The sequence below is a fragment of the Streptomyces sp. NPDC018693 genome (genome assembly GCF_044391385.1).
Lineage (GTDB): Bacteria > Actinomycetota > Actinomycetes > Streptomycetales > Streptomycetaceae > Streptomyces.
This window is the reverse complement of sequence record NZ_JBIRZZ010000020.1, coordinates 1-113,594: the sequence shown is the minus strand read 5'-3', so window position 1 is coordinate 113,594 and position 113,594 is coordinate 1. Positions and strand designations below refer to the sequence as shown.

Sequence of the window (113,594 nt, the reverse complement as noted above, 5' to 3'; positions counted from 1 at the left end):
TGTCTGGGCTCGGGCGGCATGGGCGTGGTCCACCTGGCCCGGAGCACCTCCGGCATGAAGCTCGCGGTGAAGGTCGTACACGCCGAGTTCGCCAGGGATCCCGAGTTCAGAGGCCGTTTCCGGCAGGAGGTGGCCGCCGCGCGCCGGGTCAGCGGGGCCTTCACCGCGCCCGTCGTCGACGCCGATCCGGAGGCCGAACGGCCCTGGATGGCCACCCAGTTCATCCCCGGCCCGACGCTCTCCGACCATGTGAAGCGGAACGGACCCATGGCTCCGGGTGAGGTGCGGCGGCTGATGGCCGGGCTCGCCGAGGCGCTGCGCGACATCCACCGGGTCGGGGTCGTGCACCGCGATCTGAAACCGAGCAACGTGCTGCTCGCCGAGGACGGGCCGAAGGTGATCGACTTCGGCATCTCCCGGCCGAAGGACAGCGAGCTGCGCACCGAGACCGGCAAGCTGATCGGCACGCCGCCCTTCATGGCGCCGGAGCAGTTCCGGCGGCCGCGTGAGGTGGGTCCCGCCGCCGACATCTTCGCGCTGGGGTCGGTCATGGTGCACGCGGCGACCGGGCGGGGGCCGTTCGACTCCGACAGCCCGTACGTCGTCGCCTACCAGGTCGTGCACGACGAGCCCGACCTGGCCGACGTACCGCAGAACCTCGCCCCGCTGGTGCTGCGCTGCCTCGCCAAGGAGCCCGAGGAAAGGCCCACACCGGACGAGCTGATGCGCGAACTGCGGTCGGTGGCGGCGTCGTACGACACCCAGGCGTTCATACCCGCGCAGCGGACGGACGGCGCCGGTGTGGCGGTCGGCGACGGCGCGGCGGCGGACAGCGGTGGGGCGGCGGACAGTGCGGCGCTCGAGCGTGGTGTGGCGTCGGACGGCGGTGCGCACACGCCGCGTCCCCGGCGGCGGACGGCCGGGCGGGTGGCCCTGGTGACCGGGGCGCTGGTGCTGGTCGCCGGAGGGGTCTTCGGCTCGGTCCGGCTGCTGGACGGCCCGCCCGCGTCGGGAGTGGCGGATCCAGGTGCGTCGGCCGCGTTCGAGGGGTGGGAGGCGGGTTCCGTGTCCGGGGCGGCGTCCCTGCCGCAGTGCTCGTACGGGGCGCAGAAGCTGCTGTGCGCCCAGTCGGACGTCGTCTTCGCCCTCGATCCGTCCGACGGCGAGGTGCTGTGGCGGCACCCGGTGACGGCGTCGTACCGGCGTGAGCCACCGCTGCTGTCCGGGGGTCTCGTGCAGCCGCTGGCGGACCACGGCGGGCGGCTGGAGGCGCTCGACCCCGGCACGGGCGAGGCGCGCTGGGAGCAGGGCATGCCCGCGCACATCGGGATGCGGGCCGTCGGCGGCATGCTGATGGTCACCGCCGCCGACGGGACCGTCACGGGCCTGGACAGCGCGACCGGCGAGGAGAAGTGGCGGCACCGGATCCCGGGCCACGACGGCGCGCCGACCTTCTGCTCCTTCGCCGGGGATGCCCTGGCGTATGCGGTCGGCGTGTCCGACACGGGAACCACCAAGGTCACGGCCGTGGATCCGGACACCGGGTCCGTACGGTGGCATGCGGAGCTGAGCGGCACGCTGAAGCCCGTCGGCAGCGAGGACGGGGCGCTGTTCTTCCTCTCGCTCGACCGGAACACGGGGTTCACCGACGCGGTCGTCCGGTACGAGCCCGGGTCCGGGGCGTCCCGCCGGGTGGCGCTGCCGGTGTCCCGGCCGGACCCGGTGGCCGGTGTGCGGGGCGGGGTCGTCTATCTGCTGGCCACGGGTGGGTCGTTGGAGGCGTTCGACACGGGTGCGGGGAAGCGGCTGTGGCATCTGGAGACGGCCGTGACCCGGGGGTCGGCGCCGGTCCGCTCGGGTGACCACGTGTATCTCACGGCCCCGGACGGGCGGCTGCTCGCCGTGGACGCGCGCGACGGGCGGCTCCTCGGGCAGACGCGGCCCCGGCTCGGCGCGAACAGCGACCGTGTGGCGGACTCTCTGCCGGCTCCGGTGGTCGTCGGGGAGCGGGTCCATGCCGGGGCGCCCGACGGGACCGTGTTCGCGGTGGACGGGCGGAATCCCGGCGACTGGTGACGTGGCGTGACGTGGAGAGGGGCCGGCTCCGGTGGGGAGGCGGCCCCTCGTCGTCGTACTACGGCTGTCAGCCGAGCTTGGAGACGTCCCGCACCGCGCCCTTGTCGGCGCTGGTCGCCATGGCGGCGTAGGCGCGCAGGGCGGCGGAGACCTTGCGTTCGCGGTTCTTCGGGGCGTACGTGCCGCCGAGCGCCTGCTCGCGGCGGGCCAGCTCCGTGTCGTCGACGAGCAGGTCGATCGAGCGGTTCGGGATGTCGATGCGGATGCGGTCGCCGTCCTCGACGAGGGCGATGGTGCCGCCGGACGCCGCCTCGGGCGAGGCGTGGCCGATGGACAGGCCGGAGGTGCCGCCGGAGAAGCGGCCGTCGGTGATCAGCGCGCAGGTCTTGCCGAGGCCGCGGCCCTTCAGGAAGGACGTCGGGTAGAGCATCTCCTGCATGCCGGGGCCGCCCTTGGGGCCCTCGTAGCGGATGACGACGACGTCGCCGTCGGTGACCTGCTTGTTGAGGATCTTCTCGACGGCCTCCTCCTGCGACTCACAGACGACCGCCGGGCCCTCGAAGGTCCAGATCGACTCGTCGACGCCGGCGGTCTTCACCACGCAGCCGTCGACCGCCAGGTTGCCCCGGAGGACCGCGAGGCCGCCGTCCTTGGAGTACGCGTGTTCGACGCTGCGGATGCAGCCGTTCTCGGCGTCGTCGTCGAGGGCCTCCCAGCGCTCCGACTGGGAGAACGCCTCCGCCGAGCGGACGCAGCCGGGCGCCGCGTGCCACAGCTCGACGGCCTCGGGGGACGGGGAGCCGCCGCGCACGTCCCAGGTCTTCAGCCAGTCGGCGAGGGACGGGCTGTGCACGGCGTGCACGTCCTCGTTCAGCAGGCCGGCGCGGTGCAGTTCGCCGAGGAGCGCGGGGATGCCGCCGGCGCGGTGCACGTCCTCCATGTAGTACGTGCGGGTCTTGGCCACGTTGGGCGCGACCTTCGCCAGGCAGGGGACGCGGCGGGAGACGGCGTCGATCTGCTCCAGGCCGAACGGGACGCCCGCCTCCTGGGCCGCCGCCAGCAGGTGCAGGATCGTGTTCGTGGAGCCGCCCATCGCGATGTCGAGCGCCATGGCGTTCTCGAACGCCGCGAAGGTCGCGATGGAGCGCGGCAGGACCGTGTCGTCGTCCTGCTCGTAGTGGCGGCGGGTGATGTCCATGACCGTGCGGGCGGCGTCGACGTAGAGCTGCCGGCGGGCCGTGTGGGTGGCCAGGACCGAACCGTTGCCGGGGAGGGAGAGGCCGATCGCCTCGGTCAGGCAGTTCATCGAGTTGGCGGTGAACATGCCGGAGCAGCTGCCGCAGGTCGGGCAGGCGTTCTCCTCGATGCGGAGGATGTCCTCGTCCGAGATCTTGTCGTTCACGGCGTCGGAGATCGCGTCGACCAGGTCGAGCGTGCGGACCGTGCCGTCGACGAGCGTGGCGCGGCCGGCCTCCATCGGGCCGCCGGAGACGAAGACGGTGGGGATGTTCAGGCGCAGGGCCGCCATGAGCATGCCCGGGGTGATCTTGTCGCAGTTGGAGATGCAGACCAGGGCGTCGGCGCAGTGCGCCTCGACCATGTACTCGACGCTGTCCGCGATCAGGTCGCGGGAGGGCAGGGAGTAGAGCATTCCGCCGTGGCCCATCGCGATGCCGTCGTCCACGGCGATCGTGTTGAACTCACGCGGGATGCCGCCCGCCTCGGTGATCGCCTCGCTGACGATCCGGCCGACCGGCTGGAGGTGGGTGTGGCCGGGGACGAACTCGGTGAAGCTGTTCGCCACCGCGATGATGGGCTTCCGGCCGATGTCCGCACCGGGTACACCGGAGGCGCGCATAAGGGCGCGGGCGCCCGCCATGTTGCGGCCGTGGGTGACTGTGCGGGACCTCAGCTCGGGCATCGTCGCTCGCTCCTTTGGACTGGGCTGCCAGAAGACTGGGCTGCCAGAGATTTCTGACTGGAGTCGAGCGTACGCCGGTCATCCAGGGGGCGGGACGGGATGTCCGGTATGCGGGACGGTTGTCTCGGGGGCGGGGGCGGGGGTCGGGGCGGGAGTCGGGGGCAGGATTTGGGGGCGGGGTTCGGGGCGGGCGAGGTATCAGCGGCCGGTGAGGTGGCCCTGCACCACCGGGGCCACGCGCGCGATGATCTGTTCGATGTCCGCCGAGGCCAGCGGCTCCAGTTTGATCACGTACCGCATCATCGCGCACCCGACGAGCTGCGCGGCCGCCAGCTCGGCGCGCAGCTCCGCGTCCGGCACGTCCAGCTGACCGGCGACGCGGCGCAGCAGCTGGGAGGCGACCAGGTGGCGGAAGACGGCGGCGGCGGTCTCGTTGTTCACCGCGGAACGCAGGATCGCCAGCAGGGGTGTACGGGTGGTGGGGTTCTCCCAGACGCCGAAGACGAACCGGGCGAACCGCTCGCCGACCCCGTCCAGCGGGCCCTCGGCGATGGTGTCCGGCGCGTGCAGCGCGGGCGCGAAGGCGACTTCCACGGCCGCCTCGAAGACGCCCTCCTTGGTGCCGAAGTAGTGGTGCACGAGGGCCGAGTCGACTCCGGCGGCCTTCGCGATGCCCCGGACGGACGTCTTGTCGTAGCCGTGCCGGGAGAACTCCGCGCGGGCCGTTTCGAGGATGCGGTCCCGGGTGTCGGCGGGTTCGGTGCGGCGGGGGCGGCCGCGTCGGCGGGGGCGGGGCTCGGAGGCGGGGCCCGGCGTGGGGCCCTGTGGGGGCTGCACGTCGGTCACCGCCGGGGGACCTGCGCTGTCGAGGCCAGGTGCAGTCGGGTGAAGGCCAGTGCTTCGGCCAGGTCGGCCTCGCGTTCGGCGCCGGACATCGCGCGCCGGGTGTTGACCTCGATGACGACATGCCCGTCGAAGCCGGTCAGGGCGAGCCGCTCCAGCAGCTCGGCGCAGGGCTGGGTGCCGCGGCCGGGCACGAGGTGCTCGTCCTTGTTGGAACCCATGCCGTCGGCCAGGTGGACGTGGCCGAGCCGCTCCCCCATGCGGTCGACCATGTGCAACGCGTCCGTACGGGCGGTCGCCGCATGGCTGAGATCGATCGTGAAGTGCCGGTAGTCGTCCTTGGTCACGTCCCAGTCGGGCGCGTAGGCGAGCATCTCGCGGTCGCGGTAGCGCCAGGGGTACATGTTCTCCACCGCGAACCGCACATCCGTCTCGTTCGCCATGCGCCAGATGCCCTGCACGAAGTCGCGCGCGTACTGGCGCTGCCAGCGGAAGGGCGGGTGGACGACGACCGTGGTCGCGCCGAGCTTCTCGGCGGCGGCGCGGGCGCGCCGCAGCTTCGTCCAGGGGTCGGTGGACCAGACCCGCTGCGTGATGAGCAGACAGGGCGCGTGCACAGCCAGGATCGGGATGCGGTGGTAGTCGCTGAGGCGGCGCAGGGCGTCGATGTCCTGACTGACCGGGTCGTTCCAGACCATGACCTCGACACCGTCGTACCCGAGGCGCGCGGCGATCTCGAAGGCCGTCGCCGTCGACTCCGGATACACAGAGGCCGTCGACAGCGCGACCTTCGCATCCGGGATGCGCACCACTGGTTCTGCCACGAGGGACAGCGTACGGGCCCGCGCTGGGGGCCGGGGAGCCGGTTGCGGAGGGCGCGGTGTGGGGCTACGGCAATCGGCCACCCGTGCGTGGCCGGTTCGTCGCCTGGGCGTTTGTTGACCGTGGGCGGTCATCAGCGCCGGTGAGGGCGGGGGTGGGGGCTCGCGTCGCGTCGATGGTGGGGGGTTGGGGGAGGCGGCCGGGTGGTTGGGTGGGGAGGGCTCGGGGGTGGCCTTGGGGAGGGGCCTCGGGGGTGACGGGTGGCGCACTTCACGCGGTGGGGTGGGGCGCCGGATGCCCAAGAGGCACGGGACACCCAAGAGGCACGGGACGCCCAAGGTCCTGTGAGGCCCGGAGGCCCAAGAACCCCAGAGCCCGATCAGCCCGTCACCATGTGGTCCAGCCTCCGCAGGATCACGCCCTCCCGCAGCGCCCAGGGGCAGATCTCCAGCGTCTCCACGCCGAACAGATCCATCGCGCCCTCGGCGACCAGCGCCCCGGCGAGCAGCTGGCCCGCGCGGCCCTCGGAGACGCCGGGGAGTTCGGCGCGCTGGTCGGCGGTCATGCCGGCCAGGCGCGGTACCCAGGCTTCGAGGGACTCCCGCTTGAGTTCGCGCTGGATGTACAGGCCCTCGGCGGAGCGCGCGGCCCCGGCGATACGGGCGAGCTGCCGGAAGGTCTTCGAGGTGGCGACGACGTGGTCCGGCGCGCCGAAGCGGCTGAACTCACCGACCGTACGGGCGATCTGGGCGCGCACATGCCGTCGTAGCGCCCGTACGTCGTCGGGCTCGGGCGGGTCCCCGGGCAGCCAGCCGGCCGTGAGGCGGCCCGCGCCGAGCGGCAGGGACACCGCCGCGTCGGGCTCCTCGTCGATGCCGTAGGCGATCTCCAGGGAGCCGCCGCCGATGTCCAGGACGAGCAGCTTGCCGGCCGACCAGCCGAACCAGCGGCGTGCGGCGAGGAAGGTGAGCCGGGCCTCCTCCGCACCGGTGAGGACCTGGAGCTCGACCCCGGTCTCGGTCTTCACGCGCGTGAGGACGTCATCGGCGTTGGTCGCCTCCCGCACCGCGGAGGTCGCGAACGGCAGCAGGTCCTCGACGCCCTTGTCCTCGGCGGCCTGGAGCGCCTCGTGGACTACGGTGATCAGTTTGTCGACGCCCTCGGGGCCGATCGCGCCGCCGTCGTCGAGCAGTTGCGCAAGGCGCAGCTCCACCTTGTGCGAGTGCGCGGGCAGCGGGCGCGCGCCTGGGTGCGCATCCACCACCAGCAGATGCACCGTGTTCGATCCCACGTCGAGGACACCGAGTCTCATGTAGGGAACGCTACTGCCAGCGGCGCTGTCCTCAGACCTCCGTGCGGTGCCGGGAAGGGATCCGGGCGACTTACCCTGGACGCGTGCCAAAGACGAAAAAGGCGAAGGACGAAAAGACGCCCAAGACGGCGAAGACCGACAAGGCGACCAAATCGTCCAAGGTTCCCTCGCAGGCGAAGTCACCGAAGAAGGCCCAGCCGAAGGCCGAGCAGAAGGCCGACGAGACGGGCCTCGACTTCGCGCGCGCGTGGGTGGAGTTCCCGGATCCGGCGGACGACGAGCAGGTGTTCCGCTGTGATCTGACATGGCTGACCTCTCGGTGGAACTGCATCTTCGGCAGTGGCTGCCAGGGCATCCAGGCGGGCCGCGCGGACGACGGGTGCTGCAGTCTGGGCGCCCACTTCTCCGACGAGGACGACGAGAAGCGCGTCGCCGAGCATGTGGCGCGGCTCACCCCGGAGATCTGGCAGCACCACGACGAGGGCACACGGTCCGGCTGGGTCTCCGAGGACGACGAAGGCTCCCGCCAGACCCGGCCGTACAAGGGCTCCTGCATCTTCCAGAACCGCCCCGGCTTCGCCGGCGGCGCGGGCTGCTCGCTGCACATCCTCGCCCTGAAGGAGGGCCGGGAGCCGCTGGAGACCAAGCCGGACGTCTGCTGGCAGCTGCCGATCCGGCGGACGTTCGACTGGATCGACCGGCCCGACGACACGCGCGTACTGCAGGTGTCGATCGGTGAGTACGACCGCCGCGGCTGGGGCCCGGGCGGCCACGACCTGCACTGGTGGTGCACCTCGGCGACCTCGGCGCACGGCGCGGGCGACCCGGTGTACGTCTCCTACCGCGCGGAGCTGACCGAGCTGATGGGCAAGGCGGGCTACGACCGTCTGGTCGAGCTGTGCGAGGAGCGCCTGGCGTCCCGGCTCCCCCTGCTGGCACCTCACCCGGCGGACCCCACGGACTGATCCCCTCCGGCCCGGCCGCACGCCTCTACGGGGACGGCTCGGCCGGGGACGACGCGTTGGGCTCGGTGCTGCCGTCGGGCGGGGGCGAGGAGCCCGCCGGGTCGGACGGGGACGGGTCGGTGGGCGACGGCTCGGGGTCGGACGTCGGCGGTGGGTCGCCGGGCGTGGGATCGGACGTCGGCGGTGGGTCGGCCGGGGGCGTCGGCTCCGGGTCGGACGGCCAGGGGGGAACGTCGGGGCTGCCGGTTCCGGGGCCGGGCCGGCCGGGTCTGGGGGTGCCGGGGCCGGAGTCGGTCGGCCTCGGGTCGGCCGGGGCCGGCGCGGCACCGTGCCCCGTGATCGAGACGACGGCGCCCGCCGGGGCGATCGCCACGCGCGCGTGCCAGTGCCCGGCGGGTTCGCGCAGCTGGTCGACGTACGCCCGGATGGTCACCGACTCGCCGGGCATGAGGGTGCCCGAGGAGCGGCTCAGGTAGAGCCAGGCGTCGCCGGTGGTCGCCGACCAGCGGACCGGCCCCTTACCGCCCCGGGACGCCGTGAGGGTGATCAGCGTGGTGTCGCCGCTGCTGTGGGCGGTCACGGTGAGGCGCCCGGCGCCCTTCTCGTCGGCGCCCGGGACACTGATGACCTCCACGGAGACGTCGGGCTCCCTGTCGCCGAGGCCGGCGCCGAGGCGGGTGCTGGAGTTCCCGGTGTTCTCGTAGCCGCCGGCCTGTTCACTGTCGAGGCTGTCGGGGCCGCGCGCCTCGCTGGCGCTGGCGGAGCGGCCGTCGCCGCCCTCGGCGGTCGGCGCGCCCCGGTAGGCGGCCCACAGGGCGAGGACGGGCGCGGCGACGACGGTGGCGACGACGGTCGTCGTGACGGCACGCGCGCGGATGCGGTCGCGGCGGGCCGCGTGGTCCTTGGGGTCCATCGGGAAGCCGCGCCGGTCGAAGCGGGGCGCGGCCGCCCCGCGCACGCGCGGGAGGTGCGCCATGGCGGCGTGCAGGGCCGCGCGGGGCGCCTCCAGGACGGGCAGTTCGGCGGGCGTGACCGTGTCGCCGGGCCAGCGGCCGGGCCCCGCGCGGCCGGCGGCGCGGCGGCAGCGCGGGCAGTCGTCGACGTGCCGGACGAGTTCGCGGCGCAGGGCGGAGCTGAGGACCAGCTGCTGGTCGCCGGTGAGACGGGCCACGCCGGGGCAGCCACCGGTCTCGACGACGGCGAGCGCCGCGCGCGTGCGCTCGACCTCGCAGGCGGCGGAGGCGAGGAGTTCGCGGGCGGTGGCCTGGTCCATGCCGAGGACGGCGGCGATCTCCTGGGCGGCGAGGTGGTGGCGCACGGCGAGTTCGAGCGCCTCCCGCTGCTCGGGGCTGGTGCCGGCCGCCTCCGGCCAGGCCAGCAGGGCGAGTTCGCGCCGCCGCTGCTCCTGTACCTCCTCGGCGACGGGCGGGGCTGCGGGCTGTGCCGCCGACTGCCGACGGGCACCGTTCCGGCCGCCCCCGGCGTGCGAGGGATGACGTTTCTGCTTGGCCTCGGCCAGCTTGCGCAGACAGGCCCAGCGGGCCAGCGCGTACAGCCAGGCCCTGCGGTCCCCGGCGGCTTCCGGGACGCGGTGCCCACGCCGTTCGGCGAGCGCGAGGACGTCCCCGAGCGCGGCAATGGCCGCGTCGTGGTCGCACAGCACCGACAGGCAGTAGGTGAACAGGCCGTCGAGGTACGGCTCGTAGCGCGCGGGCGTGCGCTGCGCCGGCGTGCGCGCCGCGGCGCGGTCCCGCGCCTCCCGGTGCGCCCGGTGTGCGCCGGTCATGCGGGTCGAGGTCTCCGGGCTGCTGCTCATCACCCGTGCGACCGTAGGCGGCCGGGAACACCCTCTTCCCGCCGCTTGAGCCGTTTTAATCCGTACGGGTGAAACGATCCCTCATAAGGGGACAGGAGCCCGGCTTCGCTGGCTCGTTCGTGCCGAGACGTGGCCGATTCAGCACAGCTGCGACCGAGGCGGCCTGCGCGAGGTGCGGCCCGTCACAGATGATCGCCGGGGCAGCGGCGCCCCGTCGCGCCGGGCCGCGCACCCACCCGGCCCCGCACCGGCCCGGGCCGCGCCCCGGAACCGACGCCCACCCCACCGCCGTACCGCCACCGCACCCGCTGTCACACCCGGCCGCTACGGTTTCCCCATGGCTGCCCGTACCAAGACCACCAAGGACCGCCCCTCCTACCGCTGCACGGAATGCGGCTGGCAGACGGCCAAGTGGCTCGGCCGCTGCCCCGAATGCCAGGCATGGGGCACGGTCGAGGAGTACGGCACGCCCGCGGTCCGTACGACGGCGCCGGGCCGCGTCACCACCTCCGCCCTCCCCATCGGCCAGGTCGACGGCCGCCAGGCCACCGCCCGCTCCACCGGCGTCCCCGAGCTGGACCGCGTACTCGGCGGCGGCCTGGTCCCCGGCGCGGTCGTCCTGCTCGCCGGCGAGCCCGGCGTCGGCAAGTCCACGCTCCTCCTCGACGTGGCCGCGAAGTCGGCGAGCGACGAGCACCGCACGCTCTATGTCACGGGTGAGGAGTCCGCGAGCCAGGTCCGCCTGCGCGCCGACCGCATCGGCGCCCTCGACGACCACCTGTACCTCGCGGCGGAGACCGACCTGGCCGCCGTCCTGGGCCACCTGGACGCGGTCAAGCCGTCCCTGCTGATCCTCGACTCGGTGCAGACGGTCGCCTCCCCGGAGATCGACGGCGCGCCCGGCGGTATGGCCCAGGTCCGCGAGGTGGCCGGCGCCCTGATCCGCGCCTCCAAGGAGCGCGGGATGTCCACACTCCTGGTGGGCCATGTCACCAAGGACGGCGCGATCGCCGGCCCGCGCCTGCTGGAGCACCTCGTGGACGTCGTCCTGCACTTCGAGGGCGACCGGCACGCGCGCCTGCGCCTGGTGCGCGGCGTCAAGAACCGCTACGGCGCCACCGACGAGGTCGGCTGCTTCGAGCTGCACGACGAGGGCATCACGGGCCTCGCCGACCCCAGCGGCCTCTTCCTGACCCGTCGCGCCGAACCGGTCCCGGGCACCTGCCTGACCGTCACCCTGGAGGGTCGCCGCCCCCTGGTCGCGGAGGTGCAGGCGCTCACGGTCGACTCGCAGATCCCCTCCCCGCGCCGCACGACGTCCGGCCTGGAGACGTCCAGGGTGTCGATGATGCTCGCCGTCCTGGAGCAGCGCGGCCGCATCAGTGCCCTCGGCAAGCGGGACATCTACTCGGCGACGGTGGGCGGCGTGAAGTTGTCGGAGCCGGCCGCCGACCTCGCGGTCGCGCTCGCGCTGGCCTCCGCCGCCAGCGACACCCCGCTGCCGAAGAACCTCGTCGCGATCGGCGAGGTGGGCCTCGCGGGCGAGGTCAGACGCGTCACGGGCGTGCAGCGCCGGCTCGCCGAGGCGCACCGTCTGGGCTTCACGCACGCGCTCGTGCCGGGCGATCCGGGCAAGGTCCCGCCCGGCATGAAGGTCCTGGAAGTCGCCGACATAGGGGACGCGCTGCGGGTCCTGCCGCGCGCGCGTCGTCGAGAGGCCCCACGGGAGACGGAGGACCGCCGGTAGACTTTGCCCTGGTCTCGCCCGTCCGTACGAACCGAGTGCGCGAAACGGGAGCGCCCCAGAACCTGCGACCGGAGGAGTGCAGTGGCAGCCAACGACCGGGCGGCGGCTCCCGGCAAGTCCGGTGGGAGCGCCGGTTCCGATGGCCTGATGCGCGCCTCCCTGAGCGCTGTGGCACCCGGTACGGCCCTGCGTGACGGCCTTGAGCGGGTCCTGCGCGGCAACACCGGCGGTCTCATCGTGCTGGGCTCGGACAGGACCGTCGAGGCGATGTGCACGGGCGGTTTCGTCCTGGACGTGGAGTTCACGGCGACCCGGCTGCGTGAGCTGTGCAAGCTGGACGGCGGCATCGTCCTCTCCTCCGACCTGTCGAAGATCCTGCGCGCGGGCGTCCAGCTCGTCCCGGACCCGACGATCCCCACGGAGGAGACGGGCACCCGGCACCGTACGGCGGACCGGGTCAGCAAGCAGGTCGGCTTCCCCGTCGTCTCCGTCTCCCAGTCCATGCGGCTGATCGCCCTCTACGTCGACGGCCAGCGCCGCGTCCTGGAGGACTCGGCGGCGATCCTGTCCCGCGCGAACCAGGCCCTGGCGACCCTGGAGCGCTACAAGCTCCGCCTGGACGAGGTCGCGGGAACGTTGTCAGCGCTGGAGATCGAGGACCTGGTGACGGTCCGGGACGTCTCCGCGGTGGCGCAGCGCCTGGAGATGGTCCGCCGTATCGCCACCGAGATCGCGGAGTACGTGGTCGAGCTGGGCACCGACGGCCGGCTGCTCGCCCTCCAGCTCGACGAGCTGATCGCGGGCGTGGAGCCCGAGCGGGAGCTGGTCGTACGGGACTACGTCCCCGAGCCGACGGCGAAACGGTCCCGTACCGTCGAGGAGGCGCTGTCCGAGCTGGACGCGCTCACCCATGCCGAGCTGCTGGAGCTGTCCACGGTGGCGCGTGCGCTGGGCTACACCGGGTCCCCCGAGGCGCTCGACTCGGCGGTCTCCCCGCGCGGTTTCCGGCTGCTGGCCAAGGTGCCCCGGCTGCCCGGCGCGATCATCGACCGTCTGGTGGAGCACTTCGGCGGCCTGCAGAAGCTGCTCGCCGCCAGTGTCGACGACCTCCAGACGGTGGACGGCGTCGGCGAGGCCCGCGCGCGCAGCGTCCGCGAGGGCCTGTCCCGGCTGGCGGAGTCGTCGATCCTCGAACGGTACGTCTAGCCCCCGGCGCTCAGCCGTTCAGCCCCGACCAGACTCATCAGACCCGTTCGGCCCCGTTCGGACCGGCCTCGGTCGGGCCTCAGTCGGCCTTCAGCACGAACGACGTCCGCGCGTCCTCGAAGCCGGGCGCCTTGGCCTCCACCAGGTACGTGCCGGCGCCGGCCGAGCCCGCCGGAGGCGTCGCGCACTCGGGTGCGCTCGGCTTGCGGTCCCACTTCACGGTGTAGGTGAAGGTGCCGCCGCCCGGCACCCGGTACAGGGCGCTGCCGGACGCCTCGGGGCAGTCGGCCGACGACCAGTAGGTGTCGTCCTCGCCGGTCTGAGTGATCGTCAATATGGCGTTCTTCGGGCCGAGATCGACCTTGCAGTCGCTCGTGGAGCTGTTCTTGGCGGTCAGCCGGAAGGTGGGCGTCTGGTCGGGCGAGTACTCGTTGCGGACGCTGCTCAGCGTCAGCGTCACCACGCTGGCGGTGCAGTTGGGCAGCGGGGTGCCGGCCGGCAGGGCGCCGCTCGAACCGGCGCCGCCGCCGAGGCCGCTGCCGGAGCCGGTACCCGCGGAGGCGTGCCCCTTGCCGTCGTCACTCCCCGCGGAGCCGCCCGTACCGGCACCGTCGCCGGAGCCGGTCCCGGACCCGCCGGTCTCCTCGTCGCTCGACTCGTCACGCCCGCCCGGGTGTTGGGTGATGGCCGTACCCGAACCGGAGGGCCCCGGCGTGATCGAGGACGCGGGATTCTTGCCGTTGGAGCCGCCCGCGTTGTTCTTGCCGCCCCCGCCGCCCGAGGTGACGATCCATGTGAGCAGCAACGCCAACAGGGCCAGCACGGACAGCAGTACGGCCCTCCGACGCCAGTAGATGGAGGAGGGAAGCGGCCCGACCGGATTGCGCAGAGATCCCACGGCGCAAACTGTACGAGAGATCGTGCCGTTCGCTGTCCCCACCCGCCGCCGGGAACCACAACTTTTGCGGATCATCATCCTGGTCCCGGTCGTGTCGGCCCTCTCTCCCGCCGCCCGCCCGATCACTTGACTGCGCGCGGTGACGACGACGGCCCGCCGCGCACACTCCGTGATCGGCGGCGCGACGGGCGACGCCCACCCCGTCGGGTGACGGTACGCACGTGTGCACCCCCTGCCGTGGCAGGATCAAAGGGCCATGACTGCGCCCACGAAGCTTCCGCACAGCACTCCCGCCGACGCCGTCCCCGCCCCGGCCCCCGTCGAGCCGACGCGGTCCGGGGCGCACCTGCACTCCCCCGTCCTCGACTGGTTCGAGGAGAACGCCCGCGACCTGCCCTGGCGGCGCCCCGAGGCCGGCGCCTGGGGCGTGATGGTCAGCGAGTTCATGCTCCAGCAGACGCCGGTCAACCGCGTCCTGCCGGTCTACGAGCAGTGGCTGGCCCGCTGGCCCCGCCCCGCCGACCTGGCCGTGGAGGCCCCCGGGGAGGCCGTACGCGCGTGGGGACGGCTCGGCTATCCGCGCCGCGCCCTGCGTCTGCACGGCGCCGCGGTGGCCATAACGGAGCGGCACGGCGGTGACGTGCCGGCGGACCACGCGCAACTGCTGGCGCTGCCCGGCATCGGCGAGTACACGGCCGCGGCGGTCGCCTCCTTCGCGTACGGGCAGCGGCACGCGGTCCTGGACACCAATGTGCGCCGGGTCTTCGCGCGCGCGGTGGCCGGGGTGCAGTATCCGCCGAACGCCACCACGGCCGCCGAGCGCAGGTTGGCCCGCGCGCTCCTCCCCGAGGAGGAGCAGACGGCCGCCCGGTGGGCCGCGGCGTCCATGGAGCTCGGCGCGCTGGTGTGCACCGCGAAGAACGAGGGCTGCCACCGCTGCCCGATCGCCGCCCAGTGCGCCTGGCGGCTCGCGGGCAAGCCGGAGCACGAGGGTCCGCCGCGCCGTGCGCAGACGTACGCGGGCACGGACCGTCAGGTGCGGGGCAGGCTGCTCGCCGTACTGCGCGACGCCCACGCGCCCGTGCCGCAGTCCGCGCTGGACCGCGTGTGGCACGAGCCGGTGCAGCGCGCCCGGGCGCTGGACGGACTCGTCGCGGACGGTCTGGTGGAGCCGCTGCCGGGCGGCCTGTACCGACTGCCGCTGACCTGACGCGGCACCACATCCACCGCTGACACACAGCCACATCACAGGAGCACGGCCTCCGTCACACTCACCCGGATGGAAAAATCGCCTCATGGCGCCACATTCCGGTCCGCCCCTATACCCCATTCCGATCTTCGTTACACAACCGACGGACAGCTGAGCGCTGGCCGCAGGCTGCTTCGGACAGCCCCGTGACAACTCCTCCGTAGCTTCATTTCCGTGCCCGACGGGGGCGCTGGGCTACGGACCACAGGCAGGACACCGGCAGCGGGAACACCCGGCCGGCACGGGGAATCCACGGGGAAGCGGAGGCGGTTGATCATGGCGCAGGGCGAGGTGCTGGAGTTCGAGGAGTACGTCCGCACTCGGCAGGACGCGCTGCTGCGCAGTGCCCGTCGGCTGGTCCCGGACCCGGTCGACGCGCAGGACCTGCTGCAGACCGCGCTGGCGCGGACGTACGGCCGCTGGGAGGGCATCGCGGACAAGCGGCTCGCCGACGCCTATCTGCGCCGCGTCATGATCAACACGCGGACCGAGTGGTGGCGGGCGCGCAAGCTGGAGGAGGTGCCCACCGAGCAGCTCCCGGACGCCTCGGTGGAGGACTCCACCCAGCAGCACGCGGACCGCGCCCTGCTGATGGACGCGATGAAGGTGCTGGCGCCGAAACAGCGCAGCGTCGTCGTGCTGCGACACTGGGAGCAGATGTCCACGGAGGAGACGGCCGCCGCCCTCGGCATGTCGGCCGGAACGGTCAAGAGCACGCTGCACCGGGCGCTCGCCCGGCTCCGCGAGGAGCTGGAGGCTCGCGATCTCGACGCACGCGCGCTGGAGCGTGAGGAGCGGGAGCGTTGCGTGGCGGCCTGACCGAGGCCGGGCCCACACCGGCCCGAGGGAGCTTTCCGGCGGTGATCACGGCGGCGGCCGTGCTCACCGCCCTCGCCCTTTTCGTCTCCGCGTGCGCCACCGGGGGCACCGGTGCCCGTGACGAGGGCCCGGCGCACGCCGAGCCGGTCGCCGGTACCACGCCCTCGGCTCCCTCCGCGTACTCCGAGAACTCCGTCGGGGACCAGGTGGACGCCGTCCGGCTCGTCCAGGACGACCCGGCGGTGTCGGCGGAGGTCAAACGCGGGCTGAAGCCCTGCGTCGCCGACAAGTACCCGGTCGACGTGCAGTACGGCGACCTGACCGGCGGGCCCGTGAGCGACATCGTGGTGAACGTGTTGACGTGCAGCGACGCGGTCGGGGTGGGGGTCTATGTGTACCGTCAGCACAACGGCCGGTACGAGAACGTGTTCAAGGCCGAGGAACCCCCGGTCTACGCGGAGATGGAGCGCGGCTACCTGGTGGTGTCCAAGCAGCTCTACGACAGGGACGACCCGGTCTCCGACCCGTCCGGGGAGAACGTGCTCACGTATCGGTGGACCGATGACCGCTTCGTGGAGAAGTTCAAGGAGCACACCGACTACGGCAGCGTCACCGGCGAGGAGCCGACGCCCGTGCCCGAGGGCGGCTGAGCGGCGGGCGGAGACCGGGCTCGAAGAAAATCCCCGGCGGCGCGTGAACCGATCGGACCGCCCGAACGATAAAGGCTGTGAGGGCCCGAAGGCGGCACGGAGGTGAACGCATCGCCCGCCGCGGGCGTCCCCACCAGGGGCACGCACCCGCACAGGCCCCGCGACACCCGTACGACCCGCGTGGCACCCCTACGACCCACCACCCACCACAAGGACTGAGAGCACCGGGATGGCAGACCAGACCCACGTCCTGTTCGTCGAGGACGACGACGTCATCCGCGAGGCCACCCAGCTCGCCCTGGAGCGGGACGGCTTCGCGGTCACCGCCATGCCCGACGGGCTGTCGGGGCTGGAGGCGTTCCGGGCGAACCGGCCCGACATCGCACTGCTGGACGTCATGGTCCCCGGGCTGGACGGCGTGAGCCTGTGCCGGCGCATCCGCGACGAGTCGACCGTGCCGGTGATCATGCTGTCGGCGCGTGCCGACTCCATCGATGTCGTGCTCGGCCTGGAGGCGGGCGCCGACGACTACGTGACCAAGCCGTTCGACGGCGCCGTGCTGGTCGCCCGCATCCGGGCGGTGCTGCGCCGCTTCGGGCACGCGGGCGGCGGTGACCGCTCCGAGCCGGGCCCCGCGGCCACCGGCGGGGTGCTGACCTTCGGGGACCTGGAGGTCGACACCGAGGGCATGGAGGTGCGCAGGGCCGGCCGGCCCGTGGCGCTGACGCCGACCGAGATGCGCCTGCTGCTGGAGTTCTCCTCCGCCCCGGGCACCGTGCTCTCCCGCGACAAGCTCCTGGAGCGCGTGTGGGACTACGGCTGGGGAGGCGACACCCGCGTGGTCGACGTCCATGTCCAGCGGCTGCGGACGAAGATCGGCCAGGACCGCATCGAGACGGTCCGTGGCTTCGGCTACAAGCTCAGGGCCTAGGCGGGACGGGGTATCGGGGATGATCCGGCATCTCGTTCCGGCCCGCGTGGAGCGCGCGGGCATTCGCACCGGTCTGCGGTGGAAGCTGAGCGCGGCGATCGCGCTGGTCGGCGCGCTGGTGGCGATCGTGCTCAGCCTGGTCGTGCACAACGCCGCCCGGGTGTCCATGCTGGACAACGCGCGCGACCTCGCGGACGAGCGCGTCCAGATCGCCCAGCGCAACTACGAGTTGTCGGGTCGGCCGAACTTCCCCAGCATCAAGATCGACGATCCGGGACTGCCGGCGGAGCTGCGGAGCAAGGTGCGGGAGGGCCGCCGGGCGACGTACGTCTCGGACCGCGGGGGCGCGGCACCGGACATCTGGGCAGCCGTGCCCGTCAAGGACGGACATGTGCTGTCCCTGCACACCGGCTTCACCGACCGCAGCACGGACATCCTCAACGACCTCGACCGGGCCCTGCTGATCGGCTCCATCGCGGTCGTTCTCGGCGGCAGCGCGCTCGGCGTGCTCATCGGCGGACATCTGTCGCGCCGGCTGCGCAAGGCGGCCACCGCCGCGCACCAGGTCGCCAAGGGCGAGACGGATGTGCGGGTGCGGGACGCGATCGGCGGGGTCGTCCGGGACGAGACCGACGACCTGGCGAGCGCGGTGGACGCGATGGCGGACGCGCTGCGCCAGCGCCTGGAGGCCGAGCGCCGGGTCACCGCGGACATCGCGCACGAGCTGCGCACCCCGGTGACGGGTCTGCTGACCGCGGCCGAGCTGCTGCCTCCGGGCCGGCCCACCGAGCTGGTGCTGGACCGCGCCAAGGCGATGCGCACCCTCGTCGAGGACGTCCTGGAGGTGGCCCGGCTGGACGGCGCCTCGGAGCGGGCCGAGCTGCAGGACATCATGCTCGGTGAGTTCGTCACTCGGCGGGTGGCGGCGAAGGACCCGGACGTCGAGGTGCGGGTGGTGCACGAGTCGGAGGTCACCACCGACCCGCGCCGCCTGGAGCGGGTCCTGTTCAACCTGCTCACCAACGCCGCCCGGCACGGCAGGGCGCCGATCCAGGTCACCGTCGAGGGCCGGGTCATCCGGGTCCGCGACCATGGCCCCGGCTTCCCGGAGAACCTCCTCGCGGAGGGCCCGAGCCGCTTCCGCACCGGCAGCACCGACCGCGCCGGGCGCGGCCACGGGCTGGGCCTGACGATCGCGGCCGGCCAGGCCCGGGTGCTGGGCGCCCGGCTGACCTTCCGCAACGTACGGCCGGTGGGTGCGCCGGAGCACATACCCGCCGAGGGGGCGGTCGCCGTGCTGTGGCTACCGGAGCACGCGCCGACGAACACGGGCAGCTACGCGATGCTGCCGTAGCGCGCCGGAGGGGCCGGGTGGGACGTCAGCCGAAGTCCTTCGAGAAGTCCAGCGCCTCGCTGCGTTCGGTGAGCGAGTACCAGTTGCCGTTGTCGTCGCGGAAGATCGCCTCGACGCCGTAGGGACGCTCCTGCGGCTCCTGGAGGAACTCGACACCGCGCGACCTGAAGGTCTCGTAGTCACCGCGGCAGTCGTCCGTGCGGAAGGCTCCCGCTCCGATGACGCCCTTGCTGACGAGCTTCTTCAGCGCCTCGGAGGACTCGGCGTCCAGTCCCGGCCCGTCCAGGCTCATCAGGGCGAGCTCCACATCGGGCTGGTCCTTGGCGCCGACGGTGATCCACTTCATGTCGCCCATGGCCAGCTCGGTGCGGACCTCGAAGTCGAGCTTCTCGGTGAAGAACGCCTTCGTGCGCTGCTGGTCGAAGGTCCATACGGTGGCGATGCCCAGGCCCTTGATCATGGCTCTGTCCTCCCGGTGCGGTCGGTTTCCGTTCCTGTTCGTCACCGTAGGCAGCGGGGCGGTCAGGGCGCTTCCTCAGAATTGCTCTGCCGTGGGGGGCTGTCCGGCCGGCGCGGGAACCCGCCGGTCCACAGCATCGCGTAGCACCCGGGGATGAGGGCGGCGCCCCGGCCGACGTGCTTGGCCCGGTACTCGCTCGGGGTCAGGCCGGTCCGGGTCTTGAAGCGGGCGGAGAAGGTGCCGAGGCTGCTGAAGCCGACCAGGTGACAGATCTCGGTCACGGTGAGGTCGGCGCTGCGCAGCATCTCCTCGGCGCGTTCGATGCGGCGGTGGGTCAGGTACTGGCCGGGCGTCTCGCCGTACGCGGCTTTGAAGGCGCGCACCAAGTGGTAACGCGAGTAGCCGGCGTGGGCTGCCACCGCGTCCAGGTCCAGCTCGGGATCCGACCAGTCACGGTCCATGGCGTCCTTCGCCAGCCGCAGCTGCCGCAACTTGTCCATCCGCCGATGGTGACACGCCCCACCGACAGCCTCCTGACGGCCGACGTTCACGGGTACGACCTCAGGGGCGCGGGGCTGTGCTGATGCGCCTCCGCCGTGGGCGCGACGAGCCCCCCACGACCCGCAGTCGCACAAACAGCCTCCGCACCCCCCTTCAGGCGACTCAAACCGCTTCCACAACCGCCGCCTTCGCCGCCTCGGCCCCCTCCGCCTCCGGGCCCGCCCCCTTGAGCGGCACCTCCTTGACGAACACCGCCGACACCAGCGCGATGACGGCGACGACCGCGCCGAGCACGAACGCCGCGTGTGAGCCGTCGGACACGGCGAACTGGTACGCCTCACGCACCTCGGCCGGCATCTTCGCCAGGCTCGCGGCGTCCAGCTGCGCGGACTGCTCGGTGATCTGCGCGCCCAGCGCGCCGGCCCGTTCCGCCATGGCGTCCTGGACGCGGCTGTTGAACAGCGCGCCCATGATCGCGACGCCGAAGGAGGAGCCGAGGGTGCGGAAGAGGGTGGTCGACGAGGAGGCGACACCCATGTCCTTCATCTCCACGCTGTTCTGCGCGACGAGCATGGTGATCTGCATCAGACAGCCCATGCCGAGGCCGAGGACGGCCATGAACACACCTGAGGTCAGGCGTGAGGTGCCGGTGTCCATGGTCGACAGCAGGTAGAGCCCGATGATCATCAGCGCGCTGCCGACGATCGGGAACACCTTGTAGCGGCCGCTGCTGGTGGTGATCCGTCCGGCGACCATCGAGGTCACCAGCATCGCGCCGAGCATCGGCAGGAGCAGCAGCCCGGAGTTGGTCGCGGAGGCGCCCTGCACGGACTGCTGGTACAGGGGCAGGAAGAGGGTCGCGCCGAACATCACGAAGCCGGCGATGAAGCCGATGACCGACATGAGGGTGAAGTTGCCGCTGCGGAAGATGTGCAGCGGGACGATCGGCTCGGCGGCCCTGGTCTGCCGGAACACGAACCCGACGAGCGCGGCGACGCCCAGGAAGCTCAGCTCCATGATCCGCGCGGAGGTCCAGGCGTACTCCGTGCCGCCCCAGGTGGTGACCAGCACGATGGCGGTGATGCCGACGGTCAGCAGCACGGCGCCCAGGTAGTCGATGCGCGCCTCGGCCCGCTTCTTCGGCAGATGGAGGACGGCGCTGATCAGGCCGAGGGCGAACACGCCGAGCGGCAGGTTGATGTAGAAGGCCCAGCGCCAGCCCCAGTGGTCGGTGATGGTGCCGCCGACGAGCGGGCCGCCGATCATCGCGAGCGCCATGACGGCGGCCATCATGCCCTGGTACCTGCCGCGCTCGCGGGGCGGGATCAGGTCGCCGATGATCGCCATGACACCGACCATCAGACCGCCGGCGCCCAGACCCTGCACGGCCCGGAAGGCGATCAGCTGCCCCATGTCCTGGGCCATGCCGCTGAGCACGGAGCCGATCAGGAAGATCACGATCGAGACCATGAACGAGCCCTTGCGCCCGTACATGTCGCCGATCTTGCCCCAGATGGGGGTGGCCGCGGCGGTGGCGAGGGTGTAGGAGGTCACCACCCAGGAGAGGTGTTCGAGGCCGCCGAGCTCGCCCACGATCGTCGGCATCGCCGTGCCCACGATCATGTTGTCGAGCATCGCGAGCATCATCGTGATCATCAGTGCGAGCAGCACGACCCGTACGCTTCTGGGCTGTTTCTCCGGCACCGCGTCCGCGGTCTGTATGTCCGCCACGACTCCCACTCCCCCAGGACTTACTTGACGCCCGGCTAGTTGACTACACTGGGGAAAGTAGACCTGCAGCTAGCCGGGCGTCAAGTAAGTAACCGGTAAGAGCACCTATGAGAATGGGCGGCACCATGGACGACGGCACCAAGCAGCGACGGCGCGGGAACACCCGCCAGCGCATCCAGGACGTGGCGCTCGAACTCTTCGCCGAGCAGGGCTACGAGAAGACCTCACTGCGTGAGATCGCCGAGCGCCTGGAGGTCACCAAGGCGGCGCTCTACTACCACTTCAAGACCAAGGAAGAGATCATCGTCAGCCTCTTCGAGGATCTGACGAGGCCGATCGAGGACCTCGTCGAGTGGGGCGGGCAGCAGCCGCGCACCCTGGAGACGAAACAGGAGATCCTGCGGCGCTACAGCCAGGTCCTGGCCGCCGCGGCGCCGTTCTTCCGCTTCATGCACGAGAACCAGGCCGCCGTGCGGGAGTTGCGCATCGGCGAGATGTTCAAGGAGCGGATGATCGGCATGAAGGACATCCTGGTCGACCCGGACGCGGACATGATCGACCAGGTCCGCTGCGTCAGCGCGCTGTTCACCCTGCACGTCGGCACATCCATGGTCCAGAGCGAACTGAAGGGCGACCCCGAGGACAAGCGCAAGGCCGTCCTCGAGGTCGCCACCGATCTGGTCACCCAGGCGCACCACGGCGCCTGAGCGGCGCATCAGCGCGTCAGACCGTCACGCCCTTCGAGCGCAGGAAGGCGACGGGGTCGATCGCGGTGCCGTAGTTGGCGCTCGTTCGGATCTCGAAGTGCAGGTGCGGGCCGCTGGAGTTGCCGGTGTTGCCGGACAGGGCGATGAGCTGCCCGGCCTTGACGACCTGGCCGGCCTTCACATGGATGCGGGACAGGTGGGCGTACTGGGAGTAGACGCCGTTGGAGTGCTTGATCACGACGGCGTTGCCGTAGGCCGGGCCGTCACCGGCGCCGTTGCCGCCGGCCTTGACGACGGTGCCGCCGGACGTGGCGTAGACCTTGGTGCCGGTCGGCACGGCGAAGTCCTGGCCGCTGTGCTTGGACGCCCACATGCTGCCGGACTGGGCGTAGCTCGCGGACAGCTTGTACTTCTTCACCGGGTCGACCCAGGTCGCCGCGGACTTGGCGGCGGTGGCCTCGGCGGCGGACGCCGCGCCGCCGCCCAGCACGACCGCGGCGACACCCAGTGTGGCGGCGCCGACGGCCACGCGGGTGCGGAGCGCGGACGTACGGGAAGAGCGGTTCATGGCGCGGAACATGGATGACCTCAGGGGTTCGGGGACAGAGAGAACCACCCGGCGTACGGACCGCCGCCGAATGGGCTCGTCCTTGGTACCCGCGCCGACCACAGACGCCCAAATGAGTGACGTACGACCCTAAGTAGGACTTCATCGGACTAATAGCTGTACGTCCCTTTTGCCGCACCTGGCTGGCCCACTATCCCTCGTAGTACGTGACGTAGCTCTCGTGCGGCATGTCACCGAGCGGCGTGAGCGCGCGGCCCTCAATGTGATGCAGACCTCTAGCCACTTACCGTCCAGTAACCCTACGGTTCCTCCCGCGCCACCCTCACCAACGAGCATGCACACGACACTGCAGCGTTCACGGACGTGAGAGGACCCCCACATGACGATCAGACGTGCCTGGCTGCGCCGAGCCTCGGTGACCGCCGTCTCCGCGGCCGCCCTGCTGGCCCTGGCCGCCCCGGCCGACGCGGCACCGGCCACGGCCATCGGTACCACCACGGTCACCGCTGCGCAGGCTGTCGACTACGCCACCTGGCAGCGGGACTGCCAGGCGGTCATGGACCAGGCACTGCCGTACCTCAAGGAGCGCATAGCCGCCGTCAAGCCCGGCGAGAAGCAGGCGATCGTCCTCGACATCGACAACACGACCCTGGAGACCGACTTCGGCTTCAGCTACCCGCAGCCGGCCAACAAGCCGGTCCTGGAGGTCGCGAAGTACGCCCAGGAGCACGGCGTCGCCCTGTTCTTCGTCACGGCCCGTCCGGGCATCATCGCCGGCTTCACCGACTACAACCTCAAGTACCGCGGCTACCAGGTCTCCGGCCTCTACGTCCGCGGCCTGATCGACCTCTTCAAGAACGTCGCCGACTACAAGACCGCCCAGCGCGTCGACATAGAGAACAAGGGCTACACGATCATCGCGAACATCGGCAACAGCGCCACCGACCTCTCGGGCGGCCACGCCGAGAAGACGTTCAAGCTGCCGGACTACGACGGGCAGTTGTCCTGACCGACCGGCCGACTCCCAGTAACCTCACCCCTGTTGGCTCGATCACGGGGGTGAGGCATGGAGCCGGCCGTACTCGGCGGAAGACTGGCGTCCAGCGCGATGGCACCGCTGGTGCGCAAGCTGTTCGTCACCGACGGACCCGGCGCCGGACTGGTCGACAGACCGGTGCGGCTGAGCGGCCTGGTATCCTTCCGCGGCGAGAAGCGCACCCTGAGCGACAAGGATGTCCACCGGCTCGCCGAACGGCTCGTGGCACGGGCCGTGGACTCCCCCGGCGAAGCCCCGTTCCCGCCCGACGAGCAGCCGGCCGTCGTCGACGCCCTGGCCGGCAGGCTGCTCGTCCTCGGCGACCTCGACATGGACGACGTCCAGGCCGTCCGCCTCGGCCACCGCGAACTCGCCAAGAGACTGATCCACGGCGCCTCCACCACCCATGGCCTCTCCCCGGACACCTGCTACTTCCTCGACTCCGCGACGGAGTGGGCCTGCCTGCACATCCTGGAGTTCTTCACCCGCCGGTCCACCTTCGTCCCCCGCACCCTCGTCGAACAGACCCGCACCCAGGCCGAACTGATCGCCCGCGTCGACGCGTTGATCACCCGCCTGCCACGGCCCGACGCCCGCGACACCGCCTTCGAACGCCGCTATCTGCCGTACGTCGCCCAGCGGCACGACCACATCACCATCTACGGCATCGACCTGCGCGACTCCCCCGACCGCTGGCCCCTGGAAGTGGCGTACCTGAGCCTGGAGGCGACGACCGACGCCGCCGCCGAGGACACCGAGACCGGCACGGCGCCCGGCGAGCGACCGCCCACGACGGCGGCCCGGCTCCCGGCCGAGCAGGCGCTGCTCACCGACTCCCGCGTCCTGCTGCGCGGCGACGCCGGCTCCGGCAAGACCACCCTGGTCCAGTGGCTGGCGGTGACCGCCGCCCGCGACGGCGACCGCATCCCGTACGTCCTCCCCCTGCGCACCCTCGTCCGCACCGGTCCGCTTCCGGCGCCCGCCGACTTCCTCACCGGCCTGGGCTGCCCGCTGACCCCACCGGAGGGCTGGGCCGAACGCGTCCTCACGGCCGGCCGCGGCCTGATCCTGGTCGACGGCCTGGACGAGATCCCCGCCGCCGACCGCCACCGCACCCGCGACTGGCTGCGCGCCCTGCTGGCCGCCTACCCCGGCAACCGCTGGCTGCTGACCTCCCGCCCCACCGCCGTACGCCCCGACTGGCTGGCCCAGGAGGGCTTCCGGGAACTGTCCCTGGCCCCGATGCGCCGCTCCGAGGTCACCACCTTCGTCGGCCGCTGGCACCAGGCGGCACGGGCACCCGAGTACGAGGGCCCCCTCCTGGACGCCCTGCGCACCAAGCGCGACCTGGCCCGACTGGCCACCAACCCCCTGATGTGCGGCCTGATCTGCGCCCTCCACCGCGAACGGCGCGGCTATCTCCCCACCGGCCGCAAGGAGTTGTACGACGCCGCCCTCACGATGCTGCTCGCCCGCCGCGACCGGGAGCGGGGCATGGGCGCGGTCGACGGCGTGGAACTGGGCGAGGAGGCCCAGCTGGAGCTCCTGCAACGCCTGGCCTACGCGCTGGTGCTGAGCGGCCGCACGGAGATGGAGCTCGGCGCGGCGGAGGGGATCGTGGAGCGCTGCCTGCCGGCGGTGGCCTCCGCGGCCGGACAGGGCGACGCCGGGACGGTGTTGCGGGCGTTGCTGCTGAGGAGCGGGCTGCTGCGCCAACCCGCCGAAGGCGTCGTCGACTTCGTCCACCGCACCTTCCAGGACTACCTGGGCGCCCGCTACGCCGTCGAGGAGGGCCACCTCGACGTCCTCACCAGCCACGCCGACGACGCCCAGTGGGAGGACGTCATCCGCATGGCGGTGGCCCATGCACGACCCCGGGAACGCGCCTCGGTCCTACGCCAGTTGCTCGCCCGTGAGAAGCCCCGGCTCACCCTGCTGGCGCTGGCGTGCCTGGAGCATGCGGCGGCTCTGGAGCCGGGGGTGCGGGCAGAGGTGGAGCAGCGGGCGGCTCAGCTGATTCCGCCGCGTACGAAGGAGGAGGCACGGGAACTGGCCGAGGCGGGACCGCTGGTGCTGGAGCTGCTGCCGGGGCCGGAGGGGCTGTCGGATGAGGAGGCTCGGGGGGTCGTGGTCGCCGCGTCCCTGCTCGGGACGGAGGAGCCGGATGGGGCACTGGCAGTGCTGCGACGGTTCCGGAACCACCCGGATCTGGATGTGCGGCGGCAGCTCGTGGGGACGTGGGGGCGGTTCGACGCGGAGGAGTACGCGGCGGAGGTGCTGGATCATCTGGACCGGGCCGAGCTGCGGATGGTCTGTGAGACAACGGAGCAGCGCGCGGCGCTGGCCGGGATGCGGCCGTGGAACTCGCTCGCCTTCCACGGGGCGCACCGGATCGAGGACATCCTTGCCGCTGTGCCGGCACATGGGGCGGTGACGTCGCTGGTCCTGCATGACAACCCTCATCTCACCGATGTGAGCACCCTCCTGCCGTTCACTTCGCTGAACAAGCTGTGGGTGTACGACTGCCCGGCGGCAACCGGTCTGGAGCACCTCTCAGAGCTACGGCTCATGCTGCTCGGCTGCTCCGGCGGCGTGGACCTGACGGGGATGCGCCTTCTGCGGTCGCTCACCACGATCTCCGTGAGTCAGGAGTTGCCGGGCATCGACCTCACCGAAGTCCTACCGGTCGACGCATCGCTGAATTTCCTGTTCCTCGGCGCGGAAAGCACGAACACCACAGGTCTGCGCGGCCTGGAGCACTGGGCCTGTCTGAAGACGCTCAGCCTTGGACCGCTGACCACGGAGCTGACGGTCGCCGACTGGCAGGCGGTCAGCGAACTCGCCGAGCTGACCGACCTGTATCTGAACGCGAAAATCATCCGGGACTTTCCGCACTCCGTCGAGCTGATGCCCGAGCTGCCGGGCGTCGAGGTGCTGTGGGTCCCGTCGATGTACGGCGACGAAGACCTCACCCCCCTGGTGCCCCGGCTACCGGGCCTGCGCTCGGTGATCCTGGAGGCCCAGCCCGGCCACACCTTCCCGGTCTCCCACTTCGCGGGCCTCTTCCCCGGCATCGACATCACCCTGGAACAGCGCTGAGCGCACGCCAAAGGGGCCGGTGCCCCAAAGCACCGGCCCCTTCACACTCGGCTCACCGCCGGAGGCTCACGCCTCCTTGCTCAGGTTCGGCCCCGCACCGCCGGCCGCCTGCTCGATCGGCGGGACGTCCGGCAGCGCGGACTTCTCCTCGCCCCGGAAGGTGAAGGTCTGGGACTCGCCCTCGCCCTCCGTGTCCACGACCACGATGTGACCGGGGCGCAGCTCGCCGAAGAGGATCTTCTCCGACAGCGTGTCCTCGACCTCGCGCTGGATCGTGCGGCGCAGCGGACGCGCGCCCAGCACCGGGTCGTAACCCTTCTTGGACAGCAGCTCCTTGGCGGACTGGGAGAGCTCGATGCCCATGTCCCGGTCCTTCAGGCGCTCGTCGACCTTGCTGATCATCAGGTCGACGATCCGCAGGATGTCGGCCTGGGTCAGCTGCGGGAAGACCACCACGTCGTCGACGCGGTTGAGGAACTCGGGGCGGAAGTGCTGCTTGAGCTCGTCCGACACCTTGTTCTTCATGCGCTCGTAGTTGGTCTTCGTGTCGCCCGCGGCGGCGAAGCCCAGGTTGAAGCCCTTGGAGATGTCCCGGGTGCCGAGGTTGGTCGTCATGATGATGACCGTGTTCTTGAAGTCCACGACCCGGCCCTGGGAGTCGGTCAGGCGACCGTCCTCCAGGATCTGCAGCAGCGAGTTGAAGATGTCCGGGTGGGCCTTCTCGACCTCGTCGAAGAGGACGACGGAGAACGGCTTGCGGCGCACCTTCTCGGTCAGCTGGCCGCCCTCCTCGTAGCCCACGTAGCCGGGGGGCGAACCGAAGAGACGCGAGACCGTGTGCTTCTCGCTGAACTCCGACATGTCGAGGGAGATCAGCGCGTCCTCGTCGCCGAAGAGGAACTCGGCGAGCGCCTTGGACAGCTCGGTCTTACCGACACCGGACGGACCGGCGAAGATGAACGAGCCACCCGGACGCTTCGGGTCCTTCAGACCGGCACGGGTACGGCGGATCGCCTTGGACAGCGCCTTGACGGCGTCGTTCTGACCGATGACCCGCTTGTGCAGCTCCTCCTCCATGCGGAGCAGGCGGCTGGACTCCTCCTCGGTCAGCTTGAAGACCGGGATGCCGGTGGCCGTGGCGAGGACCTCGGCGATCAGCTCGCCGTCGACCTCGGCGACGACGTCCATGTCGCCGGCCTTCCACTCCTTCTCCCGCTTGGCCTTGGCGGCCAGGAGCTGCTTCTCCTTGTCGCGCAGGGAGGCGGCCTTCTCGAAGTCCTGCGAGTCGATCGCGGACTCCTTGTCGCGGCGGACGCCGGCGATCTTCTCGTCGAACTCACGCAGGTCCGGCGGCGCGGTCATCCGGCGGATACGCATCCGGGAACCGGCCTCGTCGATCAGGTCGATCGCCTTGTCCGGCAGGAAGCGGTCCGAGATGTACCGGTCGGCCAGGGTGGCGGCCTGGACGAGGGCCTCGTCGGTGATGGAGACGCGGTGGTGCGCCTCGTACCGGTCGCGCAGGCCCTTGAGGATCTCGATGGTGTGCGGCAGGGACGGCTCGGCGACCTGGATGGGCTGGAAGCGGCGCTCCAGGGCCGCGTCCTTCTCCAGGTGCTTGCGGTACTCGTCCAGCGTGGTGGCACCGATGGTCTGCAGCTCACCGCGGGCCAGCATCGGCTTCAGGATGGAGGCCGCGTCGATGGCGCCCTCGGCGGCACCCGCACCGACCAGCGTGTGCAGCTCGTCGATGAACAGGATGATGTCGCCGCGGGTGCGGATCTCCTTGAGCACCTTCTTCAGGCGCTCCTCGAAGTCACCGCGGTAGCGGGAGCCGGCGACCAGGGCGCCGAGGTCCAGCGTGTAGAGGTGCTTGTCCTTGAGGGTCTCGGGCACCTCGCCCTTGACGATGGCCTGGGCGAGGCCCTCGACGACGGCGGTCTTGCCGACGCCGGGCTCACCGATCAGCACCGGGTTGTTCTTGGTGCGGCGGGACAGCACCTGCATGACCCGCTCGATCTCCTTCTCGCGCCCGATGACCGGGTCGAGCTTGGACTCACGAGCGGCCTGGGTGAGGTTCCGGCCGAACTGGTCGAGGACCAGGGACGTCGAGGGCGTGCCCTCGGCAGGCCCGCCGGCGGTGGCGGTCTCCTTGCCCTGGTAGCCGGAGAGCAGCTGGATGACCTGCTGCCGCACCCGGTTGAGATCTGCGCCCAGCTTGACCAGGACCTGGGCGGCGACGCCCTCGCCCTCGCGGATCAGGCCGAGCAGGATGTGCTCCGTGCCGATGTAGTTGTGGCCCAGCTGAAGGGCCTCGCGGAGCGACAGCTCCAGGACCTTCTTGGCACGGGGGGTGAAGGGGATGTGCCCGGACGGGGCCTGCTGGCCCTGGCCGATGATCTCCTCCACCTGCTGGCGGACCGCCTCGAGCGAAATCCCGAGGCTCTCAAGGGCCTTGGCGGCGACACCCTCACCCTCGTGGATCAGGCCCAGGAGGATGTGCTCGGTGCCGATGTAGTTGTGGTTGAGCATCCGGGCTTCTTCCTGAGCCAGGACGACAACCCGCCGCGCGCGGTCGGTGAACCTCTCGAACATCGTTAATCGCTCCTCAGAGCGGTCAGGCAGTGGGGGGAACTTCCCCTCCCTGTCCTTCCGCAGCTTAGTCCCGCAAGCGGGGACCGCTCATTCCAACTGCCGACACCGTCGATGGCCTCCTGACCCCGCTAACGCCGACATCTGCTCCAACCCGATGGTGCGAGACGATGTTCCCGCAGGCCAGGCAGTTACCCCAGTCGCCACTACGCCGATGGCGAACGTGAGACGGCCTTTCCCGCGCGTCGCCCCCTCCCACTAGGGATGTCTTACCCTCCGGGACTGACACTCCATGCCGTGCGCACCGGTTCCCTCCGCTACGGGCGAACAACCTTGCGCCTCCCCGCACCCCCACGCGCGCCCTTCTCCGGCACTCTTCGCATCCACAGGGGCACCCAGCGTAACCCGCCGCCCTCTCGGACTGTTGCACTTGGCATGGTTGGCTCAGTCACCTCGGTCAGCGACTCGGTCCCACCGCTCATCGCGAACCCCCTCGTCCCTCTTCCCCGCAGCCCGCTCGGCCAGGCGAACCCGGACGACCGGATGCGCGGCTGGTACGAGAACGAACTGGGGTGGGCCACGGTGCCCGGGGAGCCGGTACGACTTTTCACGGGCCGGCGCTTCGACGTCCTGGACGTGCCCGCAGAGGCGGGCCACGCGGCGCTCGGGCGCCTGTCCCTCACCTCACCGGTGGCCCTGCGGGGCGACAGAATGCTGCTGCTGGTGGCCGCGGGCAGCGCGGAGGAGCTGCGGGGCATCCTGGACTGGCTGGAGTGGGGCGCGCTGCCGCTGGACCTCGCGGCGATCGGCGCGGGCGGGGTGATCGAGGCCCCGCTGCTCCCCGGCCGCGCGGGCTCAGGGGCTGCGCAGGGGGCCGCCGTGTGGCTGCGGCCCCCCGTGACCGGATGCGAGGTGGAGTCCTCGCTGCCGACGATGTCGGCTCTGGGGGGCCGTAAGGGCGCCCCCGATCTCGTACGGCTGGTGGACACGGTGGCAACGCAATGTCACCGTGTCCGGCTGTGGCGCGGGTGCGCTCAGCCCATCGCCTTCTCGTAAGCCTCGCGAATGGTCGCCGGAACACGGCCACGGTCATTGACCTCGTAACCGTTCTCCTTCGCCCACGCGCGGATCTGTGCGGTGTCCTGGCTGCCGCCGGAAGCGGCCCGAGCCTTTCCACGCCCGCCCGAAGCACGGCCCCCGGTACGACGACCGCCCTTCAGATAGGGCTCGAGAAGACCGCGCAGCTTGTCCGCATTGGCAGTCGTGAGATCGATCTCGTACGTCTTGCCGTCCAGCGCGAACGTCACGGTCTCGTCCGCCTCGCCGCCGTCGAGGTCGTCGACAAGAAGGACCTGAACCTTCTGTGCCACCGGATTTCCTTTCATCGATAACGTGAGGACCGAGGGTGTGCGGCGTCCGCCGTTTCGCCGACCCCCTGTTATATGCAGTACTGCAGTACGTCGGAAAGCAAACCGCTTTTGCGTGAAAAACACAAACCCCTGGGAGAGACCGACCGTCCCGGCACCGTCCGGAAACGTACGCGTTTCGGACATAGGGGTGGACGGCGGTGACGATCAGGCGACGATCACAGGTGCAGAAGCATCCGGCTGTTGCCCAAGGTGTTCGGTTTCACTCGTTCGAGTCCGAGGAACTCCGCGACGCCCTCGTCATAGGAACGCAGCAGCTCCGCGTAGACATCGGTGTCGACCGGCGTCTCGCCGATCTCGACGAAGCCGTGCTTGCCGAAGAAGTCCACTTCGAAGGTCAGGCAGAAAACCCGTCGAACACCGAGCCAGCGCGCGGTGTGCAGCAACTTCTGCAACAACTGGTGCCCGACACCGGCGCCCTTCAGGCCCGGCTTCACGGCGAGAGTGCGCACTTCCGCCAGGTCTTCCCACATCACGTGCAGTGCGCCGCAGCCGACCACCTCGGCGTTGTCGTCACGTTCCGCGACCCAGAACTCCTGGATGTCCTCGTAAAGCGTCACCGTCGCTTTGTCGAGCAGGATGCCGTCACGGACGTAGGCGTCAAGGAGACGGCGCACGGCCGGTACATCGCTCGTCCGAGCCCGCCGGACGGTGATGGCTTTAGCGGTGACTTCGGGACTCTCTGCTGACATGAGCGGACGCTATCGCCCGCCGTCCCCGGATGCCGAGCCGGGGTTCTCCCCGGGGCTCTCATCCGAGGTCCCCTCACGGGAGTCGACGGATTCCGGCCCTTGCGCGATGCGCACGGCGTCCCGCAGGGCCAGTCGCTGTTCGTCGCTCATCATGCCGAAGAAGGCGACGAGAGCGGCGGCGGGGTTGTCGCTCTGCGCCCAGGCGTCGTTCATCAGGGCGGCGGCGTAGGCGGCCCGGGTGGAGACCGCCTCATATCGATAGGCCCGGCCTTCCGCCTCGCGGCGTACCCAGCCCTTCTGATGGAGATTGTCCAAAACGGTCATCACCGTCGTGTACGCGATGGACCGTTCCCGCTGGAGATCTTCCAGGACTTCCCGAACGGTCACCGGGCGGTTCCACTTCCACACCCGCGTCATGACCGCGTCTTCGAGTTCTCCCAATGGCCGAGGCACAGCTCACCACAGTAGTGGGAGATCTCACCATTGGCGTGACGAACGTGCACTTATCGCGACGAACGAGAACAAAAGGGCGTACGACTCCGACGGCGCGGCGCAGTGCACGCGCGTGGAGCCGTACGCGATGTGCGGCCCTGGGTCTCCCTCAGGTGTCGCGGTCGGCGGTGGCCTGGCGAGCGCCCTCCGCGCGCGCGAGCGCCGCGTCGACCACGGCGTCCTCCTTGGCCTTGTTGGCGCCGCCCTGGGTCTTCACGATCACCCTGATCACGCCGATGAAGAACACGGCCATGACGACCGGGGGCAGGAGCGCGGAGACGTAGTCCATGGACCCAGGGTAGCCACGGAGAAAACGGACATCCGGGCGGGGTCGAAAAGCACGCCTCAGCAGACGGCGAGCCGTTGCTCCGGCTCCCCCGTCGGCGGCTGCGCGGGCTTGCGCCGCGGGAACACCTCACCCGGCGTGGGAATGGGCCGCCGCGCAGGCTGCGGCGCGGCCGGCTCCCGGGGCCCCCGCCCGGGCGCTGGCGCGGGCCCCGGCGCGGGCCGGGGAGCCGGCTTCTCACCAGGCTTCTTCTCCCCACCCCCCTCCGACCCCGCCCCATCCTCACCGCGCGGGACTCCGGGAAGAGCCGACAGCCGAACTCGCGAGCGCGGCACGGCAAGCACCGCGCTCAGCCCACGACCAGCCGCGGCAGCCGGAACGGACGTCACGGCAAGAGCAGGAGCGGGCGTGGCGGCAAGCGCCGAAGCGGACACCGCAGGGACAACCGAGGCCGCACCAGCGACCACAGCCGATGCGGGGATCGCCGCCGCAACCGGAGCAGCCGCCGCGACGACAGCCGAGGCCGCCCCAGCGACCCCGGCACGGGCGGACGTCCCCGCCGCAGCCGAGACAGACATCGCGCCAAGGGTCGAAGCCGGCGCCACAGGGACAACCGAGGCAGCGGGCGCTGCAGGGGCAGGGACCGGCGCCGTTGCCGCGGTGACGGGGGTCGCGGGAGCCGGGACCGAGGGGGCGGGGGCCGGTACTGCGGGGGTCGGGGCCGAGGGGGCGGGGACGGGCGTGGCTCGGCGGGGTGTGGCGCGGTGGGTGCGTGGGTGCTGGTCGGTGAGGAGGCGGCAGCGGGACAGGAGGGTGGCCGCCACGGGGTTGCCGCGCAGAGCGCGCAGGGCGGCGAGGTCGTCGGGGGCGGGGCGGTAGCCCGTGCCCAGGACCTCCTCCAGGAGCGTCAGGTAGCCGGCTGCGGTCCCGGGGAGGGCGGCGCGGTACCGGGCGAGGTCGGCCACGAGGAAGGCCCGCAGCCGGGCACCCTCGCGCATCGCCTCGTCGAGGGACTCGGCTAGGCGCAGACAGTCCTGGGCGTCCTCGGTCGAGGCGGGGCCGGAGTGGGGGGCGAGGGCGAGGGCGCGGCGGAGCACACGCAGCTCCTCCGCACCGAACACCATGCCGCCGCGGGATCCGTATGGCGTGGGCATGCGGCGACGATACGCGCTAATCAGACAAATTCGACAGAAGGCCCGGGCGTGGCGCGACCGTGCCACCCACCTGGCCGCTCATGTGATCAAGAAGCCGGGGCGAGAGAAGCCGGACGCCCGCCCCCACCCCGTCACATCCGCGAGACGTTCCGCTCGTACACCAACCGCAGCCCGATCAACGTCAGCCACGGCTCGTGCTCGTCGATCACCGACGACTCCCCCAGCACCATCGGCGCCAGCCCACCGGTCGCGATCACCGTCACATCGTCCGGATCGTCCGCCAGCTCCCGCGCCATCCGCCGCACGACCCCGTCGACCTGCCCGGCGAACCCGTACACGATCCCCGACTGCATCGCCTCGACGGTGTTCTTGCCGATCACATGCCTCGGCCGCGCCACCTCGATCTTCCGCAGCTGGGCGCCCTTGACGCCGAGCGCCTCCACCGAGATCTCGATGCCGGGCGCGATGACCCCGCCGATGTACTCCCCCCGCGCGCTGACCGCGTCGAACGTCGTCGCCGTACCGAAGTCGACGACGATCGCCGGGCCGCCGTACAGCTCGACCGCCGCGACCGCGTTGATGATGCGGTCGGCGCCGACCTCCTTGGGGTTGTCGGTGAGGATCGGCACCCCGGTCTTCACGCCGGGCTCCACGAGGACGGCCGGCACGTCGCCGTAGTACCGCCGCGTCACCTCCCGCAGCTCGTGCAGCACCGACGGGACGGTCGCGCAGATCGCGATGCCGTCGATGCCGTCGCCGAGCTCCTCCCCGAGGAGCGGGTGCGTGCCCATGAGGCCCTGAAGGAGCACGGCCAGCTCGTCGGCCGTACGGCGCGCGTCGGTCGAGATCCGCCAGTGCTCGACGATCTCCTCGCCGTCGAACAGGCCGAGCACGGTGTGCGTGTTCCCCACGTCGATCGTCAGCAGCATGACCGGATCCCGCTCCCTACTCCGCCGCTCGCAGGTCCAGGCCGATGTCGAGGATCGGCGAGGAGTGCGTCAGGGCCCCTACGGCGAGGAAGTCGACGCCGGTGTCGGCGTACGCGCGCGCGTTGTCGAGCGTCAGCCGCCCCGACGCCTCCAGCAGGGCGCGCCCGCCGACGATACCGACGGCCTCCGCGCACTCGCCGGGCGTGAAGTTGTCCAGCAGGATCAGGTCCGCGCCCGCGTCGACGACCTCCCGCAGCTGGTGCAGGGTGTCGACCTCGACCTCGATCGGCACGTCCGGGAACGCCTCCCGTACCGCCTTGAACGCCTGCGCGACGCCGCCCGCGGCGACCACGTGGTTGTCCTTGACCAAGGCCGCGTCGGACAGCGACATACGGTGGTTGACGCCGCCGCCGCAGCGCACCGCGAACTTCTCCAGGGAGCGCAGCCCCGGCGTCGTCTTGCGGGTGTCCCGCACGCGTGCCTTGGTGCCTGCCAGGACGTCCGCCCACGCGCGCGTGGCGGTCGCGATGCCCGACAGGCGGCACAGGATGTTCAGCGCGCTGCGCTCGGCGGTCAGCAGGTCGCGGGTGCGGCTGGTGACCGACAGGAGCTTCTGCCCCGCCTCGACCAGCTCGCCGTCCTCGACGTGCCGTTCGACCTCGAACTCGTCCGAGCAGACCACCGAGACGACCGCCTCGGCGACCCGGAGCCCGGCCACGACGCCCGCCTCACGCGCGACGAAGTCGGCGGTGGCGACGGCGTCCTCGGGGATGGTCGCGACGGTCGTCACGTCCACGCCGTGGTCGAGGTCCTCCTGGATGGCGACATTGGCGATGTCCTCGACCTCGACGGGGTCGAGTCCGGCCTCGGTCAGGAGCTGGGCGAGCGCGGGGTCGAGCCCGCACTCCAGGTACTCCTCGTGCTCCTCGTCGGCCCCGGCTCCGCAGCCGCAGCCGCCGCCGCAGCCGCCGCTCTGGGCGAGGGGAAGGTCGTTGCTCACTTCTGTCACTGCTCCTGGGGACGCTGGGTAGGGGGGAAGTCTGCGGTGTCCGTGGTGTGCACGGCCAGGGTGCGGTCCGGGTTCAGCTGTACGACGATGTGGCGGCGCCAGCGCTCGTCGTCGCGCCCGGCGTGGTCCTCCCGCCAGTGGCAGCCCCGGGTCTCCTCACGGAGCCGGGCGGCGGCGACCAGGACGCGGGCCACGCACAGCAGGTTGGTGGCCTCCCAGGTGTCGACGCCGGGCTCGGCGGTCTTGCCGTTGAAGTCCAGCGCGTCGCGGGCCTCGGCGTGCAGCCGCTGGAGCTGGTCGGCGGCCTTCTCCAGGGACTCGGCGGAGCGGAGCACGCCCGCGCCGTCGGTCATGATCCGCTGGATGGCGAAGCGTGCCTCCGGGGCCTGCAGCGGGTGCTCGGCCCTCTCCGGGTCCGGCACCGGCACCGGCACACGCGCGTGGAGGCCGTCTCCGGCCCGGCCGGCCGTGATGTCGGCGGCGATGCGCTCGGCGTAGACGAGGCCCTCCAGGAGGGAGTTGGAGGCGAGCCGGTTCGCGCCGTGCACGCCGGTGCAGGCGACCTCGCCGCACGCGTACAGGCCGGGCACGGTCGTGCGGCCCCGGGAGTCGGTGCGCACGCCCCCGGAGGCGTAGTGGGCGGCCGGGGCGACCGGGATGGGCTCGTGGACCGGGTCGATGCCGTGGGCGCGGCAGGCGGCGAGGATCGTCGGGAAGCGGTGCTCCCACATGTCGGCGCCGAAGTGCCGGGCGTCGAGGTACATGTGCTCGGCGTCCTGCTCCTGTATGCGGCGCATGATGCCCTTGGCGACGATGTCCCGGGGCGCCAGCTCGGCCAGCTCGTGCTGCCCGGCCATGAAGCGCACGCCGTCGGCGTCGACCAGGTGGGCGCCCTCCCCGCGCACCGCCTCCGAGACGAGCGGCTGCTGGCCCTCCGCGTCCGGGCCAAGGAACAGCACGGTCGGGTGGAACTGGACGAATTCGAGGTCGCTGACCTCCGCGCCCGCGCGCAGGGCGAGCGCGACGCCGTCACCGGTCGACACGGAGGGGTTGGTCGTAGCGGAGAACACCTGCCCCATGCCGCCGGTCGCGAGGACGACCGCGGGGGCGTGCACGGCGCCCACGCCGTCGTGCTGGCCCTCGCCCATCACGTGCAGGGTCACGCCGGCCGTGCGGCCGTCGGCGTCCGTGAGCAGGTCCAGCACGAGCGCGTTCTCGATGGTGCGCAGCCCACGCGCGCGTACGGCGTCGACGAGCGCCCGGGAGATCTCCGCGCCGGTCGCGTCGCCGCCCGCGTGCGCGATCCGCCGGCGGTGGTGGCCGCCCTCACGGGTGAGCTCTATGTCGCCCTCGTCGTCGGTGTCGAACCGGGCGCCGGTGGAGATCAGCCGCCGTACCGCGTCGGGGCCCTCGGTCACGAGGATCCGTACGGCCTCCTCGTCGCACAGGCCCGCGCCGGCGACCAGGGTGTCGTCCAGGTGCTGCTCGGGGGTGTCGCCCTCGCCGAGGGCCGCGGCGATGCCGCCCTGGGCCCAGCGGGTGGAGCCGTCGTCGAGGCGGGCCTTGGTGACGACGACCGTGCGCAGCCCTTCGGCCTCGCAGCGCAGGGCCGCGGTCAGCCCGGCCACGCCGGAGCCGACGACCACGACGTCCGCGTCGATGGACCACCCGGGCGCGGGCGCGTGCAGTCGTATGCCTGTGCTGGTCACGAGGCGGCTCCGAAGGTGAGGGGCAGATTGTCGATCAGCCGGGTCGTCCCGACCCGGGCGGCGACGGCGAGGACGGCCTCGCCGGTGAAGTCGTCGCCGATCTCGGTGAAGTCGGACGGGTCGACGAGCGCGAGGTAGTCCAGCTTGAGCGGCGGGTCCAGGCGGGCGGCCTCGTCGAGGACGAGGCGGGCGGCGGCGCGGACGGCGGCCGCGGCGCCCGGGGCGGCCTTGGCGACGGCGTGCGCGTCGGCGGCGGCCCGGGACTCCCCTATGGCGCTGAGCGCCTCCGCACGCGCGTGCGTGGCCGGCACCTCACGCGCGCGTGCCCGCAGCGCCTCCTGCGCGGCGTGCCGGTCGCGGCCGGCGAACAGCGCGCGCGACAGGGCGAGCGCCGTACGCCGCTCCTCGGCCGAGAGGTAGCGGTTTCGGCTGGACAGGGCGAGCCCGTCGTCCTCGCGCACGGTGGGTACGGCGACGATCTCGACGCCGAAGTTCAGGTCACGCACCATGCGGCGGATCAGGGCGAGCTGCTGGGCGTCCTTCTGCCCGTACAGGGCAACGTCCGGCCGCGTGAGGTGGAGCAGCTTGGCGACGACGGTGAGCATGCCGTCGAAGTGCCCGGGCCGCGAGCTGCCCTCCAGGCGCTCCCCCATGGGCCCCGCGCTGATGCGCACCTGGGGTTCGCCGCCCGGGTAGACCTCGTCCACGGAGGGCGCGAACACGGCGTCCGCGCCCGCCTGCTCGGCGATCTTGAGGTCGGCGTCGAGGGTGCGCGGATAGCGGTCGAGGTCCTCGCCCTGGCCGAACTGCAGCGGGTTGACGAAGACGGTCACGATCACGAAGCCGTTGCGGCCGACGTGCTCGCGGGCCGCCCGGATGAGCGCCGCGTGCCCCTCGTGCAGAGCGCCCATGGTCATCACGACGGCGGTGCGTCCCGGCACCGCGAAGTGGTCGCGCACGTACTGGAGGTCGTCGACCGTGGGGGCGAGTTCGAAGGGGCGGCGGCTCATCGGTCTTCCCCGTTCTCTGACGTGATCGTGCCGTCGGCGAGCACCCCGAGGAGGTCCTCGGCGAGTTCCGGCTTGAGCAGGCCGTGGGCGAGGGCGCGGTCGGCGGTGGCGCGGGCCATCGCCAGGTAGCCGGCGACGGTCCCCGGGGCGTGCCGGCGCAGCTCGGCGACGTGCGCGGCGACCGTGCCCGCGTCCCCGCGCGCGACGGGGCCGGTGAGCGCGGCGTCGCCGGAGCGCAGCGCGTTGTCCAGGGCTGCGCCGAGCAGCGGGCCGAGCATCCGGTCGGGGGCCGCGACGCCGGCCGCGCGCAGCAGTTCCAGGGACTGGGCGACCAGGGTCACCAGGTGGTTGGCGCCGAGGGCGAGGGCCGCGTGGTAGAGCGGGCGGTTCTCCTCGGCGATCCACTCCGGCTCGCCGCCCATCTCGATGACGAGGGCCTCGGCGGCCAGCCGCAGCTCGTCGGGCGCGGTGACGCCGAAGGAGCAGCCCGCCAGGCGCTGGACGTCCACGGGCGTGCCGGTGAACGTCATCGCCGGGTGCAGCGCGAGCGGCAGCGCGCCCGCGCGCAGGGCGGGGTCGAGCACCTTCGCGCCGTACCGTCCGGAGGTGTGCACGAGCAGCTGGCCGGGGCGTACCGCGCCGGTCTCGGCGAGGCCCTGCACCAGGCCGGGCAGGGCGTCGTCGGGGACGGTCAGCAGCACCAGGTCGGCGCGCTGGAGGACCTCGGCGGGCGGTACGAGCGGCACGTCGGGCAGCATCAGCGCCGCGCGCCGCCGGGAGGCGTCGGAGACCCCGGAGACCGCCACCGGGCGGTGCCCGGCGAGCTGGAGGGACGCGGCGAGCGCGGGGCCCACGCGGCCGGCGCCGACGACGCCGACGGTGAGCCGCGCGGGACGGTCCCTGGGATCTGGCTGTTGGCTTGTACTCACGCGGGGGTGGCCTTCCCGTTCCAGTCCGCTCCGGGTACCGGACGATTTCTCGTCATGTTAACGCGATCGGTTCGACAGGCGTTCGGTTGTCCACAGGCTGTGGGTATTTCGGGTGCCCGTACGGCCACGCGCGCGTCATGATCCCGGTCATGAGCGATGCGGCGGAACAGACCACGCGAACGACCGGACAACCGACCGACGAGGAGCAGCGCGAACGGCGCAGAGCACGGCGCCTGAGCGCGCTCGACAGCGCGCAGCGCATACTCACACGCCCCGGCTTCACAAAAACGCTCCGGGACCGTCTCACGCTCCTCGACGCGGCCGGCGAGGTGTACGACCTGGACACGCCGTCGGACCTGTACGGCGACGGCGTCGTCGCGGCGCTGGAGGAGAAGGTCGCCGGGCTGCTCGGCAAGGAGGCCGCGGTCTTCTTCCCGACCGGCACCATGGCGCAGCAGGTCGCCCTGCGCTGCTGGGCCGCACGCACCGGCAACCCGGCTGTCGCCCTGCACGCGATGGCCCACCCCGTGGTGCACGAGCGCGACGCCTTCAGTCAGGTCAGCGGGTTGCGCCCGGTCCGGCTGACCGGGGAGCGCCGGCAGCCGACGGCCGACGAGGTCCGCGACGCCGAGGAGCCCTTCGGCACGCTGATGCTCGAACTGCCCCTCAGGGACGCCGGTTTCCTCCTGCCGTCCTGGGAGGAGCTCACCGCTGTCGTGGAGGCGGCGCGGGAGCGAGACGCGGTGGTGCACTTCGACGGCGCGCGCCTGTGGGAGTCCACCGTCCATCTCGGCCGCCCCCTGGACGAGATCGCGGGCCTGGCCGACAGCGTCTACGTGTCGTTCTACAAGTCCCTCGACGGCTTCGGCGGCGCGGCACTCGCCGGCCCGAGGACCCTGGTGGACGAGGCGAGGACCTGGCGCCACCGGTACGGCGGCATGGTCTTCCAACAGTTCCCGACGGTGCTGTCGGCCCTGGTGGGCCTGGAGCGGGAGCTGCCGCGCCTGCCCGAGTACGTGCGCCACGCGCGCGTGGTGGCCGCCGCCCTGCGGGAGGGTCTCGCCGCGTCCGGGCTGCCCTGGTGGCGGGTGTTTCCGGAGGTCCCGCACACCCACGAGTTCCAGGTGTGGCTGCCGTACGACGCCGACGTGGTCGCCGAGGCGGCCCTGCGCACCGCCGAGGAGACGAGGACCATGCTCTTCGCCCAGGGCTGGGACACGCCCGCACCGGGGCTCGCCGGCACGGAGGTCAGCGTCCGCGCGCCCGGCCTGGAGTGGACCGAGCAGGACGTGCGGACGGCGGTCGCGGACTTCGTGACGCGGCTGAACGAGGAGGCCGGCAGGTAGTCGAGGACCGCGTCATCGAGGGCGTACCGCCTCGCCGAGGGTGTACCGCGCTGTCAGTCGAAACGGATGTGCCGGATCCCCACGGCCGCCTGCCGCAGCCGGGTGCGCAGGGCACCCTCGGTGTTGGGCCGGAGCGTCAGTCCGGCGAGCACGGCGATGCGGTCCGCCGTCTTCGGCACGGTCGAGTGGTCGGTCCACAGGTGCTCCGCGAACTCCGGTTCGCGCAGCCGCTCCAGGCAGTGGTCGAGCTGCTCCACCGCCCAGCTCTCCCGCCGCAGCCCGGCGTTCTTCCCGGCGGCGAACCCGAGGAGGTGTCCGAAGCCGCGCTCACGCAACCGGCGCAGCACCGTCTCGCGCTCGGCGAGGAGCGTGAAGTGGCGCACGTCGTGGCCCAGTTCGCGCAGCCGGCCGACGGTCTCGTCGAAGTGTCCGGCGTCGGTGACCGTCATCGGGGCGATCACCACCCCGTCGTGCTTGGTGAGCGCCAGATCGAGGACCTCGACGACGCCCTGACGCCAGGACACCAGGTCCTGGAAGTTCCCGCGCAGCCCGGGCGGGAGCATGCGGCGCAGACCGAAGCCGGGGTGCTCCGGGTCGCAGATCACGCTGCCGGGCAGCCGGCGCCGTATCTCGTGTGCGGTCTGTGTCTTGCCTCCCCCGAAGGGGCCGTTGATCCACAGGAGCATGCGCCGACCCTACCGACGGCGGCGGGCCCGGTCAGCCGTGTCCGCCGGCCCGGACCAGCCCGGTCTCGTACGCCAGTACGACCACCTGCACCCGGTCCCTGAGACCCAGCTTGGTGAGAATGCGGCCGACGTGGGTCTTCACCGTCGCCTCGGACAGCACCAGCCGGGCCGCGATCTCCCCGTTGGACAGGCCCTGGGCGACCAGCACCATGACCTCTCGCTCGCGTTCGGTGAGCCGCTCCAGCTCCTTGTGCTGGGGTTCCCGGCCGGCGGACGGCAGCATGGGCGCGAACCGGTCCAGGAGCCGCCGGGTCGTCGAGGGGGCGACGACCGCGTCGCCGCTGTGCACCGCGCGGATGGCGCTCAGGAGTTCGCCGGGCGGCACGTCCTTGAGCATGAAGCCGGAGGCGCCCGCCTTCAGCCCGGAGAACGCGTACTCGTCGAGGTCGAAGGTGGTGAGGATCAGCACCTTGGGCGGGTTGGGCTCCTGGCAGATGCGGCGGGTGGTCTCCACGCCGTCGAGCTTGGGCATGCGGACGTCCATCAGCACCACGTCGACCGCTGTCGCGCCCAGTACCTGGAGGGCCTCGACACCGTCGCCCGCCTCCGCGACGACCTCCATGTCCGGCTGGGCGGCGAGCACCATCCGGAACCCGGTGCGCAGCAGCACCTGGTCGTCGACGAGCATCACGCGGATCGTCATCGGGGCCTCTTCCGTGTCCGTTGTGCGACTACTGGGTTGTGACAGGTGTCAACAGGGGGCGTGCGTCGACGTCAATGCGCCGGTTTGAGCGGGAGCAGCGCGCTGATGCGGAATCCTCCGCCGGGACGCGGCCCCGCGTCCAGGGTGCCGCCGACCATGCCGACGCGCTCGCGCATGCCGATCAGGCCGTGGCCCTGACCGTCGGCGCCGCCCTCCTCGTACAGCTCGTGCGGGGCGCCCTTGCCGTCGTCCTCGACGAGCAGGCCGAGGCCGTCGTCGAAGTAGACCAGCCGCACGCTGGCGCCCGCGTTCGGCCCGCCGTGCTTGCGCGTGTTGGTCAGCGCCTCCTGCACGATGCGGTACGCCGTCAGCTCCACGCCGCTGGGCAGCGGCCGCGGGGTGCCTTCGATCTTGAAGTCCACCGGCAGGCCCGAGCCGCGGCACTGCTGGACCAGGTCCTCGATCTGCCCGACGTCGGGCTGCGGCACGTACTCCCCGACCTCCTGGTGCTCGCCGGTGCGCAGAACGCCCAGCAGGCGGCGCATCTCGGCGAGGGCCTGGCGGCCGGTGGAGGAGATCGTCTCCAGGGCCTTCCTGGCCTGGTCGGGCGCGGCGTCGAGGACGTAGGCGGCGCCGTCGGCCTGCACCACCATCACCGACACGTTGTGCGCGACGACGTCGTGCAGCTCACGCGCGATGCGGGCGCGTTCGGCGGCGACCGCCACCTTCGCCTGCGCTTCCCGCTCCTTCTCCAGGCGCTCCGCGCGCTCCTCCAGCTGGGCGAAGTAGGCGCGGCGGGTGCGCATGGAGTCGCCGAGCACCCAGGCGAGGGCGAACGGCACCGACGTGAAGACCATGATCGCGACGATGCTGAAGACGCCCGCCTCCTGCTCCGGCCAGCGCAGCTGCGCCAGGGGCGCCGCGGCGAGGCCCATCCCCAGGGCGAGCCGGGAGGCCCAGCGCGCGCCGGACACGGCAACCGTGTACACGATCACCAGCAGCGCGAAGTCGGCGGGGTTGGTCTCGACATCCAGCACCAGCTGTGCCAGCCCGAGCGCGATGGCCAGCAGCAGCATCTTCTCCGGCATGCGCCGGCGCAGCGCGATCACCAGGCAGAGCAGCAGGGTGACCGGCAGGATCAACGCCAACGAGTCGGTGCCCCGCGCCTCCCTGCCGGCCACTACCGCCATGGTCGAGATCCCGAGCAGGACGAGCGCCCAGAAGGCGTCGACCCCGGTCGGGTGCCGGCGGAGGAAGTCGTAGAGGCGCTGCACGTAACCCAGCGTAGGGAAGCGGGACGAGTGCCGGAGTCAACCGGAGGGCCGATCCGGCGTCGACGCGCGTACTCCGCAAGGTGGAGGCAGTGATCACCGGTGCGCCTAGTCTGGCCGGGTGGTGGACGAGACCGCCGGGACGGACGGCATCCGTGAGGAGGGGGGCACGTGAGGAGCGACGGCGACACGTGGCGCGGCTGGCGGGCGGCCGCGCAGGACGCCCTGTACGGCCCGGACGGCTTCTACCGGCGACCCGAGGGTCCGGCCGGTCACTTCCGTACGTCCGTGCACGCGTCGCCGCTCTTCGCCGGGGCGGTGGCCCGGCTGCTGTGCCGGGTCGACGAGGCGCTGGGCCGGCCCGGGACGCTGGACTTCGTCGACATGGCCGCCGGGCGCGGGGAGCTGGTCACCGGGGTGCTCGCCGCTCTGCCCGGCGAGGTCGGGGCCCGCACGCGCGCGTACGCCGTGGAGATCGCCGACCGCCCGCCCGGCCTGCCGGACGCCGTCACATGGCAGCCCGAGCCCCCGCCCGGGATCACCGGGCTGCTGTTCGCCAACGAGTGGCTGGACAACGTGCCCGTCGACGTCGCCGAGGTCGACGACACGGGCATCGCCCGGCTGGTCCTCGTCCGGGACGACGGCACCGAGCGGCTCGGCGACCCGGTGGACGGCGCGGACGCGCGGTGGCTCGACCGGTGGTGGCCGCTGCCCGCCCAGGAGGGGGCGCGCGCGGAGATCGGACGGCCCCGGGACGCGGCCTGGGCGCGCGCCGTGTCATGCCTCGCACGCGGGCTCGCGGTGGCCGTGGACTACGCGCACACCGCCGACACGCGCCCCCCGTTCGGAACGCTCACCGGCTTCCGGGAGGGACGGGAGACGGCGCCGGTGCCCGACGGGTCGTGCGACATCACGGCACATGTGGCGCTGGACGCGTGCGCGCGGGCGCAGCCGGAGACGAGCGCGCTCCTGCTCACGCAACGCGCCGCCCTGCACGCCCTGCACCTCACCGGCGCGCGCCCCCCGCTCGCACTAGCCTCCACGGACCCCGCCGCCTACGTACGCGCCCTCGCGAGCGCCGGCGAGGCCGCCGAGCTCACCGCACCGGGCGGCTTGGGCGACTTCGGCTGGCTGCTGCAGCCGGTCGGCATCCCGAACCCGCTGTGACCCGTCGGCACCCGCTGCGACCTGTCGGCCGGGACCCTATTTGTCGATGTCCCCGACGACGAAGAACATCGACCCCAGGATCGCGACCATGTCGGCGACCAGTGTGCCCGGCAGCAGTTCGGTGAGCGCCTGGATGTTGTTGTACGAGGCCGAGCGCAGCTTGAGCCGGTACGGGGTCTTCTCGCCCTTGCTGACCAGGTAGTAGCCGTTGATGCCGAGCGGGTTCTCGGTCCACGCGTACGTGTGCCCCTCGGGCGCCTTCAGGACCTTCGGCAGCCGTTGGTTGATCGGCCCCGGCGGCAGCTCGGCGAGCCGGTCGAGGCAGGCGTCGGCGAGGTCGAGGGCGTTGTGGGTCTGCTCCAACAGGCACTCGAAGCGGGCGAGACAGTCGCCCTCCCGCCGGGTGACCACCTTCAGGGTGTCCTGCAGCTCCCCGTAGGCGAGGTAGGGCTCGTCCCGGCGCAGGTCGAAGTCGACGCCCGAGGCACGCCCGATGGGCCCGCTCACGCCATATGCGTGCACGGCCTCCGGCGTGAGGACGCCCACACCCCGTGTGCGCCCCCGGAAGATCTCGTTGCCGAGCACCAGGTCGTCGAAGACGTCCATACGGGAGCGCACCGCGGCGACGGCACCACGCGCGCGTGCGGTCCAGCCGGCCGGCAGGTCCTCCTTGAGGCCGCCGACGCGGTTGAACATGTAGTGCATGCGCCCGCCGGAGACCTCCTCCATGACGTTCTGGAGCACCTCACGCTCGCGGAACGCGTAGAAGACCGGCGTGATCCCGCCGAGTTCCAGCGGGTACGACCCGAGGAACATCAGGTGGTTCAGCATCCGGTTCAGCTCCGCGAGCAGCGTGCGCGTCCACACCGCGCGCGCGGGGACCTCCATGCCGAGCATGCGCTCCACCGCGAGGACCACGCCCAGCTCGTTGGAGAACGCCGACAGCCAGTCGTGGCGGTTGGCCAGCATGATGATCTGCCGGTAGTCACGCGCCTCGAAGAGCTTCTCCGCGCCCCGGTGCATGTAGCCGATCACCGGCTCCGCGCTGCGGATGCGCTCGCCGTCCAGCACCAGCCGCAGCCGCAGCACACCGTGCGTGGAGGGGTGCTGGGGGCCGATGTTCAGCACCATGTCGGTGCTCTCCGCGGCACCGCCGATCCCGACCGTGGTCTCCGTCGTAGGAGTCATGGACACAGTCTCTCCTACGTACGCTGACCGTATGGAGACGGGGAGCCCGGGAGGCGCAGAGGTGACGGGGGCGGAGCCGGTGTGGAGGGGGTTGCCGCGGGGGGTCCTGCGGATGCGACGGCTGTTGCTGGTGGTGTGGCTGGGGCTGATGGCCCTCGGCCTCGGACTGCTGCTGGGGCTGCTCGCCGGCCCCGGGTGGGCGGCCTTCGCGCTGCTGCCGCTGGCGGTGGCGGCCTGGGGGTGGGTGCTGCTCGGCCGCAACTGGCGCTCGTGGCGGTACGCCGAGCGCGCCGACGACCTGCTGATCAGCAGGGGCGTGCTGTGGCGGGAGGAGACCGTCGTGCCCTACGGGCGGATGCAGCTGGTGGAGGTCACCTCCGGTCCCGTCGAACGCTGGTTCAAGCTGGCCGGTGTGCAGCTGCACACCGCCGCCGCGGCCACCGACGCGCGGATCCCGGGCCTCGACCCGGACGAGGCGGAACGGCTGCGCGACCGGCTCACCGAGCTCGGCGAGGCCCGATCGGCGGGTCTGTGACCGCGCCGGGCGTCGAGGACGCCGTGCGCCCCAAGGAGCCCGTGCGGGAGCGCCGGCTGCATCCCGTGACGCCGTTCCGGCGGGCCTGGGCGCCCGTCGCGGTGGTCGCCGGGTGGGCGATGCACGACCCGAACCAGGCGCAGGAGCAGCTGACCCGGCTGACCACGACGGCGCTGCTGCTCGCCGCCGCCGTGGTCGTCGCGGTGTCGGCTCTCTACGGCTTTCTGAGCTGGTGGTTCACCCACTTCGCGGTGACGGAGAGCGAGCTGCGCATACGGACCGGGCTGGTGTTCCGGCGCACCGCGCACATCCGGCTGGAGCGCATCCAGGCGATCGACGTCACCCGGCCGCTCCTCGGGCGCGTGGCGGGCGTCGCCAAGCTGCGGCTCGATGTCGTCGGCACCGACGAGAAGGACGAGCTGGCGTTCCTGGACGAGGACGAGGCGCGTGCCCTGCGCGCGGAACTGCTGGCGCGCGCGGCGGGTTTCGCGCCCGAGACGGCGCGCGAAGTCGGGGAGGCGCCGGCGCGTGAGCTGCTGCACGTGCCCCCGCGCGCGCTCGCGATCTCCCTGGTGCTGACGGGCGCCACCTGGGGCGCCCTGGCCGCCGCGCTCGTCGTCCCTCCGGTGGCGTGGCTGGTCACCCACAGCGTGTGGACGGTCCTGGCCATCGGTCTGCCGCTGCTCGGCGCGGCGGGCGCGCGCAGCGCGGGGCGGTTCGTCACCGAGTACGACTGGACGGTCGGCGACTCGCCGGACGGGCTGCGTCTCGACCACGGTCTGCTGGACCGCGCGCACGAGACGGTGCCGCCGGGGCGCGTGCAGACCGTGCGGATCGTGCAGCCGGTGCTGTGGCGGCGGCGGGGCTGGGTGCGCGTCGAGCTGGATGTGGCCGGGTCGGCCAACTCCCTGCTGGTGCCGGTCGCCCCGCGCGCGGTGGCCGAAGCGGTCGTCGCGCGCGTGCTGCCCGGGGTGACCGTCCCGGCACCCGGCGCGCTGTCGCGGCCGCCGCGCCGGGCCGGGCGGTGCGTTCCGGTGTGGTGGCGGGGGTACGGCATCGCCGTCACGGACGCGGTGTTCGCCTCCCGGCACGGACTGCTGCGGCGGGAGCTGGCGCTCGTACCGCACGCGAAGGTCCAGAGCGTGCGCCTGTCACAAGGGCCGTGGCAGCGGCTGTGGGGCCTCGCGGACGTGCACGTGGACACGGGGGCCGGCAAGACCGTCACCGCGCGGCTGCGGAACGCACGGGAGGCCGCGGAGTTGCTCGGGGCGCAGGCGGAACGGTCGCGGACCGGGCGCAGGGACGCCCGGTCCGACCGGTGGATGGCCTAGAGCGGCGGGACGTTCAGGAGGCGGCGCTGCGCAGTCGCTGGACGTCGATCTGTTCCGTCTCGTCGTGCGCGGTCAGGTCGATCACCTGGCCGACCACGCGCGCGTCCGCGCCGGCCGGCTTGTACCCGGCCTCGGTCTCGGCCTTGTGCAGGGCGAGCGCCTCCTGCCCGACGACGTCGGCGAGGTCCTCGTTCTGCACGGCGTCCAGGGCGTCGGACTCCGGCGTCTTCTTCGTGCCGAAGAAGTCGAAGCTGCCCTCGGCCGCGGGGCGGCGCACGGGCTGCGCGGCCGGTACGACGGCCACGGCGGTCGGCACGGTGAAGTGGCCGGCGGGCCGCTCCAGGGGGCCCGCGGGCCGCGGGACGACCGCGGTGGACGTCGTGGCGGGGGTCAGCTCGGCCCGCTCGGCCTCAGCGCGGGTGACGGGCTCCTCGGAAGGAGCCGACTGCGCGGGTGCGGTGCCGTCCCCCTCCTCGCTGTCCGGGTGCGTGGCGGCCGCGCGCGTGTGCTCGTCGACCGCCTCGGGCTGCCCCTCGGCCTCGTCCTCCCGGGCGGCGGCGTCCTGGGCGGCCTCGTCCTGGACGGCGGTTTCCTTGACGGCGGTCTCCTCGGCAGCGGCCTTCTCAGCCGCCGAGGCGGCCTTCTCCGGAGCCGGGCCGCCGCCCCCGCCACCCAGGCGGTTGAGCGCCTCCTGGGCGCGCAGGAAGAGCTTGGAGCCCTCCGGAGAGAAGGCCCCAGGGATCGTCGGCTTCCCGTCGGCGTCGAAGTCGGCGTCGGCAGCCACAGCCTCGGCCTCATCGCGCGCGTCCGCCGGAACGGGCGGCAGTTCGCGCACCGGGGTCGTGGCCTCTATCTCCAGCAGGCGACGGCCCTCCAGGGCGCTGGCGCGCTCGGTCTCCGCCGTGGCGTACCGGCGCAGCAGGGCCGCGTGCTCGTTGCGCAGGCCCTGCAGCTCCGCGCGCTTGGCCCGCAGCCGCTGCTCCAGCTTGCCGCGCAGTTCGCGCGACTCGTCGAGGTCGGCCTCCAGTTCGGCGACCCGCTCCTCGAACCGCCACTCGTCGCTCGCCCGCGCGCGCGTGAGGTCGGCGACCTGCTTGCCCGCCTGGGTGTCCCAGCGGCGCATGACGGCGGCCCCGACGACCGCGGTCGCTGCGGCGACCGCGGCGACGACCCGGAGCACACCCGGCTCCGAGACCACCCAGGGGCCGAACGCGCAGACAAGGGAGACGCCGGCGATCGCCGAAGGAGGCAGCAGCCTGTGCAAGGGCGGGGAATGGCGGTGACGTCCACGTGGCATGGCCAGAAACTTACCGCGCGTAGGCGAATGTTGGCGCCCCGCCTCGCAAAAACACAGCCATCCCGAAGCCTTCTCGGCCCCTCTCACAGCGCATCTCACAGCGCATCTCGCAGCGCATCAGAAATCAGCTCCGCGACGAATGGGCGACCAACAAGATCATTTCCGGTCGGGGTCGCCCAGCCGCCCGCTGATCCACTCCAGCGTAGGCGGTATCTCACGCCGCCAGGTGTTGAAGTTGTGCCCCCCGCTGTCGAGGACGATCGACGAGATCCGGGTCCGCCCGGTCGCCTTCACCTCGTCGATGAACTTCAACGTCGCCTTGTAGTTGGATTCACCGACTTTGCTGCTGGTGACGAGCAGTGAGGTGTCAGGCGCGGGCCGGTGCTTGATGTACCAGAACAGGTCCGCCTCGTCGCGCAGCGTCTTGTCGCCCTGGAAGAGGTCACCCGTGGTGGCGTCGATCGGCGCCTTGTAGTACGCCGACAGGCCCGCGCCCGCCGCGTAGACCTCCGGGTGGTGCATGGCCAGCTTCAGCGCGCAGTAGCCGCCCGTGGAGTCGCCGATGATGCCCCAGTTGCCGGGGCCCTTGCCCACCCTGTAGTGACTCCCGACGGCGTCGGGCAGGTCCTTCGCGAAGAAGGTCTCCGTCTGTGGCCCGCCCGGGATGTCCACGCACTCCGTGTCCCGCGGCGGCGCCACCGTCGGCCGCAGCATCACCAGGATCATCGGCTGCATCCGGCCCCCCTTGGCGAGGTCCCGCGCGGTGCGCGGGAAGTGCAGCTTGTCGACGAGCGCCTGGGCGGTGCCCGGATAGCCCGTGAGGACGACGGCCGCGGGGAACGCGCGCGTGCGGTGCTGCGGCTGGAAGTACTCCGGCGGCAGGTACACGAGCGCCGGCGAGGCGATCCGCGACGCACGGCCCTGGACCGCGACCTTGTGGATCTGCCCGCCGGTCTGCGGCGACGCGCCCGCCCCTTCGACCCGGCGCTTCTCGACCACTTCCAGCGGCCCGCCCGAGCCGTCGGTGTGGTCGACGACCACCCCCAGCTCGGTCTCCTGGCCGAACAGGTCGGTCCAGCTGGCGTAGAAGCCGAACGCCTGGTTCGCGGCGAGGCCCACCGACGCGAAGATCGCCAGCTGGGTGCCGAACAGCAGCCCGATCCGGCCCATGACCGCCCGCCAGCCGCGCCGGGCCAGGCGCGGCCACAGCCACACCGTCCCGATGAACAGCGACAGGGCCGACAGCACCGCCAACAGCAGCACCTTGTTGCTCGTAAGACCCATGAGGGTGTTCCCGCCTGCGCTTCCCGTCCGTGCACCCGCGCCGCCGCCAGGGCTTGTCCCGGACTTTCCTCGACCTTTGAAGGGGTTTTGGAGAGCCGAGTGAACCTCTCCCCCCGAGACACCGTCCTAGAGGGCGCAATGTCGCCGGATGCCCGATCGGCACCGGATTCAAGGTCTCTCTCGCGAACTGTGGGATGCGATGTCTGTCAGGGAAGATGGGGAAATGTCGGGTGAGGTTCCGGCCCGATTCAACCGGGTGCGAAGTGTGCTCCGGGGTCCGCGCCCCGAGTCCGTTCCCGCGCTCGTCGGCCGAGCGTGCGCCCTCGTGGGCCTGCTGGACGTCGCCGCGGGTGTCTTCCCGCGGTTCCGGCACAGCCGTATGCACGCCCTCGCCGAGGTGCTGCCCGGCGCGTTCGGGCCGTTCGCGGCCGCGCTCTCGCTGAGCGCCGGCATCCTGCTGCTGCTCCTCGCGCACGGCCTCAAGCGGGGCAAGCGGCGGGCCTGGCGCGCCGCCGTCGCGCTGCTGCCGGTGGGCGCGGTCGCGCAGTTCACGTACCGGCACTCGATCGTCGGCGTGCTGATACCGCTCGCGCTCCTGATACCGCTGATCCGCCACCGCGACCAGTTCTCGGCGCTGCCCGACCCGCGCAGCCGCTGGCGGGCGCTCGCCAACTTCGTCCTCATGGGCGCGGCGTCCCTCGTGCTCGGGCTGGTCATCGTCAGCGCCCACCCGGGGACCATGCTCGGCGACCCCAGCCTGGCCGACCGCATCACCCACGTCCTGTACGGCCTGTTCGGCTTCGAGGGGCCCGTCGACTACCAGAACGACACCTCCTGGACGGTCGCCTTCTCCCTCGGCGCCCTCGGCTGGCTCACCGCCGTCACCACCATCTACCTCGCCTTCCGCCCCGAGCACCCGGCCGCCCAGCTCACGGCGGACGACGAGACGAAGCTGCGCGCCCTGCTCGACAAGCACGGCGGCCGCGACTCCCTGGGCCACTTCGCGCTGCGCCGCGACAAGGCCGTCGTCTTCTCCCCCAGCGGCAAGGCCGCGGTGACCTACCGCGTCGTCTCCGGCGTGATGCTCGCCAGCGGCGACCCCATCGGCGACGTCGAGGCGTGGCCGGGCGCCATCGAGCGGTTCATGGACGAGGCCAGGGCGCACTCCTGGACGCCCGCGGTCATGGGCTGCTCGGAGACCGGCGGCGAGGTGTGGACCCGCGAGACCGGCCTGGACGCCCTCGAACTGGGCGACGAGGCGGTGGTGGACGTCGCGGATTTCTCGCTCGCCGGCCGCGCGATGCGCAATGTCCGCCAGATGGTCAAGCGCATCGAGCGCGCCGGTTACGAGACCCGGGTACGACGTGTCCGTGACCTCGGCGAGGCCGAACTGGAGCGCATCCGGCGGGCCGCCGAGGACTGGCGCGGCACCGACACCGAGCGCGGCTTCTCCATGGCCCTGGGCCGCGTCGGCGACCCCGCCGACAGCGACTGCCTCATCGCCACCGCCCACAAGGCCGACGCCGAACCGGGCCCGTACGGCGACCTGAAGGCGATCCTGCACTTCGTGCCCTGGGGCACCGACGGCGTCTCCCTGGACCTCATGCGGCGCGACCGCTCCGCCGACCCCGGCATGAACGAGCTGCTGATCGTCGCCGCCCTGCAGGCAGCGCCGAAGTTCGGCATCGCGCGCGTGTCGCTGAACTTCGCGATGTTCCGCTCGGCGCTGGCGCGCGGCGAGAAGATCGGTGCGGGGCCCGTCCTGCGCGCCTGGCGGGGGCTGCTGGTGTTCCTGTCCCGCTGGTTCCAGATCGAGTCGCTGTACAAGTTCAACGCCAAGTTCCAGCCCCGCTGGGAGCCCCGCTTCGTCGTCTACCGCGCCTCCGGCGACCTGCCGCGCATCGGCTTCGCCGCCATGCAGGCGGAGGGCTTCGTCAACCTCGCCCTGCCCCTGCCGCGCTTCCTGCGCCGCCGTCGGCCCACTCCACGCCCGTGCGCCCACGCGCTCACGGAACACGACGTGCGCGCCGCATAGAGCCCGGTACGGCCCCCCTGACCGGCCCGAGCGGACGCCCCGCCCCCCTCCAGCCTGGGGCGCCCGCTCGGGCCGTCCCACGTTCGGCGCCCGCCCTGGGCCTACGCTGAACATATGAGCAAGCAGAGCGGACGCGCGCGCGTCGTCGGCCTTCCGGAATGGGACCGCTGCGCGGTCATGGGCGTCGTGAACGTGACGCCCGACTCCTTCTCCGACGGCGGCCGCTGGTTCGACACGACGGCCGCCGTCAAGCATGGCCTCGCCCTGGTCGCCGAGGGCGCGGACCTCGTCGACGTCGGCGGCGAGTCCACCCGCCCCGGCGCCACCCGCGTCGACGAGGCAGAGGAGCTGCGCCGGGTCATCCCCGTCGTGCGCGGTCTCGCCGCCGAAGGGGTGGTCGTCTCCGTCGACACCATGCGCGCCTCCGTCGCCGAGCAGGCCCTCGCCGCCGGCGCCGCCCTCGTCAACGACGTCAGCGGCGGCCTCGCCGACCCGGCGATGATCCCCGTCGTCGCGGACTCCGGCGCCCCCTTCGTCGTCATGCACTGGCGCGGCTTCCTCCAGGGGGGCAACGTCCAGGGCGTCTACGACGACGTCGTCACCGAAGTCGTCGACGAACTGCACGCGCGCGTGGAGGCCGTCCTCGCCGGCGGCGTCTCACCCGACCGCATCGTCGTCGACCCCGGCCTCGGCTTCTCCAAGGACGCCGAGCACGACCTCGCCCTCCTCGCCCACCTCGACCGCCTCCACGCCCTCGGCCACCCCCTCCTGGTCGCCGCCTCCCGCAAACGCTTCCTCGGCCGCGTCCTCGCCGGCCCGGACGCCGCCCCGCCCCCGGCCCGCGAACGCGACGCGGCCACCGCCGCCGTCTCCGCCCTCGCCGCTCAGGCCGGCGCCTGGGCCGTACGCGTGCACGAGGTACGCGCGACAGCGGACGCGGTGCGGGTCGCGCGCGCCGTCGAGGGAGCGCGCACAAACACCCACACACCCGAGCCCGCGGCACGCGATACCGAAACCACACCGGGCGCCTCCGACGAGCACCAGGCACAGTCACCCCCGGACGCACCCGGCGCGGAACTCCAGCGCGGGGCGCACAGCACCCCACACCCGCCCGGCTCGACGGAACCCCAGCCCGGGGCGCAGAACCCAGCCGTCGCCCCCGGCGCAGACCAAGCACGAGGGGCGCGGCCCACCCAGCAGGCACCCCGCTCGCCGGCAGAACGCCAGGCGCAGATCACCGCGCAGGCGCCCGGCTCATCGACAGAACGCGGCGCGCCTGAGTCACGACACGCGCCCGGCGCGGAACTCCAGCGCGGGGCGCACAGCGCTCCGTGGGCGCCCGGCTTGGTCGGTGAGCGCGGGGCGTTGGAGGCGCGGTATGTGCCCGGCGCGGGCAGTGGCGATCGCGCCCCCGGTGTGAGCCGCGCGTCGGCGCAGGAGCGTGCGCGCCGTGGGGAAGGAGAGCGGTGAGCGCGCCGTACACGGACGTCGAGCAGGTGGAGGCCGCGAACACCGCCTTCTACGAGGCGATGGAGCGGGGCGACTTCGAAGCGCTGTCCTCGCTCTGGCTCACCCCGTCCGACCTGGGCGTCGACGAGGAGTACCACGACCCGGCCGACACCGGCGTGATCTCCTGCGTGCACCCGGGCTGGCCGGTACTGACCGGCCGCGGCGACGTCCTCAGGTCGTACGCGCTGATCATGGCGAACACGGACTACATCCAGTTCTTCCTCACCGATGTGCATGTCTCGGTGACCGGCGACACCGCCCTGGTGACCTGCACCGAGAACATCCTCAGCGGCGGCCCCGCACCCAAGGCCGGTGAGGAGCTGGGCCCGCTCGTCGGCCAGCTGGTGGTCGCCACGAACGTGTTCCGCCGTACGCCCGACGGCTGGAAGATCTGGTCCCACCACGCCTCCCCGGTGCTGGCGGAGAACGGCGCCGAGGACGAGGAGGAGACCCCGTCCTGAGTGGGTAGACGCTCCGGCACAGCCCCGCACACGGCCCCCGCAAGGACCAAGGAGTGGTTGGAATCACGAACCCACGGGTAGGGGCGGCTACCGACCCGTGAGCCACCGGGTTCTCCAGGGGAAACGCACGGTGAATCCTCTGGACCCGGAACGGACCGACGCCCCTGCGGCCCGGCCCGGTCAGGCACCGCAGGTAGATTCGTTCGAGGCCGGTGTGCCGCCCGCACACGGCAGGGACCGGCCGTCACCGACGATTGCAGGAGTGATTCGCGTGGATCGTGTCGCGCTGCGCGGCCTGAAGGCCCGCGGGCACCACGGAGTGTTCCCCGAGGAGCGCGAGGAGGGCCAGATCTTCGTCGTGGACCTCGTCCTGGGACTGGACACCCGTCCGGCCGCGGCCGACGACGACCTGGCGAAGACCGTGCACTACGGCATCGTGGCGGAGGAGGTCGTGGCCGTCGTCCAGGGCGAGCCGGTGAACCTCATCGAAACGCTCGCCGAACGCATCGCCGAGGCGTGTCTGAAACACGAAGGGGTCGAGGAGGTCGAGGTCTGCGTCCACAAACCGAACGCGCCGATCACGGTCCCCTTCGACGACGTGACCGTCACCATCACCCGGAGCCGAGTATGACTGCACCCTTCATCAAGGGTCCCAGCGACCCGACCGTACAGCCGGTACCCGCCTCCGTCGTCGAGAAGGTCGACGCCGCCGACACCACGCTGCACAACCCGCAGCGGGCCGTGCTCTCCCTCGGCTCGAACCTCGGCAACCGCCTGGAGACCCTCCAGGGCGCCATCGACGCCCTGGAGGACACCCCGGGCGTGCGCGTCAAGGCGGTGTCGCCGGTGTACGAGACGGAGCCGTGGGGGGTGGAGCCGGGCAGCCAGCCCTCCTACTTCAACGCGGTCGTGGTCCTGAAGACGACCCTGCCCCCGTCGTCCCTGCTGGAGCGGGCGCACGCGGTGGAGGAGGCGTTCCACCGGGTGCGGGAGGAGCGCTGGGGCGCGCGCACGCTGGACGTCGACATCGTGGCGTACGCCGATGTCGTCTCGGACGACCCGCAGCTCACCCTGCCGCACCCGCGCGCCCACCAGCGGGCCTTCGTGCTCGCCCCGTGGCACGACGTGGAGCCCGGCGCCCTGCTGCCCGGCAGCGGCGCGGTCGCCGATCTGCTGGACACGCTCACCCGGGACGGGGTCGCTCCCCGCGAGGACCTGGAACTCCGGCTGCCCGAGTAGTCGTTAGGCTCGACGGGACCGCAAGCAGGCCGGGCCGAGTCGGGGGAGCTGAAGGAAGACCGTGAAAGAGCTGCGCATCAGGGTGCTGGCCGGCCTCTTCGCCGTGGCCGGGGTGCTGTCCTGGGCGGGCGCCCGTCTGTGGAACTCGGTGGGGACACTCCCCAGCGTCCCGCTGGCCGCCCCCATCGTCCTGGCGGTGATCGCCGTGATCCTGCTCGCCACGGCCCTCTCGATCCGCTCCCGCCTCCGGGCCCAGCGCGAGCGCCGCCCCGAGGCGAAGGGCGTGGACCCGCTGATGGCGGCCCGCGCGGTCGTCTTCGGCCAGGCCAGCGCCCTGGTCGCCGCCCTGGTCGCCGGTATGTACGGCGGCACGGGCGTCTTCCTCCTGGAGTTCCTCGACATCCCGGCCCGCCGCGACCAGGCCGTCTACGCCGGCTTCTCGGTCCTCGCGGGCATCGGCGTCATAGCGGCCGCCATCTTCCTGGAGCGCGTCTGCAAGCTCCCCGAGGACGACGACCGCAACTCGGGTGCGGCCTCACCGGCGTAGCGCCGCGTGGTCAGTGCTGCGCCATGATCAGGCTCATCGCCTCGTTGCGGGTGGCCGCGTCCCGCAGCTGGCCGCGCACCGCCGAGGTGATGGTCTTGGCGCCGGGCTTGCGGATGCCCCGCATCGACATGCACATGTGCTCGCACTCGATCACCACGATGACTCCGCGCGGCTCCAGGATCTCCATCAGTGAGTCCGCGATCTGCGTGGTGAGACGTTCCTGCACCTGGGGCCGACGGGCGAACACATCGACCAGCCGGGCCAGCTTCGACAGCCCCGTGATCTTACCGCTGGTGGCCGGGATGTAACCGACGTGGGCCACGCCCCGGAAGGGCACCAGATGGTGTTCACAGGTCGAGAACACCTCGATGTCCTTCACCAGCACCATCTCGTCATGGCCCAGGTCGAACGTGGTGGTCAGCACGTCCTCGGGCTTCTGCCACAGCCCCGCGAAGATCTCCCGGTACGCCCGCGCCACCCGAGCCGGCGTCTCCCTCAGGCCCTCGCGGTCGGGGTCCTCGCCGACCGCGATCAGGAGTTCGCGTACGGCGTTCTCGGCGCGCTTCTCGTCGAACTCGCCGATGATGCCCTCGCCGTCCAGCGTCACGGGGTCGGTCATGTGAAGCCTCGTTCCTGTGCGGGTCGCGTGTGCGCGCACGCGTGTCGTTCTGCGGGTGCGTCACCTGCATGGGCAGTCAGACGCAATGCCGCGCCCCCCAGGCTAGAACCTGGGGGGCGCGGCATCCATTCCGGGCCAGGTGGGGCCGCCGGGGGCGGTCCCGTCGTCCGGGTCAGCTGTCCGAGCGGTCCTCCGGCGCCGGCTCCACCACGGGGGCGGGGTCGACAGCCGTGGACTTGGCGGTGGTGATCGCGGGCGTCGCGCCGTTGGCGCCGTTCGTCAGGGCGAGCTCCTTGGGGGAGAGCACCGGCGGACGGGTGGACGGCGTACGGCGGGAGGAGCCGGTCCAGGCCGGACGCGGCGGGCGCTTGACGATCGGCGCGAAGATCTCGGCGATCTCTTCCTTGCCGAGCGTCTCCTTCTCCAGCAACGCGAGCACCAGGTTGTCGAGGACGTCGCGGTTCTCCACCAGGATCTCCCAGGCTTCGTTGTGCGCGTTCTCGATGAGCTTCTTGACTTCCTCGTCCACCAGGGCGGCGACCTCTTCGGAGTAGTCGCGCTGGTGAGCCATCTCACGGCCGAGGAACGGCTCGGTGTTGTCGCCGCCGAACTTGATGGCGCCGAGGCGCTCGGTCATGCCGTACTGGGTGACCATCGCGCGGGCGGTGGCGGTGGCCTTCTCGATGTCGTTCGCGGCGCCCGTGGTCGGGTCGTGGAAGACCAGTTCCTCGGCCGCGCGGCCGCCCAGCATGTAGGCGAGCTGGTCGAGCATCTCGTTGCGCGTGGTGGAGTACTTGTCCTCGTCCGGCAGGACCATGGTGTAGCCGAGGGCACGGCCACGGGACAGGATCGTGATCTTGTGGACCGGGTCGGAGTTCGGCGAGGCCGCCGCGACCAGGGCGTGACCGCCCTCGTGGTACGCGGTGATCTTCTTCTCCTTGTCCGACATGATCCTGGTCCGCTTCTGCGGGCCCGCCACGACGCGGTCGATGGCCTCGTCGAGCATCTGGTTGTCGATGACCTTCTTGTCGCTGCGGGCGGTGAGCAGCGCCGCCTCGTTCAGCACGTTCGACAGGTCGGCGCCGGAGAAGCCCGGGGTGCGGCGGGCGACCGCCGCGAGGTCGACGTCGGGCGCGACCGGCTTGCCCTTCTGGTGGACCTTGAGGATCTCCAGACGGCCCTGGAGGTCCGGCGGGTCGACCGCGATCTGCCGGTCGAACCGGCCGGGGCGCAGCAGGGCCGGGTCGAGGATGTCGGGCCGGTTGGTCGCGGCGATGAGGATCACGCCGCCCTTGACGTCGAAGCCGTCCATCTCGACGAGCAGCTGGTTCAGCGTCTGCTCGCGCTCGTCGTGACCGCCGCCCAGGCCGGCGCCGCGGTGGCGGCCGACGGCGTCGATCTCGTCGACGAAGACGATCGCCGGGGCGTTCGCCTTGGCCTGCTCGAACAGGTCGCGGACGCGGGAGGCACCGACACCGACGAACATCTCGACGAAGTCGGAACCGGAGATCGAGTAGAACGGCACCCCGGCCTCGCCGGCGACGGCACGCGCGAGCAGCGTCTTGCCGGTGCCGGGACGGCCGTAGAGGAGCACGCCCTTGGGGATCTTGGCGCCGACGGCCTGGAACTTCGCCGGCTCCTGGAGGAACTCCTTGATCTCGTGGAGCTCCTCGACGGCCTCGTCACAGCCCGCGACGTCGGCGAACGTCGTCTTGGGGGTGTCCTTGGTGATCAGCTTGGCCTTGGACTTGCCGAAGTTCATCACCCGGGAGCCGCCGCCCTGCATCTGATTCATCAGGAACAGGAAGACGACCACGATGAGGACGAAGGGGAGCAGCGAGAGCAGGATCCCGACGAAGGGGTTCTGCTTGGACGGCGACACCGTGTAGCCGTCCGTGATCTGCTTGTCCTGGTATTTGGTCTGCAGCGTGTTGGCGATGGTCACGCCCTGGTCGCCGATGTAGCTCGCCTGGATCTTGGAGCTGCCCTCGACCTTTACGCCGTCCTTGAGCGTGACCTTGATGGTCTGCTCGTCACCGGTGGTGAGCTTGGCCGACTCGACCTTGTTGTCGTTGATCGCCTGGACGACCTGGCCGGTGTCCACCGTCTTGTAGCCGCCGGTATCGCCGACGACCTGCATCAACACGACCACGGCAAGGACGGCCAGCACGATCCACATGACCGGCCCACGGAAGTATCGCTTCACGTCCATCCACACGGAGCGGTGCCGCCCCGTCCCTCCTGCCATAGTGAGTTTGATAAGACAGTTCTTCTGACGGTACCCCAGCATTGTGGCCCGAGGCCGCACGGAGAAGCTGGCAGAGCCGTTCTGCATGCTCCAACGGCGCGAGGCCCGCTGGGGTTCCCGATCGTCCTACAAGACTGGCCCGTCCGGCTCAGTGGCCGGTGGCGGGCGGCTCAGCCGCCGTAGACGTGGGGCGCGAGCGTACCGACGAACGGGAGGTTGCGGTACTTCTCGGCGTAGTCGAGGCCGTAGCCGACGACGAACTCGTTGGGGATGTCGAAGCCGACCCACTCCACGTCGATGGCGACCTTCGCGGCGTCCGGCTTGCGCAGCAGCGTGCACACCTTCAGGGAGGCGGGCTCCCGGGAGCCGAGGTTGTTGATCAGCCAGGACAGGGTGAGACCGGAGTCGATGATGTCCTCGACGATCAGGACGTGCCGGCCCTTGATGTCGGTGTCGAGGTCCTTGAGGATCCGCACGACACCGGAGGACTGGGTGCCCGCGCCGTAGGACGACACGGCCATCCAGTCCATGGTGACGGGGGTGGACAGTGCCCGGGCGAGGTCGGCCATGACCATCACCGCGCCCTTGAGGACGCCGACGATGAGCAGGTCCTTGCCCGCGTACTCCGCGTCGATCTTCGCGGCCAGCTCGGCCAGCTTCGCGTCGATCTCTTCCTTGGTGATGAGTACCTGCTTGAGGTCGGCACCCATGTCTTTCGCGTCCACCCGCATCACTTTCGGTCGGTCGTCCCACCGGCTGCTCGCCCCCTGGTGGGGGTAAGGATTCAGCCTTGCCGAATCACCAGTCTGCCACCCTGCCGCTGGGCGACGACTTTGCCGGGAAGATTGATGGCCCCCTGGCCGCGCCAGCCGGTGATCAGCCGGTCGACTTCCTCGATGTGGCGGGCGAACAGGGAACCGGCCGGTGCGCCGGCTTCGATGGCGGCGCGCCGCAGGATCCGGCGGCGGACGGCGGGCGGCAGGGCGTACAGCTTGGCGCACTCCAGGAGGCCGGCGGCGTCACGGACGGTGGCGTCGGCCTGGCCGGCCCAGGCGTCGAGGGCGTCGGCGTCGTCGCGGGAGAGCTGGGCGGTACGGGCGAGGGCCTCGACGACGCCCTTGCCGAGGGCCTTCTCCAGGGCGGGCAGGCCCTCGTGGCGCAGCCGGGAGCGGGTGTAGGCCGGGTCCGCGTTGTGCGGGTCGTCCCAGACGGGCAGGGACTGGACCATGCACGCCTTGCGGGCGGTCTGCCGGTCGAGCTGGAGGAAGGGGCGCCGGTAGCGGCCGCTGGCCCCCGAGACCGCGGCCATACCGGACAGGGAGCGGATGCCGGAGCCGCGGGCGAGGCCGAGCAGGACGGTCTCGGCCTGGTCGTCGCGGGTGTGGCCGAGCAGGATCGCGGTGGCGCCGTGGGTGTCGGCGGCGGCGTCCAGGGCGGCGTAGCGGGCGTCGCGCGCGGCGGCTTCGGGGCCACCCACGCGGCCCACGGTGACGGCGGTCGACTCGACGGGGTCCAGGCCGAGTTCACGCAGGCGCAGGACGACTTCCGCGGCGCGCAGGTCGGAGCCCGGCTGCAGGCCGTGGTCGACGGTGACGCCGCCCGCGCGGATGCCGAGTTTGGGGGCTTCGAAGGCGAGGGCGGAGGCGAGCGCCATGGAGTCGGCGCCGCCGGAGCACGCCACGAGCACGAGCGGCGACGGCGCGGGCTCGCGGTGCGTGGTGTCGGGGGCGGAGGACTGTTCGGTGAGGAGGTCGTGAAGGACGCGGCGGACCGCCAGGCGTATCGCCGCGACCGCAGGATGGGGACCCATGTCCGGTTCCCTTCATGATGTTTTCGGGGGGTGAGCCCGAGGCCGGTCACTCAGAGTGTGTAGATGGTGACAGAACCGGGCCGTTCCCCGAGCATTGCACGCCTGCCCAGGGCTCACGGTCCCTCGGACGGGTGATTGCAGGGGCGTTCGCCTGCCGTCGGCCGAATCCTGTTCACCCCGTCACGAGGGGGTCACGACTCGGCCTTGCGGTGCACCCGCGCGACCCAGTCCGCCGGTTTGGCGATCTCGGCCTTCGTGGGGAGGGTGTTCGGGGAGGTCCACACCCGGTTGAAGCCGTCCATGCCGACCTGGCCGACGACCGCCCGTACGAAGCGCTCGCCGTCCCGGTACTGCTTGAGCTTGGCGTCCAGCCCGAGCAGCTTGCGCAGGGCGACGTCCAGGCGGGAGGCGCCCTTGGCGCGACGCTGCTGGAACTTCTCGCGGATCTCGGCGACGCTCGGTACGACGTCCGGGCCGACCCCGTCCATCACGAAGTCGGCGTGGCCCTCCAGGAGTGACATCACGGCGGTGAGGCGGCTGAGAATCTCCCGCTGCGCCGGGGTCTGCACCAGCTCCACCAGGGAGCGTCCGCCGTCGTCCTCCTCGCCCTCGGGGCGACCGCCGGCGAGGGACTGGGCGGCCTCGCGGATCCGCTCCAGGAAGGTCATGGGGTCGACGTCGGTCTCCCCCAAGAAAGACTGGATTTCGCCCTCCAGGTGGTCGCGCAGCCAGGGCACGGCGGAGAACTGGGTGCGGTGCGTCTCCTCGTGCAGACACACCCACAGGCGGAAGTCGTGGGGCTCGACGTCGAGTTCGCGCTCGACGTGGACGATGTTCGGCGCGACCAGCAGCAGCCGGCCGCCGCTGTGTTCGCCGGCGGGCAGGTCGCGGGTGGCGGGGGCGAAGGTCTCGTACTGGCCGAGGACGCGGGAGGCCAGGAAGGACAGCAGCATGCCGAGTTCCACGCCGGTGACCTTGCCGCCGACGGCGCCGAGGACCGCGCCGCCGGGGGTGTTGCCGCGCCGCTCCTGCATCTTGTCGAGGAGGGGTTTGAGGATCTCCCGGAAGCCGGCGACGTTGGCCCGGACCCAGCCGGGGCGGTCGACGACGAGGACCGGGGTGTCGTGGGTCTCCTCGTCACCCATCCGGGTGAAGCCGCGCACGTGCTGCTCGGACGCCTTGGCGTGCCGGCGCAGCTCCGCGACGACGGCCCTGGCCTCGTCGCGGCTGACCTCTGGGCCCGGCCGTACGAGGCGGGTCGCGGTCGCGACCGCGAGGTTCCAGTCGACCATCTCCGCACCACCGATGCTCGTCATGTGTCAACCGTACGTGAGCGCTGCCGCTGGGGGCAGGCCGCGGAGGTTTCGGCTGAGCGGGGGTGGGTGCGCTCGCCCGCGCCGGCGGGGTGCCGCTGGACAGGACGTACCCAGGGGCGCGGGGAACTGCGCGACCGGCCACACACCACCCGCACACGGGCGACAGGCACGGCCCGCCCACCTCCGTGGCCGCCTCATCGCCTCCGTGGCCACCTCATCGGCACCCGCACGCCGCCAGTGCCGTGGCTGCCTGGTCGAGCGCGGCCTGGGCCGCCCAGGCGTTCGTCGTGTCGGAGGCGAGGAGCGCGAAGGCGAGGAGGCGGCCGTCGGTGTCGACGACTGTGCCGGCGAGGGTGTTCACGCCTCGCAGGGTGCCGGTCTTGGCGCGTACGACGCCGGCCGCGCCGTCGGTGTAGCGGCTGGAGAGGGTGCCGGTGAAGCCGGCGACGGGGAGGCCGGTGAGGGTGGCGCGGAGTTCCGGGTGGGCGGGGTCGGCGGCCTTGACCAGGAGGGCGGTGAGGAGGCTCGGGGTGAGGCGGTCGTTGCGGTCGAGGCCGCTGCCGTCCTTGAAGGAGACGCCGGCCAGCGGCAGCCCGAGCCGCTTCAGCTGGGCGTGGATCGCGCGCCCGCCGCCCGCGAAGTCGGCGCGTTCGCCGGTCGCGAGAGCGGTCTGACGGGCGAGGGCCTCGGCGATGTCGTTGTCGCTGTTGGTCAGCATCCGCTCGACCAGGACGGACAGCGGCGGCGAGGAGACCGTGGCGAGGGTCTGCGCGCGGGCGGTCGCCTTGGAGGGACCCGGGGAGCCGGCCTTGATGCCCGCCGCCCGCAGGAAGTCCGCGAAGCGGCGCGTCGCGTCCGCCGCCGGGTCGGGCGCCCGGCGCACCTGTCCGCTCGTCGAGTCGTCGGTGCGGGCCTGGTCGGCCATCAGGGGGGTGACCAGGGCCAGGTTGGGGTTGACCCCGATGGGGTGAAGCGGGGAACCGGCGTAGAGGGCGGTGTCGTAGGACAGGGTCACCTCCGTGATGCCGCGCTTCTTCAGGGCGGTGGCCGTGCTCGCCGCGAGGGTGCGCAGGCTGGCCCAGCCGTCCGCGTCCGCGCGGGCGGTCAGGGTGGGGTCGCCGCCGCCGACCAGGACGAGCTCCTTGGTGTCGGGTTCCAGGGACGCGCGCGTGGTGAGGCGGTGGTCGGGGCCCATCGCGGTGAGCGCGGCGACGGCGGTGGCGACCTTCGTCGTCGAGGCGGGTGTGAGGGCCCGGTCGGCGCCGGAGCCGTACAGGAGCCTGCCGGTGGCCACGTCGACGACCGCGGCGGCGTGCAGGTCGCCGAGGGCGGGGACGTCCAGCAGCGGGTCCAGGACGGCCGCGAGGGCGGTGTCGTCGGGGACGGAGCCGGGGCCGGCCTGCACCGTGCCGGAGGTGCCGCCGAGGCCGGTGAGGACGGAGGCGGCGCTGGGGGCGGGGCGCGGCTCGGGGGCGGCCTGGTCCGCGGTGGCGGAGCCGTGATCTGCGCCACCCGTGCGACCCAGGGCGGCCGCCCTGTCCCGCTCGGCCGTACGCTGACCCGTGGAGTCCCAGGGGCCGGCGGCGGTCACCGCACCGGCGGCCAGTGCCAGCCCGGCCGTGACCGCACCCGCGGTGTACTGCCAGGTCCTGGCGGTCTTCGGCCCCGTGGTCCGGGGGAGCTGCGGTTTCGCGGCCCGTGTGAGCCGTGCGACCCTCGGCTTCGCGGCCGCGGCCACACGCGCCAGACGGGGTCGTACGGCGGCGGCGATCCGCACCACGTGCGGTCTCGTGACCCGCCACGGCCTCAGTTCTGGCACGACCACCAGCCCCTTTCGCGATCACACACCTGCGTGAGGGACACTTAATCACCCGAAGTATGTGCTGATCATGGAGGAGCCACCGGTGGAGTTCGACGTCACGATCGAGATCCCGAAGGGTTCGCGCAACAAGTACGAGGTGGACCACGAGACCGGTCGGATCCGCCTGGACCGTCGACTCTTCACCTCGACCGCCTACCCGACCGACTACGGCTTCGTCGAGAACACCCTCGGCGAGGACGGCGACCCGCTCGACGCGCTGGTCATCCTGGACGAGCCGACGTTCCCGGGCTGTCTGATCCGCTGCCGCGCGATCGGCATGTTCCGCATGACCGACGAGGCCGGCGGCGACGACAAGCTGCTGTGCGTGCCGGCGACGGACCCGCGCGTGGAGCACCTGCGCGACATCCACCACGTGTCGGAGTTCGACCGCCTGGAGATCCAGCACTTCTTCGAGGTCTACAAGGACCTGGAGCCCGGCAAGTCCGTCGAGGGCGCCAACTGGGTGGGCCGCACGGACGCCGAGGCCGAGATCGAGCGGTCGTACAAGCGCTTCAAGGAGCAGGGCGGCCACTGAGCACCCTGAGCTCCGTCTCACCTGATGGGCCGCACGCACACGCGTGCGGCCCATTTCGCTGTCCTTGCGCATACTGTGGCCGACGGAAGGTGTCGTTCAGGGAGCGTTGCTCAGTGCCGGAGGCGGAGGACCGCAAGCCACAGTCGGACGAGGCGAAGATGGCCTTCACGCCGCCGGCCGGGGTGGAGGTGGGAGACAGCGAGTCGGAGACCACGTCCGAGTTCGCCCTCCCGGTGGGCCTGGAGGCCCCGCAGCCGCCCTCGGCGGAGCCGGAGGGCTCGGCGTTCACCCCGCCCAGCGGCTACAGCGCGCAGAGCGCCCCTGGGGCCTTCACGCCGCCCTCCGGGATGCCGGCGGTGTCGCTGGCCAAGGACGTGCCCTGGCAGGACCGGATGCGCACGATGCTGCGCATGTCGGTGGCCGACCGGCCCGCGCCCGAGCCGGTGCAGAAGGCGGAGGAGGAGGGCGGTCCGGCCGTCCCGCGCGTGCTCGACCTGACACTGCGTCTCGGGGAGCTGCTGCTGGCGGGCGGGGAGGGCGCCGAGGACGTGGAGGCCGCGATGTTCGCGGTGTGCCGGGCGTACGGGCTGGACCGCTGCGAGCCGAACGTCACCTTCACCCTGCTGTCGATCTCCCATCAGCCGTCGCTGGTGGAGGACCCGGTGACGGCGTCCCGGACGGTGCGCCGCCGGGGCACCGACTACACCCGGCTGGCGGCCGTCTTCCGGTTGGTGGACGACCTCACCGACCCGGAGACCCATGTCTCCCTGGAGGAGGCGTACCGGCGCCTCGCGGAGATCCGCCGCAACCGGCATCCGTACCCCACCTGGGTGCTCACCTCGGCCAGCGGGCTGCTGGCGGGCGCGGCCTCGGTGCTCGTCGGCGGTGGGCCGCTGGTGTTCGTGGCGGCCGCGGTCGGGGCGATGCTCGGGGACCGGCTGGCGTGGTTGTGCGCGGGGCGCGGGCTGCCGGAGTTCTACCAGTTCCTGGTGGCCGCGATGCCGCCGGCGGCGATCGGGGTCGCGCTGAACCTGGCGCACGTCGACGTGAAGGCGTCCGCGGTCATCACCGGTGGGCTGTTCGCGCTGCTGCCGGGGCGGGCGCTGGTGGCGGGCGTGCAGGACGGTCTGACCGGGTTCTACATCACCGCGGCCGCGCGTCTGCTGGAGGTCATGTACTTCTTCGTGGGCATCGTGGTCGGGGTGCTCGTGGTGCTGTACATGGGCGTCAACCTGGGCGCCCATCTCAGCCCCGACGCGGCGCTGGGCAGCGTCGAGCGGCCGCTGCTGCAGATCGGCGCGTCGATGCTGCTGTCGCTGACCTTCGCGGTGCTGCTCCAGCAGGAACGGTCCACCGTGCTCGCGGTGACCCTCAACGGGGGTGTCGCCTGGGTGGTGTACGGCGCCATGCACTACGCCGGCGGGATGTCGCCGGTCGCTTCAACGGCGGCCGCGGCGGGGCTGGTCGGCCTGTTCGGGCAGTTGCTGGCGCGGCATCGGTTCGCTTCGGCTCTGCCGTACACGACGGCGGCGATCGGGCCGCTGCTGCCGGGGTCCGCGACGTACTTCGGGCTGTTGTCCATCGCGCAGAACGAAGTCGACCGGGGGTTGGCTTCGCTGACCAAGGCGGCGGCGTTGGCCATGGCTATCGCGATCGGGGTGAATCTGGGGTCGGAGGTCTCTCGGATGTTCCTGAGAGTTTCCGTCGAGAAGCGCAGGGCCGCGAAGAGGACGCGGGGGTTCTGAGCCGGGCGCCGGCGAACTCGTGGGGGCGGAGCCGCACATCGATGCAGCCCCGCGCCCCTTTGTCGGTCAGTAGCCGCCTTGGTCGTACGGGTACTGGGCGCCGTACCGCTGCTGCTGCGGCTGCGGCTGCTGTTGCGGGTACTGCTGGCCGTAGTACTGGTTCTGGTCGTACTGCTGGTGGTTCGGCTGCTGGGGGTCCGCGGGGATGCGGCGCAGCTGGGTCGTGGCGTCGTCCATGACCGGGTACGGGGCCGGGGCCTGCGGCTGGGGCTGCGGCGACGGAGCCTCGGCCGCCGCGCGCTTCTTCTTGGAGCGTTCGCGCAGGAACTCGACGATGATCGGGACGACGGAGACGAAAACGATCAGGACCAGGATCGCCTCGACGTTGGTCTTGATGAACTCGATCTGGCCCAGCCAGTAGCCCGCGAGGGTGACGCCGCAGCCCCAGGCGATGCCGCCGATGACGTTGTACGCGAGGAACGTGCGGTACTTCATGCGGCCCGCGCCGGCCGTGATGGGGGCGAAGGTGCGCACGATCGGTACGAAGCGGGCGAGGACGATCGCCTTGGGGCCGTACTTCTCCATGAACTCGTGGGCCTTCTCCAGGTTCTCCTGTTTGAAGAGCTTGGAGTTGGGCCGGTTGAAGAGCTTGGGGCCCAGGAACTTGCCGATCATGTAACCGACTTGGTCGCCGACGACGGCGGCGATCACGATCAGCGTGCAGACCAGCCAGAGGGGCTGGGTGATGTAGTTCCCCTCGGCCACGAAGAGGCCCGCCGTGAACAGCAGGGAGTCGCCGGGCAGGAAGGCGAACAGCCCGGACTCGGCGAAGACGATCAGCAGGATGCCGGGGAGGCTGAAGGTCTCGATCAGATAGTCCGGGCTCAGCCACTCGGGGCCGAGCGCAAGCGTGGTCACGGGTCTGTGGCTCCTGCGGTGGGATGCGGGCTGGGGGCGTGGCTGCCCAAACCTATCAACGCAGCCGCCATGGCCCAGGTTCCATGGCTGTTCTCAGGATGCACTGTGCCCCCGCTCGCACAAAGCTGTGGGCATGGGTATCGACGAATACGGCGGCGGCCAGGGCCCTCAGCCGGACGTACTGGTGGTGACGACGAACGACGTGCCCGGACACCGGGTGCAGGCGGTCCTCGGGGAGGTCTTCGGGCTGACCGTGCGCTCCCGGCACCTGGGAAGTCAGATCGGCGCCGGTCTGAAGTCGATGATCGGCGGGGAGTTGAAGGGGCTGACGAAGACGCTCGTGCAGACCCGCAACCAGGCGATGGAGCGGCTCGTGGAGCAGGCACGCGCGCGTGGGGCGAACGCGGTGCTGATGTTCCGCTTCGACGTGACGGACGCCTCGGATGTCGGCACCGAGGTCTGCGCGTACGGAACGGCCGTGGTCCTGGCCCGGGAGTGAGCCCGGGCCAGGGGGTCACGCGGTGTGTCGGGCCGCGTTGGCGAGGATGGCTTCCCTGAGGTGTTCGGCGAGGCCGTCCCGCATGGAGTCGTAGAACGCCTTGAAGCGCTCGTCGGAGACGTACATCTCAGCCAGGCAGCAGTGCATTTCGAACGAGCATTCGTAGTACCAGGCTCCGATGTGGCGTCGGTGTTCCTCGGCCATGTCCATGGCCCGCGCGCCGTTCGGCGGCTCGCCGTCGGCCATCAGGGCCTGGTAGCGCTCGCTCCAGTCGTCGGCCTCGGCCTGCAGACGCTTCCAGTCCTCCTTGGTGTACGTGGCCGCCCGGCGCTGTGACTCGGCCCATGCCTCCGTGCCGCCCCAGCGCTGCTCGGCCTCCTCGGCGTACTGCTCGGGGTCCTTGTCGCCGAAGACCTCGAAGCGCTCCTCGGGGGTGAGGTTGATGCCCATCTTGCGTGCCTCCATGGCTTGCTCCACGGCCGCCGCCATCTTCCGCAGCTTCTCGATCCGGGCGGTCAGCAGTTCGTGCTGCCGGCGCAGGTGCGCGCGCGGGTCCACCTCCGGGTCGTCGAGCAGGGCGGCGACCTCGTCGAGCGGGAAGCCGAGCTCGCGGTAGAACAGGATCTGCTGCAGCCGGTCGAGGTCGGCGTCGCTGTAGCGCCGGTGGCCCGCGTGGCTGCGCTCGCTCGGGACGAGCAGGCCGATGTCGTCGTAGTGGTGCAGGGTGCGCACCGTGACCCCGGCGTATCCGGCGACCTGTCCCACGGAGTAGCTCACTTCCGCTCCCTTCTCGGTTCGCGCTCCACGATGGGTCCTCACGTGGCGTGAGGTGCAAGCTGCTCGGACCGCGCCTACCGTCGTATGCATGCCACTGCATCGTGGGGACAGCGAAGAAGCACGCGACGGCGGGGGCCGACTCGCCGTCAATCCGTTCCACGGGGCCGCGGACCCGGTCGGCGGTATGACCGAGGCGCCGCCCAAGCACCGTCTGCCCGACTCCCCCATGGCCCCGTCGACGGCGTACCGGCTGGTCCATGACGAGCTGATGCTGGACGGCAACTCCCGGCTGAACCTGGCCACCTTCGTCACCACGTGGATGGAGCCGGAGGCCGGTGCTCTGATGGCGGAGTGCCGGGACAAGAACATGATCGACAAGGACGAGTATCCGCGCACCGCCGAGCTGGAGCGGCGCTGTGTGGCGATGCTCGCCGATCTGTGGCACGCACCCGACCCGGCGGCCGCCGTGGGCTGTTCGACGACCGGGTCGAGCGAGGCGTGCATGCTCGCCGGGATGGCGTTGAAGCGGCGGTGGGCGGCCCGCAACACCCACCGCTATCCGTCCGCCGACGCCCGGCCGAATCTCGTCATGGGTGTCAATGTGCAGGTCTGCTGGGACAAGTTCTGCAACTTCTGGGAGGTGGAGGCCCGTCAGGTGCCCATGGAGGGCGACCGGTTCCGTCTCGACCCGCAGGCCGCGGCCGAGTTGTGCGACGAGAACACGATCGGGGTCGTCGGCGTCCTCGGGTCCACCTTCGACGGGTCCTACGAGCCGATCGCCGAGGTGTGCGCGGCGCTGGACCGGCTGCAGGAGCGCACGGGCCTCGACATCCCGGTGCATGTCGACGGGGCGTCCGGTGCCATGGTCGCCCCGTTCCTCGACGAGGACCTGGTGTGGGACTTCCGTCTGCCGCGGGTGGCGTCCGTCAACACGTCGGGGCACAAGTACGGGCTCGTGTACCCGGGTGTCGGCTGGGCGCTGTGGCGCGACGCGCGGGCCCTGCCGGAGGAGCTGGTGTTCCGGGTGAACTACCTGGGCGGCGACATGCCCACCTTCGCGCTGAACTTCTCCCGGCCGGGCGCGCAGGTCGTCGCGCAGTACTACACGCTGCTGCGGCTCGGCCGTGAGGGGTTCCGGGCGGTGCAGCAGGCCACCCGGGACGTGGCACGGAGCATCGCCGAGCGGGTGGCGGCGCTGGGTGACTTCCGGCTGCTGACGCGGGGCGACCAGCTGCCGGTGTTCGCCTTCACCACGCGGCCCGAGGTGACGGCGTACGACGTGTTCGACGTCTCCCGGCGGCTGCGGGAGAGCGGCTGGCTGGTGCCCGCGTACACCTTCCCGCCGCACCGCGAGGACCTGTCGGTGCTGCGGGTCGTGTGCCGCAACGGCTTCTCGGCCGACCTCGCCGACCTGTTCCTGGACGACCTGACGCGTCTGCTGCCGGAGCTGCGCCGGCAGCCGCATCCCCTGAAGGGGGACAAGGGGGCGGCCACCGGCTTCCATCACTGAGCGGCGGGCCGGGTCAGCGGTCCAGTCGCGCGAACCTGCGCACCGCCAGCGGCAGGAACACCGCCAGCAGCGCCAGCGGCCATACGACGGCCGCCCACACGTGCCCCGACTCGCCGCCGGGGCTGCCGAACAGGTCCCGTACCGCCGTGGCCGTCTGGGACAGCGGGTTCCACTCGACGGCGGTGCCCAGCCAGCCGGGCATGGAGTCGGGGGTGGCGAAGGCATTGGAGAGGAAGCCGACCGGCCAGACCAGGATCTGCACGGCCTGGACCATCTCCGGTCTGCCGGCCACCAGGGCCAGGTGGATGCCGATCCACAGCATGGCGAAGCGGAACAGCAGCAGGAGGCCGAGCGCGCCGAGGAAGGCGGCCGGGCCGCCGTGCGTCCGCCAGCCGAGGGCGAAGGCCACCCCGGTCATCAGCGCCAGCCCCAGCACGGACTGGAGCATGTCGGCCACCGAACGGCCGACCAGGACCGCCCCGTTGGTCATCGGCAGGGAGCGGAACCGGTCGATGACCCCCTTGTTGAGGTCCTGGGTGACGGCGAGCATCGTGCTCTCCAGGCCGAAGGCCATGGTGACGGCGAGCATGCCGGGGACCAGGTAGTCGAGGTACTCGCCCTCGACGCCGCGGCCGCCGCCGATCAGATGGCCGAACATCAGCAGCAGCATCACGGAGAACAGCAGGCCGACCATCACCCGGACGGGCTGCCGCGCCCAGTGGGCGAGTTCGCGGCGGGTCATGGTCCAGCAGTCGGTCAGGACGTAGCCGGTCATACGGCCTCCTTCGCACGGTCGGTGACACGGTCGGCCGTCAGGTGCAGGAAGACCTCGTCCAGCGTCGGGCGGCGCAGGGCGATGTCCTCGGCCTCGATACCGGCGTCCTCCAGGGCCCGTACGACACCGGCGAGCGCGGCCATGCGGTCGGTGACGGGGGCGCTGAGCAGGCGGCGGTCGGTGTCGACGGAGACGCCCGATGCGGGCACCGGGAGGAGGGCGACGGCCGCGCCCAGCTGACCCGCGTCGCGCAGCACCACGTCGATGCGGTCCCCGCCGGTCATCGCCTTCAGCGCGTCCGCCGTGCCGTCGGCGACGACCCGGCCCGCGTCGACGACCGAGATGCGGTCGGCGAGCTGGTCGGCCTCCTCCAGGTACTGGGTGGTGAGCAGGACCGTCGTACCGCCGCCGACCAGGGAGCGGACCGAGGCCCAGACCTCGGCGCGGCCGCGCGGGTCGAGTCCGGTGGTCGGCTCGTCGAGGAAGAGCACCGCGGGCTCGGTGATGAGGGAGGCGGCGAGGTCGAGGCGGCGCCGCATGCCGCCGCTGTAGGCGCTCACCGGTTTGCGGCCGGTGTCGGTGAGGTCGAAGCGCTCCAGGAGTTCGCCGGCTCGCACGCGCGCGTGGCGGGCGCCGAGGTGGTGGAGGCGGCCGAACAGCTCCAGGTTCTGGCGGCCGCTCAGGTCCTCGTCGAGCGCCGCGTGCTGGCCGAGCAGGCCGATACGGCGGCGTACCGCGCGGGCGTCGGTCACCACGTCGTGGCCCGCGACCCGGACCCGCCCGGAGTCCGGGCGCAGCAGGGTCGACAGGACGCGGACGAGGGTGGTCTTGCCGGCGCCGTTGGGGCCGAGCACCCCGTGGACGGTGCCGGGAGTGACGAGCAGGTCGAGTCCGTCGAGTGCGTGTTTGTCGCCGTACCGTTTGCGGGCTCCCTCGACGGTGATCGCGGGATCGGTCACGTGCACTCCCCATTCCTCCGTTAGTCAAACTTGACTAGCTCAGCCAACGTAACCCTTCTCCAGGCAGTGGTCAAACTTGATTAGCGAGGGTCCCCGGTGGCGTACGGGTTCTCCTGGCCCTCGGCGAGGACGCCGACGAACGGGTCTCCCTCACCGGCGAAGGTGTAAGCCCCGCCCTCGATCCGCCCGATCAGCCCCTGGGCCCACTCGGCCTCGGCATCGGCCGTGTGGATCCAGAGGTTCATGATCTCGCCGATGTGCCCGAGCTGTTCCGGGCCGCCCTCGGGGACGTAGTGGTCGGTGACCGCGGAGCGCCACTCCCGGATCCGCCGGATCCGCTCCTTGAGCAACGCGACCGCCTCGGCGCGCGGCAGGTCGACCATGAAGCCGATGGCCGCCGACTTGACGTCCACCTTCTGGTCGTACGAGGTCAGCGCCTCGCGGACCAGCCGCAGGTACTCCTCGGTGCCGGCCCCGGTGATCTCGTACTCGACCCGCGGCGGGCCGCCGGCCGTGGACGGGGCGATCTCGTGCGCGTGGAGCAGCCCCTGCTTCGCCATCTGCTTCAGGGCGTGGTAGATCGAGCCGGGCTTGGCGTTGGACCACTCGTGGGCGCCCCAGTACTCCAGGTCGTTGCGCACCTGGTAGCCGTGGGCCCGCCCGTGCTGGCGCACCGCGCCGAGCACGAGGAGACGGATCGCTGACATGCCGTCCAGGTTAGGACCTCAGTCCTCTCCGCCTTCGGCGAGGGCGATCAGCTCGAAGGCCGTCTTCCCGTCCAGCGACTCCCGGATGATGTCGGCGTGCCCGGCGTGGCGGGTCACCTCGCGGATCAGCTGGAGCACCATCCAGCGCACGGACACGCGCTCCTTGGGGAACCAGGGCTGGTCGGGGAGCGGGAAGGTGTCGTCCAGGCTGGGCACCGACCGCACGAACGCCTCCGTCTCGGCGGCGACCTTCTCCCAGTACGCGAGCCGTTCCTCGACGGTCTCGTCGCCGACGAGCACGAAGCACTCGTGCCAGTTCGACTCGTCCCGCGCGATGGCCGGGTCCTCCCCCTTCGCCCGCGCGACCCAGCCCTGCTCGGCCTCGGCGACATGCTTGAGCAGCCCCGACAGCGACAGCTCGCTCGCACTCGGCCGACTCGCCGCCTGCTCCTGCGTCAGCCCGAGCAACGTCCGCCTGATCGCCCCGCGCTCCGAAGCCAGCCAGGACAGCAGCGCGCCGCGCTCGTCGCCGTGAGCCTCCGCGGGTACGTGGGTGACCATGACCGTCCGCCTTCCACCTGGACCGGGGCCCGCCCTCGGGGCCTCCTGACATCCACGACGCTACGGGCCCTTGCGGTCAGCTTCTGTCCGCAAGAGCCGGGCGAGGCTCAACACCGGGGCCCTGCTGTCAGAACGGGAACTGACTCCGGCCCCGCTGCACCGAGATCCACTTCAGGGTCGTGAACGCGTCCAGGGTCGTCTCGCCGTTCAGCCGTCCGATGCCGGAGTGCTTCTCGCCGCCGAAGGGGACGAGGGGCTCGTCGTGGATGGTGCCGTCGTTGACGTGGAACATCCCGGTGTCGACGCGCTTGGCGAAGGCGACGCCCCGCTCGATGTCGGCGGTGTGGACGGCGCCGCTGAGGCCGTAGGGCGTGTCGTTGACGATGCGGATGGCCTCCTCCTCGCCGCCGAAGGGGACGAGGAGGGCGACGGGGCCGAAGATCTCCTTGTGCAGGAGGGTCGAGTCGGACGGGACGTCGGTCAGGACCGAGGGGCCGACCAGGTTGTCGGCGGTCTCGCCGCGTACGAGGACGGTGGCGCCCTCGGCGACGGCCTGGTCGACGGCGGCCGAGACCGCGTTGGCCTGGAGGGAGTTGATGACCGGGCCGATGACGGTCTGGGGGTCGCTGGGGTCGCCCGTCTTCAACGTCCTGACCTTGGCGACGAACTTCTCGGTGAACTCCTCGGCCACCGAACGGTCCACCAGGATGCGGTTCGCGGCCATGCAGACCTGGCCCTGGTCGACGTAGCGGCTGAAGACGGCCGCGTCGACCGCGTAGTCGATGTCGGCGTCGTCGAGGACCACCAGCGCGCTGTTGCCGCCCAGTTCGAGGACGGTGCGCTTGAGCTGGGCGGCGCAGACGGTGGCGATGTGGCGGCCGACCTTGTCGGAGCCGGTGAAGGAGATGACCTTGGGCACCGGGTGCTCGATGAAGGCGTCGCCTATCTCGGCTATGTCGGTCAGGACGACGTTGAGCAGGCCGGTGGGCAGACCCGCTTCCTCGAACAGCTTGGCGATGAGGGTGCCGCCGACGACGGGGGTGTCCTGGTGGGGCTTGAGGACGACGCCGTTGCCGAGGGCGAGCGCGGAGGCGACCGGCTTGATCGAGAGGAGGAAGGGGAAGTTGAAGGGGCTGATCACACCGACGACACCGACCGGCTCGCGGTAGAGGCGGTTCTCCTTGCCCTCGATCGGCGAGGGGAGCAGCCGGCCTTCGGAGCGCAGGGTCAACTGGGCGGCCTCACGCAGGAACTCCTTCGCCAGGCCGATCTCGAAGCCGGCCTTGAGGCGGGTGCCGCCCAGCTCGGCGATGATCGCCTCGGTGATCTCCTGCTCGCGGTCCTCGACCAGCCGCAGGGCACGCTCGAAGACGCCACGCCGGGTGTAGGGGTTGGTCGTCGCCCAGATGCGCTGGGCCCGCTCGGCCGCTCGGTACGCCTGGTCGACCTCGTCGATGGTGGCGATGGTGATCGAGGCGAGCTTGGTCCCGTCGTACGGATTGACGTCGATGATGTCCCAGGAGCCGGTACCCGGGCGCCACTCACCGTCGATGTACTGCAGGGCCAGGTCGGTGAAGCAGGACGACATGTGATCCCTCAATCCCTTGCCGCCGGGGCGCTCAAGCTCTGATCATGTGTCATCGTACTGACGTTTTACGTCAGTTGGCGTGCTCGTATCAGAACACCCCCGGGGTGCCGGGGAATCGAGGGTTATCCCTACGACCGTTGCCCCTACGACGTTGTCCCTACGACAGTTGCAGCAGTCCGCGCAGCAGGTCCCGGCTCTCGGCCGGTCCGGGGCTGTCCTGCTGGAGTTCCTTCAGCGCCTGCTCGTACTGGGCGACGTCCTCACGCTTGTCCAGGTACAGCGCGCTGGTGAGCTGCTCCAGGTAGACCACGTCCGACAGGTCGGACTCGGGGAAGCTGAGAATCGTGAAGGCGCCGGACTCGCCGGAGTGGCCGCCGAGGCTGAACGGCATGATCTGCAGCCGTACGTTGGGCTGCTCGGAGACATCGATCAGATGCTGGAGCTGACCGCGCATCACCTCGCGGTCGCCGTAGGGGCGGCGCAGCGCGGCCTCGTCGAGGACGATGTGGAACTCGGGGGCGTTCTCGGAGACGAGGTACTTCTGCCGCTCCAGGCGCAGCGCGACGCGCCGGTCGATGTCGGCGGCACTGGCGCCCTTCATGCCCCGGCTGACCACCGCGTGGGCGTACGCCTCGGTCTGGAGCAGGCCGTGCACGAACTGCACCTCGTAGGCGCGGATCAGGGAGGCCGCGCCCTCCAGGCCGACGTAGGTGGGGAACCAGCTCGGCAGGACGTCCGAGTAGCTGTGCCACCAGCCGGCCACATTGGCCTCGCGGGCGAGTCCTACGAGCGCCGCGCGCTCCTGGTCGTCCGTGATGCCGTACAGCGTCAACAGGTCTTCCACATCGCGTGTCTTGAAGCTCACCCGGCCCAGCTCCATCCGGCTGATCTTCGACTCGGATGCGCGGATCGAGTAACCCGCAGCCTCGCGCGTGATGCCACGTGACTCACGCAGTCGCCTGAGTTGCGAGCCGAGCAGCATGCGTCGCACCACCGATCCGGGCTCTCCCGCGCTCACGTTCGCCAGCCTCCCCAACCGTCTTCAGGGGCCGAAGTCTGCCACTAAAACACTCCGAGCAGTACTCGCCCGATTACAGAGACGGAAAGAAGCCAAAGCTTACGCAGAGGAGGTCGTCGGGGAAGAGTGGGAGAAGGCAAGGACTGTGCCGCTGAGCGGTACGAAGATGGCGGAAAAAATGGCCAAGAAGCGGTACGGGCAGGTCCAATTCGGTCACGTGCACGTGCATCTGCCCTTGCATCTGCTGTACGCATCCGAAACCATGGTCCCGCGCAACCGCTGCATCGCAACGACCGCGAATTCCCGGGAGTGCCTCGCATGGGGACGAATGGATCGACCATGCTCGAGCCGTTACGGCAGGGCCTTCCGCCGCTGGATCCCGCGGCCGTGTCCAACGCCGCCTCCTGTGCCCTGCCCGCCCGCTTCGAAGCGGTGCGCGAGGCGCGGCAGTTCACCCGCAGAACGCTCGACCAGTGGGACGTGGGCGACCGCTTCGACGACATCTGCCTGGTCGTCTCCGAACTGGTCACCAACGCCCTGCGGCACGGGTTGTCGTCCGGTCCCGCCCCCTGCGCGTCCGAGCTGAACCCGGCGGTGCGACTGCACCTGATGCGGTGGACCGGGCGGCTGGTGTGCGCGGTGCGCGACCCCAGTGACGACAGTCCCGTGACCCGCGACGCGGACGACTTCTCGGCGGAGTCGGGCCGCGGCCTGTTCCTGGTCGACTCCTTCGCCGACGGCTGGGGCTGGCATCCGCTGGCCGGCTCGCTCGGCGGCAAGGTGGTCTGGGCGCTGTTCCGGCTGCGCACCCCGGCGGAATGAGGAGACGCGGCGCACTGCGGCGCCGCGTTTCTACGCGCGTCACAGCGCCTTCGTATACGAAGCCGCTGTGCCGGCGGGTCGCGTGACGCCGGCCCTCAGCCCGCCACCAGGTGGTCGAACTCGCCGTCCTTGACGCCGAGCAGCATGGCCTCGATCTCGGCCCGCGTGTAGACGAGCGCCGGGCCGTCCGGGAAACGCGAGTTGCGGACGGCCACGTCACCGCCCGGCAGCCGCGCGAACTCCACGCACGATCCCTGCGAGTTGCTGTGCCTGCTCTTCTGCCAGGCAACCCCGTGCAGCTGTGTGGCCGTCATGCCGTTGTACACGTCGCGTCCCCCGTCAACGTCGTGGTCCACAGGTCGCTCCCTGATGGTGCACTGGCTGGTGTGGCCATTGGTGCGATGGTCAACTGTCCCGGATCATAACCCCGTTCATGTGCAGATGCATGAGCAAATGCACGTGCACGCGGGGTGGTCCCTCGGTTACAGCACTGTGGGGCACCGATGCGATGCGCCTGCCCCGAAGGGCGCGGCACATGCGATCGCCGGCAACTGCGCCGGATGGCCCGGATCGAACCCTCGTGCACTAGGAACAGACGCGTTCCGTGCCCTTCCTGTTCCAGCGTCCGGGCGATGGTCCACTCCGCAGGGCCGGCCGGATCGGCGTCGGTCCACCGGACGGACGGCATCCGTTCGTGATATAGGCGAGACCCGTGCGTCCGGTACCGGTGTCCGACCTGGAGACGAAAGCTTTCGGCCGCAGGGACGGCGAAGGTACTGGTCCATCCGGAGGACGGTGAGGTCGTCGTCCGGAGCGAGGCCGGGCTCGTACCCGGCCGGGTGGCTCATGTCATGTCATCGTCGGGCATACGTCCGGGCAGCTCACCGAGCCCGTCCAGACGGTCGTGCCACAACCGCTCGCACAGATGGAGCTGATCCCGTACGTCGGCGAGCGCGGCCGCCTCCAGCCGGTGGATGCTCTGTCGGCCGCATGTCCTCGCGCACAACGACAGGTAGGAGATCCCCCACGCGTCAGACGCAGGGGATCTCCTACCTGTGTGGCGGCGGAGCGGGCTACCGGGCGGACGAGTAGGGCAGCAGTGCCATCTCCCGCGCGTTCTTGATCGCCTTCGCCAGCTGTCGCTGCTGTTGGGACGACACCCGGGTCACCCGGCGGCTGCGGATCTTGCCGCGGTCGGAGATGAACTTCCGCAGCAGGTCGGTGTCCTTGTAGTCGATGTAGGTGATCCCGGCCTGGTCCAGCGGGTTGGGCCGGTGCTTGGCGGGCTTGCGTTCGCGCTTGGGGGGCATGGGTCAGATCTCCAGAAGGGTGTCGAAGGAGGACGGCAGCCGCTGCCAGGCGTCGCGCCCGGCGGCGTACTCGGCGTCGGTGAGCAGGCAGGACTCCAGCAGCCGGGCCAGCCCGTCGCGGTCGAGGCCGGGCGAGGTGAAGACCAGGTGCTGGCAGCAGTCGCCGTGCTCGGGGTGCCAGTCCAGCGCGGCGGCGGCGCGGCGCACCGGCGGCACCATCTCCCAGGCCGCGTCGGGCAGGGAGGCGAGCCAGGGTCCGGCCGACTCCACGCACAGGGCACCGCCGGCCGCGTCCCAGTGCAGCAGCACGTCCGGCTTGTCGGCGAGCCAGAACCGGCCCCGGCTGCGGGCGGCGGCGCAGGTCAGGTCCTCCAGGGCCGCGTACAGCCGCTCCGGGTGGAAGGGCCGGCGGCGGTGCCAGACGAATGTGGCCACGCCGTGCGCGTCGGCCTCGGCGGGCAGCAGGGCGCAGGCCGGGTGCTGGGCGGCGGCGGCCGCCTCCACGTCGAAGCCGGCGAGAGCGGCCTCGGCGAGGGGTGACGCCGCCACTCCGTTTGCACGTGCAGCTGCGAAGGGCGACGACTCCGCGGTTGCCTCGCCGGCGTCCGCGCCCGCCGGGTCCCCGGGGTGGCCGCCCGGCACGGGGACCCGACGGGCCGTCGGGTGGAGCTGCGCCAGCAGCTCGCGGTCCTCGTCGTCGGCCTCCGGGGAGTCGACGACGGCGAGGACGGGGGCGTACTCCAGCTGCCGCGCGAACGTGTCCGCGACGGTGCGCTGGTCGGTGGCGGCCGCCGCGAGACCGCCCTCGGCGAGGTCGTCGCCGTTGCCGAGGTACGGCAGCAGCAGCGCCGGGTCGACGGCGGTGATCACGCCGGTGACCGTGAGCCCGCCGTCGACGACCACCTCGGCCATCGCCTTGGGCTCGACGGAGTCCCACAGCTCCACGATCGCGAGCCGCGTCGTGCCGTCGTCGGCGAGGCGGCGCAGCTCGGGCACCAGGTCCTCACGCAGCGCACAGCAGGCGCAGTCGTTGACCAGCGGCGCCTCACCGGCGGAGAGGATGCCGGTCGCGTCGCGGATCGTCCGCACGACCGTGCCGGCGGCCGCCGTCGCCAGGTCGTGGTGGAGTACGACGCTGCCGGGCACGTCGGCGAGCAGCTGGGCGACCGTCGCCCTGCGGGCGTCGGCGTGCAGCCCGCCGACGATCACGACAGAGAGCATCAGCCCTTCTTTCCGTACCGGCGCTCGAAGCGCTCGACGCGGCCGGCCGTGTCCAGGACGCGGGCGGTGCCGGTGTAGAAGGGGTGGCTGACGTTCGAGATCTCGACGTCGACGACCGGGTAGGTGTTGCCGTCCTCCCACTCGATCGTCTTCTCGCTCGTCATCGTCGAGCGGGTGAGGAAGGCGTGGTTCGCGGCGCGGTCACGGAAGACGACGGGACCGTACGGCGGGTGGATTCCCTTGCGCATGGCGGTGGTTCAGCGCTCCTCTCGGAAGTCGACGTGGCGGCCGACGACCGGGTCGTACTTGCGGAGCGTCATGCGGTCCGGGTCGTTGCGGCGGTTCTTGCGCGTCACATACGTGTAGCCGGTCCCCGCCGTGGAGCGGAGTTTGATGACCGGGCGGAGTTCGTTGCGTGCCATGCTGCTATGTTACTGAAAATGACTTCCATTAGCACTACGGCTCCAGGAGAGGTACGTCACCCGTGTCCGCGCACTGCATGCTGACCGGCGCCCAGCCCGGCTTCGGCAACCGCATCTCCCACTCCCACCGGCGCACTTCGCGCCGCTTCGACCCCAACATCCAGTCCAAGCGGTACTGGCTGCCCAGCGAGGGCCGGTACGTCCGGCTGCGGCTGAGCGCGAAGGGGATCAAGACGGTCGACACGATCGGGATCGAGGCCGCGGTGGCCCGTATCCGCGCCCGGGGAGTGAGGGTCTGATGGCCAAGAAGAGCAAGATCGCGAAGAACGAGAAGCGGCGGGAGATCGTCGCGCGGTACGCGGCGCGGCGGGCCGAGCTGAAGGAGATCATCCGGCGGCCGTCGTCGACGGAGGAGGAACGGGTCGCCGCGCAGGCGGAGTTGCGGCGGCAGCCACGCGATGCGAGCGCCACGCGCGTGCGCAACCGGGATCAGGTGGATGGGCGGCCTCGGGGGTACTTCCGGACGTTCGGGTTGTCCCGGGTGAGTCTGCGGTCGCAGGCGCATGCGGGGCACTTGCCGGGGGTTCGGAAGTCTTCCTGGTAGTTGCTCCGGTGCGAGTTGCGGGGGCTGGTCGCACGGGGGCTGGTCGCGCCCGCGCGCGGCGGAGCCGGCTGGTGATACGGTCCCGCGCCCCTGGGTGGGTCACCGTCGGCTGGTAGCTTGCTCGCTGTGACTTCGCTGATGTACTCCCGACTGTGGGCCTGCGGTGCCGCGCTGGCGGGGGTCCTCGCGCTCGCCGCGTGCAGCGGCGATGGCGGTGCGGCCGACGGGGCCTCCCCCAGCACGCCGAGCGTCAGTGGCGATGCGGGTTCGTCCGTGTCCACCACGCCCTTGGACGGCAGTTGGTTCGGTACGGCGGGCGGTGAGGCCGTCGTGCTGATGGTGAATGGGAAGAAGGCCGCGCTCTACGCGACCGGCGGGACCGTCTGCGACGGCACCACCGACGCGGGAGCGATCCGGCTGACCTGCGCCGCCGGCACGGACGACCGCACCGCCGGCCGGGTCGACTCCGTCGACGGCTCCACCCTGAAGGTGACCTGGGAGAGCGGGCTCGGCACGGAGACGTACACCAAGGCGGAGGACGGCAGTTGGCCGTCGGGGCTGCCGACGGCGACGCCGGGCGCGTAGGCGTCGTACCGATGTGATGATCGTCCGAGTGCCGTCACGAATCCGAGGACTCCCGCCATGCGCGCCGTTCCGCTCACCGTCACCGCCCTTGCCGCCGCCCTGCTCCTGACCGCCTGTGAGAGCGACGGCGCGGACGCCCCCGACGACGGGCGGTCCCAGGAGACCGGGACCGCCGCGGCCGCCGGCTCCTGCGTCGCCGACCAGCTCGGCTCCGAGGTCGGCCCGGTCAACGAGGCGCCCGCCGCCGGCGACACCGGAAGTGTCACCGTCACGATCACCAACACCGGCGCGGAGTGCGTTCTGGAGGGCTTCCCGAGCGTCCGGCTGGCCGCCGGCGCGTCGGTCGAGCTGCCCCGGGACCCCGCCGCCCTGCCACAGCCGCTGACGCTGCCCGAGCAGGCCACCGCGTCCTTCACGATCACCTATGTGCGCGGGGAGGACGGGCGGGGCGTCGCCGCGTCGGCCGCCTCCTACGCCCTGCCGGACGATTCCGCCGCCGTCTTCGAGTTCCCGTGGTCCTACGGCGATGTCGCGCGCACGGCCGACGGCGCGGTGGACGCCACCGTGTCAGCCTTCCAGCAGGAGGGTGACTGACCGTCAGCCGCGTCCGGGCAGCCGGCGTCGCGGCTCCACGCGCGCGTGGTCCGCGGCTTCGGCGCCCTCGGTCCAGCCCGCCTCGTCGCTGACGCCGCGCAGCCGGGTGGTGACCGTCTCGGGGAAGAGGCGGTCCGTCGCCTCGCCGACCGCTACCTCGCGGGAGGCCAGGACCGGGAGCAGGTCGTCGCTGACCTGGGTCTCGGCGGCCGAGGCGAGGCGGCTGCCGATGCGGTGGGCGTAGGCCGCGAGGAAGGACTGCCGGAAGGTCTTGGTCCGCTTGCGTCCGCCCGCGCGCTGGGCGGCCTCCGCCTTCGCCATCGCGGTCTGGGCCTGCACCAGCAGCGAGGTGTAGAGCAGCTCCACCGCCTCCAGGTCGGCCTCGAAGCCGACGACCGTGGAGAAGGCGAAGGGTTCGTTCCACACGGCCCGGCAGTGGTTCGCGGCGGCGACCGCGTCCAGCAGCACCGCCTTGGCCTGCTCGTACGGCGGCTCGACGCCGATCCTGCAGGCGCCGGGCGCGTCCGGCGCGGGCGCCGCGGCGTCCAGCAGCGCCTCGTCGACACTGTGCCGGGCCATCAGCTCCTGCGCCTTCGCCGTGAGCGCCTCCGCCTCCTCCGGGAACCCGGTGGCCTCCGCCTTCGCGAGCAGCGCACGGATACGGCCGAGCATGCGTGAGCCCAACCCGTGGTGCCGCCGGACCGGCTCCTGGAGGGGCTCCAGGGCGGGCAGGCGCAGCAGCAGGCGGTACAGCTCCAGGACGACGGTCGCGTACGAGAAGCGGTCGGCGTGGGGTGGGGGGTCGGCGGGCAGTTCGTCGAGCTGAGCGGCCCAGCGGCGCCCGCGCGGGTGGCTGCGCGCCCGCGCGTCGGACCGGTTTTGCGCCCGCGCGTCCGAGTTGTCGCGCGCTGGGTTGTGCGCGCTGTCGCGGGCTCGGTCGTCGCGCGCCGGCGCGTGGTCCTCCGCGCGGTCGTGGGACGCTTGGGCGCGGATCAGGTGGGCGAGCAACCGGGCGTGCGCGTCGCCCAGGTCGCGGCGCACGAGGCGTATGACGTCGGCGGGCTGCCAGCCGCGGCGCCAGGCGGTGGCGACGAGGTCCTCACCGCGGCGGGTCACTTCGGCGTCGGCTGTCGGGTCGGCGGCGAGGAGGGAGGCGCCGGTGTCGAGGGCCGTGTCGGTGGTGTCGTAGAGGGCGGCATGGAAGGCGCGGTCGACGGTGCTGGAGGGCTCGCTGCCGGGGGTGTCGGTGCTGCTCACTCGGCGATCGTCTCACTCCGGAAATGGTCCACAGGGGCCGCCGCCCGTTTCGAGGATGGCCGCATGGTGGACATGACTCCCTGTGCGGCGTTCCTCGTCGCCGCCTTCGCTCTCTGTGTCACTCCCGACCCCGACATGAGGTTCATCGTGGCGAGGAGCGGCGGCCGGGGCGGACCCGCCGCCGGTGTGATGGCCGCGCTGGGCGTGGCCTGCGCCATGCGGACGGTATTCACCGGGCTGGCGGTGCGTCCGGTGGCCACCTCCCCCAAGTGACCACCCTCCAGCCTGCAGCCTCCAGCCTCAAGCCTCCAGCACCGTCAACCACGCGTTGACACCCGCCGGACCGTCAACCTACGGTTGACATATGTCGACGAACCCGAGCATCACCTCATCCGTACGACTCGACGACCTCATCGCGGCCATCAAGAAGGTCCACGAGGAGCCCCTCGACCAGCTCCAGGACGCGGTAATCGCCGCCGATCATCTGGGTGACGTGGCCGACCACCTCATCGGCCACTTCGTGGATCAGGCGCGGCGTTCCGGGGCGTCCTGGACGGACATCGGCAGGAGCATGGGCGTCACCCGGCAGGCCGCCCAGAAGCGGTTCGTGCCGAAGGAGGCGGCGGACCCCGACGCCGGCTTCAGCCGGTACACCCCGCGCGCCCGCAACGTGGTGATGGCGGCCCACAACGAGGCCGTCGCCGCCCGTAACGCCGAGGGCCGCCCCGAGCACCTGGTGCTCGGTCTGCTGGCCGAGCCGGAGGGCCTGGCCGCCAAGGCGATCACCGCGCAGGGCGTTGTACTGGACTCCGTGCGCCAGAGCGCCGCCGCGGCGCTGCCGGCCGCCGTCCAGGACGCCCCGGAGCTGGTCCCGTACGGCTCCGATGCCAAGAAGGTCCTGGAGCTCACCTTCCGTGAGGCCCTGCGCCTGGGCCACAACTACATCGGCACCGAACACCTCCTGCTCGCACTGCTGGAGTTCGAGGACGGCGAGGGCGTGCTGTCCGGCCTCGGCCTCACCAAGACCGCGTCGGAGGAGTGGCTCGTCGCGGCGCTCGACAAGATCAAGGTGACCTTCGACGAGCCGGGCGAGCAGGGCTGAGACCGCTTCGCGGGCCGTTGTCAGACCCCCCTGTCACACTCGCTGCATGGCCGACCGGTGGGCGCTCGCTCCGGCCGAGGACGGTGGCGTGGAGCTCGCCCCCCTCGGTCCGGACGGGCTGCCCGCCGCGCCGGTCGTCCGGGAGCCGGACCTCGTCGGGGCCGTGCGCGCCCGGCCCGATGTGACCCGCTGGGTCTGGCGGTCCACGGCCGAGGTGTATCCGCGTCTGCTCGCCGCGGGGGTGCGAGTCGAGCGGTGCTACGACGTCGAGGACGCCGAGACCCTGCTGCTGGGCCACGAGGGGAGGTACGGCGAGCCACGCTCGGCGGCCGCCGCGCTGGCCAGGCTGCGCGGCGGCCCCGTACCGCCGGATCCGCCGCCGCGCTCCGCGGAGCCCGGCGCCCAGTCCCCGCTGTTCGAGCCGCAGGACACCGCCCGGCTGCCGCTGACCGATCTCCTCGCGGTCTACGCCGAGCAGCAGCGGCGGCACGACCGGGCCGAACACCCCGACCGGATGCGGCTGCTGACGGCCGCCGAGTCGGCGGGGATGCTGGTGGCCGCCGAGATGAACCGGGCCGGGCTGCCCTGGCGCGCGGACGTGCACCGCGCGGTGCTGCACGACCTGCTGGGCGAGCGGTACGCGGGCGGTGGCGAACCCCGCCGTCTGGCCGAGCTGGCGGACGAGGTGTCGGCGGCCTTCGGGCGCCGGGTGCGGCCCGATCTGCCCGCCGATGTCGTCAAGGCGTTCGCGCGGGCCGGGATCCGGATCCGCTCCACACGCCGCTGGGAGATCGAGTCGCTCGACCATCCGGCGGTGAAACCCCTCGTCGAGTACAAGAAGCTCTACCGCATCTGGGTGGCCCACGGCTGGACCTGGCTGCAGGACTGGGTACGGGACGGGCGGTTCCGGCCCGAGTTCCTCGCGGGCGGGACCGTCACCGGGCGCTGGGTGACCAACGGCGGGGGCGGCCTGCAGATCCCCAGGGTGATCCGGCGGGCGGTGGTCGCCGACCCCGGCTGGCGGCTCGTCGTGGCCGACGCGGACCAGATGGAACCACGCGTGCTCGCGGCGATCTCCCGCGACCCCGGACTGATGGAGGTGGCCGGGCGGGAGACCGACCTCTACCAGTCCGTCTCCGACCGGGCCTTCTCCGGCGACCGCGACCAGGCCAAGCTCGCGGTGCTCGGCGCGGTCTACGGCCAGACCTCCGGCGACGGCCTGAAGAACCTCGCCGCGCTGCGCCGTCGCTTCCCGCGCGCGGTGGAGTACGTCGACGAGGCCGCGCGGGCCGGTGAGGAGGGGCGGCTCGTACGGACCTGGCTGGGGCGCACGTGTCCGCCGGCGGCCGGGGCGGGCGAGGACGCGGCGGAGGAGGCGGGCATTCCGGTGACGGCGGACGAGGACGCGGGCGGGGGCGGGGGCGGCGACGACCGGCCGTGGGTGCCGGGGTACGCCTCCACCGACGCGCGTGCCCGCGGCCGCTTCGCCCGTAACTTCGTCGTCCAGGGCAGCGCCGCCGACTGGGCCCTGCTGCTGCTCGCCGCACTGCGTCGGGCCTGTGCGCAGATGGCGGCCGAGCTGGTCTTCTTCCAGCACGACGAGGTGATCGTGCACTGTCCCGAGGAGGAGGCGGAGGCGGTCGTCGCGGCGATCCGGGAGGCGGCCGAGCTGGCGGGCCGGCTGACCTTCGGGGAGACGCCGGTGCGGTTTCCGTTCAGCACGGCGGTGGTGGAGTGCTATGCCGACGCCAAGTGATCGGCCGGTCCTGGGCCGCCGCTCTCCGCCAGGAGCCGGTGCAGTTTCCCGACCACCGCCTGCTCGTCCGTGCCGTCCAGCGCGTCGAGGGCCGTACGCCATGCGTCGTACGCCTCCTGCGCGCGCCCCTGTTCCCTCAGCAGCAGCCCCTGCTGGTGCCGGGCGAGGCCGCCGGCGTAGCGGTCGGCGCGGGCGTCGGCGCGGCGCAGCAGTTCGGCGCACTCGTGGGCGGCGCGTTCGGTGCGGCCCAGTCGGCGCAGGGTGCGGACCAGTCCGAGGCGGGTCTGGGCCTCGCCGTGCCAGTCGCCGTGGCCGCCGAGGACCCGCAGGCTCTCCTCGAAGTGGGGGAGGGCGGCGGCCGGTTCGCCGAGGGTGAGATGGGCGTAGCCGATGTTGCAGTGCGCCGAGTGCTGCACGATGACGGCGCCGATCTCCTCCCCGATCGCCAGCGAACGCCGGTGCTGCTCGATGGCGGCGCGGGGGTCCGTGTGCTCGTAGAGGTTGCCGAGGTGGCTGTGGGTGACGGCCTCGCCGTGCGGGTCGCCGAGCTGCCGGGAGTACTCCAGGCTCTGCCGCAGCGCGTCCTCGGACTCCGCGTACCGGCCGAGGCCCTCCAGCAGCAGGCCCCGGTTGTTCAGACAGCGCCGGATCCACGACAGCCGGTCCAACCGCCGCCAGATCACCAGGGCGCGGTCGGTCAGGCCCAGCGCCTCCTTGTGCCGACCGGTCAGAAACCTCAGCCCGGCGATGTCCCCCAGCGCATAAGCCTCGGCAGCCTCATCCCCAAGCCGCCGCGCCACCCGCAGTGCGACCCGCCCGAGCACCTCCATCTCGGCGACGCGGCCCCTGCGTTGGAGGTAGGGGAAGAGCAGACGGAGGAGTGTGGAAAGCAATGCCTCCACGCCGGGGGCGGCGCCCGTGCCAGGGGAGGCGCCCGTGCCTGCGGAGGCACCCGAGGCGCCGCCCGATGCCGGGGACGGCTCTGCGGGCGGCTGCGCGGCTGGGGTCGTGGCCGACAGCGGGGCTTGCGTCGTGGCCGGAGGCGCTCCGGGCGGCTCGGCTGACGCCGTGTCCGACTTCGTGACCGGCGGCATGCCCGGCGCCTGCCCCGGCCGTATGGCCGGCTCCGTGTCCGCCGTCGCCTCCAGGTGCTTCGCCAGCGCGACGATGTTCTCCAACTCCGAGTCGGCCCACGCGAAGGCGGCTTCAGGGCTGCTGAAGGGGGGCAGGTCGGCAACGAGGGCCGCGTGGGCGGGTGGCTGGGTGGAGGTGGGGCGTCGGCGGTCGTCCTGGTCCGGCCCCGGGGCGACGATGGCGGTGAGGGCGTGCTCGGCGACGGCGGCGTACCAGGCCAGGGCGGTGTGGATGACGCGCAGGCCGTCGGCACCGTCGGCGTTCCCCATCCGTTCGGCGTCCCCCGGGCCGTCGATGCCCGCCGTGCTGCCGACGGCCCGCGGCCCATTGGCACCCGGACCCGCATCCGCACGCGCACCGACCCGCGCCGCGTTGTCCACGGCCCCCGGCCCACCGACACCTGCACGGGTACCACCACCCACACCCCCGCCCGCACCCGCACCCGCACGCACGCCCGCCCCCGCGGCAGCGCCGCCCGCCGATTCCCGGGCGAAGTCGCGTACCAGGGCATGCGGTGCGTAGCGGCCGTAGGTCGGCTCCTGGAGCAGGGCTACGTCGACGAGGCGGTCGAGGGCGGCCTCGGTGCGGTGCTCGGGCATGTGGGTGAGGTGGGACAGGAGGGAGGCGCCGTAGGCGGGGAGGTCGAGGGTGCCGATGTGACGGAGGATGAGGGCGGCGTCGCGGTCGGTCTCGCGGTCGGAGGCGGCGAGCGCGTCGTGGGCGACGGCGAGGGAGCGGCGGACGCTGAGGTCGTCGTATTCGAGGTGGTTCAGGCGGCTTTCCGTGGCCGCCAGTTGGTCGGCCAGCACGTCCGGGGTGAGGGCGCGGCGGGCGGCCAGGCGGGCCGCGACGATACGCAGGGCGAGCGGGAGTCGGCCGGTGAGCTCGACGAGCGGGTGGGACGCGTCCAGGCCGTCCCGCCCGGAGACGGCCCGCAGCAGCGCCGCGCTGTCCTGCGCGGACAGCGGGGCGAGCGGGAAGCGGTGGGCGCCGTCGAGCGCGGTCAGCGGTGAGCGGCTGGTGACGAGCACCGCGCAGCCGGAGCCGGCCGGCAGCAGCGGTCGTACCTGGGCGGCGGCTGCCGCGTCGTCCAGGACGACGAGGGTGCGGGTCGGGGCGAGGAGACTGCGCAGCAACGCCGTTTTCGCGTCGGGGTGTTCGGGGATGCGGCGGGGGTCGGTGCCGAGGTCGAGGAGCAGGGCCGTGAGGGCCTCGCCGACGGGGAGCGGGGCCATGCCAGGCGTGGCACCGTGCAGGTCGACGTAGAGCTGGCCGTCGGTGAAACGCTCCCTCAGGGTGTGGGCGACCTGTAGGGCGAGCGCGCTCTTGCCGACGCCGGCCATGCCGCTGATGACGGCGACCTGGGTGCCGCCGGTTCCGGTGCGCTCGGCGAGGGTGTGCAGGAGGCGGCGTACGTCGTCGTCGCGGCCGGTGAAGTGGGCGGGTGCGGGCGGGAGTTGGGCGGGCACAGGAGGTGCCATGGCGGCGGAGGTGCGGTCGGGACGGCAAGGGCGGCCGGCGCCCGAGTCCCCCGCTTTTCGCTCGCCGAGGGCCGTCGCCCCCTTCGAGGCCGCCCCCCGCAGCACCTCCGCATGCGCCTCACGCACCGCGCGCCCCGGCTCGACGCCGAGTTCCTCGACGAGGCGGGCGCGCAGGTCGCGGTGGACGGCGAGGGCCTCGGCCCGGCGGCCGGTGCGGTGCAGGGCGAGCATCAGCTGGCGGTGGTACGTCTCACGCAGCGGGTGTTCGGCGGCCAGCGCCGCGAGCTCCGGCAGGACACGGTCGAGCCGGTCGCCGCCGAGGGCGAGTTCGGCGTCGTAGCGCCACTCCAGCAGGAGCAGCCGCGCCTCCTGGAAGCGCTGGACGAAGGCGTACCCGACCGGTTCGGCGGGCAGCCCGCTCAGCGGCGTACCGCGCCACAGGGCGAGGGCGGCCGCGCACTCGCACACCACGCGCGCCCAGTTCATGGCGGCGTGCGCGCCCCGCGCGGCGGCGAGGTGGCGTTCGAAGACGTGGACGTCCAGCTCGCCCTGCTCGACACGGAGCAGATAGCCGGGGGGTACGGCCCTCAGCCGCTCGGGGTCGTCCAGCAGGCGGCGCAGCCGGGTGACGTGGTTGTGCAGCGAGGCCCGCGCCGAGGCGGGGGGTGCCCCGCCCCACAGCACCTCCAGCAGGGACTCGACCGGAACGACCCGGCCGGCCTCCAGGAGCAGCGCGGCGAGCAGCGTACGGACCTTGGGGCTGCTGATACTCCGGGCGACGGGGCCGACGCCTGCACCGGACGGACCCTCCTCGGCGCCGACGCCCGCACCGGACGAGCCCGCCCCGGCGCCCACGCCGGAAGACCCGTGCTCCGCCACGCCGCCGTCGCCCGCGTCGTAGAGAACCGGCGTGCCGAGCAGCCCGAACCGCAGCTCGTACCGCCGCATCACACCGCCCCACTGCCTTCCCGCGCGCCCGCGTCGGGTGCGCTCCACGGCGGGACGTCCGTCGCGCCGGCGCGTCCGCCCTCGATACGGCGGCTTTGCGCCACCTTGCCCTGACGGTCTCCCGGCGATGTCGGCCAGTTCTCGGGCCTCTTGCCGCGTCCGTCGGCGACTTCGCGCCAACCGCCGGACGAGTGCGCGGAGAACCGTTGGCCACATGTTAGCGATCCGTTGGCGCCGTTTGATGTGATCATTCCATCGGAGCTGGCCGCGACGGCGCGCGCGTACGACGCGCAACTCGGGGGAGTGTCGCCGTTGCGGCCGGTTCCGGGGCGCGCGAAGGCCCTGGTCGGCGGAGGTGAACGACCGGGGCCTCGCCTGTTCCCCGGGCAGTTCAGATCATCAGGTCACCAAGTCGTCAGATCACCGGAGGCCGACCCAGCCGGGTCAGCCGCCACACCGTGCGCCAGCGCATGGGCTGCCGCGGCCCGGCCGGCTTCCGCACGCCCTCCATGAACCCGCCGAACCAGGCCCGTAGGCCGCCGAGCGACCGCGTCCGCAGCAGGGTAACGGCGATCCACACGCCGAGGTGGACCGGGATGAGCGGGAGCGGGAGGTTGCGGCGGACCAGCCAGACCCGGTTGCGGGCGGTGACCCTGTAGTAGATGGCGTGCCGGGCGGGCGAGGTCCTGGGGTGCTGGAGGAGCAGCTCGGGCGCGTAACGGATGCGCCAGCCCGCGTCCGTGGCCCGCCAGGCGAGGTCGGTCTCCTCGTGCGCGAAGAAGAACTCGGCGGGCCAGTCGCCGATTTGTTCGAGCATGGCCATGCTCAGGGCGTGGCCGCCGCCGAGGAAGCCGGTGACGTACCCGCCGCGCATCGGATCGGACGCGCCGATCCTCGGCACGTGCCGCCGCTGGGTCTCCCCCGTCTCGTCGGCGATGCGGAAGCCGACGATGCCGAGGCGCGGGTCGGCGGCGTACAGGTCGCGGACGCGGCGCAGGACGTCGGGGTCGACCAGCAGACCGTCGTCGTCGAGCTCGACCACGACATCGACGTCGCCGTACTCCCGCAGCCGGGCGAGGGCGACGTTCCGGCCGCCGGGGCAGCCGAGGTTCTCCTCGACCTCGATCGGGGTGACCTCGCCGGGCAGCGAGAGCCGCTCGGCGAACTCGGGCAGCCGGCAGCCGTTGCCGACGATCACGATGCGGGCCGGGGCAAGGTCCTGCTTGGCCACGGACTCCAGCAGGGCGTCGACCTCCGCGGGCCGGTTCCCCATGGTCACGACGGCGACGGCGATCCTCGGCTCCACCGGTTCCCTCATCTCGTACGGCCGTGACGGCGCCGGCGTCCTGCGCGTGCGGCGCCCGTCGTTCACCAAGATGTTGCCTCAGCGGGGGCCGTTGTCCCGACACGCCGCTCCTTTGCTTCCTCTTTGCGTCGGTTCTTCGCTCTTTCTCGGTGAGTGGCGCGCCGGAGATGATCAGCCCCATGACCTTCCGCTGTGCCGTACTCGACGACTTTCAGGACATCGCCACGACGATCACCGACTGGTCGGCCGCGGGGGCCGCCGACGGGGCCGCCGATGTGGCCGCCGATGTGGCCGCCGGTGCGGTCTCCGGCGTGGTCACCGATGCGGTCACCAACGTGGTCACCAACGTGGTCTCCTTCACCGAGCACTTCGCCACCGAGGACGAACTGGCCTCCGCCCTCGCGGACTTCGACTGCGTGATCACCCTGCGCGAGCGCGTCGCCTTCCCCGCCTCCCTCCTGGACCGCCTCCCCCGGCTGAAGCTGCTGATCGCCTCCGGCATGCGCAACTCGGTGATCGACTACGCGGCCGCGCGGGCGAACGGCGTCACGGTGTGCGGTACGCAGAGCTCCTCCCCCCCGCCCGTCGAACTGACCTGGGCCCTGCTGCTGGGCCTGGCCCGCGGCCTCGTCCAGGAGAACACCGCTCTGCGGGAGGGCGGCCCCTGGCAGTCCACGGTCGGCGCCGACCTGCACGGACGCCGCCTCGGGCTGCTCGGGCTCGGCAAGATCGGCAGCCGGGTCGCGCAGGTCGGGCTCGCCTTCGGCATGGAGGTGACGGCGTGGAGCCAGAACCTGACGAAGGAGCGCACGGACGAGGTGGGCGTCACCCTGTCCCCCTCCCTGGCGGGCCTCCTCGCCACCAGCGACTTCATCTCCGTCCATCTCGCCCTGAGCGAGCGCACCCGGGGTCTGCTGGGCCCCGCCGAACTCGCCCTCCTCAAGCCGACCGCCTACCTGGTCAACACGTCCCGCGCGGCGATCGTCGACCAGGACGCCCTGCTGGCCGCGCTCCACGAGGGCCGTATCGCGGGCGCGGGCGTGGACGTCTTCGACATCGAGCCCCTCCCCGCCGACCACCCGATGCGCACGGCTCCCCGCCTGCTGGCCACCCCGCACCTCGGCTATGTCTCCCGCGCCAACTACGAGCGCTACTACGGCCAGGCGGCGGAGAACATCCGCGCCTACCTGGCGGGCACACCGCTACGAGTCCTCGGCTGACCCGGAGTCAGCCGAAGCGCGCGGAGAGGCGGCGGGGCGGTTCGTGGTCCTGCGGGGGTTCCTGCCAGATCACGACCGCGACGAGAGGCGGCGGTACGGCCACGTAGAGCAGCCGGCGGTTCGGCCCGTCGCGCTCCCGCCGCCCGCACCGCCCGCGCGCGACCGCCCTGCCGTACGCCTCCCGCCGGGCCAGGGAACGGGCGGCGGCGGACGCCTCGTCGTCCGGCGCGTTGTGACCCGACGCGTTCCCGTCCGACGCATGCTCGTCCGCCGCGTTCCCGTCCGGCATGCTCCGGTCCAGCGCGGACGCGTCACCCACCGCCCTGGTCAGCCCGATGCCGACAGGGGTGTCGCACAGCGCGAAGAGCGCAAGCTCGGGCAGGCTCGCGTAGCCGACGTGGACCCGGCGCAGGCCGTTCTCCGCGGTGAGGCCGTGCGTGATGCCGCAGTCCGGGCAGGGCCGGAGGTCCAGGAACCAGGTGTCGCCGCCCAGTTCGGCGGTGAGCAGCCGCCGCAGTGCGCGCTCGGCGGCATCGGGGTCGGGGTCGCGGTCGGACGGGTCCACAGCCATCGACCAGCAGACCGGCTGCCCCTCGCGTCGCTCCACGCGCGCGGGTGGCCGAGTCGCGTCCGCTTCGAGGACGTACGGCGTCAGGTGCGGGAAGTCCGCCTGCCGCAGGGGCGGGCCCTGCGGCAGGCGGGCGGGCGGCGTCCGCGCGATCCGCTCGTCGGTCCAGTAGGCCGACAGATCGACGGGCCTGCCCTCGGGCCGCTCCCGGCCTTCCCGCTTCCACTTGGGCAGGCGCCCCCTGCGGGGACGTTCGTCGTCCGGCTCGTCGGTCATGGCGCCTCCTCGGTGGCCGTACCAGCCGTACCAGCCGTACGAGCTGGGGGCTCCGTCAGGGACGAGCCGCGGCCAGCTGGTTCATCAGTACGACGAAGTCCAGGGTGCGCTGATCGAACCTCGGTGTGGCGGTGAAGCGGCCGGTGGAGATGGAGGTGACCCCGTAGATGTCACCGATCTCCTCGGCCGGGTCGTAGTCGATCAGCCAGGGGCCGCCGCTCGACCCCTGACGCACATGGGGGCAGTCCGCCGAGATCATGTCCCGGGGCACGGGGGTGGGCACGGTGGTGTCGGTGCAGAACTCCTGGTGCAGACCGTCGTACCCGTCCGCGGCCGGGTATCCCACGACCGTCACCTCGTTGACCGTGCCCCGGTTCACCACGATGTCTTAGGCGCCGGCCGCGTCGGCCGCGGTCTCCCCGGCGCTGTTGTCGTTCGTGATGATCACGCCGTAGTCGTGCTCCTCGTCCGTCTCGGCGCTCCACAGCGAGTCGACCGCGATGTTCCAGGCCGTGAAGACGCCGAGCGGGCTGGTGCCGTCGTAGGCGGGCACGAACGCGATGTTCCTGTGCCAGCCTCCGTCGCTGTACAGGCAGTGGCCGGCGGTGATCCCCAGGGTCTCCGCAGGGGTGTTCACCACCGTGCCGGTGCAGGAGGAGGGGGAACCGCCGGCGTAGTTGAAGAGGATCTTGCCGACCGGGTCCAGCGTCTGGCCGGCCCCGGCGACGGCTGCCCGCCCTGTGACGCCGTTCTCCCGCTCGCCGTTGCGGCGGGCGTGGTCGCCGCGACGCCCGCGAAGGAGGCGGTGGCCAGGTGGCGAGGCACTGGGCCGGAGCAACCCTCTACAAATGACCGGCACACGTCAATGACGTGATCTGACTCACACGCTGTCACAGCGATCGGCCGGCCGGTGTCTTGAGTTCGAGCCCATGGGAGGGAAGCCGAGCCCGTGGACAGGGAAACGGAGGAGACACCATGACCCGGAACACCGATGTGGTCGTCGTCGGCGGCGGATACGCCGGAGTCCTGGCCGCCAACCGCCTGACCCAGCGCGACGACGTGACGGTCACGCTGATCAACCCGCGCCGGACCTTCGTCGAGCGGCTCCGGCTGCACCAGCTGGTCGGCGGATCCGACGACGCGGTCGTCGACTACCAGGAGGTCCTGGCCGAGCGCGTCCGGCTGGTGGTCGACGCCGTCACCCGGATCGACGCGGCCGCCCGCAGCGTGACGCTGACCTCGGGCGGCACGGTCGGCTACGACTACCTGATCTACACGGTGGGCAGCGGCAGCGCCGACCCGAGCGTGCCCGGAGCGGCGGACTTCGCCCACCCGATCGCGACCCTGGAGGACGCCCAGCGGCTCCGGTCGGTCATGGACGACAACCCGGCCACGGCCCGGGTGACCGTCGTAGGAGCGGGCCCGTCCGGCATCGAGACCGCCGCCGAGCTGGCGGAGACGGGCCGTGCCGTGACCCTGGTCTGCGGCGGGGACCTCGGCCCCTACCTCCACCCCCGGGGCCGCCGCTCCGTCGCCCGGCAGCTGGCCAGGCTCGGCGTGACCGTCGTCGCCGGTCCCGGCACCGAGGTGACCGGCGTGACCCGGGACGCGGTGCGGCTCGCCGACGGCCGTGACGTGCAGGGCGCGGTCACCGTCTGGACCGCCGGCTTCGGCGTGCCCGACCTGGCCGCGCGCAGCGGGCTGAGCGCCGACGCCCTGGGCCGCCTGCTCACCGACGAGACCCTGACCAGCGTCGACGACCCGCGCATCGTCGCCGCCGGGGACTCGGCCGCGCCGTCCGGCCTGCCGTACCGGATGGGCTGCCAGGCCGCGGTGCAGATGGGCCCGCAGGCCGCGCAGACCGTGCTCAGCCGGATCGTGGGCGAGCGGCCCGCGCCGGTCCACGTGGGGTTCGCCGGCCAGTGCATCAGCCTGGGGCGGCGCGCCGGCATCTTCCAGTTCGCCCGCAGGAACGACACCGCGATCAGCCTCTACGTCGCCGGCCGCCCGGGCGCCCGGCTGAAGGAGTTCGTGGTCAAGCACACCGTCCAGCAGCTCGCGGAGGAGGCACGCAAGCCCGGGGCCGGCAGCAGGTGGATGAAGGACGCCACGCGCCAGGACCTGCTGCGGGCCGCCGAACACGACGAGACGCGGACCGTCCAGGCACCGCCCGCCACCGAGCGGGCGGCCTAGCGGGCGGGCCTGGCGGGTGACAGTCCCGACGACGACCGACAGCCCCGACGTTGAGCGACCGTACCGTCGTTGAGCGACCGTACCGAAGACGAGCGAAGGCAGCCTGATGAGCGACCACCCGACCACCACGGCGACCGACACCTTCGTCGCCCACCGCAACCTGCTGTTCACCGTCGCCTACGAGATGCTCGGCTCGGCGGCCGACGCCGAGGACGTCCTCCAGGAGACCTGGCTGCGCTGGGTCAAGGTCGAGCCGGACCAGGTACGCGACCCGCGCGCCTACCTGGTCCGCATCACCACCCGCCAGTCACTGAACCGGCTGCGCACCATGAAGCGCCGCAAGGAGGCATACGTCGGCCCGTGGCTGCCCGAGCCGCTGCTCACCGCGCCGGACGTGGCCGAGGACGTGGAGCTCGCCGAGAGCATGTCGATGGCGATGATGCTCGTCCTGGAGACGCTGTCGCCGACCGAGCGCGCCGTCTTCGTGCTGCGTGAGGTCTTCGACGTCGGCTACGACGAGATCGCGGCCGCCGTCGGCAAGAGCTCGGCGGCGGTCCGTCAGATCGCCCACCGCGCCCGCCGGCACGTCGACGCCCGCCGCCCCCGCGAGGTGGTCTCGCCGGGCGAGGCATGGAAGGCGGTGGAGTCGTTCCAGCGCGCGCTGGAGTCCGGGAACCCGCAGGACCTCCTCGACGTGCTCGCCCCGGAGGTCGTCCTGATGAGCGACGGCGGCGGCGTCAAGAACGCCGCGCTGCGGCCGATCCTCGGCGCCGAGAAGGTGGTCCGCATGTTCGGCGGCGGCCTGCGCAAGCTCAAGGAGCCCTTCACCATCACCCCCACCGTGGTCAACGGCAACCCGGCCCTCCTCGTCCGCGTGGACGGCGACATCGACGGCGTCATGGCGATCCGCGTCGAGGACGGCCGTATCACCGGCCTCTACTACGTCCGCAACCCCGAGAAGCTGACCCACATCACTTCCGAGAGACTCCTCACGCTGCGCTGAGCACGACAGCGAGGAATTCAGGACTTGAGGAGTCGGACCATGACCACCCTGGTGATCACCGGCGCCGGCGGTTTCATCGGCCGCCATGTCGTCCGCGAGGCCGAACGCCGCGGCCTCACCCTGCGGCTGACGGCCCATCGCAGCCAGGTGCGCGCGGACGCGCCCGGCACGACGGTCGTCCCCGCCGACCTGACCGACCCCGGCTCGCTGCGCGGACTGTGCGACGGGGCCGACGCCGTGCTGCACTGCGCCTCGCGGATCGGCGGCCCCGACGAGCTGTGCGAGGCGGTCAACGCCCGCGGCACGGCGGCGCTCGCGGCCGAGGCCCGCCGGGCCGGCGTCACCCGTGTCGTCCAGCTCAGCACCGCCGCCGTGTACGGGCGGGGCACCTTCCGGCGCGCCCGGCCGCAGGACCTCGACCGCGCGCCCGTCTCGGTCACCTCGCGGACCCGGGCGGCCGGCGAGGACGCCGTACTGGCCGCCGGCGGCACGGTCGTACGCCCGCACCTCGTCTACGGCGAGGGGGACACCCGGGTGGTACCCGCGCTGGCCCGGCTGCTGCGCGCGCTGCCCGGCACGGTGGAGGGCTGGCGCGCACGCGTGTCCCTGGTCGCCGTCGAGGACCTGGCCCGGGCCCTGGTCGCCGCCGCCCTGGCACCCGGCGAACGGCTCACCGCGCCCGTCTACCACGCCTGCCACCCGGAGCCCGTGCCCTGGCACACGGTGCTGCGCGCGGTCGCCGACGTGGCGTCCGTGCCCTGGCCGGAGCAGGACCTCACCCTCGACGAGGCGTACGGGCGGCTGCGGGAACTGGGAGCCTCCCGGCACGACCTGGACATGCTGATCACCGACCACTGGTTCGACGGCGACCCGCTGTGGTCCGACCTGGACTGCGCACCGGGGGCCTTCACCGAGCGCTTCCCCCGGCACGAGAACTGGTACCGCCAGACACTGACACCAGCAGCCACCGGCTAGCCCGAAGAGCGGCGCGCCGGGCTGCTTCTTGATCTTGCCGTTCTCGAACAGGAACGAGTGCAGGAAGTGAGACCGGGGACAGCCGCGCGGCCCGCGCCCGCCGCCGTCGACGCGTCCACTGAACGCACAACCCCAGCTCAGACACCATCTGAGCTGGGGTTCGATGGAGCCGCCTTCGGGATTCGAACCCGAGACCTACGCATTACGAGTGCGTTGCTCTGGCCATCTGAGCTAAGGCGGCGCGCTGTCCGCACCATGGTGCGATCAGCAACGTCGGTAAGTCTACACAGTTTCCGGGGGTGGTCCGACCACGCCCCGGAAGGGGGGCTTCCGGGGTGGGACAGGGCGGTGGCTAGCGGCAGCGTTTGCCGTCGGTGGGGGGTGTGCCGCGCAGGAGGTACGCGTTGATGGTGGAGTCGACGCAGGCGCTGCCGCGGCCGTAGGCGGTGTGGCCGTCGCCGTCGTAGGTGAGGAGGCGGCCCGAGGAGAGCTGGTCGGACAGGCCCTGGGCCCAGCGGTACGGGGTCGCGGGGTCGCGGGTGGTGCCGACCACGATGATGGGGGCCGCGCCCTTCGCCTCGATGCGCTGGGGCTCACCGGTGGCGGCGACCGGCCAGTACGCGCAGTTCAGGGCGGCCCAGGCGAAGCCCTCGCCGAAGACCGGGGACGCCTTGGCGAAGGCGGGCAGGGCTCGGCGTACCTCGTCCGGTGTGTCGAAGGCCGGGGGCAGGTCCAGGCAGTTCACGGCGGCGTTGGCGGACATCAGGTTGGCGTAGTCACCCTCGGGGTCACGCTCGTAGTAGCTGTCGGAGAGGAGCAGGAGCCCGGCGCCGTCGTTGTCCCGCATGGCCGCCGTCAGGGCGTCACGCAGCTGCGGCCAGGCGCTCTCGTCGTACATCGCCGCGATCACACCGGTCGTCGCCAGTGACTCGCCGAGGGTGCGGCCGTCGGGGTCGCCGGTGGGGAGGGGGCGCGCGTCCAGGCGGTCGAAGAAGGCGCGCAGGCTGCGGCCGACCTGGTCGGGGGTCGTGCCGGGGCCGCCGAGCGGGCAGTCGGGCTGCTGTACGCAGTCCTTCGCGAAGGACCGGAACGCCGTCTCGAAGCCCTGCGTCTGGTCCAGGTTCAGCCGGCGGGCGGGCAGGGACGGATCAACGGCCCCGTCCAGGACCAGGCGGCCGACCCGCTCCGGGAACAGGCCGGCGTACGTCGCGCCGAGCAACGTGCCGTACGACGCGCCCACGTAGTGCAGCTTCTGGTCCCCCAGCGCCGCCCGCAGGATGTCCATGTCGCGGGCCGCCTCGACCGTGGACACATGGCGCAGCAGTTTCGGCGCGTCGGCGCCGCAGCCCTCCGCGAACTCCCTGTACGCGTCGACGAGCAGGTCGGTCTCCCGCTCGTCGTCGGGTGTGACGTCCGTCTGCGTGTACGCGTCCATCTCACGCCCGTCCAGGCACTCGACGGGCGCGCTGCGGGCCACGCCCCGCGGGTCGACGGCGACCATGTCGTAGCGGGCGCGGACCTCTGCCGGGTAGCCGATGCCGGCGTACTGCTGGAGGTAGCCGACCGCCGAGGCGCCGGGGCCGCCCGGGTTGACCAGCAGGGAACCGATCCGCTCCCCCGGGCCCGTCGCCTTCCTGCGGGACACCGCGAGCCGTACGTCGCCCGCTTCCGGCCTCGCGTAGTCCAGCGGCACCCTCAGCGTGGCGCACTGGAAGCCGGGGACACCGCAGCTGCGCCAGCTCAGACGCTGCGTGTAGTACGGCGAGAGGGCCGACGGAGTCGCCTCCGGCAGCGCGGCCAGCGCCGCCTGCGCCGTCGTGGGGCGCGAGGAGCCGGACGAGCCGTCGGCGGAGCAGGCGGAGACGAGCAGCGCGGCTGCGGCGAGCAGGGCGAGCGCCCTGGAGTGGAGGGAGCGGGGGGAGCGCCTGACGTACATCTCGCGAGCGTAACTCTGCGCGACGGAGTGAGTGCGATGCGTGCGCAAACTGCCACGGACGAGTGAATCGCTCGGGCCACCGGGGTCGCCGGGTTCGCCAACCCCGGCCGCCGCCCGCCCCCGGCCTCAGCCCGCTCTCAGCGCCATCGTCATCGCCTCCACCGCCAGCAGCGGCGCCACATTGCGGTCGAGGGCCTCGCGGCAGGCGGCGATCGCCTCGATACGGCGGAGAGTGGCCTCGGGGGTGCTCGCACGCGCCAGCCGTTCCAGGGCGTCCTCGCAGTCCGTGTTGGCCAGGGCGATACGGGAGCCGAGCTGGAGGGCGAGGACATCGCGGTAGAAGGCGGTGAGGTCGGTGAGCGCGAGGTCCAGGCTGTCGCGCTGGGTGCGGGTGCGGCGCCGCTTCTGCTTGTCCTCCAGGTCCTTCATCACCCCGGCCGTGCCGCGCGGCAGCCGACCGCCCTGGGCCGCGCCCAGCGCCGCCTTCAGCTCCTCGGTCTCCTTGGCGTCGACCTCCTCCGCGAGCACCTTGGCGTCCTCGGCGGCGGCGTCGACCAGTTCCTGCGCGGCCTTGAGCGCGCCGCCGATCTCCTCCACCCGCAGCGGCAGCTTCAGCACGGCGGCACGGCGCTCACGCGCGGCGGGGTCGGTGGCCAGGCGCCGGGCGCGGTCGACGTGCCCCTGGGTGGCGTGGGCGGCGGCCGCGGCGACGGACGGCTCGATGCCCTCGCGCCGGACCAGCATGTCGGCGACGGCGTCGACGGACGGCGTGCGCAGGTTCAGGTGGCGGCAGCGGGAGCGGATGGTGGGCAGGACGTCCTCCAGGGACGGCGCGCACAGCAGCCAGACGGTGCGGGGGGCGGGCTCCTCGACCGCCTTCAGGACCGCGTTGGCCGACTTCTCGTTGAGCCGCTCGGCGTCCTCGACCAGGATGACCTGCCAGCGGCCGTTGGCAGGCGAGGTGAACGACTTGCGGACGGTGTCGCGCATGTCCTCGGCGAGGATCTGGGTGCCGACGGCGGCGACGGTGGTGACGTCGGCGTGGGTGCCGACCAGGGCGGTGTGACAGCCGTCGCAGAAGCCGCAGCCGGGGGCTCCGCCGAGCGCGCGGTCCGGGCTGACGCACTGCAGGGCGGCGGCGAAGGCCCGCGCGGCCTGGGTGCGGCCGGCTCCCGGGGGGCCCGTGAACAGCCAGGCGTGCGTCATCCTCGACCCGGACGTGAGCGCCTCCGGCAGAGGTGTGCCGGTGGCGGCCGACGCCGAGGCCGCGGTGACGAGCGCGTCGGCGTCCCGGGCGGCGGCTGCCAGTTGCTCGGACACCTTGTCCTGTCCGACGAGGTCGTCCCACACGGTCATGGGTTGCGCCGCCCTTCCTGTCGCGTTGCGGGTTCCATTGTGCGGGCAGCCACTGACAGTGGGCGGAGCTGCTGTCTTCCGGGTGCGGGTGCGTCGTGGCTCGCCGCGCAGTTCCCCGCGCCCTTTGGTGCGACCAGCCGCGCCCCGCCCGGCAGCCGCCGCCGATATCCACCCGGCGGCACCCCGTGGAGCCGCGCGCCCCACCCCGGCCGCCGGTCACCCGGTCAGCGTCGGCGGCCCCAGCCCCGGCCGCCCCCGCGCCCGTCGTCGGGGCCGTCGTCCTCCTGGCGCGGGCCGAGCAGCTCGTCCGCGAGGGACGGAAGGTCGTCCAGGGGGGTCTCCTCGGCCCAGTCCGGGCGGGGACGGCGCCGCGGGGTGCCGTCCTCGTCAAGCTGCGGGAGCTCCCGCGTACGGTCGTCGGCCCCCGCGGCCTCGTCACGGAAGAACCCCGGCGGCACCCGGTCCACCGGCGCTTCGTCCCGCACCGGCGGCCGTACGGCACTCCCGTGCACCTCGTCCCGCACCGGCGGCAGCACTGCGGTCTCGTCCGCCTCGTCCCGCACCGGCGGCAGCACTGCGGTCTCGTCCGCCTCCGCACCCACCGGCGGCAGTACGGCGGTCTCGTCGGCCGCGCCCACCGGCGGGGCCGGCGGCTGGGGCAGCTCGGCCGTCACCTCGGAGTCAGGCCCGGCCGGCTCCACGGGGTCCTTGTCCATCCGCACCTTGGGCAGCGCGACCGTCTCGTCCACCGCGCCCTTCGGCGTCACGGCGGGCGTGGGCACGGTCGGCGCCTCCGGCTTGACCACCGGCGTCGGCACGGTCACCGCGTCGGGCCCGGCCGCCGGAGTCGCCGCCGCGGGCGGGGTCGGCTTCGACGCGGCCGCCGGTGCGGTCGCGGCCGTGGGCGGCGTCGGCCTGGGCCCCGCCTGGGCCGCCGCGGCCGCCGCTTCGGCCGCTCGCCGGGCCTCCTCGGCCCGCAGCAGCGCCTCCTCGGCCTTGCGCTGCTTCTCCAGCCGCAGTGCCTCGGCCTCGGCGCGCAGCCGGGCCTCCTCCTCGGCCTGCCGGCGCCGCCGCTCCTCCTCGGCCCTGCGGCGGGCCTCCTCCTCGGCGCGGGCCTTCTCCTCGGCGAGCACCCGGGCGCGCTCCTCCTCGGCACGCCGGCGCGCTTCCTCGGCGCGCTGCCGGGCCTCCTCGGCCTGCCGCTCCGCCTCCCGCCGCTGCGCCTCCTCCAGTTCGCGCCGCTTGCGCTCCTCCTCCTCGGCGCGCAGCTTGGCGAGCTGTTCCTGGCGCTCTCGCTCCAGGCGCTCCTCCTCGGCCTTGCGCCGGGCCTCTTCCTCGGCCTTGCGGCGGGCTTCCTCCTCGGCCTTGCGGCGCGCCTCCTCCTGGGCCTTCACCTCGGCCTCGGACAGCGGCAGCATCTGGTCGAGGCGGTGGCGGACGACCGTGGTCACCGCCTCCGGCTCCTGACCGGCGTCCACGACGAGATAGCGACCGGGGTCGGCGGCGGCCAGCGTGAGGAACCCGGACCGCACGCGCGCGTGGAACTCCGCCGGCTCCGACTCCAGCCGGTCCGGGGCCTCCGTGAACCGCTCGCGGGCGGTCTCCGGGGACACGTCCAGCAGCACCGTCAGGTGCGGCACCAGCCCGTCCGTCGCCCAGCGCGAGATCCGCGCGATCTCGACCGGCGAGAGGTCGCGTCCCGCGCCCTGGTACGCCACCGACGAGTCGATGTACCGGTCGGAGATCACCACCGCGCCCCGCTCCAGCGCGGGCCGTACGACGGTGTCGACGTGCTCGGCGCGGTCGGCCGCGTACAGCAGGGCCTCCGCGCGGTGCGACAGGCCGGCCGACGACACGTCCAGCAGGATCGAACGCAGCCGCTTGCCCACCGGGGTGGCCCCCGGCTCACGCGTCAGCACGACCTCGTGCCCCTTGGCCCGGATCCACTCGGCGAGCGCCTCGGCCTGGGTGGACTTGCCGGCGCCGTCGCCGCCCTCCAGGGCGATGAAGAAACCGTTCGTCGCGGGCGCCTGCACGGGGTCGTCGCCGCGGAGCAGCGCGTCCCGCAGGTCCTTGCGCAGCGGCACCCCGGAGCGGTCGTCGACCTTGGCGAGCACCAGGGCGGCGACCGGCAGCAGCAGCGCGCCGACCAGCATCAGGGTGAACGCGGCGCCGCCGTGCGCGAAGACGAACTTGCCGTTCTCCAGCCGGTGCGGCCCGATCAGCGCGGCCACCAGCGGGGCGATCACCGCGCCGAGCGCCACGACGACCCGTACGACCGCGTGCAGGTGCTCGGTGGTCCGCGCGCGGCGCTGCTCCTCGGTCTCCTGGTCGAGCAGAGCGTGCCCGGTGTTGGCGGACACGCCCGCGCCGACACCGGCCAGCGCGACGATCAGCAGGACGGTCGTGACGTCCGGGACCAGCCCGGCGGCCAGCAGGGCGACGCCGGTGAAGGCGATCGCCAGCGCCAGCAGCCGGCGCCGCGACAGGGCGGGCAGCAGCGCCGGCGCCGTACGGATGCCGGCGACGACCCCACCGGTCAGGGCGAGCACCATCAGGCCGTACAGCACGGGGCCGCCGCGCAGATCGGTGGCGTGCAGCGCGGCCACGCCGACGGCGGCGGAGATCGCCCCGGCGACGGCCGCGCAGGCGAGCACCAGCAGCGGGACGGCGCCGGTCCGGCCGGAGTCGACCCCGGCGGCCGTACGCGGCCGGCGCAGGCCCTCCAGCGGCGACCGCGCGCGCGGGGTGCGCGCGTCGGGCAGCTCCAGGAGGACCACGACGGACAGGGAGGCGGCGAACAGCCCGGCCGCCACGTACGAGGCGAGCGCCGCCTGGTGCTGGGCGAACCACTCGATGCCCGCGCCCAGCAGGTTGTTGAACAGCCCGGCGACGACCAGCGCCACCGCGCCGAGCGGGATCGCGACGAAGCCCGTACGCAGCGACAGGCGGCGCAGCGCGTCCAGGTGGTCGGGCAGCGGTCGTACCGTCGCGCCCTCCAGCGGCGGGGCGGGCAGCAGGGCGGGCGCGGCGCTCTCGCGCGCTATCGTCCACAGCCGCTCGGCGACCCCGGTCAGGAACACGGTGACCAGGAGGAAGACCAGCGCGTCGTCCGGTGTCCAGTCGATCCACAGCGGGGCGACGATCAGCAGCGCGGCGCGCACGCCGTCCCCGCCGACCATCGTCCAGCGGCGGTCCAGCGGGCCGTCCTTGGCGGTGAGTGTGGTCAGCGGTCCGAGGAGGACCGCGCCGAAGAGCAGGGTGGCCAGGATGCGCACCGCGAAGACGATCGCCACTGCGAACGCCATGCCCCGGTAGCCGCCCCCGAAGGCGCCCTGGGCGATGGCCGCCTGAAGGGCGAGCAGGACGAACACCAGGAGCGCGAGGACGTCGCCGACGCCCCCGACGAGCTGCGCGCTCCACAACCGCTTCAACTGCGGTCGGCGCAGCAGCGCGCGGACGGCACGCTCGCGTGAGTCGGCGACCAGGGTCTCGTCCGGTACCGGAGTGGGGGCCGTTGGCTGCTCGGCAGGGGTCATGCATTCAGCCTATCGGCAGCGGCTGACAGCCCGCGGCGCGCGCCCCGACGCGCGGACGCCCCGACACCGAAGCGGTGCCGGGGCGTCCGCCGTGCGAACGCGGGGCGACGGAACTGGCCGAAACCCGCCGGTGCTCAGTCCTCCGAGGAGGCGTTCACGGCCGTCGCCTTCTTCGCGGCGGTCTTCTTCGCCGCCGTCGTCTTCTTCGCGGTCGTGGTCGTCGTCTTCTTCGCCGCGGTCTTCTTGGCGGCCGTCTTCTTGGCCGGGGCGGCCTTCTTGGCGGTCGTCTTCTTCGCGGCGGCCTTCTTCGCCGTCTTCTTGGCGGGGCCCTTGGCCCGCTTCTCGGCGAGCAGCTCGAAGCCGCGCTCCGGAGTGATCGTTTCGACACTGTCGCCGGAGCGCAGCGTCGCGTTGGTCTCCCCGTCGGTGACGTACGGCCCGAAGCGACCGTCCTTGACGACGACCGGCTTTCCGCTGACCGGGTCCTCGCCCAGCTCCTTCAGCGGCGGCTTGGCGGCCGCGCGGCCACGCTGCTTGGGCTGGGCGTAGATCGCCTGTGCCTCCTCCAGCGTGATCGTGAAGAGCTGCTCCTCGGACTGCAGGGAGCGAGAGTCCGTGCCCTTCTTCAGATACGGGCCGTAGCGGCCGTTCTGCGCGGTGATCTCCACGCCGTCCGCGTCGGTGCCGACGGTCCGCGGCAGCGACATCAGCTTGAGCGCGTCGTCGAGCGTCACCGTGTCGAGCGACATCGACTTGAACAGCGAGGCCGTGCGCGGCTTGACCGCGTTCTTGCCGGTCTTCGGGGTGCCCTCGGGGAGAACCTCGGTGACGTACGGGCCGTAGCGGCCGTCCTTGGCGATGATCTGGTGGCCGGTGGCGGGGTCGGTGCCCAGCTCGAAGTCGCCGCTCGGCTTGGCGAGCAGCTCCTCCGCCAGCTCGACGGTCAGCTCGTCCGGTGCCAGGTCGTCCGGGATGTCGGCGCGCTGGTGGTTCTCGGCGTCCTTCTCGCCCCGCTCGATGTACGGGCCGTAGCGGCCGACCCGCAGCACGATGTCGTTGCCCACCGGGAACGTGGAGACCTCACGCGCGTCGATCGCGCCCAGGTCGGTCACCAGCTCCTTGAGGCCGCCGAGGTGGTCCCCGTCGCCGTTGCCGGCGTCGGCCGCGCCGCCGTTGCCAGTGCCCTCGCCGAAGTAGAACCGCTTCAGCCACGGCACGGCCTGCGCCTCGCCGCGCGCGATGGCGTCGAGGTCGTCCTCCATCTTGGCGGTGAAGTCGTAGTCGACGAGCCGCCCGAAGTGCTTCTCCAGGAGGTTGACCACGGCGAAGGACAGGAAGGACGGCACGAGGGCCGTGCCCTTCTTGAAGACATAGCCGCGGTCGAGGATCGTGCCGATGATCGACGCGTACGTCGACGGGCGGCCGATCTCACGCTCTTCCAGCTCCTTGACCAGCGACGCCTCGGTGTAGCGGGCGGGCGGCTTGGTGGCGTGGCCGTCGGCGGTGATCTCCTCGGCGCCGAGCGCGTCGCCCTCGGCGACCTGCGGCAGCCGGCGCTCGCGGTCGTCCAGCTCGGCGTTCGGGTCGTCGGCGCCCTCGACGTACGCCTTCAGGAAGCCGTGGAAGGTGATCGTCTTGCCGGAGGCGCTGAACTCGACGTCCCGGCCGTCGGCCGCGGTGCCGCCGATCTTCACGGTGACGCTGTTGCCGGTGGCGTCCTTCATCTGGGAGGCGACGGTCCGCTTCCAGATCAGCTCGTAGAGCTTGAACTGGTCGCCGGTCAGCCCGGTCTCGGCGGGCGTACGGAAACGATCTCCCGAGGGACGGATCGCCTCGTGCGCCTCCTGGGCGTTCTTCACCTTCCCGGCGTACGTGCGCGGCTGGGCCGGCAGGTAGTCGGCGCCGTACAGCTGCGTGACCTGGGCGCGGGCGGCCGCCACGGCCGTGTCGCTCAGGGTCGTGGAGTCCGTACGCATGTACGTGATGTAGCCGTTCTCGTACAGCTTCTGCGCGACCTGCATGGTCGCCTTCGCGCCGAAGCCGAGCTTGCGGCTGGCCTCCTGCTGCAGCGTCGTCGTACGGAACGGGGCGTACGGCGAGCGGCGGTACGGCTTGGACTCGACGGACCGCACGGAGAAGCGGGTGTTCTCCAGGGCGGCGGCCAGGGCGCGGGCGGTCGCCTCGTCGAGGTGGAGGATGTTCGCGCTCTTGAGTTGTCCCAGGGAGTCGAAGTCGCGGCCCTGCGCGATCCGCCGGCCGTCGACGGTCTGCAGGCGGGCGACCAGCGACGACGGGTCCGACAGGTCCCCCGCGCGGCCGGTCGCGAAGGTGCCCGTCAGGTCCCAGTACTCAGCTGAACGAAACGCCATGCGCTCGCGTTCCCGCTCGACCACGAGTCGGGTGGCGACGGACTGCACGCGGCCGGCGGAGAGCCGGGGCATGACCTTCTTCCACAGGACCGGCGAGACCTCGTAGCCGTAGAGGCGGTCGAGGATACGGCGGGTCTCCTGGGCGTCGACCAGCTTCTGGTTGAGCTGGCGCGGGTTGGCCACGGCGGCCTGGATCGCGTCCTTGGTGATCTCGTGGAAGACCATCCGCTTGACCGGGACCTTGGGCTTGAGCACCTCCTGGAGGTGCCAGGCGATCGCCTCGCCCTCCCGGTCCTCATCGGTGGCGAGGAAGAGCTCGTCGGACTCCTTCAACAGGTCCTTGAGCTTCTTGACCTGGGCCTTCTTGTCGGCATTGACGACATAGATCGGCTCGAAGTCGTGTTCGACGTCCACGCCGAGGCGGCGGACCTCGCCGGTGTACTTCTCGGGCACCTCCGCGGCGCCGTTGGGGAGGTCGCGGATGTGCCCGACGCTCGCCTCGACGACGTATCCGGGGCCGAGATAGCCCTTGATCGTCTTCGCCTTGGCAGGCGACTCGACGATGACGAGTCGGCGGCCGCCCTTCGCGGTCTCGCTGGTCGGGGACAACTTCGCTCTTCTCTCCGGTCGACGCGGGGACACCCCACGGATGGGGGCACGGGATCTGGCACGTTCTGACGCTGCGGAGTGTGACGCTACATCCCGCCCTCGTGTCAAATGACCGAAGTCCACAACGGCCACTCGAACGATATGTCAATGTATCGGTTAAGCATCACAGTAACCCGGGGGGCACGATTGAAGGCTACGTCCACTTGGTCGATCGCGCCCGAACTCGCCGAGGCCATGTCACTCGGGGTTTCCCCGGAGGAATGGATCGGCGGCAGACTCCCGGTCTGCTCGTACGCCCGGATCAGCGAGGACGGGCAAGAGGGCGCGGACAGCGGACGCCAGCATCTGAACAACGACGTCGCCGCCCGCGGCCAGGGAATGATCGTGGTCGCCCGCTACACGGACAACCACCTGACAGCTGCGGATCCGGCCGTGAGGCGCCCCGCGTTCCTCCGCATGATCCAGGACCTGAGGGCGCGGCGGACAGCTGAGGGTGTGCCCGTCGTGGGCATCATCGCCGCCGCCGTGGACCGCGTGTATCGCCTCCCCGTCGATCGTCAGCGCACGCACCGGGCCCTGACCCTGGACGACCAGGGGTGCTTCTTCTCGGTGGATGAACAGCGTCACGTCACCTTCTCCGTCCAACCCCCCTCGGAAGAACCAGCTCCGGCCGAGAACGACGAAGTGGCCGGAATCCGGCGCCGCACAGCCCGCTCGGTCCGGGACCGGGCTCGGGAGGGCAAACAGTCAGGCGGGCACCGGCGCTTCGGCTGGTTCGCCGGAGACAAAGCGCTCGGCCGCCCCCACAACCACGAACTGGACCCCGTGGAGTCCGCCTACGTTCGCAAGATGATCGACATGATCCTTTCGGGCCAGTCGAGCGAAACAGTCAGTGCCTGGCTGAACGACGAGCGGGTTCCCACCGTGCGCGGCGGACGATGGACCGGGAACACCGTCCGGAACATGGTCAGCAATCCGGCCATCTGCGGCTATCGCATGCTGGATGGCGAACTGGTGAGGGATCCCGTCACGGGCGCCCCGGTCGTCGGCGACTGGGAGACCGTCGCCGACCCCGCCGAGTGGCGGCGTCTCACCGCCCTGTACCCGGGTTACTACCGCGTCGATTCGGCCACTCTGAAGGGGGATCCCGCGCGCGGCACCAAGCGCCGGAGCCGGAATCCGGACGCTTCCCGGAAGTACCTTCTGTCGGGGATCCTCCTGTGCGGCAAGGCCGACGCCGATGGGCGGATCTGCGGTTCGAAGATGGTCGGCAACCCGCCCAGCAAACCGAACGGGCACCCGGCCTACGCGTGCAAGCTCCCTTCCTGCCGGGGCGTGGCCAGGCGTGTGGACCTGGTGGACCAGGCCGTCGAGGAGTACGCGCTGCGGCTCCTTGCGGACAGGTACGGCGCGGTTCCTCCGACCGCCCGGTCATGGCACGGGCAGGCGACTCTTGACGCCCTGTTGGAAAGGAAGAGGCAGCTCAAGCAGCGGTACGTCGAGGGCGTGGTGGCCCCTGCCGACTTCTTCGAGATGCTCCCGGAACTCGACGCCCAGATCATCGAGTCCCAACGGGACAAGGACGCCTTCGAGGAGGAGGAGCGGGCTGGGAACGCACTGGCCGGTGTGTCGGGCGAACGCTGGCGGGAATGGGACCTGCCCCAGAAACGCGCCGCCATCCTCCGGGTGATCCGATCGGTGGTGGTGAAGCCGCTACCCGAAGGGCGCGCCACGCACGCGCCCTTCGATCCGTCGCTGCTGGAGTTCGTGAACCTGTGAGAGATCGCCCTCTCATGGAGCACCAGGGCTGAGGGAACACTACGGCTCACGGAGCACTACAGCTGGCCGAGACACCACCCCGCGAGCATCAGGGCCGCGATGCCGAACGCTGTCGCGACAGCGGCCGAAAGCGCGGGACGCGCCCCGTACGCGACCGCCTGCCGACGCCGCACCTGAGCTCCGGTCCACAGCAGCAGCCCCGATCCGAACGCTCCGAACACCGTTCCCGCGAAGATCGCCGACCCGCTCTCCATGACCATGCGTGCCCTTCTTCTCCCGCCCCGCGACTGCCCAGCCCGGGGAGGGTGGCACGCACGGACGGCATCCGGGCGAACCAGGGGTGAACACGAGCCGGACAAAGCCGGGTCAAGCCGGAGCCGCCCTCCGGCTCTCCCACCGGCCGTCGGCCGCCGGCCGCCGTCACCCTGCCGGTTCCAGGAAGCCCTGCTCGACCAGGAGGCGGATCTGGGCCGGTGTGCGGTCGCGCAGGAGGACCGGGTCCTCGCCCATCAGCTGGGCGATGGCGTCCAGGATGCGGCCGGCACTGAGGGACCCGTCGCACACGCCCGCGAAGCCGGCGCCGACCGTGTCGACCTTGGTGGCCCGGCGCATCCCACGGTGCTGGCGCAGCACGACGTGCTCGGGGTCCTCGGCGCCGGGCAGCCCGACCTGCTCCTGGACGACCTCGGAGACCAGCCGGAAGTGCCCGGCGAGCAGGGCCGCGTCGTCATGCGCGCGCAGATAGTCGAGCCGCTCGAAGTGCGCCCGTACGGTGTCGCCGAGCGGCTGCTCGACCGGGTGCGCCCACTCCTCGACCGTGATGACGGGCTCGGCCGCCGCGGTCCGGCGCAGCGTGATCCAGCCGAAGCCGACCGATTTGACCTTGCGCGCCTCGAACTCGTCCAGCCAGGCGTCGTAGCGCGCCTGGTACTCCGCCGGGTCGCGCAGGTGGTCCCCGGCGTCCCTGAGCCACAGCTCGGCGTACTGCGTGATGTCCTGCACCTCGCGCTGCACGACCCACGCGTCGCAGCCGCGCGGCACCCATGACCTGAGTCTGTCCTGCCAGTCCTCCCCCTCCACGTGCTGCCAGTTGGCGAGGAACTGCGCGAACCCGCCCTCGTTCAGCCGCTCCCCTGCCCCCTGAACGAGCGAACGGCACAGATCGTCCCCGCCCATGCCGCCGTCGCGGTAGGTCAGCCGGGCGCCCGGCGAGATCACGAAGGGCGGGTTGGAGACGATCAGGTCGTACGTCTCGTCGGCGCGCACCGGCTCGAACAGCGAGCCCTCGCGCAGATCGGCGGCGGGCGCGCCGGACAGGGCGAGGGTGAGCGCGGTGATGTGCAGCGCGCGCGGGTTGAGATCGGTCGCCGTCACGCGCGTGGCGTGCCGGGAGGCGTGCAGTGCCTGGATGCCGGAGCCGGTGCCGAGGTCGAGCGCGGAGTCGACGGGCGTACGGACGGTGATGCCGGCGAGGGTCGTGGAGGCGCCGCCGACGCCGAGCACGACACGCTCGTCATGGCTGCCGATGCCACCGGCGCCGCCGACCGCGCAGCCCAGGTCGGACACGATGAACCAGTCCTCGCCGTCGGCCCCGCCGTACGGCCGTACGTCCACGGCGGCGGTCACCTCGTCGGCGCCGGCGCGCACCAGCCAGCCGCTCTCCACGCACGCGTCGACGGGCAGCACGTCCGCCACGCGCGCGTGCGGCACCGGCTGCTGGAGCAGGAAGAGCCGGACGAGCGTCTCCAGCGGCGTGTCCCCGCGGGTCGCCCGCAGCGCGGGCACGGTCTCGCTGCGGGCCAGCGCCGCGTACGCGGGGGCGCCGAGCAGGTCGAGCAGTCCGTCGGCGGTGAAGGAGGCCGCGAGCAGCGCCTCACGCAGCCGTGCGGCGACCTCGGGGCGATCGGTCGAGGGCAGGGGGGACAGGGTGGTGTCACTCACGCCCCCATTCTCTCCCGTGGACGCCGCCCGGCGCTGCGGGACGGGTCAGCCCTGGGTCGACTTGGCCGACGGAGTCGCCGACCCGGCCGGAGTCGCCGACCCGGTGGGCGCAGCCGATCCGGTGGGCGCAGCCGACCCCGTGGGTGCCGCGGCGCCGGTGGGTGCCGGGGTCGAAGTCGCCGACGCGGCCGCCGCCTTGCAGCTGTCCTGCTTGGCCATGGCCGTCTTGACGTCGCCGTCCTCCAGGTTCTTCAGGGCTTCGTTGCCGGTCTGGCTGAGCTTGCCGAGCTGGCTGCCGATGCCCTTCAGCTCGCCGGCGAACTTCGCCTGGTCCTTGGTGTCGAGCGCGTCGACCTGCTTCTTCAGGTCGGCGTAGGAGGTGGAGAGGGTGGTGAGCGCCTTGACGGCGTCCTCCTGCTTCTTCTTGCCGTCCTCGACGCCGGGCGGCGGACCCGCCTGCTGCACTGCGGTGGCGAGCGCCTTGTAGGCGTCGGACATGTCCTGGAACGCCTGGGAGTCGGTCTTCTGGACGTCCGCCGGGGCGCTGTCCTGGTCGGCGACCTCGGTGATCGCCGCGCTCGCCGCGGTGACCTTGGCGTTCTGCGCGGGAAGCACGTCGCAGACCTTCTTGGCCCAGGCGTCCAGCTCCTTGTTCCCGTCGTCGCCGCCGCATCCCGACAGCGCCAGTACCAGTACCGCACCGCCGGACAGTGCGGCCGCGAGCTTCTTGTTCACCGGTTTGGTCCCTTCCATGGCTCTCGGCCCCGGAACATACACGGCGAACGGGTGACCACCCAGAACGAATGTCCGCTATGCGCATAATCAAAGCCATTTGCACCAAGCGAGAGAAGGCTCACGGCCCGCCCGGCACCCATGGCGAGGCGGGCGGTCGGCGTTTCAACACGCACCGCCCGCCCGCCTCTTGCCCACAGCGCCTACGAAACCACCGCGGCCCCAGCCGACTTGGCGGACCCCTCGGTGCCGTCCTCGTCGCCCATCGCGATGCCGCGCCGCTTGGAGACGTACACCGCGCCGACGATCACCACGAGCGCCAGCACCGCGATCAGCACCCGCACTCCGATGCTCTTGTCCTCGCCGTAGGAGAACTTGATCACCGCGGGCGCGATCAGCAGCGACACCAGGTTCATGACCTTCAACAGCGGGTTGATCGCGGGACCGGCGGTGTCCTTGAACGGGTCGCCGACCGTGTCGCCGATCACCGTCGCGGCGTGGGCGTCGCTGCCCTTGCCGCCGTGGTGGCCGTCCTCGACCAGCTTCTTGGCGTTGTCCCAGGCGCCGCCCGAGTTGGCGAGGAAGACCGCCATCAGCGTGCCCGCGCCGATCGCGCCCGCCAGGAAGGCGCCGAGCGCGCCCACTCCGAGGGTGAACCCGATGAAGATGGGCGCCATCACCGCGAGCAGCCCGGGCGTGGCGAGCTCACGCAGGGCATCGCGCGTACAGATGTCGACGACCTTGCCGTACTCCGGTTTCTCGGTGTAGTCCATGATCCCGGGCCTCTCCCGGAACTGCCGGCGCACCTCGAAGACCACCGAACCCGCCGACCGCGACACCGCGTTGATCGCCAGCCCCGAGAACAGGAAGACGACCGCCGCGCCCGCGACGAGGCCGACGAGGTTGTTGGGCTGCGAGATGTCCATCATCAGGCTCATCGGCGCGCCCTCGCCGCTGAGCTTCTCGCCGACGTCGCGCGCGCCTGTGGTGATGGCGTCGCGGTACGACCCGAAGAGCGCCGAGGCCGCGAGGACGGCCGTGGCGATGGCGATGCCCTTGGTGATGGCCTTGGTGGTGTTGCCGACCGCGTCCAGGTTGGTGAGCACCTGCGCGCCCGCGCCCTGGACGTCCCCGGACATCTCGGCGATGCCCTGGGCGTTGTCGGAGACCGGCCCGAAGGTGTCCATCGCGACGATCACGCCGACCGTGGTGAGCAGGCCGGTGCCGGCCAGCGCCACCGCGAACAGCGCCAGCATGATCGACGTACCGCCGAGCAGGAAGGCGCCGTACACGCCGAGGCCGATCAGCAGGGCGGTGTAGACGGCCGACTCCAGGCCGACGGAGACACCGGCGAGGACGACGGTGGCCGGGCCGGTCAGCGAGGTCTTGCCGATGTCGCGGACCGGGCGGCGGTTGGTCTCGGTGAAGTAGCCGGTCAGCTGCTGGATGAGGGCGGCCAGCACAATGCCGATCGCCACGGCGACCAGCGCCAGGACGCGCGGGTCGCCGCCCTTGCCGCTGATCGCGGTGTCGGTGACGCCGTCCAGCTCCGAGTACTTGCCCGGCAGGTACACGAAGACCGCGATCGCGACCAGTGCCAGGGAGATCAGCGCGGAGATGAAGAAGCCGCGGTTGATGGCGGTCATGCCGCTGCGGTCGGCGCGGCGCGGGGCGACCGCGAAGACGCCGATCATCGCGGTGATCACCCCGATGGCGGGCACCAGCAGCGGGAAGGCGAGCCCGGCGTCGCCGAAGGCCGCCTTTCCGAGGATCAGCGCGGCCACCAGAGTGACGGCGTACGACTCGAAGAGGTCGGCCGCCATGCCCGCGCAGTCGCCGACGTTGTCGCCCACGTTGTCGGCGATGGTCGCGGCATTGCGCGGATCGTCCTCCGGAATGCCCTGCTCGACCTTGCCGACCAGGTCGGCGCCGACGTCGGCGGCCTTGGTGAAGATGCCGCCGCCGACCCGCATGAACATGGCGATCAGCGCGGCCCCGAGGCCGAATCCCTCCAGCACCTTCGGCGCGTCAGCCGCGTAGACCAGCACCACGCAGGCGGCGCCCAGCAGGCCGAGCCCCACCGTGAACATGCCGACGACCCCGCCCGTACGAAAAGCGATCTTCATCGCTTTGTGCGAGACATCGGTGAGATCCTTTTCCGGCTCGCCCTCCGCCGGAGTCGCTTCCCGGGCCGCCGCGGCGACGCGCACATTACTGCGTACCGCGAGCCACATGCCGATATAGCCGGTGGCCGCCGAGAACGCGGCGCCGATCAAGAAGAACACCGACCGGCCGATACGCTGGTTCCAGTCGTCCGCGGGCAGCAGCATGAGCAGGAAGAAGACGACCACGGCGAATACGCCGAGCGTGCGCAACTGCCTGGCAAGATAGGCGTTCGCGCCTTCCTGGACGGCCGCCGCGATCTTCTTCATGCTGTCGGTGCCCTCGCCGGCCGCGAGCACCTGCCGCAGCAGCACCCCGGCGACGACCAGCGCGGCCAGGGCCACGAGCCCGATGACCATCACCAGGATGCGGTTGTCGCCGGTGAGCTCCGCGGCTGCGAACGTAGTGGTGTGGTCCAACCGATGAGGGGTAGAAAGCCCCGCCATTCGTCCTCCTTGACGCTTGGGCTGAGCTCAAGATGGTGGACGGATTGTAGGTACCGGAACCTGATCAAAACAGTGCGCGGCAAACGGAATTCGCCTTCGCGTTGAGTTTTGCACCGAGTAATGCTTCAAAGGCGTTGATCGTGAATTCCTTCACGAAATTCCGGATCAAGATTCCTGGCTCAGGATCCAGGATTGACCGGTCCAAGATTCACTCGTCCATGATTCACTTCCGGGAACCACTGTAAGCGTGAGTTCCCGGGTACGCACATGCCAAAGGGCCCCACGGGTGGGGCCCTTCAGGTACGGAAACCGGCCGGGGCCGACGGGTCGGCCGGGCTCAGGAGAGCGCCGCGGCCGCCGGGGTGGTCGGCCAGGTCATGCGGATCAGGCCGCCGTGTTCCCCGGTGGTGACCTGGACGTCGTCGACGAGGCCGCTGATGACCGCGAGGCCCATCTCGTCCTCCTCGACCTCCGCGTCGGGGTCGGGGGACGGCTCGCCGGGCACCGCGTGCGGCGCTTCGTCGCCGACTTCGATGGAGAACTGCTTCTCCTCCTCGATCAGCGCGACCTTCACCGGCGCGGTGACCCCGCTGCTCAGATGCAGTCCGACGGCACGGGAACAGGCTTCGCCGACGGCGAGCCTGACCTCGTCCAGGACGGCCTCGTCCACTCCGGCCCTGCGCGCCACCGCTGCCGCCACCAGACGGGCGGTCCTGACGTGCTCGGGCAGCGCGCTGAAGCGGAGTTCAACGGTGGCCATGCATCCCCCTCGCAACTACGGGCGTGCTGTCGGGGGGCCGGGCCGCCGAGCGCCCGGTACCCCGGTTGTTCACCTGTGCCGTGGCCCGGGGGGGGGCCCCCCCCCCCCCCGGCGGGGGGGGGGGGGGGCGCCCCCCCGTAGGGGAACGAGGGGGGGCTCGGGGACACCATGGTCAGTCCCGGGATTGCGGAGATATTTAAAATTC

General features: G+C 71.9%; 98 protein-coding genes, 1 tRNA gene and 3 pseudogenes (1 of these 102 running past the window's edge). 40 read left to right on the top strand and 62 right to left on the bottom strand.

Features of this window, described 5'->3' with window-relative positions; all coding sequences use genetic code 11:
* Positions 1 to 2,076, top strand: the 3' portion of a protein-coding gene (locus tag ACH5AC_RS34265; protein WP_398866203.1) for a serine/threonine-protein kinase. Its footprint begins 78 nt before the window's first position; only the last 2,076 of its 2,154 coding nucleotides appear in the window; its start codon lies off the left edge, out of view; it ends in the stop codon at positions 2,074 to 2,076.
* 67 nt (positions 2,077 to 2,143) lie between these two features.
* Here ACH5AC_RS34265 and ilvD read toward each other — a convergent pair whose 3' ends face one another.
* From ilvD to ACH5AC_RS34245, 4 genes are all read right to left on the bottom strand, one after another.
* The gene (gene ilvD / locus ACH5AC_RS34260; RefSeq protein ID WP_398866202.1) at positions 2,144 to 3,997 is read right to left on the bottom strand and encodes a dihydroxy-acid dehydratase; all 1,854 of its coding nucleotides are present in this window, start codon (positions 3,995 to 3,997) and stop codon (positions 2,144 to 2,146) included.
* Between the two features lie 198 nt (positions 3,998 to 4,195).
* A complete protein-coding gene (locus ACH5AC_RS34255; RefSeq protein WP_398866201.1) occupies positions 4,196 to 4,843 on the bottom strand; it encodes a TetR family transcriptional regulator in 648 nt (215 codons plus the stop codon).
* Positions 4,840 to 5,664 carry a sugar phosphate isomerase/epimerase family protein gene (locus ACH5AC_RS34250; protein WP_398866200.1) on the bottom strand — a complete coding sequence of 275 codons (825 nt, stop codon included), beginning with the start codon at positions 5,662 to 5,664 and terminating at the stop codon, positions 4,840 to 4,842. Before ACH5AC_RS34250 ends, ACH5AC_RS34255 begins: the two co-directional genes overlap by 4 nt.
* Before the next feature lie 377 nt (positions 5,665 to 6,041).
* Entirely contained in the window at positions 6,042 to 6,974 is a 933-nt protein-coding gene (locus ACH5AC_RS34245) for a Ppx/GppA family phosphatase (RefSeq protein WP_398866199.1), read from the bottom strand.
* A gap of 83 nt (positions 6,975 to 7,057) precedes the next feature.
* Here ACH5AC_RS34245 and ACH5AC_RS34240 point away from each other — a divergent pair, with 83 nt between their 5' ends.
* The gene (locus tag ACH5AC_RS34240) at positions 7,058 to 7,939 is read left to right on the top strand and encodes a hypothetical protein (protein ID WP_398866198.1); all 882 of its coding nucleotides are present in this window, start codon (positions 7,058 to 7,060) and stop codon (positions 7,937 to 7,939) included.
* Positions 7,940 to 7,964: 25 nt separating this feature from the next.
* Here ACH5AC_RS34240 and ACH5AC_RS34235 read toward each other — a convergent pair whose 3' ends face one another.
* Positions 7,965 to 9,758, bottom strand: coding sequence for a hypothetical protein (locus ACH5AC_RS34235; RefSeq protein WP_398866197.1), 1,794 nt, complete (start codon positions 9,756 to 9,758; stop codon positions 7,965 to 7,967).
* Positions 9,759 to 10,092: 334 nt separating this feature from the next.
* Here ACH5AC_RS34235 and radA point away from each other — a divergent pair, with 334 nt between their 5' ends.
* Both radA and disA read left to right on the top strand, forming a co-directional pair.
* A complete protein-coding gene (gene radA, locus ACH5AC_RS34230; protein WP_398866196.1) occupies positions 10,093 to 11,502 on the top strand; it encodes a DNA repair protein RadA in 1,410 nt (469 codons plus the stop codon).
* Positions 11,503 to 11,583: 81 nt separating this feature from the next.
* Entirely contained in the window at positions 11,584 to 12,708 is a 1,125-nt protein-coding gene (gene disA, locus ACH5AC_RS34225) for a DNA integrity scanning diadenylate cyclase DisA (protein WP_398866195.1), read from the top strand.
* Between the two features lie 79 nt (positions 12,709 to 12,787).
* On the opposite strand, the gene ACH5AC_RS34220 is transcribed toward disA, so the two are convergent.
* Positions 12,788 to 13,606 (bottom strand): hypothetical protein, encoded by an 819-nt coding sequence (locus ACH5AC_RS34220; protein WP_398866194.1) that lies wholly within the window; start codon positions 13,604 to 13,606, stop codon positions 12,788 to 12,790.
* 256 nt (positions 13,607 to 13,862) lie between these two features.
* Between ACH5AC_RS34220 and ACH5AC_RS34215 the strand changes: the two genes are divergently transcribed.
* The 5 genes from ACH5AC_RS34215 (at position 13,863) to cseC (ending at position 18,609) form a co-directional block, all read left to right on the top strand.
* Complete coding sequence (locus ACH5AC_RS34215) at positions 13,863 to 14,816, top strand: A/G-specific adenine glycosylase (RefSeq protein WP_398866193.1); 954 nt, start codon at positions 13,863 to 13,865, stop codon at positions 14,814 to 14,816.
* Between the two features lie 315 nt (positions 14,817 to 15,131).
* The gene (locus tag ACH5AC_RS34210; RefSeq protein WP_398866192.1) at positions 15,132 to 15,674 is read left to right on the top strand and encodes a SigE family RNA polymerase sigma factor; all 543 of its coding nucleotides are present in this window, start codon (positions 15,132 to 15,134) and stop codon (positions 15,672 to 15,674) included.
* A complete protein-coding gene (locus ACH5AC_RS34205; protein ID WP_398866191.1) occupies positions 15,659 to 16,324 on the top strand; it encodes a hypothetical protein in 666 nt (221 codons plus the stop codon). Before ACH5AC_RS34210 ends, ACH5AC_RS34205 begins: the two co-directional genes overlap by 16 nt.
* A gap of 229 nt (positions 16,325 to 16,553) precedes the next feature.
* Positions 16,554 to 17,255 carry a two-component system response regulator CseB gene (gene cseB / locus ACH5AC_RS34200; RefSeq protein ID WP_398866190.1) on the top strand — a complete coding sequence of 234 codons (702 nt, stop codon included), beginning with the start codon at positions 16,554 to 16,556 and terminating at the stop codon, positions 17,253 to 17,255.
* 19 nt (positions 17,256 to 17,274) lie between these two features.
* Entirely contained in the window at positions 17,275 to 18,609 is a 1,335-nt protein-coding gene (cseC, locus tag ACH5AC_RS34195; RefSeq protein WP_398866189.1) for a two-component system sensor histidine kinase CseC, read from the top strand.
* A gap of 25 nt (positions 18,610 to 18,634) precedes the next feature.
* Here cseC and ACH5AC_RS34190 read toward each other — a convergent pair whose 3' ends face one another.
* The 3 genes from ACH5AC_RS34190 to ACH5AC_RS34180 form a co-directional block, all read right to left on the bottom strand.
* Positions 18,635 to 19,069, bottom strand: coding sequence for a VOC family protein (locus tag ACH5AC_RS34190; RefSeq protein ID WP_398866188.1), 435 nt, complete (start codon positions 19,067 to 19,069; stop codon positions 18,635 to 18,637).
* A 62-nt stretch (positions 19,070 to 19,131) separates the two neighbouring features.
* The gene (locus ACH5AC_RS34185) at positions 19,132 to 19,569 is read right to left on the bottom strand and encodes a helix-turn-helix transcriptional regulator (RefSeq protein ID WP_398866187.1); all 438 of its coding nucleotides are present in this window, start codon (positions 19,567 to 19,569) and stop codon (positions 19,132 to 19,134) included.
* Positions 19,570 to 19,732: 163 nt separating this feature from the next.
* Positions 19,733 to 21,301 (bottom strand): MDR family MFS transporter, encoded by a 1,569-nt coding sequence (locus ACH5AC_RS34180; RefSeq protein WP_398866186.1) that lies wholly within the window; start codon positions 21,299 to 21,301, stop codon positions 19,733 to 19,735.
* Between the two features lie 113 nt (positions 21,302 to 21,414).
* Between ACH5AC_RS34180 and ACH5AC_RS34175 the strand changes: the two genes are divergently transcribed.
* Positions 21,415 to 22,008, top strand: a complete 594-nt coding sequence (locus tag ACH5AC_RS34175; RefSeq protein ID WP_398866185.1) for a TetR/AcrR family transcriptional regulator — start codon at positions 21,415 to 21,417, stop codon at positions 22,006 to 22,008.
* A 16-nt stretch (positions 22,009 to 22,024) separates the two neighbouring features.
* Here ACH5AC_RS34175 and ACH5AC_RS34170 read toward each other — a convergent pair whose 3' ends face one another.
* A complete protein-coding gene (locus ACH5AC_RS34170; protein WP_398866184.1) occupies positions 22,025 to 22,588 on the bottom strand; it encodes a M23 family metallopeptidase in 564 nt (187 codons plus the stop codon).
* Between the two features lie 367 nt (positions 22,589 to 22,955).
* On the opposite strand from ACH5AC_RS34170, the gene ACH5AC_RS34165 reads away from it, so the two are divergent.
* Positions 22,956 to 23,585 (top strand): HAD family acid phosphatase, encoded by a 630-nt coding sequence (locus ACH5AC_RS34165; RefSeq protein WP_398866183.1) that lies wholly within the window; start codon positions 22,956 to 22,958, stop codon positions 23,583 to 23,585.
* A gap of 57 nt (positions 23,586 to 23,642) precedes the next feature.
* Positions 23,643 to 26,711: an NACHT domain-containing protein gene (locus ACH5AC_RS34160; RefSeq protein WP_398866182.1), complete on the top strand. Its 3,069-nt coding sequence runs from the start codon at positions 23,643 to 23,645 to the stop codon at positions 26,709 to 26,711.
* Positions 26,712 to 26,777: 66 nt separating this feature from the next.
* Here the strand turns inward: ACH5AC_RS34160 and ACH5AC_RS34155 are convergent, their stop codons facing one another.
* Positions 26,778 to 29,303: an ATP-dependent Clp protease ATP-binding subunit gene (locus tag ACH5AC_RS34155; RefSeq protein WP_398866181.1), complete on the bottom strand. Its 2,526-nt coding sequence runs from the start codon at positions 29,301 to 29,303 to the stop codon at positions 26,778 to 26,780.
* Between the two features lie 432 nt (positions 29,304 to 29,735).
* Between ACH5AC_RS34155 and ACH5AC_RS34150 the strand changes: the two genes are divergently transcribed.
* The gene (locus tag ACH5AC_RS34150) at positions 29,736 to 30,356 is read left to right on the top strand and encodes an SCO3374 family protein (protein ID WP_398866180.1); all 621 of its coding nucleotides are present in this window, start codon (positions 29,736 to 29,738) and stop codon (positions 30,354 to 30,356) included.
* On the opposite strand, the gene ACH5AC_RS34145 is transcribed toward ACH5AC_RS34150, so the two are convergent.
* From ACH5AC_RS34145 to ACH5AC_RS34100, 10 genes and pseudogenes are all read right to left on the bottom strand, one after another.
* Positions 30,335 to 30,670, bottom strand: coding sequence for an Lsr2 family protein (locus tag ACH5AC_RS34145; protein WP_398866179.1), 336 nt, complete (start codon positions 30,668 to 30,670; stop codon positions 30,335 to 30,337). The two genes, ACH5AC_RS34150 and ACH5AC_RS34145, sit on opposite strands and share 22 nt — an antisense overlap.
* 215 nt (positions 30,671 to 30,885) lie before the next feature.
* A complete protein-coding gene (locus tag ACH5AC_RS34140) occupies positions 30,886 to 31,419 on the bottom strand; it encodes an amino-acid N-acetyltransferase (protein WP_398866178.1) in 534 nt (177 codons plus the stop codon).
* Between the two features lie 9 nt (positions 31,420 to 31,428).
* The gene (locus tag ACH5AC_RS34135) at positions 31,429 to 31,836 is read right to left on the bottom strand and encodes a BlaI/MecI/CopY family transcriptional regulator (RefSeq protein ID WP_398866177.1); all 408 of its coding nucleotides are present in this window, start codon (positions 31,834 to 31,836) and stop codon (positions 31,429 to 31,431) included.
* Positions 31,837 to 32,020: 184 nt separating this feature from the next.
* Positions 32,021 to 32,200 (bottom strand): hypothetical protein, encoded by a 180-nt coding sequence (locus tag ACH5AC_RS34130; RefSeq protein ID WP_398866176.1) that lies wholly within the window; start codon positions 32,198 to 32,200, stop codon positions 32,021 to 32,023.
* Positions 32,201 to 32,793: 593 nt separating this feature from the next.
* A pseudogene (locus ACH5AC_RS34125) lies at positions 32,794 to 33,321 on the bottom strand (hypothetical protein); the annotation flags it as partial.
* Positions 33,322 to 33,482: 161 nt separating this feature from the next.
* Positions 33,483 to 34,280, bottom strand: a complete 798-nt coding sequence (locus ACH5AC_RS34120) for a type III pantothenate kinase (RefSeq protein WP_398866175.1) — start codon at positions 34,278 to 34,280, stop codon at positions 33,483 to 33,485.
* 16 nt (positions 34,281 to 34,296) lie between these two features.
* Positions 34,297 to 35,289: a carboxylating nicotinate-nucleotide diphosphorylase gene (gene nadC, locus ACH5AC_RS34115; protein ID WP_398866174.1), complete on the bottom strand. Its 993-nt coding sequence runs from the start codon at positions 35,287 to 35,289 to the stop codon at positions 34,297 to 34,299.
* The gene (locus ACH5AC_RS34110) at positions 35,286 to 36,998 is read right to left on the bottom strand and encodes an L-aspartate oxidase (RefSeq protein ID WP_398866173.1); all 1,713 of its coding nucleotides are present in this window, start codon (positions 36,996 to 36,998) and stop codon (positions 35,286 to 35,288) included. The genes nadC and ACH5AC_RS34110 overlap by 4 nt, the downstream gene beginning before the upstream one ends.
* Positions 36,995 to 38,008: a pantoate--beta-alanine ligase gene (gene panC, locus ACH5AC_RS34105; protein WP_398866172.1), complete on the bottom strand. Its 1,014-nt coding sequence runs from the start codon at positions 38,006 to 38,008 to the stop codon at positions 36,995 to 36,997. Before panC ends, ACH5AC_RS34110 begins: the two co-directional genes overlap by 4 nt.
* The gene (locus ACH5AC_RS34100) at positions 38,005 to 38,937 is read right to left on the bottom strand and encodes a Rossmann-like and DUF2520 domain-containing protein (protein ID WP_398866171.1); all 933 of its coding nucleotides are present in this window, start codon (positions 38,935 to 38,937) and stop codon (positions 38,005 to 38,007) included. The genes panC and ACH5AC_RS34100 overlap by 4 nt, the downstream gene beginning before the upstream one ends.
* 149 nt (positions 38,938 to 39,086) lie before the next feature.
* On the opposite strand from ACH5AC_RS34100, the gene ACH5AC_RS34095 reads away from it, so the two are divergent.
* Complete coding sequence (locus ACH5AC_RS34095; protein ID WP_398866170.1) at positions 39,087 to 40,283, top strand: threonine aldolase family protein; 1,197 nt, start codon at positions 39,087 to 39,089, stop codon at positions 40,281 to 40,283.
* Between the two features lie 53 nt (positions 40,284 to 40,336).
* On the opposite strand, the gene ACH5AC_RS34090 is transcribed toward ACH5AC_RS34095, so the two are convergent.
* From ACH5AC_RS34090 to ACH5AC_RS34080, 3 genes are all read right to left on the bottom strand, one after another.
* Positions 40,337 to 40,969 (bottom strand): AAA family ATPase, encoded by a 633-nt coding sequence (locus ACH5AC_RS34090; RefSeq protein WP_398866169.1) that lies wholly within the window; start codon positions 40,967 to 40,969, stop codon positions 40,337 to 40,339.
* 31 nt (positions 40,970 to 41,000) lie between these two features.
* A complete protein-coding gene (locus ACH5AC_RS34085) occupies positions 41,001 to 41,672 on the bottom strand; it encodes a response regulator (RefSeq protein WP_398866168.1) in 672 nt (223 codons plus the stop codon).
* A gap of 71 nt (positions 41,673 to 41,743) precedes the next feature.
* Positions 41,744 to 42,946 (bottom strand): sensor histidine kinase, encoded by a 1,203-nt coding sequence (locus tag ACH5AC_RS34080; RefSeq protein ID WP_398866167.1) that lies wholly within the window; start codon positions 42,944 to 42,946, stop codon positions 41,744 to 41,746.
* 168 nt (positions 42,947 to 43,114) lie between these two features.
* On the opposite strand from ACH5AC_RS34080, the gene ACH5AC_RS34075 reads away from it, so the two are divergent.
* Positions 43,115 to 44,110 carry an SAM-dependent methyltransferase gene (locus ACH5AC_RS34075; RefSeq protein ID WP_398866166.1) on the top strand — a complete coding sequence of 332 codons (996 nt, stop codon included), beginning with the start codon at positions 43,115 to 43,117 and terminating at the stop codon, positions 44,108 to 44,110.
* Positions 44,111 to 44,146: 36 nt separating this feature from the next.
* Here the strand turns inward: ACH5AC_RS34075 and ACH5AC_RS34070 are convergent, their stop codons facing one another.
* On the bottom strand, positions 44,147 to 45,298 hold the full coding sequence (locus ACH5AC_RS34070; RefSeq protein WP_398866165.1) for an NADH-quinone oxidoreductase subunit D: 1,152 nt from the start codon (positions 45,296 to 45,298) through the stop codon (positions 44,147 to 44,149).
* 31 nt (positions 45,299 to 45,329) lie between these two features.
* Here ACH5AC_RS34070 and ACH5AC_RS34065 point away from each other — a divergent pair, with 31 nt between their 5' ends.
* Together ACH5AC_RS34065 and ACH5AC_RS34060 are read left to right on the top strand one after the other, a co-directional pair.
* Complete coding sequence (locus ACH5AC_RS34065; RefSeq protein ID WP_398866164.1) at positions 45,330 to 45,833, top strand: PH domain-containing protein; 504 nt, start codon at positions 45,330 to 45,332, stop codon at positions 45,831 to 45,833.
* The gene (locus tag ACH5AC_RS34060) at positions 45,830 to 47,164 is read left to right on the top strand and encodes a PH domain-containing protein (protein ID WP_398866163.1); all 1,335 of its coding nucleotides are present in this window, start codon (positions 45,830 to 45,832) and stop codon (positions 47,162 to 47,164) included. The genes ACH5AC_RS34065 and ACH5AC_RS34060 overlap by 4 nt, the downstream gene beginning before the upstream one ends.
* Before the next feature lie 13 nt (positions 47,165 to 47,177).
* On the opposite strand, the gene ACH5AC_RS34055 is transcribed toward ACH5AC_RS34060, so the two are convergent.
* Positions 47,178 to 48,461, bottom strand: a complete 1,284-nt coding sequence (locus ACH5AC_RS34055; protein WP_398866162.1) for a hypothetical protein — start codon at positions 48,459 to 48,461, stop codon at positions 47,178 to 47,180.
* A 156-nt stretch (positions 48,462 to 48,617) separates the two neighbouring features.
* Entirely contained in the window at positions 48,618 to 49,745 is a 1,128-nt protein-coding gene (locus ACH5AC_RS34050; protein ID WP_398866161.1) for an alpha/beta hydrolase, read from the bottom strand.
* 223 nt (positions 49,746 to 49,968) lie between these two features.
* On the opposite strand from ACH5AC_RS34050, the gene ACH5AC_RS34045 reads away from it, so the two are divergent.
* From ACH5AC_RS34045 to ACH5AC_RS34020, 6 genes and pseudogenes are all read left to right on the top strand, one after another.
* Positions 49,969 to 51,780, top strand: a complete 1,812-nt coding sequence (locus ACH5AC_RS34045; RefSeq protein ID WP_398866160.1) for a phosphatidylglycerol lysyltransferase domain-containing protein — start codon at positions 49,969 to 49,971, stop codon at positions 51,778 to 51,780.
* Between the two features lie 114 nt (positions 51,781 to 51,894).
* Positions 51,895 to 52,758 (top strand): annotated as a pseudogene (gene folP, locus ACH5AC_RS34040) (dihydropteroate synthase); the annotation flags it as partial.
* 488 nt (positions 52,759 to 53,246) lie between these two features.
* On the top strand, positions 53,247 to 53,750 hold the full coding sequence (locus ACH5AC_RS34035) for a nuclear transport factor 2 family protein (RefSeq protein ID WP_398866159.1): 504 nt from the start codon (positions 53,247 to 53,249) through the stop codon (positions 53,748 to 53,750).
* A 271-nt stretch (positions 53,751 to 54,021) separates the two neighbouring features.
* Positions 54,022 to 54,381: a dihydroneopterin aldolase gene (gene folB, locus ACH5AC_RS34030; RefSeq protein ID WP_398866158.1), complete on the top strand. Its 360-nt coding sequence runs from the start codon at positions 54,022 to 54,024 to the stop codon at positions 54,379 to 54,381.
* Positions 54,378 to 54,989: a 2-amino-4-hydroxy-6-hydroxymethyldihydropteridine diphosphokinase gene (gene folK / locus ACH5AC_RS34025; RefSeq protein ID WP_398866157.1), complete on the top strand. Its 612-nt coding sequence runs from the start codon at positions 54,378 to 54,380 to the stop codon at positions 54,987 to 54,989. The genes folB and folK overlap by 4 nt, the downstream gene beginning before the upstream one ends.
* A gap of 61 nt (positions 54,990 to 55,050) precedes the next feature.
* Positions 55,051 to 55,536, top strand: a complete 486-nt coding sequence (locus ACH5AC_RS34020) for a DUF3180 domain-containing protein (protein ID WP_398866156.1) — start codon at positions 55,051 to 55,053, stop codon at positions 55,534 to 55,536.
* Positions 55,537 to 55,546: 10 nt separating this feature from the next.
* On the opposite strand, the gene folE is transcribed toward ACH5AC_RS34020, so the two are convergent.
* The 6 genes from folE to dacB form a co-directional block, all read right to left on the bottom strand.
* A complete protein-coding gene (gene folE, locus ACH5AC_RS34015) occupies positions 55,547 to 56,155 on the bottom strand; it encodes a GTP cyclohydrolase I FolE (protein WP_398866155.1) in 609 nt (202 codons plus the stop codon).
* A gap of 172 nt (positions 56,156 to 56,327) precedes the next feature.
* Positions 56,328 to 58,367, bottom strand: coding sequence for an ATP-dependent zinc metalloprotease FtsH (ftsH, locus tag ACH5AC_RS34010; protein WP_398866212.1), 2,040 nt, complete (start codon positions 58,365 to 58,367; stop codon positions 56,328 to 56,330).
* A gap of 206 nt (positions 58,368 to 58,573) precedes the next feature.
* The gene (hpt, locus tag ACH5AC_RS34005; protein WP_381078971.1) at positions 58,574 to 59,134 is read right to left on the bottom strand and encodes a hypoxanthine phosphoribosyltransferase; all 561 of its coding nucleotides are present in this window, start codon (positions 59,132 to 59,134) and stop codon (positions 58,574 to 58,576) included.
* Positions 59,135 to 59,187: 53 nt separating this feature from the next.
* Complete coding sequence (tilS, locus tag ACH5AC_RS34000; protein WP_398866154.1) at positions 59,188 to 60,213, bottom strand: tRNA lysidine(34) synthetase TilS; 1,026 nt, start codon at positions 60,211 to 60,213, stop codon at positions 59,188 to 59,190.
* Between the two features lie 191 nt (positions 60,214 to 60,404).
* Positions 60,405 to 61,529, bottom strand: coding sequence for a zinc-dependent metalloprotease (locus ACH5AC_RS33995; protein ID WP_398866152.1), 1,125 nt, complete (start codon positions 61,527 to 61,529; stop codon positions 60,405 to 60,407).
* A gap of 214 nt (positions 61,530 to 61,743) precedes the next feature.
* Positions 61,744 to 63,354 carry a D-alanyl-D-alanine carboxypeptidase/D-alanyl-D-alanine-endopeptidase gene (gene dacB / locus ACH5AC_RS33990; protein ID WP_398866151.1) on the bottom strand — a complete coding sequence of 537 codons (1,611 nt, stop codon included), beginning with the start codon at positions 63,352 to 63,354 and terminating at the stop codon, positions 61,744 to 61,746.
* 79 nt (positions 63,355 to 63,433) lie between these two features.
* Here dacB and ACH5AC_RS33985 point away from each other — a divergent pair, with 79 nt between their 5' ends.
* Both ACH5AC_RS33985 and ACH5AC_RS33980 read left to right on the top strand, forming a co-directional pair.
* Positions 63,434 to 63,925 (top strand): inorganic diphosphatase, encoded by a 492-nt coding sequence (locus ACH5AC_RS33985; protein WP_029381130.1) that lies wholly within the window; start codon positions 63,434 to 63,436, stop codon positions 63,923 to 63,925.
* 113 nt (positions 63,926 to 64,038) lie between these two features.
* Positions 64,039 to 65,670 (top strand): threonine/serine exporter ThrE family protein, encoded by a 1,632-nt coding sequence (locus tag ACH5AC_RS33980; protein ID WP_398866150.1) that lies wholly within the window; start codon positions 64,039 to 64,041, stop codon positions 65,668 to 65,670.
* A 66-nt stretch (positions 65,671 to 65,736) separates the two neighbouring features.
* Here ACH5AC_RS33980 and ACH5AC_RS33975 read toward each other — a convergent pair whose 3' ends face one another.
* Positions 65,737 to 66,588: a DedA family protein gene (locus tag ACH5AC_RS33975; RefSeq protein WP_398866149.1), complete on the bottom strand. Its 852-nt coding sequence runs from the start codon at positions 66,586 to 66,588 to the stop codon at positions 65,737 to 65,739.
* A 133-nt stretch (positions 66,589 to 66,721) separates the two neighbouring features.
* Here ACH5AC_RS33975 and ACH5AC_RS33970 point away from each other — a divergent pair, with 133 nt between their 5' ends.
* On the top strand, positions 66,722 to 67,087 hold the full coding sequence (locus ACH5AC_RS33970; RefSeq protein WP_398866148.1) for a YbjQ family protein: 366 nt from the start codon (positions 66,722 to 66,724) through the stop codon (positions 67,085 to 67,087).
* A 15-nt stretch (positions 67,088 to 67,102) separates the two neighbouring features.
* Here the strand turns inward: ACH5AC_RS33970 and ACH5AC_RS33965 are convergent, their stop codons facing one another.
* Positions 67,103 to 67,864 (bottom strand): MerR family transcriptional regulator, encoded by a 762-nt coding sequence (locus ACH5AC_RS33965; protein ID WP_398866147.1) that lies wholly within the window; start codon positions 67,862 to 67,864, stop codon positions 67,103 to 67,105.
* Between the two features lie 88 nt (positions 67,865 to 67,952).
* Here ACH5AC_RS33965 and ACH5AC_RS33960 point away from each other — a divergent pair, with 88 nt between their 5' ends.
* On the top strand, positions 67,953 to 69,374 hold the full coding sequence (locus ACH5AC_RS33960; protein WP_398866146.1) for a glutamate decarboxylase: 1,422 nt from the start codon (positions 67,953 to 67,955) through the stop codon (positions 69,372 to 69,374).
* 13 nt (positions 69,375 to 69,387) lie between these two features.
* On the opposite strand, the gene ACH5AC_RS33955 is transcribed toward ACH5AC_RS33960, so the two are convergent.
* The 6 genes from ACH5AC_RS33955 to ACH5AC_RS33930 all read right to left on the bottom strand — a co-directional run bounded on the left by ACH5AC_RS33955 (position 69,388) and on the right by ACH5AC_RS33930 (position 74,946).
* Entirely contained in the window at positions 69,388 to 70,149 is a 762-nt protein-coding gene (locus ACH5AC_RS33955; protein WP_398866145.1) for an ABC transporter permease, read from the bottom strand.
* Positions 70,146 to 71,108 carry an ATP-binding cassette domain-containing protein gene (locus ACH5AC_RS33950; protein WP_398866144.1) on the bottom strand — a complete coding sequence of 321 codons (963 nt, stop codon included), beginning with the start codon at positions 71,106 to 71,108 and terminating at the stop codon, positions 70,146 to 70,148. Before ACH5AC_RS33950 ends, ACH5AC_RS33955 begins: the two co-directional genes overlap by 4 nt.
* 80 nt (positions 71,109 to 71,188) lie before the next feature.
* Positions 71,189 to 71,815: a PadR family transcriptional regulator gene (locus tag ACH5AC_RS33945; protein ID WP_398866143.1), complete on the bottom strand. Its 627-nt coding sequence runs from the start codon at positions 71,813 to 71,815 to the stop codon at positions 71,189 to 71,191.
* 18 nt (positions 71,816 to 71,833) lie between these two features.
* Entirely contained in the window at positions 71,834 to 72,376 is a 543-nt protein-coding gene (locus tag ACH5AC_RS33940) for a DinB family protein (RefSeq protein ID WP_398866142.1), read from the bottom strand.
* A gap of 127 nt (positions 72,377 to 72,503) precedes the next feature.
* A complete protein-coding gene (locus ACH5AC_RS33935; RefSeq protein ID WP_398866141.1) occupies positions 72,504 to 73,964 on the bottom strand; it encodes an aldehyde dehydrogenase family protein in 1,461 nt (486 codons plus the stop codon).
* 157 nt (positions 73,965 to 74,121) lie between these two features.
* Entirely contained in the window at positions 74,122 to 74,946 is an 825-nt protein-coding gene (locus tag ACH5AC_RS33930; protein WP_398866211.1) for a helix-turn-helix domain-containing protein, read from the bottom strand.
* Between the two features lie 375 nt (positions 74,947 to 75,321).
* Here ACH5AC_RS33930 and ACH5AC_RS33925 point away from each other — a divergent pair, with 375 nt between their 5' ends.
* Positions 75,322 to 75,804 carry an ATP-binding protein gene (locus tag ACH5AC_RS33925; RefSeq protein WP_398866140.1) on the top strand — a complete coding sequence of 161 codons (483 nt, stop codon included), beginning with the start codon at positions 75,322 to 75,324 and terminating at the stop codon, positions 75,802 to 75,804.
* A gap of 95 nt (positions 75,805 to 75,899) precedes the next feature.
* Here the strand turns inward: ACH5AC_RS33925 and ACH5AC_RS33920 are convergent, their stop codons facing one another.
* The 5 genes from ACH5AC_RS33920 to rpmG all read right to left on the bottom strand — a co-directional run bounded on the left by ACH5AC_RS33920 (position 75,900) and on the right by rpmG (position 78,757).
* Positions 75,900 to 76,160: a DUF397 domain-containing protein gene (locus ACH5AC_RS33920; RefSeq protein WP_398866139.1), complete on the bottom strand. Its 261-nt coding sequence runs from the start codon at positions 76,158 to 76,160 to the stop codon at positions 75,900 to 75,902.
* Positions 76,161 to 76,877: 717 nt separating this feature from the next.
* Positions 76,878 to 77,114 (bottom strand): 30S ribosomal protein S18, encoded by a 237-nt coding sequence (gene rpsR, locus ACH5AC_RS33915; protein WP_398866138.1) that lies wholly within the window; start codon positions 77,112 to 77,114, stop codon positions 76,878 to 76,880.
* 3 nt (positions 77,115 to 77,117) lie between these two features.
* The gene (locus ACH5AC_RS33910; protein ID WP_398866137.1) at positions 77,118 to 78,335 is read right to left on the bottom strand and encodes a CobW family GTP-binding protein; all 1,218 of its coding nucleotides are present in this window, start codon (positions 78,333 to 78,335) and stop codon (positions 77,118 to 77,120) included.
* Complete coding sequence (locus ACH5AC_RS33905) at positions 78,335 to 78,583, bottom strand: type B 50S ribosomal protein L31 (RefSeq protein WP_398866136.1); 249 nt, start codon at positions 78,581 to 78,583, stop codon at positions 78,335 to 78,337. Before ACH5AC_RS33905 ends, ACH5AC_RS33910 begins: the two co-directional genes overlap by 1 nt.
* Before the next feature lie 9 nt (positions 78,584 to 78,592).
* Positions 78,593 to 78,757, bottom strand: a complete 165-nt coding sequence (gene rpmG, locus ACH5AC_RS33900) for a 50S ribosomal protein L33 (protein ID WP_003999141.1) — start codon at positions 78,755 to 78,757, stop codon at positions 78,593 to 78,595.
* Positions 78,758 to 78,819: 62 nt separating this feature from the next.
* Here rpmG and rpmB point away from each other — a divergent pair, with 62 nt between their 5' ends.
* The 4 genes from rpmB (at position 78,820) to ACH5AC_RS33880 (ending at position 80,540) form a co-directional block, all read left to right on the top strand.
* Positions 78,820 to 79,056 (top strand): 50S ribosomal protein L28, encoded by a 237-nt coding sequence (rpmB, locus tag ACH5AC_RS33895; protein WP_398866135.1) that lies wholly within the window; start codon positions 78,820 to 78,822, stop codon positions 79,054 to 79,056.
* A complete protein-coding gene (rpsN, locus tag ACH5AC_RS33890; RefSeq protein WP_398866133.1) occupies positions 79,056 to 79,361 on the top strand; it encodes a 30S ribosomal protein S14 in 306 nt (101 codons plus the stop codon). Before rpmB ends, rpsN begins: the two co-directional genes overlap by 1 nt.
* A gap of 126 nt (positions 79,362 to 79,487) precedes the next feature.
* Positions 79,488 to 79,946, top strand: a complete 459-nt coding sequence (locus ACH5AC_RS33885; RefSeq protein WP_398866132.1) for a hypothetical protein — start codon at positions 79,488 to 79,490, stop codon at positions 79,944 to 79,946.
* 57 nt (positions 79,947 to 80,003) lie between these two features.
* Positions 80,004 to 80,540, top strand: a complete 537-nt coding sequence (locus ACH5AC_RS33880; RefSeq protein WP_398866131.1) for a DUF4232 domain-containing protein — start codon at positions 80,004 to 80,006, stop codon at positions 80,538 to 80,540.
* A gap of 3 nt (positions 80,541 to 80,543) precedes the next feature.
* Here ACH5AC_RS33880 and ACH5AC_RS33875 read toward each other — a convergent pair whose 3' ends face one another.
* A complete protein-coding gene (locus tag ACH5AC_RS33875; protein WP_398866130.1) occupies positions 80,544 to 81,797 on the bottom strand; it encodes a DUF2786 domain-containing protein in 1,254 nt (417 codons plus the stop codon).
* Positions 81,798 to 81,860: 63 nt separating this feature from the next.
* On the opposite strand from ACH5AC_RS33875, the pseudogene ACH5AC_RS33870 reads away from it, so the two are divergent.
* The 3 genes and pseudogenes from ACH5AC_RS33870 to ACH5AC_RS33860 all read left to right on the top strand — a co-directional run.
* A pseudogene (locus ACH5AC_RS33870) lies at positions 81,861 to 82,016 on the top strand (LysE family translocator); the annotation flags it as partial.
* Between the two features lie 145 nt (positions 82,017 to 82,161).
* Entirely contained in the window at positions 82,162 to 82,899 is a 738-nt protein-coding gene (locus tag ACH5AC_RS33865) for a Clp protease N-terminal domain-containing protein (RefSeq protein WP_398866129.1), read from the top strand.
* 46 nt (positions 82,900 to 82,945) lie between these two features.
* Entirely contained in the window at positions 82,946 to 84,655 is a 1,710-nt protein-coding gene (locus tag ACH5AC_RS33860; RefSeq protein WP_398866128.1) for a bifunctional 3'-5' exonuclease/DNA polymerase, read from the top strand.
* On the opposite strand, the gene ACH5AC_RS33855 is transcribed toward ACH5AC_RS33860, so the two are convergent.
* Positions 84,637 to 88,218 (bottom strand): BTAD domain-containing putative transcriptional regulator, encoded by a 3,582-nt coding sequence (locus ACH5AC_RS33855; RefSeq protein ID WP_398866210.1) that lies wholly within the window; start codon positions 88,216 to 88,218, stop codon positions 84,637 to 84,639. The two genes, ACH5AC_RS33860 and ACH5AC_RS33855, sit on opposite strands and share 19 nt — an antisense overlap.
* A 415-nt stretch (positions 88,219 to 88,633) precedes the next feature.
* Positions 88,634 to 89,536, bottom strand: a complete 903-nt coding sequence (locus ACH5AC_RS33850) for a glycosyltransferase family 2 protein (protein WP_398866127.1) — start codon at positions 89,534 to 89,536, stop codon at positions 88,634 to 88,636.
* Between the two features lie 167 nt (positions 89,537 to 89,703).
* On the opposite strand from ACH5AC_RS33850, the gene ACH5AC_RS33845 reads away from it, so the two are divergent.
* Positions 89,704 to 90,744, top strand: coding sequence for a D-2-hydroxyacid dehydrogenase family protein (locus ACH5AC_RS33845; RefSeq protein ID WP_398866126.1), 1,041 nt, complete (start codon positions 89,704 to 89,706; stop codon positions 90,742 to 90,744).
* Positions 90,745 to 90,751: 7 nt separating this feature from the next.
* Here ACH5AC_RS33845 and ACH5AC_RS33840 read toward each other — a convergent pair whose 3' ends face one another.
* Genes ACH5AC_RS33840 through ACH5AC_RS33830 form a run of 3 tightly spaced genes read right to left on the bottom strand, consistent with a single transcriptional unit; the run spans position 90,752 to position 92,426 of the window.
* Positions 90,752 to 91,588 carry a hypothetical protein gene (locus tag ACH5AC_RS33840; RefSeq protein WP_398866125.1) on the bottom strand — a complete coding sequence of 279 codons (837 nt, stop codon included), beginning with the start codon at positions 91,586 to 91,588 and terminating at the stop codon, positions 90,752 to 90,754.
* Between the two features lie 55 nt (positions 91,589 to 91,643).
* Entirely contained in the window at positions 91,644 to 91,967 is a 324-nt protein-coding gene (locus ACH5AC_RS33835; protein ID WP_398866124.1) for a hypothetical protein, read from the bottom strand.
* 9 nt (positions 91,968 to 91,976) lie between these two features.
* Positions 91,977 to 92,426 (bottom strand): trypsin-like serine peptidase, encoded by a 450-nt coding sequence (locus ACH5AC_RS33830; RefSeq protein WP_398866123.1) that lies wholly within the window; start codon positions 92,424 to 92,426, stop codon positions 91,977 to 91,979.
* A gap of 137 nt (positions 92,427 to 92,563) precedes the next feature.
* Here ACH5AC_RS33830 and ACH5AC_RS33825 point away from each other — a divergent pair, with 137 nt between their 5' ends.
* The 3 genes from ACH5AC_RS33825 (at position 92,564) to ACH5AC_RS33815 (ending at position 95,759) form a co-directional block, all read left to right on the top strand.
* Entirely contained in the window at positions 92,564 to 93,781 is a 1,218-nt protein-coding gene (locus ACH5AC_RS33825) for an NAD(P)/FAD-dependent oxidoreductase (RefSeq protein WP_398866122.1), read from the top strand.
* Positions 93,782 to 93,887: 106 nt separating this feature from the next.
* The gene (locus tag ACH5AC_RS33820) at positions 93,888 to 94,784 is read left to right on the top strand and encodes an RNA polymerase sigma-70 factor (protein ID WP_398866121.1); all 897 of its coding nucleotides are present in this window, start codon (positions 93,888 to 93,890) and stop codon (positions 94,782 to 94,784) included.
* Positions 94,785 to 94,823: 39 nt separating this feature from the next.
* Positions 94,824 to 95,759 (top strand): NAD-dependent epimerase/dehydratase family protein, encoded by a 936-nt coding sequence (locus ACH5AC_RS33815; RefSeq protein ID WP_398866120.1) that lies wholly within the window; start codon positions 94,824 to 94,826, stop codon positions 95,757 to 95,759.
* Positions 95,760 to 95,923: 164 nt separating this feature from the next.
* Here ACH5AC_RS33815 and ACH5AC_RS33810 read toward each other — a convergent pair.
* The 5 genes from ACH5AC_RS33810 to topA all read right to left on the bottom strand — a co-directional run bounded on the left by ACH5AC_RS33810 (position 95,924) and on the right by topA (position 105,568).
* Positions 95,924 to 96,000 (bottom strand) — tRNA-Thr (locus ACH5AC_RS33810).
* Between the two features lie 111 nt (positions 96,001 to 96,111).
* Positions 96,112 to 97,695 carry an alpha/beta hydrolase gene (locus ACH5AC_RS33805; protein ID WP_398866119.1) on the bottom strand — a complete coding sequence of 528 codons (1,584 nt, stop codon included), beginning with the start codon at positions 97,693 to 97,695 and terminating at the stop codon, positions 96,112 to 96,114.
* 126 nt (positions 97,696 to 97,821) lie between these two features.
* Positions 97,822 to 99,051: a DNA polymerase III subunit delta' gene (locus tag ACH5AC_RS33800; RefSeq protein ID WP_398866118.1), complete on the bottom strand. Its 1,230-nt coding sequence runs from the start codon at positions 99,049 to 99,051 to the stop codon at positions 97,822 to 97,824.
* Between the two features lie 224 nt (positions 99,052 to 99,275).
* Entirely contained in the window at positions 99,276 to 102,590 is a 3,315-nt protein-coding gene (gene tmk, locus ACH5AC_RS33795; protein ID WP_398866117.1) for a dTMP kinase, read from the bottom strand.
* A 134-nt stretch (positions 102,591 to 102,724) separates the two neighbouring features.
* Positions 102,725 to 105,568 carry a type I DNA topoisomerase gene (gene topA / locus ACH5AC_RS33790; RefSeq protein WP_398866115.1) on the bottom strand — a complete coding sequence of 948 codons (2,844 nt, stop codon included), beginning with the start codon at positions 105,566 to 105,568 and terminating at the stop codon, positions 102,725 to 102,727.
* 108 nt (positions 105,569 to 105,676) lie between these two features.
* On the opposite strand from topA, the gene ACH5AC_RS33785 reads away from it, so the two are divergent.
* Positions 105,677 to 107,347, top strand: coding sequence for a recombinase family protein (locus ACH5AC_RS33785; protein ID WP_398866114.1), 1,671 nt, complete (start codon positions 105,677 to 105,679; stop codon positions 107,345 to 107,347).
* A gap of 56 nt (positions 107,348 to 107,403) precedes the next feature.
* Here ACH5AC_RS33785 and ACH5AC_RS33780 read toward each other — a convergent pair whose 3' ends face one another.
* The 5 genes from ACH5AC_RS33780 to ACH5AC_RS33760 form a co-directional block, all read right to left on the bottom strand.
* Entirely contained in the window at positions 107,404 to 107,607 is a 204-nt protein-coding gene (locus ACH5AC_RS33780) for a hypothetical protein (protein WP_398866113.1), read from the bottom strand.
* Positions 107,608 to 107,767: 160 nt separating this feature from the next.
* Entirely contained in the window at positions 107,768 to 109,288 is a 1,521-nt protein-coding gene (locus ACH5AC_RS33775) for a methyltransferase (protein WP_398866112.1), read from the bottom strand.
* Positions 109,289 to 109,333: 45 nt separating this feature from the next.
* Positions 109,334 to 110,041, bottom strand: coding sequence for a small secreted protein (locus tag ACH5AC_RS33770; protein WP_398866111.1), 708 nt, complete (start codon positions 110,039 to 110,041; stop codon positions 109,334 to 109,336).
* 182 nt (positions 110,042 to 110,223) lie between these two features.
* On the bottom strand, positions 110,224 to 112,629 hold the full coding sequence (locus ACH5AC_RS33765; protein ID WP_398866110.1) for a sodium-translocating pyrophosphatase: 2,406 nt from the start codon (positions 112,627 to 112,629) through the stop codon (positions 110,224 to 110,226).
* Positions 112,630 to 112,966: 337 nt separating this feature from the next.
* A complete protein-coding gene (locus ACH5AC_RS33760; RefSeq protein ID WP_398866109.1) occupies positions 112,967 to 113,389 on the bottom strand; it encodes an ATP-binding protein in 423 nt (140 codons plus the stop codon).
* Positions 113,390 to 113,594 lie beyond the last annotated feature (205 nt).

Coding starts and splice junctions, on each gene's coding strand:
- ACH5AC_RS33970 (WP_398866148.1), top strand. CDS start 66,722: ATGGGTATCGACGAATACGGCGGCGGCCAGGGCCCTCAGCCGGACGTA.
- ACH5AC_RS34095 (WP_398866170.1), top strand. CDS start 39,087: ATGAGCGATGCGGCGGAACAGACCACGCGAACGACCGGACAACCGACC.
- ACH5AC_RS33960 (WP_398866146.1), top strand. CDS start 67,953: ATGCCACTGCATCGTGGGGACAGCGAAGAAGCACGCGACGGCGGGGGC.
- ACH5AC_RS34160 (WP_398866182.1), top strand. CDS start 23,643: ATGGAGCCGGCCGTACTCGGCGGAAGACTGGCGTCCAGCGCGATGGCA.
- ACH5AC_RS33865 (WP_398866129.1), top strand. CDS start 82,162: ATGTCGACGAACCCGAGCATCACCTCATCCGTACGACTCGACGACCTC.
- ACH5AC_RS34165 (WP_398866183.1), top strand. CDS start 22,956: ATGACGATCAGACGTGCCTGGCTGCGCCGAGCCTCGGTGACCGCCGTC.
- ACH5AC_RS34170 (WP_398866184.1), bottom strand. CDS start 22,588: ATGTTCCGCGCCATGAACCGCTCTTCCCGTACGTCCGCGCTCCGCACC.
- ACH5AC_RS33800 (WP_398866118.1), bottom strand. CDS start 99,051: ATGACCGTGTGGGACGACCTCGTCGGACAGGACAAGGTGTCCGAGCAA.
- ACH5AC_RS33925 (WP_398866140.1), top strand. CDS start 75,322: ATGCTCGAGCCGTTACGGCAGGGCCTTCCGCCGCTGGATCCCGCGGCC.
- panC (WP_398866172.1), bottom strand. CDS start 38,008: ATGAGCCGCCGCCCCTTCGAACTCGCCCCCACGGTCGACGACCTCCAG.
- ACH5AC_RS34055 (WP_398866162.1), bottom strand. CDS start 48,461: ATGCCACGTGGACGTCACCGCCATTCCCCGCCCTTGCACAGGCTGCTG.
- ACH5AC_RS34150 (WP_398866180.1), top strand. CDS start 29,736: ATGGTTGGCTCAGTCACCTCGGTCAGCGACTCGGTCCCACCGCTCATC.
- ACH5AC_RS34045 (WP_398866160.1), top strand. CDS start 49,969: ATGTCGGGTGAGGTTCCGGCCCGATTCAACCGGGTGCGAAGTGTGCTC.
- ACH5AC_RS33910 (WP_398866137.1), bottom strand. CDS start 78,335: ATGCTCTCTGTCGTGATCGTCGGCGGGCTGCACGCCGACGCCCGCAGG.
- ACH5AC_RS33945 (WP_398866143.1), bottom strand. CDS start 71,815: ATGTCAGCGATCCGTCTCCTCGTGCTCGGCGCGGTGCGCCAGCACGGG.
- tmk (WP_398866117.1), bottom strand. CDS start 102,590: ATGACCCCTGCCGAGCAGCCAACGGCCCCCACTCCGGTACCGGACGAG.
- ACH5AC_RS34090 (WP_398866169.1), bottom strand. CDS start 40,969: ATGCTCCTGTGGATCAACGGCCCCTTCGGGGGAGGCAAGACACAGACC.
- ACH5AC_RS34175 (WP_398866185.1), top strand. CDS start 21,415: ATGGGCGGCACCATGGACGACGGCACCAAGCAGCGACGGCGCGGGAAC.
- ACH5AC_RS34155 (WP_398866181.1), bottom strand. CDS start 29,303: ATGTTCGAGAGGTTCACCGACCGCGCGCGGCGGGTTGTCGTCCTGGCT.
- rpsR (WP_398866138.1), bottom strand. CDS start 77,114: ATGCCCCCCAAGCGCGAACGCAAGCCCGCCAAGCACCGGCCCAACCCG.
- ACH5AC_RS33820 (WP_398866121.1), top strand. CDS start 93,888: ATGAGCGACCACCCGACCACCACGGCGACCGACACCTTCGTCGCCCAC.
- ACH5AC_RS34185 (WP_398866187.1), bottom strand. CDS start 19,569: ATGGACAAGTTGCGGCAGCTGCGGCTGGCGAAGGACGCCATGGACCGT.
- ACH5AC_RS34120 (WP_398866175.1), bottom strand. CDS start 34,280: ATGCTGCTGACGATCGACGTGGGGAACACGCACACCGTGCTCGGCCTG.
- cseB (WP_398866190.1), top strand. CDS start 16,554: ATGGCAGACCAGACCCACGTCCTGTTCGTCGAGGACGACGACGTCATC.
- ACH5AC_RS33845 (WP_398866126.1), top strand. CDS start 89,704: ATGACCTTCCGCTGTGCCGTACTCGACGACTTTCAGGACATCGCCACG.
- ACH5AC_RS33760 (WP_398866109.1), bottom strand. CDS start 113,389: ATGGCCACCGTTGAACTCCGCTTCAGCGCGCTGCCCGAGCACGTCAGG.
- ACH5AC_RS34215 (WP_398866193.1), top strand. CDS start 13,863: ATGACTGCGCCCACGAAGCTTCCGCACAGCACTCCCGCCGACGCCGTC.
- ACH5AC_RS33940 (WP_398866142.1), bottom strand. CDS start 72,376: ATGGTCACCCACGTACCCGCGGAGGCTCACGGCGACGAGCGCGGCGCG.
- ACH5AC_RS34140 (WP_398866178.1), bottom strand. CDS start 31,419: ATGTCAGCAGAGAGTCCCGAAGTCACCGCTAAAGCCATCACCGTCCGG.
- ACH5AC_RS33855 (WP_398866210.1), bottom strand. CDS start 88,218: ATGCGGCGGTACGAGCTGCGGTTCGGGCTGCTCGGCACGCCGGTTCTC.
- ACH5AC_RS34245 (WP_398866199.1), bottom strand. CDS start 6,974: ATGAGACTCGGTGTCCTCGACGTGGGATCGAACACGGTGCATCTGCTG.
- ACH5AC_RS34070 (WP_398866165.1), bottom strand. CDS start 45,298: ATGACTCCTACGACGGAGACCACGGTCGGGATCGGCGGTGCCGCGGAG.
- ACH5AC_RS33785 (WP_398866114.1), top strand. CDS start 105,677: ATGACCGAAGTCCACAACGGCCACTCGAACGATATGTCAATGTATCGG.
- folE (WP_398866155.1), bottom strand. CDS start 56,155: ATGACCGACCCCGTGACGCTGGACGGCGAGGGCATCATCGGCGAGTTC.
- ACH5AC_RS34190 (WP_398866188.1), bottom strand. CDS start 19,069: ATGATCAAGGGCCTGGGCATCGCCACCGTATGGACCTTCGACCAGCAG.
- rpsN (WP_398866133.1), top strand. CDS start 79,056: ATGGCCAAGAAGAGCAAGATCGCGAAGAACGAGAAGCGGCGGGAGATC.
- ACH5AC_RS33905 (WP_398866136.1), bottom strand. CDS start 78,583: ATGCGCAAGGGAATCCACCCGCCGTACGGTCCCGTCGTCTTCCGTGAC.
- ACH5AC_RS33765 (WP_398866110.1), bottom strand. CDS start 112,629: ATGGCGGGGCTTTCTACCCCTCATCGGTTGGACCACACCACTACGTTC.
- ftsH (WP_398866212.1), bottom strand. CDS start 58,367: ATGGACGTGAAGCGATACTTCCGTGGGCCGGTCATGTGGATCGTGCTG.
- ACH5AC_RS33930 (WP_398866211.1), bottom strand. CDS start 74,946: ATGCTGCTCGGCTCGCAACTCAGGCGACTGCGTGAGTCACGTGGCATC.
- ACH5AC_RS33815 (WP_398866120.1), top strand. CDS start 94,824: ATGACCACCCTGGTGATCACCGGCGCCGGCGGTTTCATCGGCCGCCAT.
- ACH5AC_RS34130 (WP_398866176.1), bottom strand. CDS start 32,200: ATGGACTACGTCTCCGCGCTCCTGCCCCCGGTCGTCATGGCCGTGTTC.
- ACH5AC_RS33805 (WP_398866119.1), bottom strand. CDS start 97,695: ATGTACGTCAGGCGCTCCCCCCGCTCCCTCCACTCCAGGGCGCTCGCC.
- hpt (WP_381078971.1), bottom strand. CDS start 59,134: ATGCGGGTGGACGCGAAAGACATGGGTGCCGACCTCAAGCAGGTACTC.
- rpmG (WP_003999141.1), bottom strand. CDS start 78,757: ATGGCACGCAACGAACTCCGCCCGGTCATCAAACTCCGCTCCACGGCG.
- cseC (WP_398866189.1), top strand. CDS start 17,275: ATGATCCGGCATCTCGTTCCGGCCCGCGTGGAGCGCGCGGGCATTCGC.
- ACH5AC_RS33995 (WP_398866152.1), bottom strand. CDS start 61,529: ATGACGAGCATCGGTGGTGCGGAGATGGTCGACTGGAACCTCGCGGTC.
- folK (WP_398866157.1), top strand. CDS start 54,378: ATGACTGCACCCTTCATCAAGGGTCCCAGCGACCCGACCGTACAGCCG.
- ACH5AC_RS33860 (WP_398866128.1), top strand. CDS start 82,946: ATGGCCGACCGGTGGGCGCTCGCTCCGGCCGAGGACGGTGGCGTGGAG.
- ACH5AC_RS33825 (WP_398866122.1), top strand. CDS start 92,564: ATGACCCGGAACACCGATGTGGTCGTCGTCGGCGGCGGATACGCCGGA.
- ACH5AC_RS34135 (WP_398866177.1), bottom strand. CDS start 31,836: ATGACGCGGGTGTGGAAGTGGAACCGCCCGGTGACCGTTCGGGAAGTC.
- ACH5AC_RS33955 (WP_398866145.1), bottom strand. CDS start 70,149: ATGACCGGCTACGTCCTGACCGACTGCTGGACCATGACCCGCCGCGAA.
- ACH5AC_RS33840 (WP_398866125.1), bottom strand. CDS start 91,588: ATGACCGACGAGCCGGACGACGAACGTCCCCGCAGGGGGCGCCTGCCC.
- ACH5AC_RS33770 (WP_398866111.1), bottom strand. CDS start 110,041: ATGGAAGGGACCAAACCGGTGAACAAGAAGCTCGCGGCCGCACTGTCC.
- ACH5AC_RS33850 (WP_398866127.1), bottom strand. CDS start 89,536: ATGAGGGAACCGGTGGAGCCGAGGATCGCCGTCGCCGTCGTGACCATG.
- radA (WP_398866196.1), top strand. CDS start 10,093: ATGGCTGCCCGTACCAAGACCACCAAGGACCGCCCCTCCTACCGCTGC.
- ACH5AC_RS33935 (WP_398866141.1), bottom strand. CDS start 73,964: ATGTCGTCCTGCTTCACCGACCTGGCCCTGCAGTACATCGACGGTGAG.
- ACH5AC_RS34065 (WP_398866164.1), top strand. CDS start 45,330: ATGGAGACGGGGAGCCCGGGAGGCGCAGAGGTGACGGGGGCGGAGCCG.
- ilvD (WP_398866202.1), bottom strand. CDS start 3,997: ATGCCCGAGCTGAGGTCCCGCACAGTCACCCACGGCCGCAACATGGCG.
- tilS (WP_398866154.1), bottom strand. CDS start 60,213: ATGGGTCCCCATCCTGCGGTCGCGGCGATACGCCTGGCGGTCCGCCGC.
- ACH5AC_RS34085 (WP_398866168.1), bottom strand. CDS start 41,672: ATGACGATCCGCGTGATGCTCGTCGACGACCAGGTGCTGCTGCGCACC.
- ACH5AC_RS34050 (WP_398866161.1), bottom strand. CDS start 49,745: ATGGGTCTTACGAGCAACAAGGTGCTGCTGTTGGCGGTGCTGTCGGCC.
- ACH5AC_RS33880 (WP_398866131.1), top strand. CDS start 80,004: ATGCGCGCCGTTCCGCTCACCGTCACCGCCCTTGCCGCCGCCCTGCTC.
- ACH5AC_RS33780 (WP_398866113.1), bottom strand. CDS start 107,607: ATGGTCATGGAGAGCGGGTCGGCGATCTTCGCGGGAACGGTGTTCGGA.
- ACH5AC_RS34210 (WP_398866192.1), top strand. CDS start 15,132: ATGGCGCAGGGCGAGGTGCTGGAGTTCGAGGAGTACGTCCGCACTCGG.